Below are 96,028 nucleotides of genomic sequence, written 5' to 3' on the forward strand. Positions count from 1 at the left end.
ATTCTTTTATTTCTGGTGAACAGAGTGAACAGTTATAAGTAAAAAAACAAACGGTGAGTAAGGTTTTCCTGCGACCTCTTTCTGGCGAGCCGGGTTTGCCTGTGTTTTGTGTCAGACCTGCCACAACTGCAATCAGTCGTGCTGTTGTGTGGCGCACGGCAGAATGACCTCACACCCACTGCTGAGAGTCATAACATGAGTGAGACTGATTTCCCCGGTTACCTGAAACCCGCACTGGATGAGCTGGAAAATGCCAGGGCGGCCCATCTCGACAATGCACGACTGCTGGATGAAACCACCACTGCCATCAGCCGCGCCGCAGAGCAGAAAGCTGAACTGGAGCAGGAAAACGGCAGCGACGCCAGCGCATGGCGCATGGCCTTTCGTACCGGTGGCGCGGTCATTACGGACGAACTGAAAAAAAGCCATATCGAACGAGTGGCCCGCCGCGAGCTGGCGCAGGAATGTGAAAACCTTGCGGAGGTGCTGCGCCTTGAAAGTGACCGGCTGAAAGGAGCCTGTGACAGCACGGCGAAGAAATACCGCAAAGCCCATTACGCCCTTCTCAGACAGTACGCAGACCAGGAGCTGGATACGGCAATGCGTGAGAGCTGCGCGGCACTTGTCCGGGCGATGAAGCTGAAAATGCTGGTACTGGATAACCCGCTGGCAAACACTGCCGGCACTGAAGGGTATGTGGAGCCGGAAAAGGCCGTGATGCATCAGGTTAAATCCTGGCTGGATAAACAGGTGGAAGCCTGCCATATCCGTCTGGCTGACGAACCGGTGCTTTATAAAACGGGGCTGTCTGCCGACACCCTTCCGCACATGGACTATGGCGTGGCAGGCAGCGTTGCCGGTAAACAGGCATGGCAGGCAAAATTACAGGAGCGCGAAGCGGAGCTTAAGGCCCGGGGATTACTGTCATGATCCACTGCCCGTTCTGCAAACAGGCGGCACACGCCCGTACAAGTCGCTATCTGTCGGAAAGTGTGAAACACCGCTATTACCAGTGCACTAATCTGCTCTGTTCAGCAAGTTTCCGTTCGATGGAATCCATCGACAGTATTATCCGCCCACCGTCAGAAGGGGGTGAGGCGGATGATTTTATTAAAGCTGAGTCCGGCAGGGCCAGAACGCAGCGACCATCCGCCACGCAGTAATCTGACAGGAAAACAACCGTGACCACATTAACCACACAACAGGCCTCTGAAATCTGTCAGGCAGACAAAACCGCCTGGCTGACGCTTAAAGCTGAACTGGCGCAGGCAGAGCAGGCGCTGTATCAGCACCTGACCGGTGACAGTGAAAACTGCCCGGTAAGACTCGCGGAACTGCGCGAAAGTATCGACGCGAAAAAATGGCAGATTAACCAGGCGGCCGGTCGCTATATCCGCTCGCATGAAGCCCTGCAACGCGTCAGTATGCAGAACGGCCTCAACGGGTTTATACAACAGCACGGCGCAACGCTGGCCGCCGTGCTGGCTCCAGAATTAAAGGCGCTGAACGGCCAGCCGGAGCTGGTCAGGCATCGCGCCCTCGACCGTGCCGCCGGTTATTTTCGCGAAGCCCTGAACAGCTGGCTGAGCGACGAAAAAGAAATTAATTATTGCGCGCAGGATAACGACATTTTAACCGCCGCCGGACACAGGCCCGACGCGGCTTCGCGGGTGGATAATCAGCAAAAATATACGCCCGTTCAGCACCGGATTTATGCGCGCCGGTGTGCAGAAATGACCGCGCAACGCCCCGCCTGAAAATCCCCGAAAACCCGCTGTTTTTCCTGAATTAAGCCATGCATCCACAGGGTGCATGGTTTTGCATGCGTTTATGCATCATTTTAGACCCTTCCCGCACCAGTCCCGGCGCGGCACTAGCGGATTCGTGCACCTGCATTAAAACCGCCCTCTTAAGCGGGCAGGCGAGGCGGGGAAAGCACTGCGCGCCAGCGGTAAGGTATTTATTTAATTCTGTTTAATTTCGCGGCATGAGCGCGTCGCTGTGCCGCGCGTGTTCGCGGGTGTTATTGCGATGTTGTTCGAGGGCGTGACGGGCTTCTGAGGCTGCCAGTTGAGGGGGGGTAAGTAAAAGTCGCCCAGAGGCGACGGAAATCTGTCATTTCGTCGTTCATTGTATCGCTTCTAAAGCCTCTATTTCCATGACGTATTTGGGCCTGTGGCAGTCCGCGTCGCCATGCACCTGCATGTAAACCGCCCCATGAAGCGTGCCAGGCGAGGCGGGGAGAGCATTACGCGCTAACGGTGAAAATAATTATTTTTCGCTCACGTAACGTCATGATGCCTCGACTTTAAGAAATTGCGATGTAATTAATTTTTTAATATGGAAGGTGCAACGTGCTAACTGGCAGTTATTCTAGCTCAGAAAAAGGAGAGATTTATAACGCCCCAGACCATCATTAAATTGATTCCACTTCTAATCCTTTAACTGGGGTATATTCCCCAACATCTATCACTAACTTTTTACAACCGTTTTGTAATGGCTATATTTTGTTGTTTAAAAACACTTCTATCCATATAAATAAATTCGATTCAATCGATATTATTGACCCACTTTAAGATGCATGCCTCAATGGATTAAAAAGAAAGTCGAACTCAATGACTTTATATAATAACAACCGAAGGTAAATCGGCTTTAGAATAAGATGCAAAAAGATTGAATGGGGAATGCTTCCCCATTCAATCCAAGCCACTTAAAATCATAAAGCCGATTTAAATTCTTTAACCCATGAAAATAAAGTTTTTGAGCGACGCTTAGCTGTGTCCACTGCTAATCCATTAGCTTTTTCGATAAGGAACTCTGCAGCGGTAGACTCATCAATTTCGGTGATCTTCTCCACACCACAATATTTCATCCAAGCCCAACCACAATCTGAGTTCTCGAATGCTTCTGACAGTAAAGATATTTGCTCCTTGGAGTTTTGTGCATAAAAAACTTTCCAGCCAAGAGGTTGGAGAACAAAACCATTAGCTTTAACCAAACCCAACAACTTCGCTGCGTGCTTATAATAATTTATTTGCCGCGGAGTAATACCCTCAGACTCTTCATTGAATAACTCATTATTACCAACAGAACTAACCAACTTAATAACCCTATGGATATCATCAGCTTGGGGAACAAGCTCACTAGAAAAGTATCTTTGGTTATGCTCTTGAATTTTCTCTTTTTCAGATGCTAATTTTTTTGCATCTATGGTAAATAACGATGCCCCAGCATTTGACCTGACTTCTAATTTATAGTTGTAAGTTCTTAAACTGGAGAGTAAAGCCTCAAAATCATCCAAATCAACACCAAGACCTTTAATAGCCTCGTAATCAAGTTCAGATGATTTCAAAACAGAAAGAAATTCAATGAAATTGCTTATGAAAACGTCATTATTCTCGGCGATGAATTTTGATTTGTAAGAACCTATGGATGAAGTATAGGGTATAAGTGAAAAGTCATCATTACAAATAACCCTAGCTACTTTGTTATATAAAGAATTCCAAGTATTAACAATTTTTTGGATTGGCTCCCACTCAATATTCTTTTCGCTTCGGTCACGATAAATTCTTATTTCGTGGATATTATTTAATATCTCTTTCTCATCATTATAGACAACAGAAAACTCACCATCCTCATCTAATGCTATAAAATAGCCAGCTGGCGGAAGCGTTTCTGAATCAATATTCCGATATGGAAGAACATCTACTTTGCAGTCAGATAAATCATACGGAGTTGATATGATAATAACATTTTTATTAATAAAAAAATCTCTAACTTGAATAAGTCCAGAATCAAGATTAGAAATCTCTAAGTTGTTCATTGGTGCATAATACCATGAATCAAAACTATCAGACTCATCAAACCAATAAACTAAATAGAACTCTTTAGTTTTTGCGCTCTTCGCTAAAAATGTCCTTGGTACATCATAAAAACTATAGATTTTCTCTATAGAAAGCTCACCAAGTTCATTCGTAATTGGTAAGTAATACATAATTAACCTACTATCTTAAAATTACTTTCAATTCGAGTATTTAGTCTTAACCAAGTTTCGAAATGAGATTTTTTATTTGGTTTTGACGCTTTACCATGAACAGGTTCAAGTGTGCCAATTGCAATCTTTTTTTTCCGTAAAGCAGCGTGAAAATTTCTTGCACACTGCACCTGCTCAAGGTCCCTGAACATGGATGTACCATAATCGCTAGGCCTAAGCTTACCTGTTTTTTTAATGTAAGGTTCCTGGTTATGCCCCACAAAGTCCTTGTCAGTCGGCGGGTCATTTGCCACGATCCGAAAAGCTTCTCCTGTAGCATCGACTGCATCTTCAGGAGGAACATACTCAGGAAAATCTGCCGGCCAAGGATATTCAGAATAATCCATATCAATCCCTCAATTTATCAAAGAGTTAAGCCTCTCAGTCGCAATCCTAAGCGATTCTTTGCTAAGGTCATTACCCAGAAAGAATCTATCATTTTCTAGAGCAGCAACACCTACCGGGCAGGCTCCCATAAATGGATCGCAGACAATTTCACCAGCAATACTACTTTGTTTTAGCAATATTTCCATAAGCTTTGAGGGTTTTTCTGTAGGGTATCCCTTCAAAATTCTTGGGCAAGAGAGGACATCAGGAATAGAAAGATCGTTAAGTTTTCGTTTTCCCTTCTCAAAGAAGAGAATGAACTCATACTTCGCACGGTAATGGTAGCCCATCCCTATACGTTGTTTATCCCAAACTAAAGGTTTCCAAAACTTAAACCCCACCTTCTCAGCCACCGGCTTAGCGTAAAATGCTGTCTCTTGGTCACAAAAAAGATAAAAATGTGTATTTTTTTTCATGACCCTATAGATTTCTCTAAACAACTCTTCGAATCGTTCATTAGGAAAGATTTCGAACCACTCATTACTTGATTTCGTACTATTTTTTAATCTTGTTGTTGTGCCGACTTTCCGGTGTTTTTCAAGTGACTCATAAGCAGGGTCAGTAATGACCAAGTCTAATGAATCATCTTTCAGAGTCTTAAGGAAATCAACAGCATCCATTTGAAAAACATTATATTTATTATTCATTTTTTTGTATCACTGTCGGCTAATTATTCACATAAATAATATTGTATATCCATACAGTAATCCTTTCAATCCATCTTAATCTTACTGTGTAGTTTCGAAGTGCGATGTCTTACATGTCAAAATGAAGGCTGAAGTAGACTTTACATGCTAAAACACTTTGCATAATCATAAGGAGTGATGGATTTTTTTATGTTCATCTGAAGATAATCAGCCCACCACTGAACCATCAATCGACGTTCATCCAAATGCTCTGATGTGTGAATGTAAGCCGCACGGACATTATTACGCTCAGTGTGGCTCAACTGACGTTCTATTGCATCATCGCTCCATAACCCTGACTCACCGAGCGCACCACGCGCCATCGTCCTGAACCCATGCCCGCAGACCTCTGTTTTCGTGTCATATCCCATCGCACGCAATGCGCTGTTTACTGTGTTTTCACTCATAACCTTAGTTGCGTCGTGATCCCCCGGAAATAGCAGCTCTTTATCACCACTAATCTGCTTTAACTGGTCTAACAAAATCATCGCCTGTCGACTAAGCGGAACGATGTGCTCCTCTTTCATCTTCATGCCCCGATACGAGTAGCGCACACCTTTAATTTCTTCACGTTTCGCAGGAACGCGCCAAAGGGATTTATCGAAGTCGAACTCATCCCAACGCGCGAAACGTAACTCACTGGAACGCACAAAGGTAAGTAAGGAAAGCTCGACCGCGATCCTTGTCATTACACGGCCACGATATGCAGCAAGACGAGCAAGAAATTCAGGGAACCGGCTGGAGGGTAAAGCGGGATAATGTCGCGCTTTGGTTGTCGATAGCGCACCGGCCATATCACTGGCTGGATTTGAGTCAATGTAATCGTTCTGTACGGCGTAACGCATTATGGCCGTGACGCGCTGTTGCAGGCGCTGAGCAACGTCGTGTTTACCACTGGCATCAACTTTTTTAATCGGGGCTAACAGATGACTAGTTTTGAGCTGGCGAATGTCGGACGAACCGATATAGGGGAAAATATAAAGCTCAAGATAGCGTAGAACGCGCGATTGATGGTCTTCACTCCAGCGCTTGTTACTGGCATGCCATTCACGAGCAATTTTTTCGAAAGTATATGCCCCCGAATTCTCAGCCTGAGCTTCTTTCTGTTCGGCTTTTGGGTCAATGCCCTGCACTAGCAGCTTTTTAGCTTCATCGCGCTTTGCTCTTGCCTGAGCAAGCGTCACAGTAGGCCAAACACCAAAAGCGAGGCGATCCTCTTTTTTATCTGAGGGGCGCCTGTATTTCATGCGCCAGTATTTGGATCCCTTGGCCGAAACCTCAAGATACAAACCGCCGCCATCGGCCATTTTGTAGGTTTTGTCCTTTGGCTTTGCGGCCTCGACCTGTTTGGCGTTGAGCTTCATTTGGGGGCACATTTCTAATCGAAGTTAAGATGCCCCCAATTATGCCCCCAATGACATCCGGATTTCAACGGACAACCTCGGACGATTCAGGACGAAGGAATCGCTGAACTCATTAATTTTAAAGGAATAACTGGACTTTCTCGGATGATCTGGGAAGTACTAATGGTGCCGAAGGCCGGACTCGAACCGGCACGTATTTCTACGGTTGATTTTGAATCAACTGCGTCTACCGATTTCGCCACTTCGGCACTGAAGAGGTATGCGGAAAACGTTGTGGATTATACCTGCAACTCCCTCACGCGCAACAGTTATCCCTTACCCTGCCATTCAGATGCTGAAAAAACCAGCACCCGAATCCCCTACATCACCGCTTAACCAGCGCCCCAAACACCTCAGCCACCGCAACGGCCCCCGGGTCCGGCACGCCGTTCAGGTTCTCGCTATTGACGTATGACGAGCGCCCGGCATTGGCTTTCTGAATCTGCGCCGTCGCTTCCGCGCCCTGCTTCGCAGCCTTCACAGCAGCCTCCAACCCCTCACCCGCCAGCGCCTCCAGTGCAGGCTGCAACGCGTCGATTAACGTTCTGTCACCCAGGTCCGCACCGCCGTAGCGTTTCATCTGCTGCAAGCCCACGTTCAGCGCCTGCGACAACACCTTCCCTTCCGCCACCTTCTGTCCGGCAGCGGTAAAGAAAATCGACATTAGCACCCCGCTTGACCCGCCCATCACGGTAGCCAGCCGTTCGCCGATCAACAACAGCAGCGCGCCGGTATCGTTAAGCGGCAACTTTCCTGCCTCAAGCTGGGTTTTAATGTCGCGCGCGCCTTCGGCAAACGTCGATCCGGTATCGCCGTCGCCCACTTTGGCATCCAGCGCGTTCAGCCGGTTTTCCAGGCTGATTAACGTATCGGTGGCCGTGGCGACAATCTGTTTCGTGGCGGCGTTCTCGCTGGGCGTAACGTCCATGCGATTGTAAATCGGGTTATGCGGCTGGGCTTTCACCGTGCGGAACGGCACAGGCGGCTGCCAGCCCGCCGTCTCAACGCTGGCCTTTAATGCCTTCTCAAAGGCCTCATCCAGCGCGATGGCCGAGAGCGAGAAGCCTTTCATATCCAGCGCGCTCACCAGCGCCGCCGGGCCAATCAGGTAATCAATCTGCTCACTCAACCTCGAGTGCGCCAGTTCTTTAGTTAACAGCGCCATCTCAAGCGCCGATACGCCGCCCAGGTTGTTGATCATCACCGCCAGCCGGGCATCCGGCCCGGTTTTTTGTTGGAGCGCGTCCACCAGCTGCGCCACAATCTCCTGGCTGTTATGCGTCTCGACGATGCTGGCACCCGGCTCGCCATGAATGCCCAGCCCCAATTCGATTTTACCCGGCTGGATGCGGTTCTCTTCTTCACTGCCCGGTAGGTTGCAGGTCTGCATCGCCACACCCAGGCTCCAGACGCGCTGGCTGGCGGTCTGGGCCAGGTCACGCACTTCGCTGAGGGACCTTCCCTGCTCCGCCGCGAATCCAGCGATTTTGTGCACCAGCGCCGTGCCCGCAATGCCACGCGGCTGTTTGTTATCCGGCAATGCAATATCGTCTGCCACAGTCACCATCTCGACTTTCAGGCCGTGGCGTTTGGCTTTCTCCGCCGCCAGGCCAAAGTTGAGCCGGTCGCCGGTGTAGTTTTTGACGATCAGCAGGCAGCCGCGGTCGCCGGTCACGGCGACAATCGCGTTGAGTACCGCATCCACGCTCGGCGAGGCGAACAGGTCGCCGCACACCGCTGCGGTTAGCATCCCTTTGCCGACAAACCCGACATGCGCCGGCTCATGGCCTGCGCCGCCGCCGGATATCACCGCCACTTTGCTTTTATCCCAGTCGCTACGCACCACGACGCGGATTGCCGGGTCGATATCAAGACGCGTCAGGTTACGGTGCTGAGCGGAGAGAATAACACCCTCAATCGCATCGTTGACCAGCTGTTTGCGTTCGTTAAAAAAGAATCTGGACATGTTTTCCAAAAAATAAGTAAACCGTATGCAAAGCATAGTCGGTGATGCGGGATATGCCGCAAAGTCAGCATTTTACCGATGTTCTTTCGTCGTGAATTACCTATGATTTAAGCGAAACCATCATAAGGAAATTCACCATGACCGCACCGCTGCTTATCGCCAGAACGCCGGACGTTACGCTGAACCTGTTACCGCAAATGGCTAACCGACACGGGTTGATTACCGGGGCGACGGGAACCGGTAAAACCGTCACGCTGCAAAAGCTGGCGGAATCGTTGTCTGATATCGGCGTGCCGGTTTTTATGGCGGATGTGAAAGGCGATTTAACCGGGATTGCGCAAGAGGGTGCGGCATCGGAAAAACTGCTGGCACGCCTGAATGGCATAGGCGTCACCGACTGGCAGCCGCACGGGAACCCGGTCACGCTGTGGGATATTTTCGGTGAAAAAGGCCATCCGGTACGGGCTACGGTGTCGGACATGGGGCCGCTACTGCTTGCCCGTTTGTTGAACCTGAACGAAGTGCAGTCCGGGGTATTGAACATCATTTTCCGCATTGCGGATGAGCAAGGGTTGTTGCTGCTTGATTTTAAAGATCTACGCGCCATCACCCAGTACGTCGGCGATAACGCGAAATCGTTCCAGAACCAGTACGGCAACATTAGCAGCGCATCGGTGGGTGCTATCCAGCGTGGGTTGCTCACGCTTGAGCAGCAAGGGGCCAATGAGTTTTTCGGTGAGCCAATGCTGGATATCAAAGACTGGATGCGCACTGATGCCAACGGCAAAGGCATCGTGAATATCCTGTCGGCGGAGAAGCTGTATCAGATGCCGAAACTTTACGCCGCCAGCCTGCTGTGGATGCTCTCCGAACTGTATGAGCAGCTGCCGGAAGCGGGCGATTTGGATAAGCCTAAGCTGGTGTTTTTCTTCGACGAGGCGCATCTGTTGTTTAACGACGCTCCGCAGGTGCTGCTGGACAAAATTGAACAGGTGATCCGTCTGATCCGCTCGAAAGGCGTGGGCGTATGGTTTGTGTCCCAAAACCCTTCGGATGTCCCGGATATGGTTTTAGGCCAGTTGGGCAACCGGGTTCAGCATGCGCTGCGCGCGTTTACCCCTAAAGATCAGAAAGCCGTCAAAGCGGCGGCGCAAACCATGCGCGCCAATCCGGCTTTTGATACTGAAGAAGCGATCCAGGCGCTGGGCACGGGCGAAGCGTTAATTTCATTTCTCGATGCCAAAGGCAGCCCAGGCATGGTGGAGCGCGCCATGGTGATTGCCCCCTGCTCGCGGATGGGGTCAGTAAACGATGATGAGCGCAACGGGCTGCTCAATCACTCTTCGCTGTATGGCAAATATGAAGATGCGGTTGACCGCGAATCCGCTTATGAAATGCTGCAAAACCGCGTGGCGGATGCGCCGGAACAGGGTAACGCGCCGCCTGCTAAAGGCACGCAGGTCACAGAAGATGGCGGCCTTATCGGCGGGTTAAAAGACATTCTGTTCGGCAGCACCGGTCCGCGAGGCGGCAAGCGTGACGGCATGGTGCAGACCATGGCGAAAAGCGCGGTGCGTCAGGTAACCAATCAGATTGTACGCGGGATGCTGGGAAGTATTCTGGGCGGAAGGCGGCGTTAACAATCGGCTGGCACAAGCAATAAAACAAAGGGGTGCAAATTTGCACCCCTCAATTTATGACTTACGGACCAGCAACCACAGGCTTATCAGGAAGAAGCTGGCGCTTGGCAACAGCGCGCCCATAATCGGCGGAATGTTATAGACCAGGCTCAGCGGGCCGAATATCTGGTCGAGCACGTAGAACAGGAAGCCGAAGCTTATCCCGGTCACCACCCGTACGCCCATCGGTACGCTACGCAGCGGGCCAAAGATAAATGACAGCGCCATTAGCATCATCACCGCCACGGAAAGCGGCTGGAAGATTTTACTCCACATATTGAGCTGATAACGGCTGGCATCCTGACCGCTGGACTTCAGATAGCGTACATAGTCGCGCAACCCAGTAATAGACAGCGCATCCGGGTCCAGCGCCACCACGCCCAGTTTGTCCGGCGTGAGGTTGGTTTTCCAGGTGCCGGTCACGGTCTGCGTACCGGTGATTTGCTTATCGTTGGTCAGATTGGATTCATCTACCTGCGACAGCTGCCAGACACGCGTTTCCGGGTTAAACGTCGCCGTGGCGGCGTAACGAACCGTCTGTAAACGGCGCTGATCGTTGAACGAATAGATGCTGATACCACCCAGCTCGTTATCGCCTTTCACGCGCTCGATATAGACAAAATTATTACCGTCTTTCGCCCACAGGCCTTGCTGAGTGGAGAGCAACGAACCGCCGTACATCATCTGCGCACGGTAGTTACGTGCCATCTGTTCACCCTGCGGCGCAACCCATTCGCCAATCGCCATGGTCAGCAGTACCAGGGGGATCGCCGTTTTCATCACCGACAGCGCGACCTGCATACGGGTAAAGCCGGACGCCTGCATCACCACCAGCTCGCTACGCTGGGCCAGCATGCCAAGCCCCAGCAGTGCGCCAAGCAGCGCCGCCATCGGGAAGAAAATCTGCGTATCCTTCGGTATGCTCAGCAGGGTATACATCCCTGCGCCGACAGCGGAATAACTGCCTTCGCCGGTTTTTTTCAACTGATCGACAAACTTGATAACGCCAGACAGCGACACCAGCATGAACAGCGTCATCATGATGGTGTTGAAAATCGTTTTGCCGATGTATCGGTCAAGTACGCTAAATCCCGGCATTCACCACTCCTCGGCGCGAAAAACGGCTACGCAGTTTACGCATCGGCACCGTATCCCACAGGTTCAGGCCAATCGCTAACGCCAGGTACGCCAGGTTCACCGCCCACATCCAAATCATCGGGTCGAGCTTGCCTTTTGCGCCGTTAGAGCGCAGCGATGTTTGCAGCAAGAAGAAAATCAGATAAAGCAGCATCGCGGGCAGCATTGACAACACGCGCCCCTGGCGCGGGTTCACAACGCTCAACGGCACCACCATCAACGCCATCACGATCACGGCGACAACCAGCGTCAGACGCCAGTGGAACTCCGCGCGCGCCTGTTGTTTATCCGATTCCCAGAGCGTACGCATGTCCATCTGCTCTGAGTCTTCAGGATCGAGCGCTACCGCCTGGTGGCCAATGACGGCCTTGTAATCTTTGAAATCCGTAATGCGGAAATCACGCAGCAACGCGGTGCCTTCAAAGCGCGTTCCCTGGTTCAGGGTTACAACCTGTGCGCCGTCTTTACGCTGTGACAGCGCACCGGAATCGGCAACAACCACAGAGGGACGCGCATTGCCCTTAGGCCGCAGTTGCGCCAGGAACACATCGTTAAACTTGCTGCCATCAACGCTTTCAATAAACAGTACGGCGTTGCCATCGGTGGCCTGCTGGAACTGGCCCTGCGCCAGCGCCGCCATTCCAGGGTTGGCTTTCGCCTCCGCCAGCACTTCATCCTGATGGCGTGACGACCAGGGGCTGGCCCACATGACGTTGACCGTGGCCACAATCCCGGTCAACAGCGCCAGGATCATCGCAGCTTTTACCAGCACCGCTTTACTCAGGCCGCAGGCGTGCATCACCGTGATTTCACTCTCGGTATACAGTTTGCCCAGCGTCATAAGCAGCGCGAGGAACAGGCTTAACGGAAGGATCAGTTGCGCCATAGCAGGCACGCCTAAACCTAATAAGGAAAGGACCAGATTTGTCGGGATCTCGCCGTCGACTGCCGCACCCAAAATCCTGACGAGCTTCTGGCAAAAGAAGATCAGCAGCAGGATGAACAGTATCGCCAGTTGGCTTTTGAGCGTCTCCCGGACCAGATATCTTATGATTATCACATTAAATACGCCTGTGAATACGAGTCTTTTTGCAGGAAAATCGCTTGTTTCATGGCTTAAACGTCATTTATTCTCTTGAGTCGTCGAAAAGATCGCTAAGATATGTAAACTCAGCGGTAAGTACTTAAGATGTTGACGCGCCGAAACCGTAACAACATTCGTTAAGATTAACACGAAAGTCATCGCAACAGCGGAGCAAAGCGTTACGAAAGCGTTCAATTCTATCCGTAGCCGCCGTTGTTGTCTTTAAGATTCAGGAGCGTAGTGCATGGAGTTCAGTGTAAAAAGCGGTAGCCCCGAAAAGCAGCGGAGTGCCTGCATTGTCGTCGGTGTTTTCGAGCCGCGCCGCCTCTCCCCGATAGCCGAACAGCTGGATAAAATCAGCGATGGCTACATTAGCGCACTGCTGCGTCGCGGAGAACTGGAAGGCAAGCCCGGTCAAACCCTTCTGCTTCATCACGTTCCGAACGTGCTCTCTGAACGTATTTTGCTGATTGGCTGCGGTAAAGAGCGCGAGCTGGATGAGCGCCAGTACAAACAGGTGATCCAGAAAACCATCAATACCCTTAATGATACCGGTTCGATGGAAGCCGTATGCTTTTTGACCGAGCTGCACGTTAAAGGCCGCAATACTTACTGGAAAGTGCGCCAGGCGGTGGAAACCGCGAAAGAGTCGCTTTACTGCTTCGATCAACTCAAAACCAATAAAAGCGAACCACGCCGCCCGCTGCGTAAAATGGTGTTCAACGTGCCGACGCGCCGCGAACTGACCAGCGGCGAACGCGCTATCCAGCACGGACTGGCGATTGCCTCCGGTATCAAGGCCGCGAAAGATTTAGGCAATATGCCGCCAAACATTTGCAACGCCGCGTATCTTGCGTCTCAGGCGCGCCAGTTGGCCGACTCCTTCAGCAAAAACGTGGTGACCCGCGTGATTGGCGAGCAGCAAATGAAAGATCTCGGCATGCACTCCTACCTGGCGGTGGGTGCGGGTTCGCAAAACGAATCCCTGATGTCGGTGATGGAATATAAAGGCAGCACCTCGCCGGATGCCCGCCCTATCGTGCTGGTGGGCAAAGGCCTGACGTTTGACTCCGGCGGTATTTCTATCAAGCCATCCGAAGGCATGGATGAGATGAAATACGACATGTGCGGCGCGGCGGCGGTTTACGGCGTGATGCGCATGGTGGCGGAGCTTCAACTGCCGCTGAACGTAATTGGCGTGCTGGCAGGCTGTGAAAACATGCCGGGCGGGCGCGCTTATCGTCCGGGAGATGTGCTGACCACCATGTCCGGGCAAACCGTCGAAGTGCTGAACACCGACGCGGAAGGCCGCCTGGTGCTGTGCGACGTGTTGACCTACGTTGAGCGCTTCGAGCCGGAAGTGGTGATTGACGTGGCGACCCTGACCGGTGCCTGCGTGATTGCGCTGGGCCATCACATTACCGGGCTGATGTCGAACCACAATCCGCTGGCTCACGAGCTGATCGGCGCTTCCGAGCAGGCGGGCGACCGCGCATGGCGTTTACCGCTCAGCGATGAGTATTACGAGCAGCTCGACTCCAACTTTGCAGATATGGCCAACATCGGCGGCCGTCCTGGCGGTGCGATCACTGCCGGCTGCTTCCTGTCGCGCTTTACCCGCAAATATAACTGGGCGCACCTGGATATCGCCGGCACCGCCTGGCGTTCCGGTAAAGCCAAAGGCGCAACCGGGCGTCCGGTTGCGATGCTGGCGCAGTTCCTGTTGAACCGCGCCGGGTTTACCGGCGAAGAGTAACGGCGAAGAGTTATCGTCCTATCACAGCCCGGTTCTCACTGGGCTGTGCGTTTAACGTCATCACAAGAAGCCCCATATTATGAAGAGTGCAACCTTCTATCTGCTGGACAACGATACCCATCAGGACGGCCTCAGCGCCGTCGAGCAACTGGTGTGTGAGATTGCCGCAGAACGCTGGCGGGCGGGTAAACGTGTACTGATTGCCTGTGAAAATGAAGCCCAGGCGATACGCCTTGATGAGGCGCTCTGGGCGCGCGATCCAGACAGTTTTGTGCCGCACAATCTGGCGGGTGAAGGGCCGCGCGCCGGGGCACCGGTTGAGCTCGCCTGGCCGCAAAAGCGCGGCAGCAGCGCGCGCGATGTGCTGATAAGCCTGCTGCCGGGGTTTGCAGATTTTGCCACCGCTTTCCCGGAAGTGGTAGACTTCGTCCCTTACGAAGAAACTCAGAAACAACTGGCTCGCGAACGCTATAAAGCCTATCGCGTGGCTGGTTTCCACTTGACCACGGCCACCTACGGCGCCGCAAAGACATAGCAGAAATGGAAAAGACATATAACCCGCAAGATATCGAACAGCCGCTATACGAGCACTGGGAACAGCAGGGCTACTTTAAACCCAATGGCGATGAAAGCCAGGAAAGCTTCTGCATCATGATCCCGCCGCCGAACGTCACCGGCAGTTTGCATATGGGTCACGCCTTCCAGCAAACCATCATGGACACCATGATCCGCTATCAGCGCATGCAGGGCAAAAACACCCTGTGGCAGGCGGGCACCGACCACGCCGGTATCGCCACCCAGATGGTGGTGGAGCGCAAAATTGCCGCCGAAGAGGGCAAAACCCGTCACGACTATGGCCGCGATGCGTTCATCGACAAAATCTGGCAGTGGAAAGCGGAATCCGGCGGCACCATTACCCGCCAGATGCGACGTCTGGGCAACTCCGTGGACTGGGAGCGCGAGCGTTTCACCATGGATGAAGGCCTGTCCAACGCGGTAAAAGAAGTCTTCGTGCGCCTGTATAAAGAAGACCTGATTTACCGTGGCAAGCGCCTGGTAAACTGGGACCCGAAACTGCGCACCGCGATCTCCGACCTGGAAGTGGAAAACCGCGAGTCCAAAGGCTCGATGTGGCATATCCGCTATCCGCTGGCCGATGGCGCGAAAACTGCTGACGGTAAAGATTACCTGGTGGTCGCCACGACCCGTCCAGAAACCCTGCTGGGTGATACCGGCGTGGCCGTTAACCCGGAAGATCCGCGTTACAAAGATTTGATCGGCAAATTCGTGGTGCTGCCGCTGGTTAACCGCCGTATCCCGGTGGTGGGCGATGAGCACGCCGATATGGAGAAAGGCACCGGCTGCGTGAAAATCACCCCGGCGCACGACTTCAACGACTACGAAGTGGGCCGTCGTCACGCCCTGCCGATGATCAACATTCTGACCTTTGACGGCGACATCCGTGAAAGTGCGGAAGTGTACGACACCAAAGGCAACGAATCCGACGTTTACGCCAGCGAGATCCCGGCACAATTCCAGAAGATGGAACGCTTTGCCGCGCGTAAAGCCGTTGTGGCCGCCGTTGATGAACTCGGCCTGCTGGAAGAGATCAAACCGCACGATCTGACCGTACCTTACGGCGACCGTGGCGGCGTGGTTATCGAACCGATGCTGACCGACCAGTGGTACGTGCGCGCGGACGTGCTGGCGAAACCGGCTGTGGAAGCGGTGGAAAACGATGATATCCAGTTTGTGCCGAAGCAGTACGAAAACATGTATTTCTCCTGGATGCGCGACATTCAGGACTGGTGTATCTCCCGCCAACTGTGGTGGGGCCACCGTATTCCGGCGTGGTATGACGACCAGGGCAACGTGTACGTTGGCCGCAGCGAAGACGACGTGCGCCAGGAAAATAACCTGGGCGCGGACGTTGCGCTTCGCCAGGACGAAGACGTACTCGACACCTGGTTCTCCTCCGCGCTGTGGACGTTCTCTACCCTCGGCTGGCCGGAAAATACTGACGCGCTGCGTCAGTTCCACCCGACCAGCGTGATGGTGTCCGGCTTCGACATCATCTTCTTCTGGATTGCCCGCATGATCATGATGACCATGCATTTCATCAAAGATGAAAACGGCAAGCCGCAGGTGCCGTTCCACACCGTCTATATGACTGGCCTGATCCGCGATGACGAAGGCCAGAAGATGTCCAAATCCAAAGGCAACGTGATCGACCCGCTGGATATGGTAGACGGTATCTCCCTGGAAGAGCTGCTGGAAAAACGCACCGGCAACATGATGCAACCGCAGTTGGCCGAGAAAATCCGCAAGCGTACCGAGAAACAGTTCCCGAACGGCATTGAGCCGCACGGGACCGACGCCCTGCGCTTCACCCTGGCGGCGCTGGCTTCTACCGGCCGCGATATCAACTGGGATATGAAGCGCCTTGAAGGCTATCGTAACTTCTGTAACAAGCTGTGGAACGCCAGCCGCTTTGTGCTGATGAACACCGAAGATCAGGATTGCGGCTTCAACGGCGGCGAGAAAGTGCTTTCTCTGGCGGATCGCTGGATCCTGGCGGAGTTCAACCGCACCGTGAAGGCTTACCGTGAGGCGCTGGACAGCTACCGTTTCGATATCGCGGCGGGCATCCTGTATGAGTTCACCTGGAACCAGTTCTGCGACTGGTATCTGGAACTCACCAAGCCAGTGATGAACGGCGGCTCTGAAGCGGAACTGCGCGGCACCCGCAATACGCTGGTTAACGTGCTGGAAGGTCTGCTACGCCTGGCGCACCCGATTATTCCGTTTATCACCGAAACCATCTGGCAACGTGTGAAAGTGCTGAAAGGCATCGACGCCGACACCATCATGCTGCAACCGTTCCCGGCGTATGATGTCGCGCTGGATGACGAAGCGGCGCGTACCGATACCGAATGGCTGAAGCAGGCGATTGTAGCGGTACGTAATATTCGCGCTGAAATGAACATCGCGCCGGGCAAACCGCTGGAAGTGCTGTTGCGTGGCGCCAGTGTTGACGCTCAGCGCCGCGTGAATGATAACCGCAGCTTCCTGCTGAACCTGGCGCGTCTGCAAAGCATCACGTTGCTTGACGAAGGCGACAAAGGCCCGGTCTCGGTGACCAAAATCATCGACGGCGCTGAATTGCTGATCCCGATGGCCGGTCTTATCGATAAATCCGCTGAGCTGGCGCGTCTGGCTAAAGAAGTGGAAAAAGTTGAGATCGAAATCGGCAAGATCGAAAGCAAGTTGGGTAACGAAGGCTTTGTGGCCCGCGCGCCGGAAGCCGTAGTGGCGAAAGAGCGCGAGCGTCTGCAAGCGTTCCATGATGCTAAAGCCACGCTGATTGAGCAGCAGGGTGTGATTGCCGCGCTGTAAGCGTTTAGGTTGAACGAAAAAGCCGGGTTTGTTAACCCGGCTTTTTTATTGATATCGACTCAGGAACTTCATTCCAAAGATTAAGTAAAAGGAATAGTGACTATCAGCCCGCGTGACAGCACCGTCATGAACCCCAACTTCATTACCTCGTCTGAATCCTGAATGTCATCAAGAGATCCAATAACTTCACTATGGGAAGCCATATATCGTAATAAACGTACTTTAGCCCAGGGATAAGCCAGCCCACATGTCACAGCAACTAACGCAAAGTTGCTTAACAGTAGCCATACCATGTGAGAAAAGTTTAACGTTGATGAGAAACGAATGTTATTGCCTAACACTAATGCTGACCAAAAATAATTGCGGCAGGCAGTAAATAAATACCCAACGCACACCAGAATGGCCAGAATATAAATTAAATAGCTTGTGACGATAGCGCCAATATGGTTTGCAAAAATTTTCGCTTCGATTTCCGACTGGCTTAATCCAGACATCATTGAAAGTGAAACCTCTGAAAATATAGGTGCATTAATCTTTATTAGCACCCCAATAAAAGGTAATAGCATCAAATAAGATAACATACTTATCTTTATGCACTGTTTAGTGTTAATGAATGCAGAAAACCGTAAGTTACCGAATGAAGATGAGCCTGCGAACATTCTCATCCACATCGCCATAGATATTCCATTGACAATGCCAAGTAAAATAAACGCCATCAGCGCCAGTATAACAGCATTTACGATCAATCCGTTGAGACTATCGGGTGAAGGTATTGCTTTTATAAATCCAAATAAAATGAAAGCGCAAGCAACCATCAGTAACAGCGGGCAACCCATCATTACCCACCATGCACGTAGCGCAGAGCAATGAAAAGAAAAGCGGATGCCATTTAACCTGGTCATTAACGCCTGATAGCGCAAACTCAGCACAATACCACAGGGAATAAACAGCACAAAAAGAAGCAACATGATACTGGCGGCAACGACTTTTTGATTTACTAACACCACAACAAATATAACGTATAAGATAAAAAAGAGTAGCCAACTAACAAAAATCGCGCTGCCCTTTGCATGATAGCTAAAAAAGGCACCTGACAACTCCGTTTTCGAATAGATATATTTCCTGGTTTTCACCACCGCCCAGGGAAGGTAAACCCCAAGCGTAATTATCGTCAAGAAGATGTTAACTATCCAGATACCAAAATACTCAATCCCTTTGCCATGAAAAACAAAAGCGTGTCGCCTGTCGGCATTTTTTTCCAGATCCATTTCGCTACAGTCCCTTAGCCATAAAAAAATCAATTTGCGTTTCCATTTACTATTGCAGCACAGCCATTGAGTAAGTTAAATGCATGACCGGCTCAGAAACATTTTTTTCAGAATCTTGCGAATAGAAATTAACAGTGGTATTAAAGGCGATACGTTTTGTTAATTTTTCTGAGCGCTGTCATGACCATAGCTACCCGGGTTGACCTCTCGTTACGCCCGATCGCCCCTCACGATAATCCCGCTCTTGCGAGCGTCATCCGTACCGTTTCCGCCGAATACGGCCTTACCGCCGATAAAGGCTACACCGTGGCCGATCCGAATCTGGACAGCCTGTACGAACTTTACAGCCAGCCGGGGCACGCCTACTGGGTCGTAGAACGAGATGGAAAAGTCGTGGGCGGCGGCGGCGTTGCGCCGCTGTCATGCAGCGAGCCGGATATTTGCGAGCTGCAAAAGATGTACTTTTTGCCCGAAGCGCGCGGCCAGGGCCAGGCCAAGAAGCTGGCGATGATGGCGATGGGTTTCGCGAAACAGCAGGGCTTTACTCGCTGCTATCTGGAAACCACCGCTTTCCTGAAAGAGGCCATTGCGCTGTATGAGCATCTGGGTTTTTCCCACATCAGCGAGCCGCTCGGCTGTACCGGCCATGTGGATTGCGAAGTACGGATGCTGAAAAGCCTCTGACCTCAGTCTTCCCCGCGCGCTTTGAATAATATTATTAATGTCGCCACCTGTTCATCAGGCGGCGACAGCGCCTCTTCCACAATAAGTACGTCGGCATCCTTACTGGCGGAGCATTTTTTAATCGGCGCTGACCGAATAGCGGATAATCCCCGCCGCCTTATTCACCGGCAGTTGCAGCACGTTGCGCCACAGATCCTGGGTGATGTTGCACACCACGTCCTCTTTCCCTGCCGCTTTCTGCGGCTCGTTCATTAACGTAATATCCTGGCCGTACTGCTGGACCAGTTTCTGGACAATAGGCTGAACATCTTGCATCGCCTGCTGGCGTTCCTGCGGCGTGACCTGGTGTTTATTGGGGCCGTAGGCGGCGCGCATCATGTCGGCATCCACATCCAGACGATGCTGGGTGACGTCAGCCGGCAGCATTCTGGCGGCATTGACGCCCCCTTTTACCGCCGGGAACAGGAAGCGGAAACAGGCATCGTCGCTCTGCTTTTGGATCAGGGCAGTTTGCTGCATATTTGCCTGCATAAACGCCACCACGTTGGCATCGGGCGCGGTTTGCAGGCGCGCCATCTGTATGGCCAGGATTTGCGGCTGAATAGCGTCGATCACGTTCTGCTCCGACTCGCCCGCTTTCTGCATCGCCAGCGCCTGCTCGCGTATACGGCTCCAGGTTTCCGGCTCCTGCTCGCGGAGGAGTTGGTATAGTGGCAGCCGCTCCATCGCGGCATCAAACTTCTCGCCTTCCGTCATCTGCTGCGCGACGTTATCGCGGGGGATCAGGTATTTCACATCGATAATGTTCCACACCACGATGGCGAGCAGCGCGATAATCACGGCGCTGGTTTTACCAATCCAGCCTTTTTTACGAAATACGCCGACCACAATGGCGATAACCGCGCCGATATAGCCCGCAAGAATGACGTGTGTCCAGTTCATAATTTTCCCTTCCAAGTGCAAAGGCTTCTTTGTACCAGGCTGAGCTGATTTGTCACCCACTCAGACCCTGACCCTGCCAATTTTAGGAGAGTTAAACCGGAACGCCGCTGTGGAAACGAAATTCGGGATCGGGTGACTGGATCAGTTCAGCCTCCACCTCGCCCAAATAGCGCACGCGCGGCGCGATATCGTCCGGTGAAATTTGCTGCGCCAGGGACAAATAGTCCTGATAATGGCGCGCTTCAGAACGCAGCAGGGAGAGATAGAATTTCTGTAATTCATCGTCGAGATACGGTGCCAGCGTGGCGAAACGTTCGCAGGAGCGCGCTTCGATATACGCCCCGCAAATCAGCTTATCAATCAGCATCGCAGGCTCGTGAGTGCGGATCGCACGCAGCAGACCTTTGGCATAACGGCTGGCGGTGATTTTCACATACGGGATATCTCGCGCAGTCATCACTTCCCGCACCTGCCAGAAATGATGCAGTTCCTCTTTAATCAACAGTACCATGCTGTCGATTAGCACCTGGCCCCAAGGATCGTCGGTTTTCGGCATCTCACTTTTACTAACGCGCTTTTGCAATGCCACAAAATCTACTTCCGGGCCGTTATAAAACGCGAAAGTTTCGTAGGGCCTGAGCCATTCGAGCAGCATGTCGGAGCCGGATTTATCCGCTACGTATTTACGGATCAGCAGCATCGCGGTTTGCGCGGCTTTGAGTTCGCAAATCATATGGTCAGTTAACAACAGAGGAAGGTGTTCCGGCAGTCTGGCTTTCTGGAGCCAGGCATCCGGGGTGGCGCAGAGGAGGAATTGGTGTACTGGTTCGAGTAATGCAGAGGTGTTCATTCGCTGTCCTTCAGGGCGGCAGCCAGACGCTGCCGCCGCGCGAGATTAGTGACGGACGCCGTCGTCGTCGTCATCCATGTATTCGTCATCGTCGCCGTCTTCACCCTCTTCACCGTTCGGATCTTCGAAGTAGGTGCCCCAACCGTCGTACTCCACATCAAACTTTTCAGCCAGGTCGAGCAGTTGCGCCACCTGCGCGTCAATCAGCTCGGCGTTGAGCGCGCATTCGCTCAGCACATCGCAGCAAATCACGGTTTCGCCTTCGTCCAGTTCCAGCTCTTCCGGGTCGGTGACTTCGTAACCCATTTTGAAAGCTTCAACCGCGGCTTTTTCGAGCGTTTCAAAATCATCTGCCGAGAGGTGATGTTCGATGGTGTACAGCGCATCCGGATCGCTGCCGTCCTCAAGCAACTCTTCAATGATAAGACGCGTTTCTTCGCGTTGTTCTTCCAGTAGTTCCGGGTTTGCCATGGCTCGTTCCTCAATGTGTTGGCCGATAGTGACTATTTTCACATACCCCAGTGATTGCCTCCACCTTTCCGGTAAAAGTTTTATTTTTCGGGGTTGCAAATGCATATTCATACATATAAATTGAATTTTAATTCAATAAGTGGCATCAGCCAGGTGAGGGAACTATGTCGGCTTTCTATCAAAAACATTTTCTGAAATTATTAGATTTTACCCCTGCACAGATAAACGCATTGCTCGATCTTGCCGCAACGCTGAAAAGCGATAAAAAGAATGGTCAAGAAGTTCAAAAGCTTACTGGTAAAAACATCGCGCTCATCTTCGAAAAAGACTCAACCCGTACACGATGCTCTTTCGAAGTTGCCGCTTACGACCAGGGCGCTCGCGTCACCTATCTCGGCCCAAGCGGCAGTCAGATTGGGCATAAAGAATCAATTAAAGACACCGCCAGGGTACTGGGCCGGATGTATGACGGCATTCAGTATCGCGGCCACGGCCAGGAAGTGGTGGAAACGCTGGCGCAGTATGCCGGCGTGCCGGTGTGGAACGGCCTGACCAATGAATTCCACCCGACGCAACTGCTGGCAGATTTGTTGACCATGCGCGAGCACCTGCCGGGCAAAGCCTTTAATGAGATGACGCTGGTCTATGCAGGCGATGCGCGTAACAACATGGGTAATTCGATGCTGGAAGCCGCTGCGCTAACCGGGCTGGATCTGCGCCTGGTGGCTCCGAAAGCCTGCTGGCCGGAAGCGGCGCTGGTAGAAGAGTGCAAAGCGATGGCGGCGCAAACCGGTGGCAAAATCACCCTCACCGAAGAGATCGCCGCGGGCGTGAAAGGCGCGGATTTTATCTACACCGACGTGTGGGTATCTATGGGCGAAGCCAAAGAGAAGTGGGCCGAGCGCATCGCGCTGCTGCGTGATTATCAGGTCAACAGCCAGATGATGGCGCTCACCGGCAATCCCCAGACCAAATTTCTGCACTGTTTACCGGCGTTTCACGACGATGAAACCGTTGTCGGCAAGCAGATGGCGGAGCAATACGGGATGCACGGCGGCATGGAAGTGACCAACGAGGTGTTTGAATCGCCGAACAGCATTGTGTTTGACCAGGCAGAAAACCGCATGCACACCATCAAAGCGGTGATGGTGGCGACCTTAGCCCAATAAATACAACGGCCCGAATACGGGCCGCTGTTCTTTTCTGGGCGGATTACGCAACCAGCATTTTTACCACCACTTTACGCACTTTGGCATTTTCGCCCACGGCGCACAGCGGTTTGTGCACTTCGCCCGGATAGAACACCACAAAATCCCCTTCCTGCATCACCACGGTTTTTTCCTGGCCGCCTTCCGGCAGGAACGCGATGTCTTTATCCGCCAGCCAGTCGGTATCCGGCTCGCCCGCAGGCAGGCAGCTGAAGGTCATGCCTTCTACGCCGCGCATCACAATCTGGATATCCAGATAGCGCGCGTGATACTCCGCACGGCGCTCCGCCAGCGGCTGGGTTTCATCTTCGGAGACCAGGAAGAACAGGTTGTTGCCGTCGATGTCGTGTTTACCCAGCGGGGTTTCCGGGGTGACGTGCTGTTTGACATGCTCAATTGCCTGACGCAGTTCAGCAGGCAGCCAGGACTGAAGATGGTGGATGTTGCCAATAATCACGGGAAGCTCCTTATATAAAACAATGTTTCATTTTTATGAGTTATACGAGGAATCGCTTCAGGCTACCACCGCTTTGTGGCAAAAATCTGCTTTAGCGCATATTTATTGGCGCATTATCTTGCAATTTTTGCTGTTTCTTTTTGGGCGATCCGGCAATTTCAGTTAACTTTCATGCCGCACCACCAGATTTTTTATTCATTATTTTCGCGTTATTATGCAGCGCAACCGCTTCCCAATGTAAAAATGTGCATTCTCCGCTTGCTATGCGATCGCGGCTGAGTATAATCCGGGACAATTTGCCGGGAGGAAGCATGGTTCTGCGAGTTCGACAATATGTCCTGACACAACGCCTTAACGCAGGCGTCGCAGTCCCGTTTTTCTTTCCGTTATCCAATGAAAAAACCCCTCAATGAGGGGTTTTTTTTTGCCCGGCGTTTGCCCGCCGTTCGAAAAAAGGAGAGAGACATGGCTAACCCGCTCTATCAAAAACATATTATTTCCATCAACGATCTGGATCGTGAAGAGCTGGAACTGGTGCTGGCAACCGCCGCGCGCCTGAAAGCAAATCCGCAACCTGAACTGTTGAAGCATAAAGTGGTCGCCAGTTGCTTCTTTGAAGCCTCTACCCGCACCCGTCTCTCGTTCGAAACCTCAATTCACCGCCTGGGCGCGTCGGTGGTTGGCTTTTCGGACAGCAGCAACACGTCGCTGGGCAAAAAAGGTGAAACGCTGGCTGACACCATTTCGGTGATCAGCACCTACGTGGATGCGATTGTGATGCGCCACCCGCAGGAAGGCGCGGCGCGCCTCGCCACCGAGTTTTCCGGCGGCATTCCGGTGTTGAACGCGGGTGACGGCGCGAACCAGCATCCAACCCAGACGCTGCTCGATCTGTTTACCATCCAGGAAACCCAGGGACGACTGGAAAACTTAAACATCGCTATGGTGGGCGATCTGAAATATGGTCGCACGGTGCATTCTCTCGCCCAGGCGCTGGCGAAATTCAATGGCAACCACTTTTACTTTATCGCCCCGGAAGCGCTGGCTATGCCGCAGTACATCCTCGATATGCTGGATGAAAAAGGTATCGCCTGGAGCCTGCACGACGCTATCGACGACGTGGTGCGCGAAGTAGACATCCTTTATATGACCCGCGTGCAGAAAGAGCGTCTCGACCCGTCGGAATACGCCAACGTGAAAGCGCAATTTATCCTGCGCGCCGCCGACCTCAACGGTGCCCGCAGCAATATGAAAGTCCTGCACCCGCTGCCGCGTATTGATGAGATCACCACCGATGTGGATAAAACGCCGCACGCCTGGTATTTCCAGCAGGCCGGAAACGGCATTTTCGCTCGCCAGGCTCTGCTGGCGCTGGTTCTCAATCACGATTTAGCGCTGTAAGAAGGAGATGAACATGACTCACGATAATAAACTCCAGGTAGAAGCCATCAGCCGTGGCACCGTCATCGACCATATCCCGGCGCAGGTGGGCTTTAAGCTTCTTACGCTGTTCAAACTGACTGAGACCGATCAGCGCATTACCATCGGCCTGAACCTGCCGTCCGGCGAAATGGGCCGCAAAGATCTGATCAAAATCGAAAATACCTTCCTGACTGATGAGCAGGTCAACCAGCTGGCGCTGTACGCGCCTGAGGCTACCGTTAACCGCATCGATAATTATGAAGTGGTGGGTAAGAGCCGTCCGAGCCTGCCTGGGCGGATTGAGAAAGTGCTGGTCTGCCCGAACAGTAACTGCATCAGCCGCGCCGAGCCGGTGGCGTCCAGCTTTAGCGTCAAAAAACGCGCTGACGATATCGCGCTGAAGTGTAAATACTGTGAGAAAGAGTTCTCGCACCATGTGGTGCTGGCGGACGGCTAACGCGCTGACCGACAATAACAAACCTGTACCTTGAGGGTTGCCGGGGTATACTGTGCCCTCTTACCGCTGACAATTTCAGGAGAAACTATGTCCCGCACTATCGCGACGGAAAATGCGCCCGCAGCTATCGGCCCTTATGTTCAGGGCGTAGATCTTGGCAGTATGATCATCACCTCCGGTCAGATCCCGGTGGACCCAAAAACCGGCACGGTTTCTGATGATGTCTCTGCACAAGCGCGTCAGTCTCTGGAAAACGTGAAAGCTATCGTTGAAGCCGCTGGCCTTAAAGTGGGCGATATTGTGAAAACCACCGTTTTCGTGAAGGATCTGAATGATTTCGCCACCGTTAACGCCACCTATGAAGCGTTCTTCACCGAACATAACGCGACCTTCCCGGCACGTTCCTGCGTGGAAGTGGCCCGTCTGCCGAAAGACGTGAAGATTGAGATTGAAGCGATTGCGGTTCGTCGCTAATTTTTCAGCGCGTTGAAATGAAAAAGCCAGTCTTGCGACTGGCTTTTTTGTTATTACTGCCACCCATACCGGCGCACATAAAATCCTTTCACCATTTGGGTTAGCGTCATATACCCCAACAAAATCCCTGCCAGCCACGGGAAGTAGCTCAGCGGCAGCGCCTGGAGTTGCAGGTAAGGCGCCAGCGACGAGAACGGCAGCACAATACCCACTACCATAATAATCAGCGTCATCACCATTAATGGCCACGCGGCGCGGCTCTGGATAAACGGTACCCGGCGGGTACGGATCATGTGCACGATTAAGGTTTGGGACAGTAAGCCCACCACAAACCAGCCGGACTGGAACAGGGTTTGCGCTTCCGGCACGTTGGCCTTAAATACCCACCACATAACGCAGAACGTCAGGATGTCGAAGATAGAACTGATCGGCCCAAAGAAGATCATAAAGCGTCCGATATCCGCTGGGTTCCAGCGCTGCGGTTTTTCGATCTGGTCGTCGTCGACGTTATCGAACGGGATCGCCACCTGAGACACATCGTACAGCAGGTTCTGGATCAGTAAGTGCATCGGCAGCATCGGCAGGAATGGCAGGAAAGCGCTCGCTACAAGTACGCTGAACACGTTACCGAAGTTCGAACTGGCGGTCATTTTGATGTACTTGAGCATATTGGCGAAGGTGCGGCGCCCTTCAATAACGCCCTCTTCCAGCACCATCAGGCTCTTTTCCAGCAGAATGATGTCCGCCGCTTCGCGGGCGATATCCACCGCGCCGTCCACGGAGATGCCAATATCCGCCGCCCGCAGCGCAGGCGCGTCGTTGATGCCGTCGCCCATAAAGCCCACTACGTGCCCTTCCTCGCGCAGCAAGCGCACGATGCGTTCTTTATGCAGCGGCGTCAGGCGGGCAAACAGCGTTGTGCGCAACGCAAGCTGCGCCAGCTCCTTGTCGCTTAACGGTTCGATTTCGCTGCCCACCACCGGGCGGCCCGGATTGAGCCCCACTTCGTGGCACACTTTAGCCGCCACCAGCTCGCTGTCGCCGGTCAGGATCTTGACGGTGATCCCGCTCTCTTTCAGCGCTTTTAACGCCGGCGCGGTGGTCTCTTTCGGCGGATCGAGGAATGCAATGTAGCCTTCAAGGATCAGATCCGATTCATCCACCCGGCCGTAGTCTTCGCTTCTGGCAGGCAGCGCTTTGCTGGCAACAGCCACCACGCGCAGGCCCTGACGGTTAAGGTTGTCGGTCACTTTACGGATGCGTTGCAGCATGCTGTCGCACAGCGGCGCGATCTCCTGGCCGTGGCGCACCAGCGTACAGACATCAAGGATCTCCTGTAGCGCGCCTTTGCAGATCAGCTGATGGGTATCTTCGTTTTCCGCGACCACCACTGACATACGGCGGCGCTCGAAATCAAACGGGATTTCATCTACTTTGCGCCAGCGCGCCGACAGCTCCAGCGCTTCCGGCGCATCCACGCCTTCCAGCACGGCGGTATCCAGCAGGTTTTTCAGCCCGGTTTGATAATGGCTGTTGAGCCACGCGCTGCGCAGTACGCGCTGGCTGACGCGGCCAAACACATCGGTATGATTCTCTAAAGCAATTTTATCCTGGGTGAGCGTCCCGGTTTTATCGGTGCACAGGATGTCCATAGCGCCGAAGTTCTGAATGGCGTCCAGATGCTTGACGATCACTTTTTGCTTAGACAGCTTAACCGCGCCGCGCGCCAAGGTAGACGTAACGATCATCGGCAGCATTTCCGGGGTTAACCCCACCGCCACCGACAGCGCAAACAGCGCCGCTTCCCACCAGTCGCCTTTGGTGAAGCCGTTGATCAACAGCACCACCGGCACCATCACCAGCATAAAGCGGATCAGCAGCATACTGACGCGGCTGATGCCCTGCTGGAAAGCGTTCGGCTCGCTCTGCTGCTCATTCACGCGCCCGGCCAGTTGACCAAACCAGGTGCCGCCACCAGTGGCAATCACCATCGCCTGCGCGGTGCCGCTGACCACGGTCGTGCCCATAAAGCACAGGTTGTCGCACTCAAGTGGGTTTTTCTGGTCGGGGTGGCGGGTCTGGGCCTGTTTTTCTACCGGTAAAGATTCACCGGTTAACGAGGCCTGGGCGATAAACAGATCGCGCGCTTTCATGACCCGCAGATCGGCGGGGATCATATCTCCCGCCGCCAGTTTGACGATATCGCCCGGCACCAGTTGGTCGATGGGCAATTCCATCCACTGGCATTCGCCTTTGTCATTCACCACCCGCAGCACGGTGGCGGTATTGCTGACCATCGCTTTTAGCGCGTCCGCCGCTTTGGTGGAGCGCGCTTCCTGAACGAAGTTCAGCAGCGTCGAGATGCCCACCATCAGCGCGATAATCCCCGCGCCGAACAGATCGTCTTCGGTGGCGTAAGAAAGAATGCCCAGCGCCGTCAACAGCAGATTGAACGGATTGCGATAGCAGTTCCACAAATGCAGATACCAGGGCGCAGGACGCTGCGCCGGGATCTGGTTCGGCCCGTGTTGTTCACGCGCATCCTCCACTTCCCGGAGGCTGAGTCCTTCCGGATGGCTGGAAAAGACGCGCCATAGTTCGGCCTCATCCATCCGCGATACCGACAGGCACTGTTCGGTTAACGTGGCGGGCAGCGTTTCCTGACGCCACACGTTGCCTTCCGGCAGCGGATCGCGCTGTACCAGACGACGGGGAAGATGACGGTTCAACTGCGCGAGCAACTGCCGGGTGAAGTTTTTAAACAGCATAAAAGTCCCTCTACGCCTCAATCCTGAGGCGCTGCTGGGCTGCCAGAATGGCAGGCACAAATTTTTGCAGGGACGACGTTGCGCCACTGCCTTACACATCCGGTAAAGCAGCGACTAAAAAGGCGTGCTTACCGGAACAACGTTCCCGTTAAAGGAAGCGGGGTGGGATCGGGATCCATGGGGCCTCCGGTAAAATCAAGAGATACGTGCGCGTTAAAACCGCACGGTGAATGTTGAGCGGCGTCACTATAGCGCCAGTGACATAAACCAAACGTAAACCAGATTTTGCTCATTGTTCCGCGGTTGGTTAGCATTAAGGTCGTTTAACCACTTTTTCGATACACAACAGGCGACAGGGATGCAAAACCGGCTGACCATTAAAGACATTGCGCGCTTAAGCGGCGTGGGCAAATCCACTGTATCGCGCGTCCTCAATAATGAGAGTGGCGTCAGCGAGCGCACCCGCGAGCGCGTTGAGGCGGTGATGCGCCAGCAGGGTTTTTCCCCTTCCCGTTCCGCGCGCGCCATGCGCGGCCAGAGCGACAAAGTGGTGGCGATTATCGTCACCCGCCTGGATTCCCTGTCTGAAAACCTCGCTGTCCAGACCATGCTCCCCTGCCTGTATGAGCAGGGTTATGACCCGATCATGATGGAAAGCCAGTTCTCCCCGGCGCGGGTGGAAGAGCATTTGCGCATTCTGCGCCAGCGCAATATCGACGGCGTGATCCTGTTTGGATTTACCGGTATTGATGAGTCCCTGTTGGCCCCGTGGCGATCGATGCTGGTGCTGATGGCGCGAGATGCGGCGGGTTTTACCTCGGTATGTTACGACGATGAAGGCGCAATCCAGATCCTGATGGCGCGCTTGTATCAGCAGGGCCATCGCCATATCAGCTACCTCGGCGTCCCGCACAGCGATGTCACCACCGGACTGCGCCGCCATCACTCTTATCTGGCGTTTTGCGAGGCCCATAACCTGACGCCCCGCGCCGCGCTGCCGGGCCTGGCGATGAAACAGGGCTATGAACACGTCTCCGACGTGCTGCACGACGACACCACCGCGCTGGTGTGCGCCACGGATACGCTGGCCATCGGTGCCAGTAAGTTTTTACAGCAGCATCACCCGAAGCCTATCCAGCTTGCCAGCGTCGGCAATACGCCGCTGTTAACGTTCCTGCACCCGGAGATCATCACCGTCGATCCTGGTTACGCTGAAGCCGGACGCCAGGCGGCATTGCAGTTGATCGCCCAGATCACGTCAGGCAGCGATCCTCAGCAGATCGTCATTCCCTCCTCGCTGATCTAAGCCGTCAGAACGACGATTTGTGTGATCGCGGCTTCGTTTCGGGAACGTTCCCATTTTCCCGGAACGCAAGAATGTTTACCCTTGCCGTCACTTCTACCGCTTCCTCTTTCTCCGCCATGAGGCTTCATGATGAGCAAAGTTAAACAACAGGAAATTGATCGGCTGATCGAGCTGGTGGGCGGACGCGAGAATATCGCGACCGTAACCCACTGCATTACTCGTCTGCGCTTTGTGCTGAATAACCCGGCGAAAGCCGATCCGAAAGCCATTGAAACCCTGCCGATGGTCAAAGGCTGTTTCACTAACGCCGGGCAGTTTCAGGTGGTGATTGGCACCAACGTCGGGGATTACTACCAGGCGCTGATCGCCACCAGCGGCCACAGCTCGGCGAATAAAGAGCAGGCCAAACAAGCGGCGCGCGCCAATATGAAATGGCACGAGCAGTTGATCTCGCACTTCGCGGAGATCTTCTTCCCACTGCTGCCCGCGCTGATCAGCGGCGGTTTGATCCTCGGCTTTCGCAATGTGATCGGCGATGTGCCGATGAGCAACGGCCAGACCCTGGCGCAAATGCATCCGTCGCTGCAAGCCATCTATGACTTCCTGTGGCTGATCGGCGAGGCGATTTTCTTCTATCTGCCGGTGGGGATCTGCTGGTCGGCGGTGCGCAAAATGGGCGGCACGCCGATCCTCGGGATTGTGCTTGGCGTCACCCTGGTTTCTCCGCAGTTGATGAATGCCTATTTGCTGGGCACCCAGGTGCCGGAAGTGTGGAACTTCGGGCTGTTTACCATCGCCAAAGTAGGCTATCAGGCCCAGGTGATCCCGGCGCTGCTGGCAGGCCTGGCGCTTGGGTTTATCGAAACCCGGCTGAAACGCATCGTACCCGATTATCTATACTTGGTTGTCGTGCCGGTGTGTTCGTTGATTCTGGCGGTGTTCCTGGCTCACGCGTTTATCGGCCCGCTTGGCCGCATGATCGGCGACGGCGTGGCCTGGGGTGTTAGCCATCTGATGACCGGCAGCTTCGCCCCGATTGGCGCGGCGCTGTTTGGCTTCCTGTATGCGCCGCTGGTGATCACCGGGGTGCATCAGACCACGCTCGCCATCGATATGCAGATGATCCAGAACCTCGGCGGCACGCCGGTCTGGCCGCTGATTGCGCTGTCCAACATCGCCCAGGCGTCTGCGGTGGTGGGCATTATTATCGCCAGCCGTAAACACAATGAGCGGGAGATCTCGGTCCCGGCAGCGATTTCCGCCTATCTCGGCGTGACCGAGCCCGCCATGTACGGGATCAACCTGAAATACCGCTTCCCGATGCTGTGCGCCATGATAGGCTCCGGCCTTGCCGGGTTGCTGTGTGGACTGAGCGGCGTGATGGCTAACGGCATCGGGGTTGGCGGGCTGCCGGGCATCCTGTCGATTCAACCGCGTTACTGGGAAGTGTTTAGCCTGGCGATGCTGATTGCTATTGTCATCCCCATTGTCCTGACCACGGTGCTTTACCGTCGCAAATTCCGTCAGGGCACATTGTTAGTCGTGTAACTCAGGTTCCGGGTTCTATCAACTTAAGCAGGTAAGGTTATGACAGCGACGCCTCCCTGGTGGCAACACGGGGTTATCTATCAAATTTATCCAAAGAGCTTTCAGGACACCACGGGCAGCGGCACCGGCGATTTAGCCGGTGTCACCCGGCGGCTCGACTACCTGAAAACCCTCGGCGTGGACGCCATCTGGCTGACCCCGTTCTATATCTCGCCTCAGGTGGACAACGGTTATGACGTGGCAAACTACACCGCCATCGACCCGACCTACGGCACGCTGGATGATTTTGACCGGCTGGTGGCGGAAGCCCACGATCGGGGCATTCGGATTATCCTCGACATGGTGTTTAACCATACCTCCACCCAGCATGACTGGTTTCACCAGGCCGTGAAGCCGCAGAGCCCGTATCGCCAGTTTTATATCTGGCGCGACGGCACACCGGACGTGGCCCCTACCAACTGGCGTTCGAAGTTTGGCGGCAGCGCCTGGCGCTGGCATGTGGAGAGCGGCCAGTACTATCTGCACCTGTTCGCGCCGGAACAGGCGGATCTCAACTGGGAAAACCCGCAGGTGCGCGCGGAATTAAAAAAAGTGTGCGAGTTTTGGGCCGATCGCGGCGTGGATGGTTTGCGGCTCGATGTCATTAATCTGGTCTCTAAATCCCAGGATTTTACCGACGATATCGACGGCGGCGATGGGCGTTGTTTTTATACCGACGGCCCGCGCATCCACGAGTTTTTGCAGGAATTCAGCCGGGATGTGTTTATCCCGCGCGGCCTGATGACCGTGGGCGAGATGTCCTCCACCACCCTGGCGCACTGCCAGCAATACGCCGCGCTGGATGGCGGCGAGCTGTCGATGACCTTTAACTTCCACCATTTGAAAGTCGATTACCCCGGCGGGCTGAAATGGACGCTGGCGGCTCCCGACTACGTGGCGCTGAAGGCCATTTTCCGCCACTGGCAGCAGGGAATGCACAACATTGCCTGGAATGCGCTGTTCTGGTGTAACCACGATCAGCCGCGCATTGTGTCGCGCTTCGGCGACGAAGGCGAACTGCGCGTTCCGGCGGCAAAAATGCTGGCAATGGCGCTGCACGGGATGCAGGGCACGCCCTATATCTTCCAGGGCGAAGAGCTGGGCATGACCAACCCGCATTTCGCGCGCATCACCGACTATCGCGATGTGGAAAGCCATAACATGTTCGCCGAACTGCGCGCCCAGGGGCGCAAACCCGAAGAGCTGTTGGCCATCCTTGCCGCAAAATCACGCGATAATAGCCGCACGCCGATGCAGTGGGATTCCAGTGAACATGCAGGCTTCACCCGCGGTAAACCGTGGATCGGCCTGTGCGATAACGTTGACACCATCAACGCTGAAAACGCGCAGGCGGACCCGGATTCGGTGTTTCATGCCTATCGCAAGCTGATCCAGTTGCGTAAAGCCTGGCCGATTTTTACCTGGGGCAACTACCACGATTTGCTGCCGGATCACCCGTTTTTATGGTGCTATCGCCGTGAATGGCAGGGCCAGCAATTGATGGTGGTCGCGAACCTGAGCCGGGAAAATCAATGGTGGATGCCGGAAAAAATCGACGGCAGTTGGGAAGTGCTGATAAGCAACTACCCGGACGCCTGCCCGGTTCCCACGGAAACGACGCTACGCCCGTTTGAAGCCGTTTACTGGCTCCAGCATTAACCTAAAACCGGAGGCCAGTGTGCCTCCGGTTAATTTTTCGCCATGATTTTTATCGATTTATCTGAAATTTAAATTTCCTCGCCGCGTGTTGCCCATCATTGCAGCCACCAAAATTTTACCTTGTTCTACATCAAAGAAATCTCAAACATCTTTGATGCAAATCACTACATATAGTATTTAAAATGCCTGCCGCCGCTACATATTGTATCAATCGACTATTATTACAGCGTATCCAGGTGGCGGGTTCAGCGGTACGCTGTGGATAAAAACGGCCAGATTCAGGGATGTCTATGAACGCAATAACGAAAATGCGCCCTGTCTGTCTCTGAGCCTCTGTGGATAACCTGTTCTTTAAGATGGAGTGATCATGACACCGCATGTGATGAAACGCGATGGGTGCAAAGTACCTTTCAAGTCAGAGCGCATCAGAGAAGCGATTCTTCGTGCCGCTAAAGCTGCGGGAGTCGATGACGCAGATTACTGCGCCACCGTCGCAGAAATTGTCAGTGCCCAGATGCAGGGCCGCAGCCAGGTGGATATCGGCGAGATTCAAACCGCCGTTGAAAACCAGCTGATGGCCGGCAACTACAAGCAGTTGGCGCGTGCCTATATTGAATATCGCCACGATCGCGATATTTCCCGCGAAAAGCGTGGCCGCCTCAACCAAGAAATTCAGGGCCTGGTGGAACAAACCAACTCCGCTTTGCTTAACGAAAACGCCAACAAAGACAGCAAAGTGATCCCTACCCAACGCGATCTGCTGGCCGGGATTGTCGCCAAACACTATGCCCGCCAGCACCTGCTACCGCGCGATGTGGTACAGGCGCACGAGCGCGGCGATATTCACTACCACGACCTGGATTACTCCCCGTTCTTCCCGATGTTCAACTGCATGCTGATCGACCTGAAAGGTATGCTGACCCAGGGTTTCAAGATGGGCAACGCGGAAATTGAGCCGCCGAAATCCATCTCTACCGCGACCGCCGTCACCGCGCAGATTATCGCCCAGGTCGCCAGCCATATTTACGGCGGCACCACCATTAACCGTATCGACGAAGTGCTGGCCCCGTTTGTTACCGCCAGCCTGGAAAAACACCGTAAGGTGGCTGAAGAGTGGCAGATCCCGGATGCCGACGGCTACGCCCGTTCCCGCACCGAAAAAGAGTGCTACGACGCATTCCAGTCGCTGGAATATGAAGTGAATACGCTGCACACCGCCAACGGCCAGACGCCGTTCGTGACCTTTGGTTTTGGCCTGGGCACCAGTTGGGAATCGCGTCTGATCCAGACCTCGATCCTGCGTAACCGTATTGCCGGACTGGGTAAAAACCGCAAAACCGCCGTGTTCCCAAAACTGGTGTTCGCCATTCGTGACGGGTTGAACCATAAATTCGGCGATGCCAATTACGACATCAAGCAACTGGCCCTCGAATGCGCCAGCAAGCGCATGTACCCGGACATTCTCAACTACGACCAGGTGGTGAAAGTCACCGGCTCGTTCAAAACCCCAATGGGCTGCCGCAGCTTCCTGGGCGTGTATGAGAACGAAAACGGCGAACAGGTTCACGACGGGCGTAACAACCTCGGTGTGATCAGCCTGAACCTGCCGCGCATCGCGCTGGAAGCCAACGGTGATGAAGCCGCATTCTGGAAACTGCTGGACGAGCGGCTGGTGCTGGCGCGTAAAGCGCTGATGACCCGTATCGCCCGTCTGGAAGGCGTCAAAGCCCGCGTTGCGCCGATCCTGTATATGGAAGGTGCCTGCGGCGTGCGCCTGAAAGCGGATGATGACGTGTCGGAAATCTTCAAAAATGGCCGCGCGTCGATCTCGCTGGGCTATATCGGCATCCATGAAACCATCAATGCGCTGTTTGGCAATGAGCATGTTTACGACAACGCCGCGCTGCGCCAGAAAGCGGTGGAAATCATTGAGCATCTGCGTAACGCGGTGGACCGCTGGAAAGAAGAGACCGGCTACGGTTTCAGCCTTTACAGCACGCCGAGTGAAAACCTGTGTGACCGTTTCTGCCGTCTGGATACTGCCGATTTCGGCGTGGTACCGGGCGTGACCGATAAAGGCTACTACACCAACAGCTTCCACCTGGACGTGGAGAAAAAGGTTAACCCGTACGACAAGATCGACTTTGAAGCGCCCTATCCTCCGTTAGCCAACGGCGGGTTCATCTGCTACGGCGAATACCCGAATATTCAGCACAACCTAAAAGCGCTGGAAGACGTGTGGGATTACAGCTATCAGCATGTGCCGTATTACGGGACTAACACCCCGATCGACGAATGCTACGAGTGCGGCTACACCGGTGAGTTTGAATGCACCAGCAAAGGCTTCACCTGCCCGAAATGCGGCAACCACGATGCGGCCCGCGTGTCGGTAACCCGTCGCGTTTGCGGCTACCTGGGCAGCCCGGATGCGCGTCCGTTTAACGCCGGCAAGCAGGAAGAAGTGAAGCGCCGCGTGAAGCATTTAGGGAATGGGCAAATCGGGTAATGTACTTTCATCAGTATTACCCGGTCGACATCGTCAACGGGCCCGGCACACGCTGCACCCTGTTTGTTTCAGGGTGCGTCCATGAGTGCCCCGGCTGCTACAACAAAAGCACCTGGCGGCTGAATTCGGGGCAGCCGTTCACCCGGGAGATGGAAGATCGGATCATCAGCGATCTCAACGATACGCGGATCCCCCGTCAGGGGATCTCGCTCTCCGGCGGCGATCCGCTGCATCCGCAAAACGTGGCGGATATTCTGCAACTGGTGCAGCGCATTCGCGCCGAGTGTCCGGGCAAAGACATCTGGGTATGGACGGGCTATAAGCTGGATGAACTCAGCGCCGAACAGATGCAGGTGGTGGATCTGATCAACGTGCTGGTGGACGGCAAGTTTGTCCAGGATCTCAAAGACCCGGCGCTGATTTGGCGCGGCAGCAGTAACCAGGTTGTTCATCACCTGCGTTAATCTTTTACAGCGGGCAGCTCGGGCTTCCCGCTGCTAATACCGGCTTACGCACTCCATTGCTACCGCGTTAAATTCCGCAAAGTTCTGGCATCCGCACAGCCGCGTCATGGCGCGCTCCCGCAGGAAGGTGACGAAAATATCGTAAATCGCCATCGCCTCCTCGTACTCGCTTTTACTGATGGCGAGTAAAAAGATCATGTGCGCCGTTTCATCCCCCCAGGCGATCCCCTGCGGCGCCAGCACGGTATAAACCACGGTTTTTTTCGCTAACAAACCCAGGGCATGGGGCAGCGCAATGCTGTCCCCCAGCAGGGTGCTGACGATGGCCTCACGCTCAATCACCGAGTCAAGGAACTCTCCGTCGACAAAGCCTTCATCCTGCAACTGGTCGCACAAGGTTTTGAACAGCGTTTGCTGGTCCATCGCGCCGTTGATAATGCGAAAATGGGCGGCATCAAAATATTTGTTCAGCATCCACGGACGGGTGCGATCCACCAGCACCAGCTTGCCGATCTGCTCCAACTGATAGTCGGTAGGAAATGGCGCAATCTGCACTACCGGTTTGTCTTTTTCGCTGATGCGCGCGGTGGAAATCACAAAGTCTTCGCTGATGCTCTCCCGCTGCTCATAGTCGCGCAGCGTCAGGGTACGGGTAATGTCGATCTGCGGATATTTACGCGCCATCACCGCTTCGATCATCCGCACCATGGCATTACCGGCGTCGCACACCAGCAACACGCGCGGCTGGCGCTGGTAATCGATGTTGTAACTGCGCTCCAGCCCGACGCCGACGTGCAGCACCAAAAAGCCGATTTCGTTTTCGTTGATGGTATACGGCGTGTATTTCACCCAGCCAGACACCGCCGCCAGCGTCATATCCCACGCCATCGGGTAGTGCTGCTTGATGTTATCCAACAAGGGGTTAGGGATCATGATTTGATAGCGCACCCGGGTGATCATGGTTTTGACATGGGTGAGCATATCGGCATGAAGCTGCTTATCGTTCAGCAGGTTGTAGTTGTACTGGGTGTTAATAAAATTAAGGATGTAATTGACCAGCGCCTCTTCATCATCGGCATTGATGGTGCTGGGCGCGATGTCCTGTACCTGGCGCGCGGCGATATGCACCTTCAGCCAGTTTTCTTCAAAGGCCGACAGCGGTTTTTCCGCCAGCCGTTGCAGTACGCCCGCCAGCTCGCGCGCCGCATGGCATACCGGTTCCGCCACCTCTTCACCGACAAACTCCGACAGCGGATAGCCTTCGCTGATGCGCCGCACCGCCACGGCGCAGTACAGGCGCAAAAACAGTTCGCCTTCATCGGTGAGACGGATATGAAAACGGCTGAAAATTTCCGCGAGGATCGGTTGTAACCGTTCCGGCATTCCCGCGTTCAGCGCCTCTTCGATCACCAGCGGATGAGCCGGATCCTGTTGGGCCAGCGTCCACAGCAGATCGGTCAGACAGGCGCGGATCGCCATTTCACTGCCAAACAGTTTCATGCCGTGGCGGGGCCGCGTTTCCAGCGTCAGCTGATAGCGCCGCAGCCATTCGCGTACTTCCGCCATGTCGTTTTGCAGCGTGGCGCGGCTGACAAACCATTCATCAGCCAAATCTTCCAGCTTGATGGAAAACGCCGAGGTCAGGAAACGCACCATCAGATACTGCACCCGCTCCTGGCTAGTGCGCGGAATGCGCAGCACGTTCGGCTGCTGCGTCTGGAGGGTCTGATAGCTCGCCGAATCATCGATTCTCAGCTGGTAGCCATTGCCCCGGCTCAGTACAAACTGCGCGCCATGCTGGGTCAACAAGGCGTTCAGCGCAGTGATATCGGCGCGGACGGTGCGTGTGGAAACCGACAACCGCTGCGCCAGTTCATCCTGCGGCAGCGTTTCGTTTTGCAACATATCAAACAGTTGCGCTAAACGTTGGTTGGGGAATCGCACGTCACTCTCCTCGCTAGTAGCCTACGCACGCCCGGGTGATGGCGAGCAACTGGCGCACATCGTCCGGGCGGGTGTTTCCGCTCACCTTATCAATAATCGAACTATAGACGTGAGGAATGATTCTGGAGACGCCCGCATCCAGGGCAATCTGCAAAATCTCGCCGACGTTTTCTAAATCGATACCGCCGGTGGGCTCCAGCCAGAAGTCATAACGGGCGCAGGCTTCCGCAACCGCCTGATACTCGTCGCGGCACGCCAGGCCGCCCATCGGGAAATATTTAATCGAGCTACCGCCCATGTCTTTCAACAGCGCAATGGCGGTTTCGATGGGCACGATGCCGTCCGCCGCTTTACTGCTGAGCGGGCCGGTGGAGATTTTTACTTTGCCCGCCGTACCGGTCGGCGATACCAGGCCGTTGACTACCGTGTCGTTCTGCCCCAGCAGCGCGCGGCTGGTGGCCACGCCGGTAAACACCTGATTGACGTGTTGCGGCTGCACCTGGCGGGAGATTTCGCTCACCATCGCCGACTGCCTGGGATCGCCCGCGCCCAGCCCAACCGAGAGGGCATTGTCAATAAGCGACGCGTAGTCACGCATATCCGCCACCGCGCTGGCAATGTCCGGGTAATTTTTGGAGAGCACGCCCACCAGCACATGGCCTTCCGCCGCTTCATAGATCTCGCGGGCGTTGTCTTTTGAACCCGCCAGCACGTTCAGGCAGACGCGATCGCGGTAAAAGTTGGGAGTCAGTTTCATGCGGTTTTCTCCTGGTTAATCACTTCGCTAATGCGGCGCGCCACAATCTCCAGTTGCGCGCGGTCAACGCTGCGCACGTCGGCTTCGATAATCCCTTCGTTGGCTTTGTAGCCACGGAAGTAAATGGCGTACTCGCCCTGCTTCAGGGCCTCTACCAGCTCGCCGGTAGCCACGCCGGTCACGGCTTCATCAAACTTGATTTCGGTGCGGGCGATGTCGCGTCCGGCGCTGTCCCACACTACGCGGGCGCTCACGCCGTTAAGGGTATTCAGCGCGTCGATAAACGGCGTCATTTTTTCCACCATCTCCGCCCCGCTCTCTTTCTGCGCGTGCAGATAAAGCTCGATGGCGCAGGTCAGGCCAAGAATGCCTTCTTTACCCACTTTCATCGCCCGACCAATGCCCGCCGTCTGGCGCTTCACCCACTCGACGTACTGGGTTTTGCCGATCACCAGCCCGCTGGTCGGCCCTTCGATGGCCTTCGCGCCGCTGTAGATCACCAGGTCCGCGCCCGCGCGGTAGTAGCATTGCAGGTCTTCTTCCGCCGCCGCATCGACAATCAGCGGCAGGTTGTGTTTGCGGGCCACCACCGCCGCCTGCTCTACGCTGAGCATGCTTTTTTGCACGCAGTGGTGGGATTTGATGTAGAGAATGGCGGCAGTGCGCGGCGTGATTGCCGCAGCCAGTTGCGCGGCAGAGCATTCGTTGGCGTAGCCCGCTTCCACCAGTTTGCCGCCGCCCAGCGCCACCATGGTGCCAACCGGCGCGCCGAAGTTGACGTTGTGACCCTTCGGCAGCACGATTTCGTTATTCTCAATGGGCGTGACGTGCAGGTTTTCCAGCAGCCAGTCGCTGTCCTGGACCAGAACGGCGGCCACCGACTGGGCAATCCCCGCTGAGGCGCAGGACACCACGGTCGCGCCTTCCACATCCAGCAGTTTCGCGATGTATTCGCCGGTTTTGTTCACCAGATCTTTCATTTCGAAGTACTGGTTCATACCGGCCATTGCCACATCCACCACTTCCAGGCGCGGCGTGGAGACGCCCAGCGCGGTCATGCGGCCAGACGTGTTTATCACCTGTTTTAACTGGTATTTCTCAAAAATCGAAGGCATGTTCCGCGCTCCCTTGTTCGGTCATATAGTCCTTGCCCGCCCGTATGGCGGCAAGCGGCACCAGCAGTTTTTCAGCCTGTAAGCTGTCGTTTTCTGCATCCACCAGCAGCGTCGGTTGACGCTTTAGCGTAAAGAGGGTGAAGTCGGCATCCAGGCCTGGCTGGAGACGGCCCTTGGTTTTCAGATTCAGGCCGTCGGCGGCGTTGGCCGTCACGCAGTCAATGACCTGCGGCAGCGACATCCCGATAGCCAGAAATTTCGACATCACGTTAGCCAGCGAATACACCGGCCCGTTAATGCGGTTGCGGCAATAGATATCCGAGCTGATGGTGTGCGGCAGAATGCCTAAGCTGATGGCGCGTTTCGCCACCGCAAAGCTCAGGCTGGCAGTGCCGTGACCGACGTCGAGGCGCACCCCGCGCTGGATTGCCCGGGTCACAGACGCACGCAGCTCGCCGCCCGGCGTCAAAATACGGTTAGGTTTGCCGTTGTAGCAGTGGGTAATGATGTCGCCCGCCGTCAGGCGCTCGGCGATCTCATCCAGGTCAGGCGGGTTATTGCCGATGTGCACCATCAACGGTAAATCGCCGTTCTGTTGCTGCATCGCTTTGGCGCGTTCCAGCGGGATAATGCCGTTTTCGCCCACTACGCTGCTACTCATGCGTGCCTTCAGGCCAACGATAAAATCAGGATGGCGTTTGACCGCTTGTTTCACCGCATCGCTATCGATGTTTGCCATGTTCGCCAGTTCGTTCTGGGCAATCAGGCCAACGCGGGAGATGTTCAGCAGAGCATAGACGTCGGTAGCGGCGTCGCGGGTCAGAGTATAAAAATCATCAATCTCATCCGCGCCGGTGCTACCGGCATCAATCACGGTCGTCACGCCGGTGGCGATGCCGATGCTGTCCGGTTCATCGTGGTAAATCGGGGATTTTGGATAGCAGTGGACGTGGGAATCAATCCAACCTGCGCTGACGTAACATTCGCCCTGGAGATCAACGGTTTTCACCGCCGGGTCGTTTATCTCGCCCAGGGCGGCAATTTTGCCGTCCTTCACTGCGATATCACAGACCGTGTCGTCGACCAGACGCGCACGGCGCAGGAGTAAATCAAACATGTCTCTCTCCTGTGAAAGCGGGCGTTTGCACGCCCGCCGTGGGTTTAGCTAATAGCAATCGGGAAGATCGAACCTAAAATCATCGCGCCGAGGATCGCGCCGCCGGTGATCGGCTTCTGCCAGATATAAAACAGCAGCGCGCCAACCAGCGAACCGATGCCGATAGGAATAGACGCGGTCATGGCGCTGAGGATGATAAGCGGCCCGAGGAAACGGCCAGAGGCGTTACCGGCCCCCATCATCACGTCCGCCCCGTAGGTGGAATCGCTCTGGTTGATGGTGAACTTACGCGCCAGGATGATGACATAGCCAATCGCCAGGCCAATCGCCAGGCCCGTTGCCAGGGAAGCAATAAAGTTTTCCACCGGGAAGACAATGCCCGCACCCAGCAGCAGCGCCGGAACGCCGAGGCCCACGCCGGTTTGGATTGCCCCGCCGATATCCAGGATCCCCACTAGCGAACCTTCGATAATGCGGGCAAACAGGAAGCTGGCACCAAACGCCGCCACCGCGCCATAGGAGCCGGTGTCGATGCCCGCTTTCAGCATCGCCACGAAAGCCACTTCGTTAAACGCGCCGATGCCGTACAGGTAGTACATGTGCGTCCCGGCAAACACGCCGGAGGAGAGCAGGCCAACGAAGATCGGGAATGACCAGTCGGCAAACCAAAAACCTTTATTCTGTTCCATTGTGGCCTCCGTTATTTGCCGCTCAGCGAGTTGTGGATCAGTTCGAGCCAGTTCGGCACGGTCATATGGAAGGATTCGATCATCTTCATGTCGAAGCCACGGAAGAATCCGCTCAGCACGAACAGCAGCACGATAGCGACCATCATCACTTTGGTGACGTGGTTCCAGCCGCTCTCTTCAACGCCTTTACCGATCAGAATGCCTAATACCAGGCCCGGAACGGCGTTACCCATGATCAGCTGCGCCGCGCCGCCAAAAACGGTGGCCCAGAAACCGGATTTCTTACCGGCGTCGATGGCCGCCAGCCAGAAGATCACCGGCATCACGGTGTTGACCAGCAGGTTAGCCGCAGGCACCAGCACCTTAACGGCGGTGACCTGCAACGCTTCCGGAACGGAAGACGCGGTGAGGTTCAGGAAGGTCACGACGATCATGCCGATGACGCCACAGGCGATCGCCATCTTTTTCGGATCGTGCAGGGTTTCGCCGACGTTGCGGTTTTTAACCATCAGCGCCGCCGCGCCCCAGTTCGGAATGATGCGGTGATCGACGTCCTGGGTGAACGAGCCCGCCGCCACCGACGACGCCCATGCGTTGAAGAAGAAGCCCAGACCGAAGGAGAAGTGAGAAGCCGGGTCCCCTTCACAGGAGTTCAGCTCCCCCAAAGTACGAAACGCGCCCATACCCTGTGTGGTAGGCGCATGAAACATGCGTGCAGCCCCAGCGCCCACGCCGACGCCAACCAGGCCGCCGATAATGAGCGATTTTATTAATATTATCAGGAACATTAGTCTGCCCTTTTTAGTCAGAATCAGCGTTGCGCGACGAAATCCACCTTGTCGAGATTGATGGCTGTCACGTTGACGGTCACATCCAGCTCCACGCTGTACGTGCGTCTTTCCCGGCGCAAAAAGAAGAACAGAAAAGCGTCTTTACGCACCGTTTCACGCGCTTGAACAACCTGCACATCCTGTGGCTCAATACGCAGTAAGATATGCGGCGATGCTTTCATCACCGTGGCCTGAACGTGGTTCAGGGCATCGGCAAAGGCGCGCGCTTTGGCTTCGCCTTTGCCGGAGACTCTCACCGTGGTGGTGAATTGCTCTTTCATACTCAGGCGCCGTGCTTCTTCTGCCACGCCTGTACCAGACGCTCGCCCAGCTCTTCTTTATCCATAAAGCCGAACCCCAGCACGTTGCAGCCTTCGTTGATGGCGGTGACGCCTTCATCCACCGAGCGCATCCCGTATTTGGCTTTGTAACCGTATTTGGTCTGCGCCGTGATAGCGCCCGCGCCGCCGCTGCCGCAAAACGAGATGCCAAAGGTGGCGTTTTCCGCTTTCATCACGTCGCCCAGTTTCATGTCCGCCGCCACGCCCGGCACCACCACCGCACGCCCACCCGCTTTCTCAACGCCTGCCGCCACTTTCTGGCCTTTTCCCAGACGATCGCCAATCACAACTGTAATCTGTTCCATTCTTTGCTCCTTAAAGGTTGTCTTTCGCGACGTCGAAATGCACCGACAGCAGCCAGGCTTCTTCATCGGGAAGGTTGCCAAACGTGGCGACTACCTCGCGGGCAAGCGCCATCGACTCGGCTGAAATTTCGTCAAACAAACTGGCATCCACTTCCGGCAACGGCTCGCCGGTCACCGACCGGTGCGCCATAGCGCGAACGTGCGACGTCAGCATCTGTTCCTGTACCGCATTGGGAATGATGTGGTGATGGCGGAGTAAGGCATACACCTGCGCCAGCATGCGCTCGGCCAGCTCGCCGATCTGCGTCGCCTGCTCGCCCCCGTCGTTGATTACTGCTCCGTTATTCACTCGCGTTACCCCGTTAATGGCTCTGGAGTAAAAGTAACGATGGGGGTTAAGAGTTTGTAGCGAGTTGTTTTCCACTTCGAAGTGGAAAGGCCGGTGGTGATAGTGATCTGTTCCACAGAAAACGCGGGATCGGCGATTTATCGCTGGAAATGTGTGATGGGTATCGCGGGAAAACGATCAAAACCGTTGTCGGAACAAACGATCAGGCTGCGCAGAGAAAGCAAGAAATGTGACAGAGATTGGATTTACTTATGGCAAAACGTGCAGGGAAAGCGGGAGAAAACGCCTCCCGCCAGCAGGAAAGCGATTAGCGATACTTCTTGTGATAGGTGTTGCGCGTGGTTTTAAACGCTTCGGCTGCCGCCTGCGCCTCTTTGATTTTTCCTTCATTCGCCAGCTTCAGTGCCCCGTCGATTTGCCCGACCAGTGTCTGTAACCCATGACGAAAATCTTTCATTTCCGGGCTGTCTGGCGCTTTGTCTTCGAGCTTCGGCGGCGTCCCTTTTTGCGCGTCCAGCGCGGCGGTGCGCATTGCGGTTAACGCCGTTTTCATCTCACCGGCATCTTCGGTTTTTTGAACGATTTTGAGATTGTCGTTGAGGATATCCATATCATCTTCAAGATCCTTCGCCAGACCGGCGGCACTGAATAACACGGACGATACGGCTAACATTGCAATCAGTTGCTTACGCATTAGGTCACCTTTTTTTAGTTATAAAAAAGGCGCGATTTCTCGCGCCTGTCTTACGTTTACTGACCGGCGATTTTCATCTCCGGCAGTAACACCGAACCACACTGAATATTGCTGCGCGTTTCGATATCGTCGCCAATGGTGACCATATTGCGCCACATGTCTTTAAGGTTCCCGGCAATGGTGATTTCACTCACCGGATACTGGATCACGCCGTTTTCTACCCAGAAACCGGCAGCGCCGCGGGAATAGTCCCCGGTAATGCCGCTGACGCCCTGGCCCATCAGCTCAGTGACCACCAGGCCGGTACCCATCTCTTTGAGCAGCGCGTCGAAGCCTAAGCCGCGACCGTTGATGCGCCAGTTGTGGATGCCGCCCGCATGGCCGGTACTGGTTAAGCCCAGCTTGCGCGCGGAATAGTTGGTCAGCAGCCACTGTTGGAGCACGCCGTCTTTGATGATATCGCGACGCTCGGTGCGTACCCCTTCGCTGTCGAACGGCGTAGAGGCCAGCCCTTTTAGCAAATGCGGATGCTCTTCGATGGTCAGCCAGTCCGGCAGAATCTGTTTACCCAGCGAATCCAGCAGGAAGGTTGATTTGCGGTACACCGCACCGCCAGCAATCGCGCCAACCAGATGGCCAAACAGGCCGGTGGCCACTTCACGGGCGAAAATCACCGGTGCTTTCATGGTGGAGAGCTTACGCGGTGCCAGGCGTGATAAAACGCGCTGGGCGCACTCTTCGCCCACCCACTCCGGCGAACGTAAGTCTTCAATGGCGCGGCCAATGGTATAGGCATAATCACGCTCCATATCGCCGTCCTGCTCGGCAATCACACAGCTGGAAAGCGAATGGCGCGTTGAGCAGTAGCTTTGCAGCATACCGTGGCTGTTGCCGAACACTTTAATGCCGTAATGGCTGTTAAAGCTGCCGCCTTCGGTATTAGTGATGCGTTTATCCGCTTTAAGCGCCACTTCTTCGGCGCGTGCCGCCAGTTCAATGGCGCGATCGGCGTCGACTTCCGCCGGGTGGAAAAGGTCCAAATCCGGGGCGTCAAAGGCCAGCAGCTCTTTATCGGCTACGCCTGCGCACGGGTCTGGCGAGGTGTAACGGGCGATATCCAGCGCCGCCTGCACGGTGCGGGCAATGGCGTCGGGGCTTAAATCGGTGGACGAAGCGCTGCCTTTACGGTTTTGATGATAAACCGTAATGCCCAGCGCGCCATCGCTGTTAAATTCTACGTTTTCCACTTCACCGTAGCGGGTGCTAACGCTGATGCCGGTGGTTTTGCTGACCGCCACTTCCGCACCGTCGGCTTTACCGGCAGCGAGTTCCAGTGCCTGAGAGACAGCCTGTTCCAGCGTTTTGCGCTGCGCTTCAACTTGTGTGATTACTTTCATCGCGAGTGCCATAATGTAAGGTGATAATTCGAAACGTCTTAAGTGAGTCTAACAGAGAACCATTTCGCAGTGCGCGCCATTACTGATAGTATTAGCCTCTTTTTTTAAGGAGCCTGAAATGACAAAGCAGCCCGAAGACTGGCTCGACGACGTGCCCGATAATGAAAACGAAGACGACGATGATGAAATTATCTGGGTCAGTAAAAGCGAGATTAAACGCGACGCCGAAGAGTTAAAGCGCCTCGGCCTTGAGATGGTTGAGCTGGGTAAAAACGCGCTGGATAAAATCCCGCTGGATGAGGAACTGCGTGCCGCCATCGAGCTGGCGCAGAAAATCAAAAAAGAGGGTCGCCGCCGCCAGCTTCAGCTTATCGGAAAAATGTTGCGTAACCGCGATGTCGAGCCTATTCGCCAGGCGCTTGATAAGCTCAAAAACCGCCATAACCAGCAGGTCGCGCTGTTCCATAAGCTGGAAATGTTGCGCGATCGCCTGATTGAAGAAGGCGATGACGCGGTGCCGGAAGTGCTGAAACTGTGGCCGCAGGCGGATCGCCAGCAGTTGCGTTCGCTGATCCGCAACGCGAAGAAGGAAAAAGAAGGCAATAAAGCGCCGAAATCCGCGCGTTTGATTTTCCAGTACCTGCGCGAACTGGCTGAAGAGCAGCCGTAAACGCGGTTCTGCAAACGTAAAAAAGCCAGGGTTTATGCCCTGGCTTTTTTTATTTCACGACGCGTAACGACGGACGGCCACCGCGCGGCGGCGGATCGTCATCCGGCGAATCGTCTTCATGATCGGGTTTGTCGCCGTCGATAACCGACATCACGGTTTCATTTTCCGCCATGCCTGAATCATCATCGTTTAAGCTGGACGCCTCTTCATCATAAGCGGATTCCGGCTCAAACATGGTGCCTGCGCCGTTTTCACGTGCATAGATCGCCAGTACCGCAGCCAGCGGGACATACACCTGGCGCGGCACACCGCCGAAACGCGCGTTAAAACGCACTTCGTCGTTGGCCAGCTCCAGATTGCCCACCGCGCGCGGCGCGATGTTCAGCACGATTTGACCGTCACGCGCGTATTCCATCGGCACGTTGACGCCCGGCAACGTCACATCCACGACCAGGTGCGGCGTGAGCTGGTTATCCAGCAGCCATTCATAGAAGGCTCGCAGCAGATACGGACGACGTGGAGAAAGTTGCGACATATCCATTCGGTTTAGCCCCGGGTTTGCAGACGCATTTCGCGCTCGGCTTCCGTCAGGGAAGCGAGGAAGGAATCACGCTCGAATACGCGGGTCATATAGCCTTTAAGCTCTTTAGAACCTGCGCCGACGAGTTCGATGCCCAGCTGCGGTAAACGCCACAGCAGCGGTGCCAGGTAGCAATCCACCAGGCTGAATTCATCGCTCAGGAAGTAAGGTTTTTGGCCAAACACCGGGGCGATTGCCAGCAGTTCTTCGCGCAGCTGTTTACGCGCGTTGTCGGCTTCCTGCGCGGAACCGTTAACCACTACATTCATCAAGCTGTACCAGTCTTTTTCGATACGATGCATGTAGAGACGGCTTTCACCACGCGCAACCGGATAGACCGGCATCAGCGGAGGGTGCGGGAAACGCTCATCAAGGTATTCCATGATGATGCGGGATTCCCACAACGTCAGTTCACGGTCTACCAGAGTCGGAACGCTTTGATTCGGGTTGAGGTCGATCAGATCCTGTGGAACGTTATCGGCGTCCACATGTTCAATTTCAAAACTGACACCCTTCTCTGCCAGGACGATACGAACCTGATGGCTATAGATATCAGTAGGACCAGAAAACAGCGTCATTACCGAACGTTTGTTGGCAGCGACAGCCATGAAAACCTCCAGGTATATTCAGAAAAATACTGCTACCAGCCGCAACGGCGGCCAGGCTTTATGGGTTACCCTTCCCTGCCGAACTGACATCGCAGCCCGTGCTCAGACCAAAATGTGAACAGTTACCAGCATTTGGGCAGAAAATTGGATGATAGTTTACCAGATTTTGAGGGCTTTGTGGTGAGGGGATGCGGGATTTGCCTTAAAAGTAATGCAGCACCAGACATTTAGGCGGTTTCCAGGAAATTCGCCATAAAAAAACCCGGTACAAGACCGGGCTTTTTCGCCATTCGATTCTGCAAAGCAGAAAAGAATTAACGTTTAGAGTACTGCGGACGACGACGTGCTTTACGCAGGCCGACTTTCTTACGTTCAACCTGACGAGCGTCACGAGTAACGAAGCCAGCTTTACGCAGTTCAGAACGCAGAGACTCATCGTACTCCATCAGAGCGCGGGTGATACCGTGACGGATCGCACCAGCCTGACCAGAGATACCACCACCTTTAACAGTGATGTACAGATCCAGTTTCTCAACCATGTCGACCAGTTCCAGCGGCTGACGAACTACCATGCGGGCAGTTTCACGGCCAAAGTACTGTTCCAGAGAACGTTGGTTGATAACGATTTTGCCGTTACCCGGTTTGATGAAAACACGAGCAGCGGAACTTTTGCGGCGACCAGTGCCGTAGTATTGATTTTCAGCCATTGCCTATAATCCCGATTAGATGTCCAGAACTTGCGGTTGCTGTGCCGCGTGGTTGTGCTCGTTACCCGCGTAAACTTTCAGTTTACGGTACATAGCACGACCCAGCGGGCCTTTTGGCAGCATGCCTTTAACCGCGATTTCAATCACACGCTCAGGACGGCGGGCAATCATCTCTTCAAAGGTCGCTTCTTTGATACCACCGATGTGGCCGGTGTGGTGGTAATACATTTTGTCAGAACGCTTGTTGCCGGTTACAGCAACTTTTTCTGCGTTCAGAACGATGATGTAGTCACCGGTATCAACGTGCGGAGTGTATTCCGCTTTATGCTTACCGCGCAGGCGACGAGCCAGTTCAGTAGCCAGACGGCCCAGAGTTTTACCGGTCGCGTCAACAACATACCAGTCGCGTTTTACGGTTTCTGGTTTAGCTGTAAAAGTTTTCATTAAAAGCTTACCCAAATAAATAAGTTACACGTTGGTGAACACCCAAACGTTTAGTCAGTTGAGGTTCACACGACATTGTCCAGCAAACCTACCCCTTCGAATAGCCTATGCCGGCGCAGAGAAAGTTTTGGGAAAAAAACCTTCTTGTAACGTGGGGTCGCAGGATTATAGAGAAGTCGACCTCAAAGATCGACCACTTTTTGTGAACAAACGTAGGAATTCTCCGCGCGCGCGCCGCATTATTACGGCATGTGCTCGCGTTTCAGGTATTCCTCGCTCTGCATCTCCTGAAGCCGCGACAGGCAGCGCTGGAACTCAAATTTGAGGCGTTCACCGCGATAAATTTCAAACATCGGCGCGGCGGCACAGACCACCAGTTTGACGTGGCGCTCGTAAAATTCATCCACCAGCGCGATAAACCGCCGGGCCTCGCTTTCCATCAGCGGCGTCATTACCGCCACGTCGTGCAGCATCACGGTATGGAACTGGCGCGACAGTTCGATGTAATCGTGCTGGCTGCGCGCATCAACGCACAGCGTGTCGAAACTCACCGCCAGGGTTTGGTTCTCGACGCCCAGCGTCGCTAAGGGACGATGGTTGATTTCCAGCGTTGGGGTATTAGCCCGCGTGCCGCCCGCCAGCGCGCGCCACAGGGTATCCATCTGCTGGCGCGTCTCGTCGTTGAGCGGCGTGAGCCACAGGTGCGCCTGAGTCAAGGTGCGCAGGCGGTAATCAATCCCCGCGTCAACGTTCATCACATCACAATACTGTTTGATGGCTTCGATGGCCGGTAGAAAGCGGGCGCGCTGTAAGCCGTTGCGGTACAGGTCGTCCGGCGGAATGTTGGACGTCGCCACCAGGGTGATGCCCCGGCTGAACAGCGCTTTCATTAAGCCGCCCAGCAGCATGGCGTCGGTGATATCGGAAACAAAAAACTCGTCAAAGCACAGTACGTCGGTTTTAGCTTTAAACCGATCGGCGATGATTTCGAGCGGGTCGGTCTGCCCCTGCAACTGCCCCAGTTCCTCATGCACGTGCAGCATAAAGCGGTGGAAGTGCAGACGCTGCTTTCGCTCCCCCGGCAGGCTTTGATAGAACATATCCATCAGCCATGTCTTACCGCGTCCCACGCCGCCCCACATATATAAGCCGCGTACCGGCGCAGGCGGCGCGCTCGGGCGTTTGCCCAGCAATTTGCTGAATGCGGCTTTGAGCCCCTGCTCTTGCGCCGGTTCGGCGCGCTTCGCCGTCAGTTCCTGATAAATTGCATCGAGGCGGCTAACTGCCTCGCGCTGCACGTCGTCAGGTTGATGGGATTTATCCTGAAGTGCCTGAAGGTAACGCGATGTGGGGGAAAGGTTTTGCATGATGTTGTTGTTATTCCTTGAAAATCGGTTTGCCGTAGATCACGGCTGGCGAAAAAAAGGCCGTACTACACTACGCGATGCGCCTGCAGGATTCCACTTCTGCACCGTTAACGGTTATAGTGGCATTATTGGGCGAAGGTAAGGCAGGCCTCGCTATTCTTACCCTACGGAAACACAATACAACGGGAGATGTTCATGACCTGGGAATACGCGCTAATTGGGTTAGTGGTCGGTATCATCATCGGTGCCGTCGCAATGCGCTTTGGTAATCGTAAATTACGTCAGCAACAGGCCCTCCAGTATGAGCTGGAAAAAAACAAAGCAGAGCTTGAAGAGTACCGTGAGGAGCTGGTGAGCCATTTCGCCCGCAGCGCCGAACTGCTGGATAACATGGCCCACGACTATCGCCAGCTTTATCAGCATATGGCGAAAAGCTCCAGCAGCCTGCTGCCGGAAATGTCGGCGGAGTCCAATCCATTCCGCAACCGTCTGGCAGAATCCGAAGCCGGTAACGACCAGGCGCCGGTGCAGATGCCGCGCGATTATTCCGAAGGCGCATCAGGCCTGCTGCGCAATGGCGCAAAACGCGATTAATCACCACACAGCATTTTTTCTTCAGGGCGCGATATTCGCGCCCTGTTTTTTTGTGCCTGACGTATAGTAAAAGATATCTGTTATCACAATGTCTTCATTGTTACCCGTTCGGGAATTCAATAACATCGACACGTTTTGGGTGACATTTCTTATTCCAGGTTGCGAGAGCGAGCATTCATGAAAAAACAAACCCTGTTGTTGAGTGCGTTAGCGTTAAGTGTCGGGTTATCCCTCTCGGCACCGAGTCAGGTAGCAGCGGCAATCCCGTCCCAGGTTCCAGGCCAGGGGGCGCTCCCAAGCCTTGCGCCGGTACTGGAAAAAGTGCTGCCTGCGGTGGTAAGCGTGCAGGTTGAAGGCACCGCCACCCAGAGCCAGAAAGTGCCGGAAGAACTGAAGAAGTTCTTCGGTGAAGAGTTGCCCGATCAGCCTGCGCAGCCGTTTGAAGGCCTCGGCTCCGGCGTCATTATTGACGCAGCGAAAGGCTATGTTCTGACCAACAATCATGTGATCAACCAGGCGCAAAAAATCAGCGTTCAATTGAATGATGGCCGCGAGTTTGATGCCAAACTGATCGGCGGCGACGACCAGAGCGATATCGCGCTATTGCAACTGCAAAACGCCACTAACCTGACGCAAATTAAAGTCGCGGACTCCGACGCCCTGCGCGTTGGCGATTTCGCCATAGCGGTAGGCAACCCGTTTGGTCTGGGGCAAACCGCCACCTCAGGGATTATCTCCGCGCTGGGCCGCAGCGGGCTGAATCTCGAAGGGCTGGAAAACTTTATCCAGACCGACGCTTCAATTAACCGCGGCAACTCCGGCGGCGCGCTGCTGAATCTTAACGGCGAGTTGATCGGCATTAATACCGCTATTCTCGCGCCGGGGGGCGGCAGCGTCGGTATTGGCTTCGCCATCCCCAGCAATATGGCGCAAACCCTGGCGACCCAGCTGATTCAGTCCGGCGAAATCAAACGCGGCCTGTTAGGCATTAAGGGCACCGAGATGAGCGCGGATCTGGCGAAAGCCTTTAATCTCAACGTTCAGCGCGGCGCATTCGTCAGTGAAGTGTTGCCGAATTCCGGCTCGGCGAAAGCGGGCATTAAATCCGGCGATGTGATCGTCAGCCTCAACGGCAAAACCCTGAACAGCTTTGCCGAGCTGCGCTCGCGCATCGCTACCACCGCGCCGGGCACCAAAGTGAAATTAGGATTACTGCGTGACGGGAAGCCGCTGGATGTGGAAGTGACGCTGGATAAGAGCACCTCGTCGTCCGCCAGCGCGGAGATGATTATCCCGGCACTACAGGGCGCGACGCTGAGCGACGGTCAACTGAAAGACGGCACCAAAGGCGTCACGATTGAGAACGTTGAAAAAGGCAGCGCGGCGGCACAGGCCGGATTGCATAAGGATGATGTAATTATTGGCGTCAACAGCGATCGCGTCAGCACCATCGCTGAGATGCGTAAACTGATGGAGTCGAAACCGTCGATTGTTGCCCTGCACGTCGTGCGCGGTAATGACAGCATCTATCTGTTGTTACGCTAGCCGTTTTGCGCACAGACATCACACCGCCGCGTGTGATGTCTGTGAATCTCGTGATATGCTCCCTCCGGTCTCCCTGCTAATTAACGTTTACCCATGTTTCTGAAGCTTTTACGGCCCGTCTTTTTTGGACTGATTGTCGCTGCGCTGCTATTGGCGCTGATGCCGTCATTACGCAAAAACGGCACCGAATCAACGCCTGCGTATAACAGCGCCGATGACACCCCACTGAGTTATAACTCGGCGGTGCGCCGCGCTGCGCCTGCGGTGGTGAACGTCTATAACCGTGGCGTCAGCAACGGCGGGCGTAATCAACTGGAAATCCGCACCCTCGGCTCGGGCGTGATCATGGATCAGCGCGGCTATATCCTCACCAATAAACACGTGATTAACGATGCCGACCAGATCATCGTCGCCTTGCAGGATGGGCGAGTCTTTGAAGCGCTGTTGGTCGGCTCCGACAGCCTGACCGATCTGGCGGTTTTAAAAATCAACGCCACCTCGCTGCCCATCATTCCGATTAACGGGAAACGCATGCCGCATATTGGCGATATCGTGATGGCTATCGGCAACCCCTATAACCTGGGGCAAACCATTACCCAGGGGATAATCAGCGCCACGGGTCGTATCGGCCTTAACCCGTCCGGGCGGCAAAGCTTCCTGCAAACCGATGCCTCGATTAACCACGGTAACTCCGGCGGTGCGCTGGTGAACTCGCTGGGCGAGCTCATGGGCATCAATACTCTGTCGTTTGATAAAAGCAACGACGGCGAAACGCCGGAAGGAATTGGCTTCGCGATCCCGACGCAGCTGGCGACCAAGATTATGGATAAGCTGATCCGCGATGGCCGCGTGATACGTGGTTATATCGGCATCGGCGGGCGGGAAATCGCGCCAATGCACGGTCCGGCAATGGGCATCGATCAGATCCAGGGGATTATCGTCAACGAAGTGACCCCGGACGGCCCGGCGGCGCATGCCGGTATTCAGGTCAACGATGTGATCGTCTCAGTAAACAATAAACCCGCTATTTCGGCGCTGGAAACCATGGACCAGGTGGCGGAGATTCGCCCCGGCTCGGTCATCCCGGTGGTGGTGATGCGTGATGATAAGAAACTCACGCTACAGGTCACCGTTCAGGAATATCCGGCGACCAACTAACCGACGAAAAAAAACCGGAACTGATGTTCCGGTTTTGCTTTCTGAACCCGCGACGATTATTTGTTAACGAACTCTTCGCCCAGGGTGATGTCTTTTTTCAGGGTATCCAGCATGCCTTCCAGCGCCTGCTGTTCAAACGCGCTCAGGGTGCCGATGCTCTGACGCTCTTCAATACCGTTTTTACCCAGCAGCAGCGGCTGAGAGAAGAAACGCGCGTGTTCGCCGTCGCCTTCTACATAGGCACACTCAACCACGCCTTTTTCGCCCTGCATCGCGCGAACCAGAGACAGACCGAAACGCGCCGCCGCCTGGCCCATCGACAGAGTTGCCGATCCGCCACCCGCTTTGGCTTCTACCACTTCGGTGCCCGCGTTCTGAATACGTTTGGTCAAGTCGGCCACTTCCTGCTCGGAGAAGCTCACGTCTGGGATCTGGGACAGCAGCGGCAGAATGGTCACGCCAGAGTGGCCGCCGATCACCGGGACTTCAACCTCGGTCGGCTGTTTGCCTTTCAGTTCCGCTACAAAGGTGTTGGAGCGGATGATATCCAGCGTAGTCACGCCGAACAGTTTGTTCTTATCGTAAACACCGGCTTTTTTCAGCACTTCCGCTGCGATAGCAACAGTGGTGTTTACCGGGTTAGTGATGATGCCGATGCACGCTTTCGGGCAGGTGGTGGCAATCTGCTGCACCAGGTTTTTAACGATGCCCGCGTTGACGTTAAACAGGTCAGAGCGATCCATACCCGGTTTACGCGCCACGCCTGCGGAAATCAGCACAACGTCTGCGCCTTCCAGCGCCGGAGTCGCGTCTTCGCCGGAGAAGCCTTTGATCTTCACCGCGGTAGGGATATGGCTTAAATCAACCGCGACGCCCGGGGTAACCGGTGCGATGTCGTAGAGGGAGAGTTCTGAACCTGAAGGCAGTTGGGTCTTGAGTAGAAGGGCGAGCGCCTGGCCAATACCACCGGCCGCGCCGAGGACTGCAACTTTCATCCTAAACTCCTTATTATGATTTGCAATTAAAGTGCCGTTACTCCTTTGGTGGCGACCATGATTATCCAGGGCGGAAGTCATTACAATCTTTTCACCTTCAGATTGAGAAGTCATACCGGCTCTTTATGGCACAGACCTCACGCACATCAGGAAAATAGCCGGATCGCTACCGAAGCAACATATCAACAGGCGGTTACATTACACCCTCTTCATTCATCAAAACAACATCATTTTTATAACAATTGATTTACTTAATGGCTTATTTTCGAGTCGTGACACAGGCATGTTCTCCAATAACAAAATTTGATAAAATCCGCCGCTTTCATAACATTATTTCAGCCACATTTTCGGCCTGGTATTTGCATAAAAATTCAGATAAATGCATAATAATGTTGTTTCTTTGGCCAGATTGTAGGTGACCTATGCGCGGCTCGGCAAAACAAGAAGAATTAGTCAAAGCTTTCAAAGCGTTATTAAAGGAAGAGAAATTCAGTTCTCAGGGAGAGATTGTCCAGGCGTTGCAGGACGAAGGTTACGAAAACATTAACCAGTCCAAAGTCTCTCGCATGCTGACCAAATTCGGTGCGGTGCGTACACGCAACGCCAAAATGGAGATGGTCTACTGCCTGCCAGCGGAACTGGGCGTACCGACCACGTCCAGCCCACTCAAAAATCTGGTGCTGGATATTGATTACAACAATGCGGTGGTGGTGATCCACACCAGCCCGGGTGCGGCGCAGCTGATCGCGCGTCTGCTTGACTCGTTGGGTAAAGCCGAAGGTATTCTGGGCACTATCGCCGGGGACGACACCATCTTTACTACCCCCGCGAGAGATTTTTCGGTTAAAGAACTCTACGAAGCCATTCTGGTACTGTTCGAACAAGAACTGTAAGCCTTCTCTTCTACCGCCGCGCCCGCGGCGGTTGTTATTAAATATCCCCTTTTATTTCCTCTCCAGCCGTTACGTCTGACGGGTTAACGTTACATAGCCATTACATCTTTTCTAAAAAGCACAAATTATCAAATTTATTTATCTTTATGATTTTATTGATATTTATTTTCATAAACGCACAAAATGTAAATTTTTTATAACAGCAGGGAATAAAAAGTCCGTTTCTGGAAACAAAGTTTCATTGTAAATAATTAGCGTGGTATTAATTTTCCGCGTTATTAGTGTATACTTTATTTTGTGATGAGGGTCACGAAATGAGACCCCAAAGATAAAGATAAAAATACGACGAGGTAACGATCATGAAAATCAAATCAACCGTAGCCACCTTAAGCCTGCTTTCAATGCTCTCCTTTGGCGCTTTTGCCGCAACGTCTATCGACGCGCAACAAGCCCAGGGTCGTCAGTCACTCGGCACCGTTACTGTCTCTTCCGTGACCAGCTCACCGATGGACATGAACGAAATGCTCGATCAGAAAGCGCAGGAAAAAGGCGCATCCGCCTACCGCGTTATCGAAGCGCATTCTGGCGACGAATGGCACGCCACTGCTGAGCTGTACAAATAAGCATTAACCCTGTTCACCTGCATACATACATTTATTCTGTGTTCCGTACAGTGACTTCGCCTGCCGACCACAGAAACTCAAACGAGGAAACAACGATGAAAACCAAATTTACCCTTGCTGCTGTGACTCTGGCTTCCCTGATGGCTTTTGGCGCAAACGCCGCTGTTGAGCAAGTTAGCGCACAGGATGCCCAAAACATGCAATCTATGGGCACCATCTCTGTTGCCCAGCACGGCAGCTCGCCGATGGATATGCGCGAAGCGCTGGCTGAAAAAGCCGATCAGAAAGGCGCAACCGCTTACCGCGTTATTGAAGCGCGTACCGGTGATACCTGGCACGCCACTGCAGAACTGTATAAATAAGAACCTCGTCGTCGTGTCCGACGACTTGCCCCAGGTCGCCTGGGGCTTTTTTCGGTCACGTGGAATGACGAATATTGAAGCGGAGTTGGCCTTCCAACTCCTCTTCTGCTTCATCAAACAGCAAAATCAGTGCGCCAAACCGCCGACGGTTCTCTTCCGATAAGTGAACAAATTCAATCTCCAGCGGCAACGGCAAATACCCTTCCGTCACCACCTCCCACAAGCTATCCAGATTATTCACCTGCTGTTTCGTTAAGCCAAACGACCGGGTAAAGTCGCGATAAAAATCGGCCTGATCGGTGATTTCATCAAAGTCAAACGTGTAGATTTGCATTGTTTGTCACCCATCGGTGTGGTCACAGGTTAGAGTCCGCCGATATGCAGGGTTTTCACTTCCAGATATTCGTCCAGCCCCAGTACCGATCCTTCGCGCCCCAGCCCGGATTCTTTCACGCCGCCGAACGGCCCCAGCTCGGTAGATACCGCGCAGTCGTTCACGCCGATCATTCCACTTTCAAGCTGCGAAGAGACGCGGAATACCCGCTGTAGATTCTGGGTGTAAAAATAGGCGGCCAGGCCATACGGCGTATTGTTGGCGCGTTCAACCACCTCTTCTTCGCTGCTAAAGCGGAAGCAGGCAGCCAGCGGACCAAAGGTCTCTTCCTGGGCAAGCTTCATGTCATCGGTGGCATCAATCAGCACCGTCGGCTGCCAGAAGTTGCCGCCAAGATCGTGCGCTTTCCCGCCTGCCAGCACTTTTGCGCCTTTCGCGAGCGCATCTTCCACATGCTCGCGGACTTTATCCACGCCGGCTTTCTCAATCAGCGGCCCGACAATCACACCCTCTTCCAGACCATTACCCACTTTCAACTGCTTCACCGCCTCGGCCAGTTGGTTCACGAAGCGGTCATAGACGCCATCCTGAATAAAGAAGCGGTTAACGCTGACGCACACCTGCCCGGCGTTACGGAATTTATTGGCGATCGCACCTTTCACCGCCGCATCAATATCCGCATCGTCAAACACGATATACGGCGCATTGCCTCCCAGCTCCATGGAGACTTTTTTCATGGTTTCCGCCGCGTTGCGCACCAGGGTTTTACCCACTGCAGTCGACCCGGTGAAAGAGATTTTGCGCACTTCATGGCTTTCCATAATGGCGTCGCTGATTTCTGATGTTTTCCCGGCTACCGCATTCAACACGCCATCCGGAATGCCCGCTTTTTTCGCCAGCGCCAGCAGCGCGAACGCGCACAGCGGGGTGTTATTGGCGGGTTTAATCACGCCAGTACAGCCCGCCGCCAGCGCCGGACCGAGTTTGCGGGTCAGCATCGCCATCGGGAAGTTCCACGGGGTGATCGCCGCAACCACGCCAACCGGTTCACGGGTCGCCAGGATGCGTGACCCCGGTTTAGCCGGCGGGATAATCTCGCCGTTGGCGCGTTTCGCCTGCTCGGCAAACCACTGGATAAAACTGGCGGCGTAGTCCACTTCGCCTTCCGCTTCTTTCAGCGGCTTGCCCTGTTCGAGGGTCATTAAGCGCGCCAGCCAGCTTTTATTTTCGTTAATCAGCTCAAACCAGCGGTACAGTAACGTGGAACGCTCTTTCGCCGTCTTTTCCCGCCAGGCCGGGAAGGCCTTACTGGCCGCAGCGATAGCTGCCTGTGTCTCTTTCTTACCCGCTTTCGCGACTTTCGCAATCACTTCACCCGTCGCCGGATTCACTACGTCAAAGGTCTCGCCGGCCTGATGCCATTCACCATTAACCAGATAGCCTGTTTTAAAGAGTTCACTGTCCTGGAGTGCTTGTGTTGTCATCGTTTCCTCCTGATGGAGGGTGCTTTTTTGCACCCTCGGCTAAGTATAGCTACAAAAAAACCGACGCCCGGGCGTCGGTTTTTACGCTGTGCGGCAGCCGTCAATTATCTGTCAGGGCATGCTGATATTTTCGTAGCATCGAGGTCAACCGCTTCACCGACTCGGTGACCGACAGCGGCGCTTCCCAGACCTGCAATTTTTGCTGATAGATATCAAGCTCGTCGAGCAGTTGCAGGAAGGTCTGGTGGCGCTTATCGTCGCTGGAGGCCGATACCACCCGGTCAGCGGTGCGGCGTAACTGGCGGTGAAACGCCGACAAATCGTCATTCTCGGGGATCGGCGCATCGCGCAGTCGCTGGTGAGCAATGATTAAATTCAGCGCCAGGCGAAATTTGGCGATATCGCCGGGGAATTTACTCAGCAACAAAAACAGTTGCTGATACAGCGCCGGAAGATGGTTCTCCTTGCGCCGCGCCTTGTTGGTGGTCATTGCCGACACCGCCGCCAGCATAAACCGGTTAAGCAAGGCCCGCCCGGTTTGCGCCTGGGAATTATCGCGGATCAGCAGGATCACCATCATCGCCAGGAAGCAGCCCACAATCTGGCCGAGGGCGCTGTCCAGAAAGCGGCTGAACTCAAAGGTCATTGGGTTATCCAGCACAATAATATTGATGGTGCTGGCCAGCGCGCCCAGCGAACCTAAGCGCCGCTTTTGTACTTCAATGCCGATAAAGAACCCCAGCAGCGCCAGGCTGATGCACAGCAGCAACATGCTCTGCTGGGTTGCTGGCAGCACAATCAGGAAGTAAAACGCGCCGAGCGGCAGCGCCGCCAGGGTACCCAGCAGGAAATCCAGCGACACCATCCGCGGGTTGGGCAAGCGCATCGCCAGCGCCGTGACCACGGCGATCATCACCATCGCGCCGCTACCGGATGTCCAGCCGGTCCACAGCCAGAACAGCGTGCCGAGCATGCACGACACCGTGGTGCGCCAGAAGTTGATCATCGCATGATGACGCTCCGCCGAGGCCGCTTTCACCACCACTTCGCCTTCGAGAATTTCTTCTTCCACAGCGCTGATGCGCGTATTGCCGATCACGCCGCGCTTGAGCAGCAGAAAGCGCGTCGCCGCGCCAACCCAGCTATAAATTGTCACGGGCGTGTCGCTCTCGCCGGTCCAGGCCATTGCGCGACGGATAAATTTCAGGCGCTTATGGACATCTGCTACCGTTTCAACCGGCTCGCTGAAAAACTCATGGTATTCCGGTGGTACCGCTTCCGGGCGGGTGTTCTGAATCAGCCAGGTTTCACAGGCCTGGGTTATCAAGGTTAGCGAGAGCGTATTGATGACTTTTAGCCGTTGGTTGGCGCGCGCCCAGCGCGACGACTCCATATTCAGGTTGCTACGCATTCCTTCCAGCGCCGTGGTGCGACGCACCAGGTTGCCCCAGGCTTTGTCCACCACCTCGCTGTCGCCGTGGGCGATGCACAGTTGCATCAGGCGGTAATGATCCACCAGCAGCGCATCCAGCTCGCGGTCGATTTCCTGTTTGATGGAGCGCGGAGAAAACAGCAGGTCGGCGGCGATGGCGCAGCAGATGCCAATCACGATCTCACTACAGCGCTCCACGGCGAATTGCGGCGTCAGCAGCGGTTCGGCCTGCACGGTAATAACGATAATTAACGCGGTATAGCCCGCCAGCCCCCAGGCATAAGAGTTCTCGACCTTAACCAGCGACGATATCCAGGTACAAAAGCCGGCCCAGATGCAGCACGCCATCAGCATCACCACCGGCGCGCGGATCATAGAAATAATGATAATCAGGGCGGCGATACTGCCAATAAAGGTCCCGACGATACGCAGCATCCCGCGATAACGGATCGCCCCTGACCACGGCTCGCCGCCTGCGGCAAATGCCGGGCCTGCCGCCACAATCGCCGCGGTTAACACCGCCCAGCGCGGGGTTTCCAGCTGAAAATGGAAGCCAATAAACAGCGCCAGCACAATGGCTGTGGCCAGTTTCAGCGCAAAACGAACGTGCTGCGGCGCGATGGAAAAAATACCCATGGGATTAACCGAACTCGCGCAGACGGTGCATCAGGCGGTTAAACGGCGACGCATTGCGGTTATCCCGATCTTTATCGCCGGTGATCACCACGGTCGCCGTGGTGCCCGCCGGGAACAGATTACCGGTCTGCTCATCCAGACGAATGCGTACCGGCACACGCTGGGCCAGACGTACCCACTCCAGATTGGAATCGACCGATGCCATGCCTTTACCGTCGTTGCTGCTGCTGGCGTTAGTCACGCCCGCCGCCACGCTATCCACGGTGCCCCGCAGCACGCGGTTGCTGCCAAGCGGTGTAATTTCGGCACGGAAGCCAGGGCGCACGCCTTCCAGCTTTGTTTCTTCCATATAGGCCAGCACATAGAATGAGTGCTGCTTAACCAGCGCCACGGCGGTGGAACCCCGGGTGATAAACTCCCCGGCGTACACGTTGAGGTTAGTGACCCAGCCGTCGGCAGGCGCACGGATCACGGTGCGTTCTAAATCCAGCTTCGCCAGATCGCGGGTTGCTTGCGCACGCGCCATTTGATGCAGCACGGTTTGCAGCACGTTGTTGGACTGTTCAATCTCTTCGCGCGACATCGCCTGAATGCCGAGTTTGTTGCGACGTCCGGCTTCGCGGCGTTTTTCTGCGGCTAACGCCTGATAATAGGACACGTCCGCTTCGGCTTCTTCCAGCGCCTTCTGGTAGCGCGGTTGGTCAATGGTGAACAGCACCTGGTCTTTTTTCACCAGTTGGTTATCGTGAACCATTACCTGGGTGATCAACCCGGCGACGTCAGGGGCAATGGCCACCACATCGGCGCTGAAACGCGCATCGCGCGTCCAGGGCGATTCGGTGTAGTAAACCCAGGCACGGAAAATGGCGACGAAGGCCAGCGCTACCAGCGCCAGGGTGATCGCCGTTCGGGATATTTTTCTTGTAAGTGCTTTCACATCAACCTCAGACAAATAAGCGCGATATCAGATAAAACAGGCAGCAATACAGCGCGGTATTAAACAATGCCGGATGCCAGACAAAATCATAGATCCCTGTTGGGGTCAGCAAACGGCGCACCAGCCAGAAAATCGCCAGTGACAAAAGCAGCTCGAAGAATATCGGCGGAAAAGAGAGACCGAAAACCACGATAACCGGAAATAAACTCATACGAACCTTGATTAGCGTGCAGGCGAATTAGTGATGGATAACCGGGTGCACAAAGTCAGGAAGGACGGTGGACGCGTGCGGGTTAGTTACCTCGTTAATAATATATTAACGTAATTTATAATAAGTCATCTATCATATGTGATCTAAATCACTTTTCACTCAGAGTGAACAATGGAACGCCTGAAACGTATGTCGATTTTCGCGCGGGTTGTTGAGCAAGGCTCTTTTACCCGCGCCGCTAAACAGTTGGACATGAGCGTCTCGTCCATCAGCCAGACCGTGTCGAAGCTGGAGGACGAATTACAGGTCAAACTGTTAAACCGCAGTACGCGCAGTATCGGGCTGACTGAGGCGGGAAAAATCTATTACCAGGGCTGCCGCAAAATGCTCCATGAAGTGCAATCGGTGCATGAGCAGCTCTACGCCTTTAACAACACGCCCATTGGCACCCTGCGTATTGGGTGTTCTTCAACTATGGCACAAAATGTCCTGGCGGGAATGACAGCGCAAATGTTGCGCGAATATCCGGGTTTGACCGTCAATCTGGTGACTGGTATTCCTGCGCCGGATCTGATCGCTGACGGGCTGGATGTGGTGATCCGCGTCGGCGCGCTTCAGGATTCGAGCCTGTTTTCTAAACGGCTTGGCGCGATGCCGATGGTGGTCTGCGCGGCGAAGTCCTATCTTGCGCGCTACGGCACGCCGGAAAAGCCTTCGGATCTCAGCAATCATTCATGGCTTGAATACAGTGTGCGTCCCGACAATGAGTTTGAGCTGATCGCACCGGAAGGGCTCTCCACGCGCCTGATCCCGCAAGGGCGTTTTGTCACCAACGATCCGATGACGCTGTCGCGCTGGCTGATTGAAGGGGCCGGGATCGCGTATGTACCGCTGATGTGGGTGATCGACGAGATCAACCGGGGCGAACTGGAGATCCTGTTCCCGCGCTACCAGTCCGATCCGCGCCCGGTTTACGCGCTGTACACCGAACGGGATAAACTGCCGCTGAAGGTGCAGGTGTGCATTAATTATCTGACAGAATATTTTGCCGGGGTGGCGACGCTGTATCAGGAGAGGCGTTTCGGAAGTAAAGAGACGCGATAATCAAACCCTCTCTTAATAGAGAGGGTTTGCAGGAGAAATTACGCGGTACCGCCCACGGTCAGGCTGTCGAGTTTCAGGGTCGGCTGGCCGACGCCGACCGGCAGGCTCTGGCCTTCTTTACCGCAGACGCCGACGCCGTTATCCAGTTTCAGATCGTTGCCGACCATCGAAATCTGCTGCATGGCTTCGATACCGGAGCCGATCAGGGTCGCGCCTTTCACTGGCGTGGTCACTTTACCTTTTTCGATCAGGTACGCTTCAGAAGTGGAGAATACGAACTTGCCGGAGGTGATATCGACCTGGCCGCCGCCAAAGTTCGGCGCATAAATTCCGTACTCCACCGATTCAATGATTTCCTGTGGCGTGGATTTCCCCGCCAGCATATAGGTGTTGGTCATGCGCGGCATTGGCAGATGGGCATAGGATTCACGGCGACCGTTGCCCGTCGGCGCAACGCCCATCAGGCGCGCATTGAGTTTATCCTGCATGTAGCCTTTGAGAACGCCGTTTTCGATCAGCACGTTGTACTGGCCCGGAACGCCTTCGTCGTCAATGGCCACCGAACCACGGCGCGAGGCCATGGTGCCGTCATCCACCACGGTGCAAAGTTCCGACGCCACCCGTTGGCCCATCTGGCCGCTGAAGACGGAGGTGCCGCGACGGTTAAAGTCGCCTTCCAGACCGTGACCGACCGCTTCGTGCAGCAGCACGCCCGGCCAGCCCGCGCCCAATACCACCGGCAGCGTGCCCGCTGGCGCGGCAACGGCGGAAAGATTCACCAGCGCCATGCGCACCGCTTCTTTGGCCCAGGCATCAGCGCGCACTTCGCCATCTGATGCTTCCAGGAACCACTCATAACCAAAACGACCACCGCCGCCAGCGGAACCGCGCTCGCGCTTGCCGTCCTGCTCAACCTGCACGCTGACCGATAAACGCACCAGCGGACGCACGTCCGCCGCCAGGGTGCCATCGGTGGCAGCCACTAAAATCAATTCATACACGCCGGTCAGGCTGGCGTTCACTTCCTGCACCCTGGCGTCTGCCGCACGGGCCACGCCGTCGACGCGCTTGAGGATGTCGAGTTTCTCTTCTCGGGTCAGGCTTTGCAACGGGTCCAGCGAGGTGTACAGCGCTTTATGCTCTACAGCCCCCAGGGTTTGCACACGTCCATCGCCCTGCTCGCGCACAATACTGCGCGCCGCATGGGCACTCTGTTCCAGCGCCAGCAGGCTGACCTGGTCGGCATAGGCAAAACCGGTTTTCTCGCCGCTCACGGCGCGTACGCCCACGCCCTGGTCAATATTGTAAGAGCCATCTTTGATGATGCGGTCTTCCAATACCCAGGATTCGTGATAGCTCGACTGAAAATACAGATCCCCGTAATCCACACGGCGCTCAGTCAGTTGACCGAGGATGGAAAACAGATCGTGATGGTTCAAGCCATTCGCAGACAACAACTGCTCAGTTACCAGGTTCAGACTCATCGTTAGGCTACTCTATAGGGTGATTCATAATAGGGAGCTTGCGGCAATTCATTGATGCCGTCAAATCATTGCGCCTTCCCGGCGCGCGGTTCGCGCAACACTTCGTTAATCTGCGGTTTATCAAGCGGACCGGAAATATGGTAACGCAGCACGGAGATTTTGCTCCACAGCGGGCCAAGCACCTTACTGGCGGCAAACACCGCCGCGCCGACAATCGGGTTGACCACGAAGGCCGTAGCCACGCCCACGGTGGCGGAAATTTCCGGCGCGACGATCGCCTCCATATCCAGCCGGCGGCGCGCCAGGTCAACCGAGCCTTTCATGGCGATGTCCGCTTCCAGGCCGTCTACCAGCGTATCGTCGGTATGTAATACGCCATCTTTAATCCATGCGGTGCTGCGAATGGAATCAAAATAGAACCCATCGCCAAACGTATCGCTAAAGTCGAAGCGCAGTTTACGCAGCAGGGCATCAAAGCTCATCAGGCGCAGTAGCTGTCCGGCGTGGCCGGTGCCCAAATCTTCGATTTGCCCTTTGCCGAGACGGGTGTGCAGGATGCCGTTAAGCGACGCTTCATCTGGCTTCCAGGGCATATCCCGCCAGTGGAGATCGTAATCCAGATCGAACGAAGACCCCTGGATAGGCGTAGAGACGCCAAAGAAATTGGTCGCGGCATCGATCTTCTTGCCTTTCAGCGTCCCTTTTATTGACGTACGCGGCTCGCGGGCGCGGTTAACCCATTCGCCCTGGGCGGTAAGCTTCGCAAAGCCGGTATCGACGATACCGTTGGATAAGGTCAGCGTGTCGCCCGATATCGCAACATCGCCATCGATGCGTCCATATTTCTGGCCCCACAGCCAGCATTCGGCGCAGCGCAGCTGCACGTCAGGCCAGCCGCTGAAATTAATACGTTGGTCTGGAATTGGGCTGGCAGGCGCTTTGGCGTCCGTCACCGCGCTCCATACCGGGTTGAAGTAAAGGTATTTAATCTCGGCCAGCCACGGACCGGTTTTGTTCATCGCCAGCGAGCCGTTGATCTCACGTCCCTGTACGGAGACGTCATTACCCCGGGAAATGATACTGACGTTATTCCATTGCTGCCCACCCAGCGTCAGCGCCGGAGTGCGTAAGGTGACATGCTCCGGGAACTGCGTGGCGTTGCTGACGTCATCTGCTGCGCCTTTCTGGAACAGGGCCAGCCACTCGGCACCGTCCAGCGCCGGGAGGTTGAGTTCAACCCCCGCCTGCTCCGGCAACGGCGGCAGGGTTTTACTGTCAGACACCCAGATGCCGCGATCGAGGGTGAGCTTATTGCCCAACAGCCAGCGGCTGTTAAAGCGATGCCCGTTGCCCGCATTGCCCGTAAGCGTAAATCCGCGCAGATCGCCTTTAACGTTGACCGTCAGCGGTAGAGGCTCTCCGGCGTCTTTACTGGCAGGAGAAGGTAAGCGACTGCTCACTTCTTTTAAATCGCTTTTCACCGCCACGTCATACTGCGCGCTGCCTTTATACGGCAGGGTAATCCCCACTTTGCCCTGCCAGGGCATCCGGCCCGCCAGCGCGTCATTAATCGGTTTCGGCAACAGCCCGGTGCGCGTTGGCTGCCAGTTGGCGTCCAGATTAATCCCCACCTGGTAAGCTTTATCGCCCTGTGTGGTGTTGAAATCCAGATTCATCGGCTGATTAAACCAGGTGGCGCGCATCGGCTCGCTTTGCAGATCGCCGTTGACGAAACGGAATGTTCCGCTCAGGTTATGCACGGTGCTGTCGAGGGGTTTGATAAACAGCGTGTTGTCGTTCAGCACCACATCGCCCTTCGCCGTCACCCGCTCGCCGGTAAAGGGGATATCAAGATGTAAGCGAGCATTCACATCGCCATCAAGCTGGAGTTCATCCAGCGCGGCTCCCAGTGAATCATCCAGCGGTGTCTCTTTAAAATAGGGCCCAACCGCTTTGCCCGGCCCGGAAATATCCGCGTCGATCAGCAGCTTTTCTTTGGCGTAATCCGGGATATTGGCGGTAATGTTGCGCCCTTTCACGCCGCCCAGCATGGCTTCCGGCGATTTCATCCACAGACCGTCATTGATAAAGTCGAGTTCGACTTCAATGCCTTTCAGCGCAGGCCAGTCAGGCTGGAACGCATAGGTCGCGTTACGCACCGGCACCAGCACTTCGAATTGCCCTTCGTTTTTATAATAGGGGAACAGCTTCGGGTTGCCGCCGTAGACCAGCGTGGCGTTGTCGGCCTGGCCGCCCTGGATCGCACCGCTCAGGTAATCCACCAGATGTTTGCCCATCAGGTTTTCCGGGAAATAGCGCCACGCCTGGGAAGCATCATCCGTGCTAATGCCCGCCAGGATCGCCAGCCACGGCTCGTCGCCGACCGGCTGCTGGTAGCGGAAGTCGCCCCGCGCATGGACTGCGGTGGCTTTAACATCGATATTTTTGCCGTCCAGCGTCAGGCCCTGCGCGTCTTTGCGCCACTCCAGTGTCGCCTTGCCGTTAGCAATTTCCAGCGGCGCGCGGAACACGCCTTCGTACGGCATCTTCGCCTGTTTCATGTTGGCGGTGACGCGGCCATTCTCCACGCTGCCGGATAGGGTGCCGGAGAAATGTTCAGCGCCTGGCAGTAACTTCCACTGGTTCCAGGAGAGATCGCGCCATTCACCCTGGAAGCGCGTTTTCTCCGTCGCCGCCAGAGGGATGTCCAGCGCCAGGGTATCGAGGTGGCCTTTTGGCCGCAGGGTATTCCACACTTCGCCAAAAGCGGGCGAAAGCTTATTAGTAATCGGGATCAGGCCGTTCAGCCCCTGAAGCTCAAGATTGTTGGCGCGAATACGCAGCTCATCGCTGGTTTTACGATCGACCCCGCCAACTTCCTGGGCAGGCAGCCATGCCAGCGTTAACGCGCCCGCAGGCCAGGGGATGTCGTCCATAGTGATATTGGTGCGCGGAATATCCAGTTGCCAGCCCGCGCCCTCTTTGCGCAAATGGGCGGTCAGGTTATCGACCTGAAGATGATGCGGCTGGCTGTCGCCCTGCCAGGTTGCGCCGCCGCGCTTCAGCCAGACGTCCCCGTCGGCAATATCCCCTTTGCGGATATTCATCCAGGCGGCAAGGCTGAACTGCGCCGTAGAGAGCGAGACGTTCTCGGTCATCCATCTGCCCAGCCAGGGTTTAACGTCGACATCATCCGCCTGTAGCCAGATGGTGCCGTTGCTCAACAGGCCGTCATCATCGCGCAAATCCATACGCAACTGCATGGTCCCGTGCTGGCCGGTCAGGCTGGAAAGGCTAATTAACCCTTCCGCGCGGTGGCGATCGCGGCCATTAAGCCAGGTCAGCCTGGGGATCGCCAGTTCTGCGCGCTGGCCGGAAAGGGTGATAAAGCTAATATTGCTGTCGCGCAGATCAAACTGATCGAACTGGCGCAGAAACAGATCGCTGATTTTGTTGGCCGGGATCGGCTCCCCGCTTTCACTCTGGGTAAAAGGGGTATTGGTGCGGATATTGAGTTGATAAAACGTGAGATCGCGGAACTGCCAGCGCGCGTGAAGCAGGCTCTGCCACACGTCCAGCGCCAGGGTGACGCGCTTAACCGTCAATTCGCCGCCCTCTTTCAGGCTCGCTTTGATGTCGCGCACCTCCAGCGTCGGGCCGAAATTTTGCCAGGAAGCCTGAAGATAGCTGGCATCGACCGGCGCGCCGGTGGCGGCGCTGATTTTCTCAAGCAGCGCGGGACGCCAGTTGTTGAGATGCGGCAACGCCAGACGCAGCCCGCTCACTAACAGGGCGATAATCACGACCAGCGTTGCGCCTGTGATTAACAGTATGCCCGGCAGTCGCCTCACATTCCTCTCCTTGTCATCCGCCACCGCGGAGCGTAGGTTACCTGCACCGGGTTACATCATAACGACGTCAAACTGCTCTTGATTATAGAGCGGCTCAATTTGTACTTTGACCTGCTTACCAACGAAAATTTCCACCTCTGCCAGCGCATGCGACTCTTCGCTTTTTAACGCTTCTGCCACCGCTGGCGCGGCGTAAACCAGGAAGCGATCGGACTCGTAAGCATGATGCACACGCACGATTTCACGCATGATTTCGTAGCAAACGGTTTCCACGGTTTTCACCGTGCCGCGACCGTGGCAGGTCGGGCATTCGTTGCATAATACGTGCTCGACGCTTTCACGGGTACGCTTGCGGGTCATCTCCACCAGCCCCAGTTGGGAGAATCCGTTGATGCTGGTTTTCACCCGGTCTTTGCTCAGCGCCTGCTCCAGCGAGTGCAGCACCCGGCGGCGATGGTCTTCATTATTCATATCGATGAAATCAATAATGATAATGCCGCCCAGATTACGCAACCGCAGTTGGCGGGCAATCGCCTGCGTCGCTTCGATGTTGGTATTAAAAATAGTATCGTCGAGATTGCGGTGGCCGACAAAAGCGCCGGTATTGATATCCACGGTGGTCATGGCTTCAGTCTGATCGATGATCAGATAGCCGCCGGATTTCAGTTCAACCTTGCGCTCCAGCGCGCGCTGGATTTCATTCTCTACGTCGTAAAGATCGAAAATCGGCTGGCGGCCGGTGTAGTGTTCCAGCTTGCTGGTCATCTCCGGGATATATTCCGCCGTGAATTCCAGCAGCATGTCGTAAGTGAGACGCGAGTCGACGCGGATTTTATCCAGCGAGGTATCGGCGAAATCGCGCAGTACACGCTGGGCCAGTGCCAGTTCGCCGTACAGCTGATAGCGCGTTTGATGGCGTTTTTTACGCTCCATTACTTTGGTCCAGACGCGTTTCAGGTACGCCGCGTCAGAGGCCAGATCTTCCGTACAGACGCCTTCCGCCGCAGTACGAATGATAAATCCGCCCTGCTCGTCGCAATAATCCGCCACCACCTTTTTCAGGCGGTCGCGCTCGGATTCGCTTTCGATACGTTGGGAAACGCCGACGTGCGACGCGCCGGGCATAAACACCAGGTAGCGGGACGGCAGGGTGATGTCGGTGGTCAGACGCGCGCCTTTGGTGCCGAGCGGATCTTTCACCACCTGCACCATTAAATCCTGGCCCTGGCGGACCAGTTCAGAGATATCGCGAACGGTGAAATTTTTCTGCTCTTCACCCGCCACGCATTCGGTATGCGGCATGATGTCTGAGGCATGAAGAAACGCGGCCTTTTCCAGGCCAATATCGACAAATGCCGCCTGCATTCCTGGCAGAACCCGGCTGACGCGACCTTTGTAGATATTCCCTACGATCCCGCGCCGCGCTTCACGCTCGATGTGAATTTCCTGAAGGATCCCACCATCGATATACGCCACCCGGGTTTCCGAAGGGGTTACGTTCACTAACAGTTCAGCCGTCATGTTCTCTTCTATCCTTCACGCAGTGAGTTAAAGTTACTCAGCAACTCATACGTTTCCACCAGCGGTAAGCCGACTACGGCGTGGTAGCTGCCATTAATCTTCCTGACGAAACAGCCACCCAGCCCCTGAATACCGTATGCACCTGCTTTATCCATAGGTTCACCGCTGGCGACATAACCGGCGATATCCTGTTGCGACAGTACTCTGAAGGTCACTTCCGTGACGACCAGACAATCCATGATGTGTTGACGATCGGCAATAGCCACCGCCGTCATGACTTGATGCGTTTGGCCAGAGAGGCGATGCAGCATCGCACAGGCTTCTTCCGGGGATTGCGGTTTTTCCAGCACGTCGCCGTTGAGGATCACAATCGTGTCCGCGCCCAGTACCGGCAGGTCGCGTTGCGCCTGCGCCACGCCCGCCTGCGCTTTATCGCGTGCCAGGCGCACCACGTAATGCTGCGCACTTTCCTGCGGTTGGCGGCGTTCTTCCACGTTGGTGACGATGCGTTCGAAATCGATGCCCAACTGCGTTAACAGTTCCTGACGACGCGGCGAGCCTGATGCGAGATAAATCGCTGACATAATCCCTCTTATTGCACTGCAAACTGCTGGCGAATTTTACGCATCAACAGGAAAAGCCATGGCCAGAGTATGCCGTTCACTACACTACTCCAGAACACTTCCGGCTTGAAAGAGACGTTGATCACTAAAAATTCAGCCCAGAAAACAATAATATCCGAAGCCAGTGACAGTAATACCACCACCAGAGCTTGTTGCCAGAGCGCCAGATTCCTGAAGAGCTGATATTTAAGCGCCACCAGATAGGCAATGATGCACAGCGACAGGGCGCGAACGCCCAACGTAGAGCCACTAATGAGATCCAGTATGGCACCCATCACGAAACCTGTACCGACATTTACGCGATGCGGCAACGCCAGGATCCAGTAAAGCAGGATCAATAATACCCAGTCAGGCCGGAAGGCAAGAAGGTCATCCGGCCAGGGCATTATTTGCAATAACAAGGCGATAAGGAAAGAGAGCCAAATAACCCAACGTCCCTGACTTCGATAACTCGCCACTATTGCCCTCCCGCAGCGCCAGGCGCAGCAGGCGCGGGTTGGGTGATCCCGGTAGCTGGCGCAGGCACGGGCGCAGGTGGCCCCATCGCATCCGGCGACGGCAACACTTGCGGCATCATCTGCATCAGACGCTCATTCGCCACGCGATGCACGTCTTCCGGCGTCATCGGGTTAGCGCCGTTGCGATCGGCACCCCACAGCAACAGTAAATAACGTAAACGCTGTAATCCGGCAGTCGGACGCGCCTGAATCACGGTATACGCCCGCTGGGTATCCAGTTTCACGGAAGACACCACCGCAACCGGATAACCTTCAGGGAAACGGCCGCCCAGGCCGGAGGTCACCAGGACATCGCCGACGCGAATATCGGTATTCGCCGGAAGATGCTCAAGCTGTAAATCGTCGGTGCAACCGTTACCTGCGGCAATCACGCGGATATCGTTACGCAGGACCTGAATCGGCAGCGCATGGGTCGCATCGCAAATTAGCAGCACGCGGCTGGTGAGTTTCGCTACCGCCACCACCTGGCCGACGACGCCTTTATCGCTGATCACCGGCTGGCCTTCATACACGCCGTTCACGCTGCCTTTGTCGATAACCACCTGATCGCTGTAGGGATCGTTAACAGTGGATATCACCTGGGTAACCATTTTCTGCTCGTCCTGACGCAGCGGTGAGCCCAGCAGCTCGCGCAGACGCGCATTTTCCTGGCGGTACTGGCCCAGCAACAGAATTTCGCTGTTTTTTAACAATAACTCCTGACGCAGCGCCCGGTTTTCTAACTCAAGTTGATCGCGTGACGCCAGGGTTTGAGACACGTTGTCCAGTAATTGACGTGGACCATTTGATACAAAGTAGAAGGGACTGACGGCGGTATCCATGTACGTTCGGATCTGGCTGAACGTACCGAGGCGGCTGTCGGCGATAATGACACCAAGCGCCACCAGAACCGCCAGGATCAGGCGAAACTGTAGCGACGGGCCACGGCTAAAAATTGGCTTCATAGGCTATGCGTATTCCTCGGCTGCAAGAAAAGGGCAGACCTTACGGCTGCCCTTACCTGCGGCTGATTACTCTTCGCTGAACAAGTCGCCGCCGTGCATGTCGATCATTTCCAGTGCCTTGCCGCCGCCGCGGGCTACGCAGGTCAATGGATCTTCCGCGACCACTACCGGAATGCCTGTTTCTTCCATCAGTAGACGGTCAAGGTTACGCAGCAGTGCGCCACCGCCGGTGAGCACCATACCGCGCTCGGAGATATCAGACGCCAGCTCCGGCGGGCACTGTTCAAGCGCAACCATCACGGCGCTCACGATACCGGTTAACGGCTCTTGCAGCGCTTCGAGAATTTCGTTGGAGTTGAGCGTAAAGCCACGCGGCACACCTTCTGCCAGGTTACGACCACGCACTTCGATTTCACGCACTTCATCACCCGGATAGGCGGAACCGATTTCATGCTTGATACGCTCAGCGGTGGCTTCGCCGATCAGCGAGCCATAGTTACGACGCACATAATTAATGATGGCTTCGTCAAAGCGGTCGCCGCCGATACGCACGGAGGAGGAATACACTACGCCGTTCAGGGAGATCACCGCCACTTCGGTGGTACCGCCACCGATATCCACCACCATAGAACCGGTTGCTTCGGAAACCGGCAACCCGGCACCGATGGCGGCCGCCATCGGTTCTTCGATCAGGAACACTTCACGTGCGCCAGCGCCCTGCGCGGATTCGCGGATGGCACGGCGTTCTACCTGGGTCGCGCCAACTGGCACACACACCAGCACACGCGGGCTTGGGCGCATAAAGCTGTTGCTATGCACTTGCTTGATGAAGTGCTGCAGCATTTTTTCCGTGACAAAGAAGTCGGCGATTACGCCGTCTTTCATCGGGCGAATCGCCGCGATGTTGCCAGGCGTACGGCCCAGCATTTGTTTCGCATCATGACCGACGGCGGCAACGCTTTTCGGCGATCCTGCGCGGTCCTGACGAATGGCCACAACGGAAGGCTCATTCAGTACGATGCCTTGCCCTTTTACATAAATGAGGGTATTCGCGGTACCCAGGTCAATGGACAGGTCATTGGAAAACATGCCACGAAATTTTTTCAACATACTAAGGGATAATCCTGAAAGCTGGGGCGGAAAACAAAATCCGCTTACTTTACCAACCACACGACGCAGCGACAAGGCGCAAAAAATGTTCTGCGACGGTGAAAAAGAGTGCCGTTCTCGCCTCTTTCGTCAGCGCATTACCCACCACTCGCCATCCTGCTAAAAGCATCGTTCGCGAAGGGTACTCATAACGCAAAGAGGTTATAAACTGGCTGTATATTTGCTGCGTGAATCTGTCCGGCAGGCGCACTCGCCCCCTTAAGATGCAGCGCGCGTTATTCTACGTGAAATCTGGCTAAACGGCAGGTCAAACCGAGAATCTTTGAGAATATTTTTTCACGCTGGTATCCAGGGGCTGCGAGGCCGAGAAGAAATCGCCCTGACCGCCCGTCACGCCGCGTTCCACCAGGGTCTGCCATTCGCTTCGGCTACGAATGCCCGCCGCAAATAACTGGGCTTGCGTACCGCTGCAAGCCTCCACCAGACTCTGCACAAACAGTTGATTTTCTGTACGCTTTTCAATATTGCGCACCAGCCCCGGATGGAGCTTCACCACCTCGACATTGAGATCGTTGATGTACGCGGTACTGACCACGGTTAATCCGGCCTGTACCACGCCAATACGCGCCCCCAATGCCTGTATTAATCGCACAACCGGTTGTAAACGGTTGATGTGTTGACAAACATCCGCCTCTGCAAGTTCAAAAAGAATGCGTTTTCTTTGCGATTTTTCACATTGCATCAGCGTATCGCGCAGCCAGCGCTGGAATGGCGGGCGGATCAACGACTCCACAGAGACGGGAACAGCAAGGGTTTCTTCCGGCCAGAAGCGTAAAAACGGGATCACGCGGGTAATAATTTGCCGGTCGAACTGCTCGGCAAGGCCAAACTGGATCACCATCGGCATAAACTCCGCCGCCAGCACTTCTTCCTTGCCATCGAAGATACGACACATTAATTCTCGGTGATGCACCCAGCCTTCACGCGTGACGGCGGGTTTTTGGTAGAATCGCGGGCCGCCACGCTGTAAAGCATTTTCGATCAGCGTGCGCCAGCGTACGTTGCCGCGCCCCTTCTCCGGCAGCGATTCGTCATACACCGACCAGCCGTTTCCGCCGTGCAATACCGCGTTGCGCGTCGCCACCTGGGCGCTTTCGATAACATTTTCGATGCTCTGGCCGCCCCGAAAGGCGCAAATACCGATATGCAGCATATCGGCGCTGTCCAGCATACGTGTGGGAGGAAGCGCATCCACGGCATTCAGCAACTGGCTGGCGATGCCCTCCGCCTCCTTAAGCGTACGGTGGGGCAGCAGCACGGCAAAATCGCTGCGAAAGTAGCGCGCCAGCAGTGCGCCGGGGTAGCGCATAATAAAGGTAGAAAACATATTTATCAGATTGAAGAGATACTCTTCTACCGCCGTTTTGCCCCAGGTTTCACGCAGGGTGTCGAAATCCGGCAGGCGCATCATCATCACTACGCCATGCGCGCCCGCGCTCTCCTGGTCTTCCAGAAGCGTCGCGAGCTGGTTATCAAAAAACAGCCGGTTACTCAGGCCGGTTTTTGAGTCCTGGGCCGCAAAGGCGCGGATCAGGGTGTCCATACGGTTGCGCTGCTCGCTGGCATGCTGAATATCCGACAGCAAAATATCCATCGCGCTGCTGGCGCGCGTCGGCCACTCATGCATCGAGCCACGTACCCGGTTGCCGCGCTCGCCGTTAAGTATCCGGCTGGCCCGCGTTTCCAGCAGCTCCAGCCCGGAAAGCTGGCGTTTAATCCAACGCCCCCCCAGGAAAATCATCGCCACCATAAAGATGATGGCAATACTTAATGGTGCAGTGGTCAACACAGAGCGAAAGTAATTCACCACCGGATCGCTCCAGGTTACGCGGACAGCCAGGCCAGGGTTTTTCAGTAAATTAAACGTCTCGCTGCGCCAGCGCTCCACGCCGCCCAGTTGCCGGTACATACGCGGCGCGTTGACTTCTACCAGCGTGTGCCCGTTTTTAATAAATTCGATTCGCGAGATATCAACGGGGGCCATCATGCCCGCCAGGCGAGGCGCCAGATCTTCCGGCGTGTGGATGAGCAGTTCATTGTCGATCACCGTCACCACGGCGGAGATCCGCTTCTCCAGCTTATAATGAACGGAGTTGTAGAAACTGGCGGCGCAGCCGAAGAGCGTGACCAGAATCGCCAGACTGGTCAGCAAGGTAACGAAGGCAGAGAATTTCGTCGTTAATCGCATCCTTGAGTTAACTCCGTTTTGGGGTGATACCAGCAACCTTTAAGGTTGTCCTCGCGACAATAAAAGTGAGTGCTAACTAATTAGCCAGAGCCGCGCATAGTAGCAAACGACGTCAGGTTTAACAGGATTTATTGCGTTAAATCGGCATTGCGTTTCAATAAGCGAGTATAGTCTTCAACGATTATTTTCCAATGCTAACGACCCGGTAAGGAGTAGTAGACATGCAAGCTTTGATTCTCGATCAGCAGGATGGAAAAACGATTTCCGCTGTAAAAACGATTGATGAAAACCAACTCCCCGAAGGAAACGTCACCGTCGATATTGACTGGTCCAGCCTCAATTATAAAGATGCGCTCGCCATTACCGGAAAAGGTAAAATTATTCGTAACTTCCCCATGGTGCCGGGCATCGACTTCGCGGGCCGGGTTCGCCACAGCGAAGATCCGCGCTTCCATGCGGGCCAGGCCGTGCTGCTAACCGGCTGGGGCGTGGGCGAAAACCATTGGGGCGGCCTGTCTCAGATGGCGCGGGTCAATGGCGACTGGCTGGTTGCGATGCCGGAAGGGCTGGATGGTCGTAAAGCGATGATTATCGGTACCGCAGGTTTCACGGCGATGCTGTGTGTGATGGCGTTGGAAGATGCGGGTATTACGCCGCAAAGCGGTGAAGTCGTAGTCACCGGCGCCAGCGGCGGCGTAGGCAGTACGGCGGTGGCGCTGCTGCATAAACTGGGTTATCAGGTTGCGGCAGTATCCGGTCGAGAAAGCACCCATGACTATCTGCGTAAGCTGGGCGCTAACCGTATCCTGGGCCGCGAGGAGTTCGCCGAAACCCGTCCGCTGGAAAAACAAATTTGGGCAGGCGCAGTCGATACCGTTGGCGATAAAGTGTTGGCCAAAGTGCTGGCGCAGATGAACTACGGTGGTTGCGTTGCGGCATGCGGTCTGGCGGGCGGCTTCGCGCTACCAACTACCGTGATGCCGTTTATTCTGCGTAATGTCCGTTTGCAGGGGGTCGATTCCGTGATGACGCCAGCCGAGCGCCGAGCCGAAGCCTGGAAACGCCTGGTTCGCGATCTGCCTGCCTCCTTCTATGAGCAAGCCACCTGCGAAATCCCGCTGGCAGAAGCGCCGCGTCTGGCTAACGACATTATGAATAATGCCACTCAGGGCCGTACCCTGGTAAAAATCCGCTAAGTAGATGAGGGGCCGCAGCGCCCCTCTGTTCAATTTTTTGTGACAAATTCGCTCTAAGCCAGTTTCTTCGTCATGCTTAATGACTACGTCAAGGAGCATGCCATGAAAAAGCTATCCCGGCTGACCGAAGCCGATGTCACCCCCGAATCGGTATTTATGATGAAGCGCCGCCAGGTCCTGCAGGCGTTGGGCCTTGGCGCTGCCGCGTTATCCCTGCCCCGCGCTGCGCAGGCGGATTTACTCTCCTGGTTTAAAGGCAATGATCGCCCGCCCGCGCCCGCCGGCAAACCGCTGGAATTCAGCAAGCCGCAGCAATGGCAAAGCGCGCTGGAACTCACCCCGGAAGATAAGGTCACGGGTTACAACAATTTCTATGAATTTGGCCTGGATAAGGCCGATCCGGCCGCCAATGCCGGCAGCCTGCCTGTTCAACCCTGGCAATTAAAAATTGATGGCGAGGTCGCCAAACCATTGACGCTTGATTATGACGATCTGCATAAGCGTTTCCCGCTGGAAGAGCGTATCTACCGGATGCGCTGCGTGGAGGCCTGGTCGATGGTGGTGCCGTGGATTGGCTTCCCGCTAGCCAGTCTGTTGGCGCAGGTCGAGCCCACCAGCCGGGCACGTTATGTGGCGTTCAAAACTCTGTATGCCCCAGAAGTTATGCCCGGTCAGAAAGACCGCTTTATTGGCGGCGGGCTGGAATACCCTTATGTTGAAGGGTTACGCATTGATGAGGCGATGCATCCGCTGACCTTGCTTACCGTCGGGGTCTATGGAAAAGCGCTACCGCCGCAAAATGGCGCGCCGGTGAGGTTAACCGTGCCCTGGAAATACGGCTTTAAAGGGATCAAGTCCATTGTCAGCATTACCTTGACCGAGCAAAGACCACCCACGACCTGGAACCTTGCCGCCGCCAATGAGTACGGTTTTTACGCCAATGTAAACCCCCATGTGGATCATCCGCGCTGGTCGCAAGCCAGTGAACGCTTTATTGGATCGGGTGGAATTCTGGATGTGAAACGCCAGCCGACGCTGCTGTTTAATGGATACGCCGATCAGGTGGCGTCGCTGTACCGCGGTCTCGATTTACGGGAGAATTTTTGAGTGCGTCTGAATGCAAAACAGATCGTCTGGCTAAAAGTCGTTTTTCATCTGGCGGCGATTTTGCCGCTGGTTTGGCTGTTCTGGGCGGCAAGCCACGGGTATTTCAGCGCCGATCCGGCAAAAGATATTCAGCACTTTACCGGTAGGATGGCTCTGAAATTACTGCTGGCGACCTTGTTGGTCTCCCCGCTGGCGCGTTACGCTAAACAGCCGTTGCTGATCAGAACCCGGCGTATGCTGGGCCTGTGGTGCTTCGCCTGGGCGAGCCTGCATTTAACCAGCTATGCCTTACTGGAACTGGGCATTAATAATGTGGCGCTGCTGGGTAAAGAACTGGTAAGCCGTCCCTATCTGACCCTGGGGATCCTCAGTTGGCTGATTTTGTTGGCGCTCGCCCTGACATCGCCACAGATCTTGCAGAGTAAACTAGGGCGAAACTGGCAAAAACTGCATAACTTCGTGTATCTGGTCGCCATCCTCGCGCCGATTCATTATATGTGGTCGGTAAAGACGCTTTCCCCACAGCCGTTGATTTACGCCGCGCTGGCGGCTGGGCTTTTAGCGCTACGTTACAAGAAGTTCCGCCAGTGGTGGCGATAAGGCGAGGTTCTGTGCAGTTGTGCTCAATTCTTTTCACTTCCGCTGCGGTCTCGCAGATATCGGTTGATAATCTTCCCTGATAAGACCAGTATTTAGCTGCCAATTGCTACGAAATCGTTATAATGTGCGACTTTGGTTTTCCAGCTGGCTGTTTTTTGGGCCGCCAGGTGATGACAATCAAGCAATCCAGGTATATTTTGTAATATCACCGAAATTGGCAGGAGATACAGGCACGATGACGGATAGATTCAACATACTGCTGTTAAATGGCCCGAATTTGAACATGCTCGGCACACGTGAGCCTGAGAAGTACGGCAGCCAAACGCTGGCAGACATTGTTACCAATTTGAAAGCCCAGGCAGCATCGTTGAACGTCTCGCTGGATGACCTGCAATCTAATGCGGAGTATGTGTTGATTGACCGCATTCATCAGGCAAAGGACAAGGTGGATTACATCCTGATCAATCCGGCTGCGTTCACCCACACCAGTGTTGCCATTCGTGATGCGCTGTTGGCGGTGAGCATTCCATTTATCGAGATCCACCTGAGCAATGTCCACGCCCGTGAGCCCTTCCGGCATCACTCATATCTCTCGGATATCGCTGCCGGCGTCATCTGCGGATTCGGCGCTGACGGCTATTCCTATGCACTACAGACGGCGGTAAAACGCCTGTCACACTCAAACTAAACAAGAGTACGGAACCCACTCATGGATATTCGTAAGATTAAAAAACTGATCGAGCTGGTTGAAGAATCAGGCATTGCTGAACTGGAAATTTCTGAGGGCGAAGAATCGGTACGTATTAGCCGCGCCCCTGTGAACACCGGTTTCCCAATGATGCAGCAAGCTTATGCCGCACCGATGATGCAACAGCAGCAACCTGCGCTGTCTAACGCTATCGCGCCAGCCGCCGTGCCAGCAATGGAAGCGCCAGCCGTCGCTGAAATCAGTGGTCACATCGTACGTTCCCCAATGGTTGGTACCTTCTACCGTACCCCGAGCCCGGACGCGAAAGCGTTTGTGGAAGTGGGCCAGAAAGTAAACGTGGGCGACACGCTGTGCATCGTTGAAGCAATGAAAATGATGAACCAGATCGAAGCTGATAAATCAGGCGTAGTGAAAGCTATCCTTGTAGAAAACGGTCAACCGGTTGAATTTGACGAGCCGCTGGTCGTCATCGAGTAACGAGGCGAACATGCTGGATAAAATTGTTATCGCCAACCGCGGCGAGATCGCATTGCGTATTCTTCGTGCCTGTAAAGAACTGGGCATCAAGACCGTCGCTGTGCACTCAAGCGCGGATCGCGATTTAAAACACGTATTGCTGGCGGATGAGACGGTCTGTATCGGCCCGGCTCCGTCTGTAAAAAGCTATCTAAATATCCCGGCTATCATCAGCGCCGCTGAAATCACCGGCGCGGTGGCAATCCATCCGGGTTACGGCTTCCTCTCCGAGAACGCCAACTTTGCCGAGCAGGTTGAACGCTCCGGCTTTATCTTCATCGGCCCGAAAGCCGACACTATCCGCCTGATGGGCGACAAAGTGTCTGCAATCACCGCGATGAAGAAAGCAGGCGTCCCAACTGTACCTGGCTCTGATGGCCCGCTGACCGACGATATGGACGCCAACCGTGCCCATGCGAAACGCATCGGCTACCCGGTGATCATCAAAGCCTCTGGCGGCGGCGGCGGTCGCGGTATGCGCGTTGTGCGCGGCGATGCTGAACTGGCGCAATCCATCTCCATGACCAAAGCCGAAGCGAAAGCCGCTTTCAGCAACGACATGGTTTACATGGAGAAATATCTCGAGAACCCACGCCACATCGAGATTCAGGTGCTGGCTGACGGTCAGGGTAACGCGATCTATCTGGCGGAACGTGACTGCTCCATGCAGCGTCGCCACCAGAAAGTGGTCGAAGAAGCACCGGCACCGGGCATCACCCCGGAACTGCGCCGCTTCATCGGCGAGCGTTGCGCGAAAGCCTGTGTGGATATCGGCTATCGCGGCGCGGGTACCTTTGAGTTCCTGTTCGAAAACGGCGAGTTCTATTTCATCGAGATGAACACCCGTATTCAGGTTGAACACCCGGTTACCGAAATGATCACCGGCGTTGACCTGATTAAAGAGCAATTACGTATCGCTGCCGGTCAGCCGCTGTCCATCAAGCAAGAAGAAGTGCAGGTAAAAGGCCATGCGGTAGAATGCCGTATCAACGCCGAAGACCCGAACACCTTCCTGCCAAGCCCGGGTAAAATCACCCGTTTCCACGCGCCAGGCGGTTTTGGCGTGCGTTGGGAGTCTCATATTTATGCCGGTTACACCGTACCGCCATACTATGACTCCATGATCGGCAAGCTGATCTGCTACGGCGAAACCCGTGATGTGGCGATTGCCCGCATGAAAAACGCGCTTCAGGAATTGATCATCGACGGCATCAAAACCAACGTTGATCTGCAGACGCGCATCATGAACGATGAACACTTCCAGCAAGGTGGTACTAACATCCACTATCTGGAGAAAAAACTCGGTCTCGCCGAGAAGTAATCGCTCAGCAGTAAAAAAGGCCGGTCTTCCGGCCTTTTTTTATTCCCCCCTGCGCCCCATAGGTTACAATCCCGGCTTTTACAATTAACCTGGGATGACAATGGACAAACGCTTTGTTCAGGCACACAGAGAAGCCCGCTGGGCACTGTGGCTGACCCTTCTCTATCTCGCCGCCTGGTTAGTGGCTGCTTACTTACCTGATTCCACCCTCGGGTTCACCGGGCTTCCTCACTGGTTTGAGATGGCCTGCCTGCTGGTGCCGCTGATTTTTATTGTGTTGTGTTGGCTGATGGTGAAAGTGATTTACCGTGATATTTCGCTGGAGGACGACAATGCAGCATGAAGTGATCCTGCCTCTGGTGGCGTATTTGCTGGTGGTGATGGGACTGTCGATTTATGCCATCCGGCGTCGCGCCAGCGGCAGCTTTTTGAACGAATATTTCCTCGGTAGCCGTTCTATGGGCGGCTTCGTGCTGGCGATGACGCTCACCGCGACCTATATCAGCGCCAGTTCATTTATTGGCGGGCCTGGCGCAGCCTATAAATATGGTCTGGGTTGGGTATTGCTGGCGATGATCCAACTACCGGCGATTTGGCTGTCGCTGGGCATTTTAGGTAAGAAATTCGCGATTCTGGCGCGCCGCTACAACGCCGTGACGCTGAACGATATGCTGTTTGCCCGCTACCAAAGCCGTTTACTGGTATGGCTGGCGAGCATTAGTCTGCTGGTGGCGTTTGTGGGCGCGATGACGGTACAGTTTATCGGTGGTGCGCGGCTGCTTGAGACGGCAGCGGGCATTCCTTACGAAACCGGGCTGCTGATTTTTGGCGTCAGTATCGCACTGTACACGGCGTTTGGCGGCTTTCGCGCCAGCGTATTAAACGACACCATGCAGGGCATGGTGATGCTGGTTGGCACCATCCTGCTGTTGATTGGCGTGGTGCATGCCGCTGGCGGGCTGCCGAGCGCGGTGGAAAAACTCCAGCATATCGACCCGAAACTGATCGCCCCGGAAGGCGCTGGCGACATGCTTTCTCCCGCCTTTATGACCTCGTTCTGGGTGCTGGTCTGCTTCGGGGTGATCGGCCTTCCCCATACCGCGGTACGCTGCATTTCGTATAAAGACAGTAAAGCCGTGCACCGCGGGATGATCATCGGCACTATCGTGGTGGCTATCCTGATGTTCGGTATGCACCTTGCCGGGGCGCTGGGTCGTGCAGTATTGCCGGATCTGAAAGTCCCGGACCTGGTGATCCCAACGCTAATGGTGACGGTGCTACCGCCAGTCGCAGCGGGTATCTTTTTAGCTGCGCCGATGGCGGCGATTATGTCGACCATCAACGCCCAGCTGTTGCAGTCGTCCGCCACGATCGTCAAAGATCTCTGGCTCAATATCCGTCCCGATCAGATCCATAATGAAAAGGGGCTGAAGCGCATGTCCTCGGCGATCACACTGATACTGAGTGTGCTGCTGCTGCTGGCGGCATGGCGTCCACCTGAAATGATCATCTGGCTTAATCTGCTGGCGTTTGGTGGCCTGGAAGCGGTTTTCCTGTGGCCGCTGGTGCTGGGGCTGTACTGGGAAAAAGCCAACGCTACAGGCGCTTTAAGCGCGATGATATGCGGTGGCGTGCTGTATGCCGTACTCGCCACATTTAACGTGCACTACTTTGGGTTCCATCCCATCGTGCCGTCGTTATTAATAAGTTTGCTGGCTTTCCTGTTGGGCAACCTGTTTGGTCGCCCGGTAGCCGAAGCCGCTGTTGTTTCATCCGCTGATAAATAAAGAGTGACGCTATGCCATGGATCCAACTGAAAATTAATACTACCGGTACTCATGCGGAGGAACTCGGCGACGCGCTAATGGAAAGCGGTGCGGTATCCGTCACCTTTCAGGATACCCACGATACGCCGGTATTCGAGCCGCTACCGGGCGAAACCCGCCTGTGGGGCGATACCGATGTGATCGGGCTGTATGATGCCGAAACCGACATGAAAGATGTGGTGGCGATACTGGAAAACCAGCCGCTGTTGGGCGCGGGTTTTCACCACAAAATCGAGCAGTTAGAAGATAAAGACTGGGAGCGCGAGTGGATGGATAACTTCCACCCGATGCGTTTCGGCGAGCGCCTGTGGATTTGCCCGAGCTGGCGCGATGTCCCCGATGCAAACGCCGTGAATGTGATGCTCGATCCGGGCCTGGCGTTCGGCACCGGGACGCACCCCACTACCTCGCTGTGCCTGCAATGGCTTGATGGTTTGGATCTCGCCGGTAAGACGGTAATCGACTTCGGCTGCGGCTCCGGCATTCTCGCCATCGCTGCGCTTAAACTGGGCGCAGCCAAAGCCATCGGTATCGATATCGATCCGCAGGCCATTCAGGCCAGCCGCGATAACGCCCAGCGCAACGGTGTTTCTGAGCGTCTGGAACTCTATCTGCCGCATAATCAACCGGAACAGATGCAGGCCGACGTGGTGGTCGCCAACATTCTGGCGGGCCCGCTGCGTGAACTGGCCTCACTGATTAGCGTATTACCGGTTCAGGGCGGCCTGTTAGGCTTGTCTGGCGTGCTGGCAAGCCAGGCGGAAAGCGTCTGCGAAGCCTATCAGGAACTATTCAGCCTCGACCCGGTGGTTGAAAAAGAAGAGTGGTGCCGCATTACCGGCGTTAAAAACTGATCTTTGAGAACATGGTGCAGGCCATGTTCTCAATTCCCTGTGTCCAGCTCTGAAATCCCCTTCTGATTTATCCGTCCTCTTTATAATAAGCCGCCCCGATATCACCGGGGCAGACCATCAGATATCGTAGATTCACCGGACGAATGAAATGAAAATGCGTTTAGCAAAATCGCTGTTATTTGCCGCAGGCCTGATGCCTGCGCTGGCTTTGGCTTCCCACTGGAGTTACGAGGGCCATGCCTCCCCGGAACATTGGGGCGAGCTCAGCAATGAATTTAAAGAGTGCCAGGCAGGTAAAAACCAGTCGCCGATCGACATCAGCGGCCCCCTGGAAGCACATATTGCACCGCTGAAAGTGCAGTACTCCCAGGGCCCTGTCGTGCTACTGAATAACGGCCACACCATCCAGGCCAGCTTTGACCATAAGGCCGATAACATCGTTAATTTTGACGGTATCAACGTCGATTTGCAGCAGTTTCACTTCCATGCGCCCAGCGAGAACACCCTCAACGGTAAGCATGCTGCGATGGAAATGCACCTGGTGCATAAAGAGAGCAACGGCGACGTTGTGGTGGTAGCTGTGATGTTTGACATCGGTGCAGAGAACGCGGCGCTGGCGGAATTGTGGAAAAAAATGCCGCAACAAGCGGAAAAAAGCGCACCGCTGACCACCAAAATCGATATGAATAGTCTGCTGCCCACCGACAAAACGTACTGGCGCTTTAGCGGCTCGCTGACCACGCCGCCCTGCTCCGAGGGTGTGACATGGCTGGTGATGAAGCACCCTCTGACGCTGTCAGAAGCGCAGCTTAAGCAATTCAAGACCGTTATGCATCATGACAATAACCGTCCGGTCCAGCCGTTACATGGGCGTGTGGTGGTTGAATAATCAGCGGGGCTGTTGAATTGCCCTGCTCAAAAAATGAGAGCGAGTTCTCAAAATTCGCTCTCATTGCCTGAAAAACCAGCAAATACATCCGAGTTTTTCCCGATATTTCCAGCTCTGGCGTGAGAAGTCATAAGAAATTGTTGTTGAACACAAAATAATCTTATTCAATTAACCTGATGAAATTTATATGGAATTCACGTTTCCTACCCTGCACTCTGGCGATTCCTTGATCTACACCCTCTGATTGTTCAAAGTTTGGCCTTTCATCTCGCGTCAAAAATGCGTAATATACGCCGCCTTGCAGGCACAGTATGGTCATTTCTTAACTCATGCGCATCGGACACCACCAACTCAGAAATCGCCTGATTGCAGCGCCCATGGCCGGTATTACTGACCGTCCATTCAGGACGCTGTGTTATGAGATGGGGGCCGGACTGACCGTTTCTGAGATGATGTCGTCTAACCCACAGGTATGGGAAAGCGACAAATCACGGCTTCGGATGGTTCATGTCGATGAGCCGGGTATTCGCACCGTGCAGATTGCCGGAAGTGTACCTGATGAGATGGCCCAGGCCGCGCGTATCAACGTGGAAAATGGCGCCCAGATTATTGATATCAATATGGGGTGCCCGGCGAAAAAGGTGAATCGTAAGCTGGCGGGCTCAGCCCTGCTGCAGTACCCCGAACAGGTGAAGTCAATCCTGAACGCGGTAGTCAACGCAGTGGACGTGCCTGTGACGCTGAAGATTCGTACCGGCTGGGATCCAGAACACCGCAACTGTGTAGAGATTGCCCAACTGGCGGAAGATTGCGGTATTCAAGCGCTGACGATTCATGGCCGCACCCGGGCATGTTTATTTCAGGGAAACGCGGAATACAGCAGTATTCGGACAGTTAAGCAGAAAGTTTCCATTCCGATTATCGCGAATGGCGACATTACCGACCCGCTTAAAGCCAGGGCCGTGCTCGACTATACAGGGGCAGATGCCCTGATGATAGGACGCGCAGCCCAGGGAAGACCCTGGATCTTCCGGGAAATCCAGCATTATCTGGACACTGGGGAGTTGCTGCCCCCTCTGCCTCTGGTAGAGGTTAAGCGCTTGCTTTGTGCGCACATTCGCGAACTGCATAGCTTCTATGGCGAAGCGAAAGGGTATCGAATTGCGCGTAAACACGTTTCCTGGTACTTACAGGAACATGCTCCAGATGACCAGTTTCGGCGCACATTCAACGCCATAGAGGACGCCAGCGAGCAGCTGGAGGCGTTGGAGGCATACTTCGAAAATTTTGCGTATACACAGAATCAATCCTCATGCGTCGAGACAGCAACTGAGTAAATCTGCGGAGCTTACCACCGTAAGCGACAAGATGAACGCAGGTTGCCAGCGAAGGCAGGTTGAGAGATGAAGTGTAAAACAGAAATAAAGAGCTAACAGAACTATGTTCGAACAACGCGTAAATTCTGACGTACTAACCGTTTCTACCGTCAACTCTCAGGATCAAGTAACTCAAAAGCCCCTGCGCGACTCGGTTAAACAGGCACTGAAGAACTATTTTGCTCAATTGAACGGTCAGGATGTGAATGACCTGTATGAGCTGGTACTGGCTGAAGTTGAACAGCCCCTGTTGGACATGGTGATGCAGTACACCCGCGGTAACCAAACCCGCGCTGCGCTGATGATGGGTATCAACCGCGGTACTCTGCGTAAGAAACTCAAAAAATATGGCATGAACTGATTCCGATTAGCTCATTGCTGTGTAAAAAGGCGCTAACCGGCATGGGGAAGCGCCTTTTTTATTGCGGCTTTACACAGCGGCAAACAGCGAAGGTTGAAACGACGTCGCGCTGAAGTTATCCGTCGTTAACAGCTTTAACATGTTATCCACCAAATCCTCCAACAGCGCGAAAAGATTAAACGCACTCGGTTTGCTCAGCCAATTACTGATTATTCCGTTAATACAACTTTGTAATAATATTATCGTTACATCAATGTTTATCGCGGCGCTGACCTGGCCGCTTTCGACACAGCGTTTAAGCGCCTTTGCTAAATTTTCTTTATCGAAACACGCGCTGTTTTTAATTTCATACTCTGAGGTCATGTCAGGCGTAAATTCACATTTATGATACAAGATCTCCATTAATGCGCGATTTTTAGGATCCACCGCAACGGCTTTTAATGGCGCGATCAATGTGTCTCGCAATTCGCGAAGCGGGTCGCCATGCTCATGAGTAATGAAACAGGTTGCTTCTTTTTCCTTGAGTTCTTCTTGCTGTTTCCATATCTCATTAAATAATTCCGCCTTGCTGGAAAAGTGCCAGTATATCGCCCCACGCGTCACGTGCGCGGCGTCAGCGATGTCCGTCAACGTGGTATTGGACACCCCGCGCCGGGCAAACTCCGCAATGGCGGTGTTAATCAGGAGCTGGCGCGTTTTCATCGCGTCCAGTTTTGTTTTGCGCACGTTGTCTCTCCTCATCGCAAGCAACCTGCCGAAAGAAGAAAATAATATTTTCAACACCACAGCGATGTCATTTTTAATTCCCTCATATCTACATTTGAAAACAATTTTGGGAATTTAAAAATATACTCACTCAATTTATGCAAAAACAATTTTCATTCTCAATATGAATACATTCACACAAGAATTAAATCATGATGAAAAATAAACAAAGGAGAAGGTAAGAAACATACCGACATATATTAATTCCTAATTTTGCTTTTTTGTGCTGAAAAAAAGAGACGCCATCACCCGCTCACTTACATTGCCCACGGATTGTTTGTAGGATCGCCCATTACATTTATTTGGTTAACTCTGATGCCAGCTTGAGGGATGACACTCTGCCATCGGTTTATAAAAGGAATAGTGATGACAAAACATAATGGGGCTAAATGTTTATTCCTCTTTCTACTGATTTCAGGAATGTTCATTAGTGGATGCGATGATAAAAATAACATGCCATCAGGTAACGAACCGCCTTCGGTCGTGGTACATGTCGTTAAAGCCTCACCCTTTGCTGTAACCACAGAACTGCCCGGGCGCACCTCCGCTTTTCGTATCGCTGAAGTCCGTCCTCAGGTTGGCGGGATTATCCTGAAGCGTAATTTCGCCGAGGGCAGCGATATTACGGCGGGTTCCTCGCTGTATCAGATCGACCCTGCGACCTATCAGGCGACGTTTGATAGCGCAAAAGCCACATTAGCCAGGGCGCAGGCAGCAGCAGAGATTGCCCATCTGACCGTAAAACGCTATCAGCCGCTGGTTGGCACGCAATACGTCAGTAAACAGGAGTACGATCAATCGGTGGCCAGCGCCAAACAAGCCGACGCCGATGTGCTCAGTGCCCAGGCCGCCGTTGAGTCCGCACGCATTAACCTGGCGTATACCAAAGTCACCTCCCCTATCAGCGGCAGGATCGGCAAATCTACCGTCACAGAAGGCGCGCTGGTCACCGACGGCCAGACCACCGCGATGGCAACGGTACAGCAACTCGATCCGATTTATGTCGATCTCACCCAGTCCAGCAACGACTTTCTGCAACTTAAGCAGGCTATCGAGCAAGGTAGCCTGACGAAAGACAGCACCAGCGGCGTGAACATTATTATGGATAATGGCCAAACCTATGCGCATCCCGGGAAGCTTGAATTTACCGATGTGACCGTGGATGAAAGCACTGGCTCCGTGACGTTAAGGGCAGTGTTCCCTAATCCCGATCATCAGCTATTGCCGGGGATGTTTGTCAGAGCGCGGGTCGATGAAGGTACCCAGCCTGACGCGATACTGGTGCCTCAGCAAGGCGTCACCCGGACACCGCGCGGTGACGCGTTAGTGATGGTGGTTGATGAACAGAACAAAGTTGAAACCCGCCCGGTCGTCGCATCAGAAGCCATAGGCGATCGGTGGCTGGTGAAAGAGGGACTTAAGCCGGGCGACAAAGTGATTGTCAGCGGCATACAGCATATTAAAGCAGGCGCAACGGTAAACCCGGTCACTGACGACGCCGCAGAAAAAACCCAGCAAGGCGCTCGCGAACATGGCTAATTTCTTTATTCAGCGACCAATCTTCGCCTGGGTTCTGGCCATTCTGTTGATGATTGCCGGCGGGCTGGCCATTATCCAGTTGCCTGTGGCTCAGTACCCAACGATAGCGCCGCCTGCCGTCGCCATCTCTGCTACCTATCCCGGCGCGGATGCGCAAACTGTTCAGGACTCTGTGACCCAGGTGATTGAGCAGAACATGAACGGCATCGATAACCTGATGTATATGTCCTCCACCAGCGATGCGTCTGGCAGTGTGACCATTACTCTGACCTTTGAATCCGGCACCGATCCCGATATCGCTCAGGTGCAGGTGCAAAATAAACTGCAGCTGGCGATGCCCTTGCTTCCTCAGGAGGTACAACAACAGGGCATCGGCGTTGAGAAATCGAGTAGCAGCTACTTACTGGTGGCAGGCTTTATCTCCTCTGATAACAGTATGAACCAGGAACAGCTGGGGGATTACGTCGCTTCAACGGTGAAAGATCCTATCAGCCGCACGCCTGGCGTGGGCGATGTGCAGCTCTTTGGCGCGCAGTTCGCTATGCGTATCTGGCTGGATAACAACGCGTTAAACAATTATCAGTTGACGCCGGTTGATGTCGTCAATCAGTTGAAAATTCAGAACGCGCAAATCGCTGCGGGTCAGCTTGGCGGTACGCCTGCGGTGGCCGGGCAGCAACTCAATGCCTCGATCATTGCCCAGACTCGCCTTAAGAGCGTTAAGGAATTTGAAAACATCACGTTACGCGTAAATAAAGACGGCTCGCTGATCCGCCTTAAAGATGTGGCGCGCGTAGAGTTGGGGGGCGAAAACTACAACACCATAGCGAGAATCAACGGGAAACCCGCCGCGGGGTTAGGGATCAAACTGGCGACGGGCGCGAATGCCCTCGATACGGCTAAAGCTATAAAAGACGAGCTGGCGAAAATGCAGCCCTTCTTTCCAAAAGGCTTAAAAGTGACCTATCCCTATGACACCACGCCGTTTGTCCAAATCTCTATTAAAGAGGTGGTCAAAACCCTATTCGAGGCTATCGTACTGGTGTTCCTGGTGATGTACCTTTTCCTGCAAAATATCCGCGCTACGCTGATCCCAACGATTGCCGTGCCTGTGGTTCTGCTGGGCACGTTCGCGCTGTTGTCTGCATTCGGGTACTCCATTAATACCCTCACGATGTTCGGGATGGTACTTGCCATAGGTTTGCTGGTTGACGATGCCATCGTGGTCGTTGAAAACGTTGAACGTGTTATGGAAGAGGATCATCTGCCGCCGAAAGAAGCCACCAGCAAATCTATGGGGCAAATACAGGGCGCGCTGGTGGGCATCGCGATGGTGCTTTCCGCCGTATTTATCCCAATGGCTTTCTTTGGCGGTTCGACAGGTGCGATTTACCGACAATTTTCGATCACGATTGTTTCTGCCATGGCACTGTCAGTGCTGGTCGCACTGATCCTGACGCCAGCGCTGTGCGCGACGCTGCTGAAACCGCCGTCAGGGGAGAAGCATGATAAAAACGCCGGGCTGTTTGGTAAGTTCAACCGCTTATTCGATAAGAGCGTCGACCACTACAGTAATAGCGTAAGCCGGATTATTCACAGTACCACGCGCTATCTGGTTGTTTACGTGCTTATCGTGGCGGGAATGGTGATGCTGTTTATGAAGTTGCCTACTTCATTTCTGCCCGAGGAAGATCAGGGTGTGTTTATGACCCTGGTGCAACTACCTTCCGGCGCGACGCAGCAGCGCACCCAGAAAGTGCTTGATGAAATCAATGACTATTACCTGACCAAAGAAAGTAAAAACGTCGAATCCGTGTTCACGGTTAACGGGTTTAGCTTCAGCGGACAGGGGCAAAACGCCGGTATCGCGTTCATCAGCCTCAAACCTTGGGAAGAGCGTTCCGGTGACGAGAACAAGGCGCAGTCCATTATTGCGCGCGCGACGATGGCATTCAGGCATATTAGTGACGCGATGGTATTCCCGTTCAACCTGCCCGCCATTATCGAACTGGGCACCGCCACGGGTTTCGATTTTGAACTGATCGACCAGGCAAACCAGGGGCATGATGCCTTAACTCAGGCGCGCAATCAGCTATTGGGTGAAGCGGCTCAGCGTTCCGATGTGCTGGTCCGCGTCAGGCCGAATGGTCTGGAAGACACGCCGCAATTTAAGATTGATGTCGATCAGGATAAAGCGCAGGCGCTGGGTGTCGCGCTCTCCGATATCAACCAAACGCTGTCTACCGCACTGGGCGGCAATTACGTTAATGACTTTATTGATGAAGGCCGGGTGAAAAAGGTTTATCTCCAGTCGGATGCAAAATTCCGTATGTTGCCATCAGATCTTAATACGCTCTATGTGCGCAGCAGCAGCGGTGAAATGGTGCCGTTCTCGGCCTTCGCGTCATCACATTGGGTTAAAGGCTCACCGCGACTTGAGCGGTATAACGGCTTGCCTTCTATGGAAATTCAGGGTGAAGCCATGCCGGGTAAAAGTACCGGGGAGGCCATGGAGGTGATGGAGTCACTGGCCGCTAAATTGCCTTCCGGGTTTGGATATCAGTGGACTGGCATGTCCTATCAGGAAAGGTTATCCGGCAACCAGGCTCCTGCTTTATATGCCATCTCCCTGATTGTGGTGTTCCTGTGCCTCGCCGCGTTGTATGAGAGCTGGTCTATTCCGTTCTCGGTAATGCTGGTGGTGCCTCTGGGCGTGGTAGGCGCATTGCTTGCGGCGACGGTAAAAGGCCTTGATAACGATGTTTATTTTCAGGTCGGTTTGCTCACGACTATCGGTCTTTCCGCCAAAAACGCCATCCTGATTGTCGAATTTGCCAAAGACCTGATGGACAAAGAAAGTAAAAATCTTATCGAAGCAACGCTGGAAGCGGTACGGATGCGCCTTCGACCAATCCTTATGACATCGCTGGCGTTTATCCTTGGCGTGTTGCCGCTGGTAATGAGTAAAGGCGCCGGGAGCGGTTCGCAGAATGCGGTGGGTACCGGAGTGATGGGCGGTATGCTTGCCGCGACGTTACTGGCCATTTTCTTTGTCCCGGCATTCTTTGTGGTAATTCGCCAACGGTTTAATAAAAAGTAACCCTGTAAACATGAAAGACATCGGATGTCTTTCATGTTTTTACATGCTAAATACGTTCATTTATTAATGAGATAAACCCACCGCTGGAACTGAGTAACTTTTCGGTTCCAGCGTAAATTTTCCTCTCCATTATTTTTACAATCCACATGAATTGAAAATAATGTCTGCTCCTCTCCATTTTTTGCCAGTGGTAAAATGCGTCTATCAAATCCAGCGCTATAAGGTTATGAATAATATTACCGTTAGCGAGGTTTTCTGGATGATTATTCTAATGAGGTAATACCATGAAGAAGTTAATCGCTGTAGCATCCCTTTGTGCAGTGCTAGCCGGTTGTGCGCATGACTCCCCATGTGTGCCGGTGTATGACGATCAGGGGCGTCTGGTCCATACCAACACCTGTATGAAAGGCACCACTCAGGATAACTGGGAAACAGCTGGCGCGATCGCTGGCGGCGCAGCAGCGGTAGCGGGCTTAACGATGGGTATCATCGCGCTGAGTAAATAATGCCAGTCTGTTCCGAAACGGCGCGTTCATCGCGCCGTTTGCATTTAAACGGTGCAACTCTTTTTGCCAGGCTGTTAATTTGTTATTTAATCGCACCAAAGCAAAATTAAAATTTCTGCAATAACTCACATTTCTTTATTTCTTTTTTCGGGCTTTAACTCTGCCTCGTGATTTATCTCACATCATTCATCATCCCTTACCCTGCCAATATTAACCTGAGAAATTAATTAGTTACTTCACGACGACGCTATTTAATTATTTTGCTCCAAAATGTGGCGCAGGTTGTAATTTCGCACCATTGGCGAGCATTACGTTTTACGTTTCCTGTCTACACTTCGCTTATTGCATCGAAATAAATGCATTATCTCCCCGATGCAAAACTGGCACTCCCTTTGCTTTAACGTTTATGGCTGTTGCCACAGACAGGTAATTAGCGTGCCCACGGGACGCCAATATAACGATAATTTCGCCACACAGGATGCACTATGAAGAAGATGATTATTGCCACGCTTGCCGCGGCAGGCGCACTGATGGCTGTTGCAAATCAGGCACATGCAGGCGCGACATTTGACGCAGTAAAAAAGAAGGGTTTTGTTCAATGCGGTATTAGTGATGGCTTACCTGGATTTTCGTATGCGGATGCAGACGGTAAATTCAGCGGAATTGACGTTGATGTCTGCCGTGGCGTCGCGGCTGCCGTATTTGGCGATGCCACAAAAGTAAAATATACCCCGCTGACGGCGAAAGAACGCTTTACCGCACTGCAATCTGGCGAAGTGGATTTGTTATCCCGCAATACCACCTGGACATCTTCTCGCGATACCGGAATGGGCATGGCCTTTACTGGCGTGACCTATTATGACGGCATCGGTTTCCTGACCCATAACAAAGCGGGGCTGAAAAGCGCCAAAGAACTGGATGGCGCAACGGTCTGTATCCAGGCGGGTACCGATACTGAGCTGAACGTGGCGGATTATTTCAAAGCCAATAACATGAAGTATACCCCGGTCACTTTTGATCGTTCCGACGAATCGGCAAAAGCGCTGGAATCGGGCCGTTGCGATACCCTGGCCTCTGACCAGTCTCAGCTGTATGCCCTGCGCATTAAACTCAGCAACCCGGATGAATTTATCGTCCTGCCGGAAGTGATCTCGAAAGAGCCGCTGGGTCCAGTGGTGCGTCGCGGGGATGATGAATGGTTCTCCGTGGTGCGCTGGACGCTGTTCGCTATGCTCAACGCGGAAGAGATGGGCGTCACGTCTAAAAACGTCGATGAGAAAGCCGCTAATCCTGCCACGCCGGACATGGGCCATCTTCTGGGCAAAGAGGGCGATTATGGCAAGGATCTGAAGCTGGATAACAAATGGGCTTACAACATCGTTAAGCAGGTCGGTAACTATGCTGAAGTGTTTGAACGTAACGTGGGTTCCGAAAGCCCGCTGAAAATCAAACGCGGTCAGAACAACCTCTGGAACAACGGCGGCATTCAATACGCTCCGCCGGTTCGCTAATCACGCACGTTGTTGTAACGGGCGCTGCGCCTTTGCAGCGCCCAAACCAGAGTTTTGTTATTGAGGTTCGCATATGCCCCATCGCCGCCCAAACGCAAAAGGAGAACTCTCCTTTTCCAATCCCGCGGTTCGCGCCTGGCTGTTTCAAATACTGGCAATCGCCGCGGTTATTGGTATTGCTGTTTATCTGATCCACAACACCATTACAAACCTCAACAGTCGTGGCATTACGTCAGGGTTTGCTTTTCTCGATCGCGGCGCCGGATTTGGCATAGTTCAGCATTTGATTGATTATCAGCAAGGGGATACCTATGGCCGGGTTTTCCTTGTCGGGTTGCTTAACACTCTGTTAGTTTCTGCGCTGTGTATTGTGTTTGCGTCATTTCTTGGCTTCTTTTTAGGACTGGCGCGCCTGTCCGACAACTGGCTGTTACGCAAGCTCTCTACCGTTTATATCGAAACCTTCCGTAATATCCCGCCGTTGCTGCAAATTTTCTTTTGGTACTTCGCCGTACTGCGCAATTTGCCAGGCCCACGCCAGGCGGTGAATGCCTTTGACCTGGCATTTCTCAGCAACCGGGGGCTTTATATTCCCGCACCGGCGTTAGGTGAAGGCGCGCTGGGATTCGTGCTGGCTATTCTTGTCGCGCTGGCGATTTCGGCGGGCCTGTTTCGCTTTAATAAAAACCATCAAATCAAAACAGGGCAGTTGCGGCGTACCTGGCCTGTGACGCTGGTACTGCTTATCGCGCTGCCGCTGGTCGCTCACTGGACGTTTGGTGCCGCGCTACACTGGGACGTGCCCGAGTTACGTGGTTTCAACTTCCGGGGGGGAATGGCGCTAATCCCTGAGCTGGCAGCCCTGACGCTCGCACTTTCGGTTTATACCTCCGCATTTATCGCCGAGATCATTCGCGCCGGGATCCAGTCCGTTCCGTATGGTCAGCATGAAGCGGCACGGTCACTGGGTTTGCCGAACCCGGTCACGCTACGCCAGGTGATTATTCCCCAGGCAATGCGCGTCATTATTCCGCCGTTGACCAGCCAGTATCTCAACATTGTTAAAAACTCTTCGCTGGCGGCGGCGATTGGCTACCCGGATATGGTGTCGCTGTTCGCTGGCACCGTATTGAACCAAACCGGTCAGGCGATTGAAACCATCGCTATCACGATGTCGGTCTATCTGATTATCAGCCTGACAATTTCTCTGCTGATGAACCTCTATAACCGGCACATTGCCCTGGTTGAGCGCTAAAGGAGCCATGATGAGCAAAGTACTCATGAGCCCTACCCCGCGCGTTGCCGCTACTGGCTCAGGACGCATGTGGGTGTGGGTTCGCAAAAATTTGTTTTCCAGCTGGTTTAATAGCCTGTTGACATTATTTTGTTTGTGGATGATGTGGGAATTGATTCCGCCGCTGCTCAACTGGACGCTGTTTCAGGCTAACTGGATTGGTGAAACGCGCGCGGATTGCACGAAGGAAGGCGCGTGCTGGGTGTTCATTCACGCCCGGTTTGGCCAATTTATGTATGGGCTGTATCCACACGACCAGCGCTGGCGAATCAATCTGGCGCTCATTATCACGCTGCTTTCCATCGCGCCGATGTTCTGGAAAAGCATACCGCAACGCGGTAAATACATCGCCCTCTGGGCGGTGGTTTATCCGATTGTGGTGTGGTTTCTGATGTATGGCGGTTTCTTTGGCCTGGAGCGTGTAGAAACCCGCCAGTGGGGCGGACTCACGCTAACGCTGATTATCGCTGCGGTGGGGATCGCTGGCGCATTGCCGCTGGGTATTTTGCTGGCGTTAGGGCGTCGGTCGGCCATGCCTGTAGTGCGGATCCTGTCGGTGATTTTTATCGAATTCTGGCGCGGCGTACCTCTGATCACGGTGCTGTTTATGTCCTCCGTCATGTTGCCGCTGTTTATGGCGGAAGGCACCAGTATCGATAAGCTTATCAGGGCGCTGGTTGGGGTGATTCTGTTCCAGTCGGCCTATGTTGCCGAGGTGGTGCGCGGAGGGCTTCAGGCGCTACCGAAAGGCCAATACGAGGCCGCAGAATCTCTCTCCCTGGGTTACTGGAAAACCCAGGGCCTGGTGATCCTCCCGCAGGCATTAAAGATGGTGATCCCGGGTCTGGTCAACACCATTATCGCCCTGTTTAAAGACACCAGTCTGGTGATCATTATTGGGCTGTTTGATCTCTTCAGCAGCGTGCAGCAGGCCACGGTCGACCCAGCATGGTTGGGCATGTCGACCGAAGGTTATGTATTTGCCGCCATGATCTATTGGATCTTCTGTTTCAGTATGTCGCGCTACAGCCAGCACCTTGAGCAGCGCTTTAACACCGGGCGTACACCGCACTAAGGAATCCCATGAGTAATATAACGATGCAACCTGCCGACGCGATGATAACGCTCGAAAATGTGAATAAATGGTATGGGCAGTTTCATGTCCTGAAAGACATTAACCTGAAGGTGAAGCAGGGCGAACGTATTGTGCTCTGCGGGCCGTCAGGCTCCGGTAAATCTACAACAATCCGCTGTATTAACCATCTCGAAGAGCATCAGCAGGGCCGTATTGTCGTGGATGGCATTGAGCTGAATGATGACCTGCGCAATATTGAACGGGTGCGTACAGAAGTGGGGATGGTGTTCCAGCACTTTAATTTATTCCCGCACTTAACCGTACTGCAAAACTGCACGCTGGCACCGATTTGGGTGCGTAAAATGCCGAAGAAAGAAGCCGAGGCGCTGGCAATGCATTATCTGGATCGTGTACGTATCGCCGAGCATGCACATAAGTTTCCCGGTCAAATCTCCGGTGGGCAACAGCAGCGCGTGGCGATCGCCCGGTCGTTATGCATGAAGCCAAAAATTATGCTGTTCGACGAACCGACATCGGCGCTCGATCCCGAAATGGTTAAGGAAGTGCTGGATACCATGATTGGACTGGCACAGTCCGGGATGACGATGCTTTGCGTAACGCATGAAATGGGGTTTGCCCGGACGGTGGCCGATCGGGTGATCTTTATGGATCGCGGTGAGATTGTTGAGCAGGCGCCGCCGCATGAATTCTTTGCGAATCCGAAGTCTGAACGCACGCGGGCGTTTTTATCGCAGGTTATTCACTAACAATATTACAGGTCAGTCAGGTGACTGGCCGTTTTTTGTGTTCTGAAAACTAAAAAGCAAAAAGCCCTGCACTTATGTGCAGGGCTTTTTATTTGATGCCTGGCAGTTCCCTACTCTCGCATGGGGAGACCCCACACTACCATCG

General features: G+C 54.4%; 88 protein-coding genes, 1 tRNA gene and 1 pseudogene. 45 read left to right on the plus strand and 45 right to left on the minus strand.

Annotated elements, in window-relative coordinates; genetic code table 11:
- The first annotated feature begins 195 nt into the window (after positions 1–195).
- From RT120_RS15405 to RT120_RS15415, 3 genes are read left to right on the plus strand one after another with little or no spacing between them, the layout of a single operon-like run.
- On the plus strand, positions 196–930 hold the full coding sequence (locus RT120_RS15405) for a glycoprotein 3 (protein WP_312983916.1): 735 nt from the start codon (positions 196–198) through the stop codon (positions 928–930).
- The gene (locus tag RT120_RS15410; RefSeq protein ID WP_002437740.1) at positions 927–1,163 is read left to right on the plus strand and encodes an ogr/Delta-like zinc finger family protein; all 237 of its coding nucleotides are present in this window, start codon (positions 927–929) and stop codon (positions 1,161–1,163) included. The genes RT120_RS15405 and RT120_RS15410 overlap by 4 nt, the downstream gene beginning before the upstream one ends.
- Before the next feature lie 18 nt (positions 1,164–1,181).
- The gene (locus RT120_RS15415; protein WP_312983918.1) at positions 1,182–1,757 is read left to right on the plus strand and encodes a phage polarity suppression protein; all 576 of its coding nucleotides are present in this window, start codon (positions 1,182–1,184) and stop codon (positions 1,755–1,757) included.
- 959 nt (positions 1,758–2,716) lie between these two features.
- Here RT120_RS15415 and RT120_RS15420 read toward each other — a convergent pair.
- The 6 genes from RT120_RS15420 to RT120_RS15445 all read right to left on the minus strand — a co-directional run bounded on the left by RT120_RS15420 (position 2,717) and on the right by RT120_RS15445 (position 8,475).
- Positions 2,717–3,994: a DUF6575 domain-containing protein gene (locus RT120_RS15420; RefSeq protein ID WP_312983920.1), complete on the minus strand. Its 1,278-nt coding sequence runs from the start codon at positions 3,992–3,994 to the stop codon at positions 2,717–2,719.
- Between the two features lie 2 nt (positions 3,995–3,996).
- Positions 3,997–4,380 (minus strand): hypothetical protein, encoded by a 384-nt coding sequence (locus RT120_RS15425; RefSeq protein ID WP_312983922.1) that lies wholly within the window; start codon positions 4,378–4,380, stop codon positions 3,997–3,999.
- A 9-nt stretch (positions 4,381–4,389) separates the two neighbouring features.
- Positions 4,390–5,067, minus strand: coding sequence for a DNA-methyltransferase (locus tag RT120_RS15430; protein WP_025983243.1), 678 nt, complete (start codon positions 5,065–5,067; stop codon positions 4,390–4,392).
- Between the two features lie 140 nt (positions 5,068–5,207).
- Positions 5,208–6,470 carry a tyrosine-type recombinase/integrase gene (locus tag RT120_RS15435; RefSeq protein ID WP_312983926.1) on the minus strand — a complete coding sequence of 421 codons (1,263 nt, stop codon included), beginning with the start codon at positions 6,468–6,470 and terminating at the stop codon, positions 5,208–5,210.
- Positions 6,471–6,633: 163 nt separating this feature from the next.
- Positions 6,634–6,718: transfer RNA gene (locus RT120_RS15440), tRNA-Leu, on the minus strand.
- A gap of 116 nt (positions 6,719–6,834) precedes the next feature.
- Positions 6,835–8,475 carry a dihydroxyacetone kinase subunit DhaK gene (locus RT120_RS15445; protein ID WP_312983928.1) on the minus strand — a complete coding sequence of 547 codons (1,641 nt, stop codon included), beginning with the start codon at positions 8,473–8,475 and terminating at the stop codon, positions 6,835–6,837.
- A 137-nt stretch (positions 8,476–8,612) separates the two neighbouring features.
- On the opposite strand from RT120_RS15445, the gene RT120_RS15450 reads away from it, so the two are divergent.
- Positions 8,613–10,115, plus strand: coding sequence for a DUF853 domain-containing protein (locus tag RT120_RS15450; protein WP_312983931.1), 1,503 nt, complete (start codon positions 8,613–8,615; stop codon positions 10,113–10,115).
- A gap of 54 nt (positions 10,116–10,169) precedes the next feature.
- Here RT120_RS15450 and lptG read toward each other — a convergent pair whose 3' ends face one another.
- Both lptG and lptF read right to left on the minus strand, forming a co-directional pair.
- Positions 10,170–11,252, minus strand: coding sequence for an LPS export ABC transporter permease LptG (gene lptG / locus RT120_RS15455; RefSeq protein ID WP_312983933.1), 1,083 nt, complete (start codon positions 11,250–11,252; stop codon positions 10,170–10,172).
- A complete protein-coding gene (gene lptF / locus RT120_RS15460; RefSeq protein WP_312983935.1) occupies positions 11,239–12,351 on the minus strand; it encodes an LPS export ABC transporter permease LptF in 1,113 nt (370 codons plus the stop codon). The genes lptG and lptF overlap by 14 nt, the downstream gene beginning before the upstream one ends.
- Positions 12,352–12,619: 268 nt before the next feature.
- Between lptF and pepA the strand changes: the two genes are divergently transcribed.
- The 3 genes from pepA to RT120_RS15475 all read left to right on the plus strand — a co-directional run bounded on the left by pepA (position 12,620) and on the right by RT120_RS15475 (position 17,527).
- Positions 12,620–14,131 (plus strand): leucyl aminopeptidase, encoded by a 1,512-nt coding sequence (gene pepA / locus RT120_RS15465; RefSeq protein ID WP_312983940.1) that lies wholly within the window; start codon positions 12,620–12,622, stop codon positions 14,129–14,131.
- 79 nt (positions 14,132–14,210) lie between these two features.
- Entirely contained in the window at positions 14,211–14,666 is a 456-nt protein-coding gene (gene holC, locus RT120_RS15470; RefSeq protein ID WP_312983942.1) for a DNA polymerase III subunit chi, read from the plus strand.
- 5 nt (positions 14,667–14,671) lie between these two features.
- Positions 14,672–17,527, plus strand: coding sequence for a valine--tRNA ligase (locus tag RT120_RS15475; RefSeq protein WP_312983945.1), 2,856 nt, complete (start codon positions 14,672–14,674; stop codon positions 17,525–17,527).
- Between the two features lie 80 nt (positions 17,528–17,607).
- Here the strand turns inward: RT120_RS15475 and RT120_RS15480 are convergent, their stop codons facing one another.
- Positions 17,608–18,795 carry a DUF898 family protein gene (locus RT120_RS15480; protein WP_312983951.1) on the minus strand — a complete coding sequence of 396 codons (1,188 nt, stop codon included), beginning with the start codon at positions 18,793–18,795 and terminating at the stop codon, positions 17,608–17,610.
- Positions 18,796–18,975: 180 nt separating this feature from the next.
- Here RT120_RS15480 and RT120_RS15485 point away from each other — a divergent pair, with 180 nt between their 5' ends.
- Positions 18,976–19,479, plus strand: coding sequence for a GNAT family N-acetyltransferase (locus RT120_RS15485; RefSeq protein WP_312983953.1), 504 nt, complete (start codon positions 18,976–18,978; stop codon positions 19,477–19,479).
- Positions 19,480–19,596: 117 nt separating this feature from the next.
- Here RT120_RS15485 and RT120_RS15490 read toward each other — a convergent pair whose 3' ends face one another.
- From RT120_RS15490 to rraB, 3 genes are all read right to left on the minus strand, one after another.
- A complete protein-coding gene (locus RT120_RS15490; RefSeq protein WP_312983954.1) occupies positions 19,597–20,421 on the minus strand; it encodes a topoisomerase II in 825 nt (274 codons plus the stop codon).
- A 91-nt stretch (positions 20,422–20,512) separates the two neighbouring features.
- Complete coding sequence (gene miaE, locus RT120_RS15495; protein ID WP_409515059.1) at positions 20,513–21,271, minus strand: tRNA isopentenyl-2-thiomethyl-A-37 hydroxylase MiaE; 759 nt, start codon at positions 21,269–21,271, stop codon at positions 20,513–20,515.
- A 45-nt stretch (positions 21,272–21,316) separates the two neighbouring features.
- Positions 21,317–21,742, minus strand: a complete 426-nt coding sequence (gene rraB, locus RT120_RS15500; protein WP_125293037.1) for a ribonuclease E inhibitor RraB — start codon at positions 21,740–21,742, stop codon at positions 21,317–21,319.
- A 99-nt stretch (positions 21,743–21,841) separates the two neighbouring features.
- Between rraB and argL the strand changes: the two genes are divergently transcribed.
- Together argL and argF are read left to right on the plus strand one after the other, a co-directional pair.
- Positions 21,842–21,937, plus strand: coding sequence for a putative translational regulatory protein ArgL (gene argL, locus RT120_RS21765; RefSeq protein WP_409515060.1), 96 nt, complete (start codon positions 21,842–21,844; stop codon positions 21,935–21,937).
- Complete coding sequence (argF, locus tag RT120_RS15505) at positions 21,907–22,911, plus strand: ornithine carbamoyltransferase (protein ID WP_312983957.1); 1,005 nt, start codon at positions 21,907–21,909, stop codon at positions 22,909–22,911. The genes argL and argF overlap by 31 nt, the downstream gene beginning before the upstream one ends.
- Before the next feature lie 43 nt (positions 22,912–22,954).
- Here the strand turns inward: argF and RT120_RS15510 are convergent, their stop codons facing one another.
- Positions 22,955–23,407 (minus strand): YhcH/YjgK/YiaL family protein, encoded by a 453-nt coding sequence (locus tag RT120_RS15510; protein ID WP_312983959.1) that lies wholly within the window; start codon positions 23,405–23,407, stop codon positions 22,955–22,957.
- A gap of 465 nt (positions 23,408–23,872) precedes the next feature.
- Here RT120_RS15510 and pyrB point away from each other — a divergent pair, with 465 nt between their 5' ends.
- The 3 genes from pyrB to ridA all read left to right on the plus strand — a co-directional run bounded on the left by pyrB (position 23,873) and on the right by ridA (position 25,760).
- On the plus strand, positions 23,873–24,808 hold the full coding sequence (gene pyrB / locus RT120_RS15515) for an aspartate carbamoyltransferase (RefSeq protein WP_312983960.1): 936 nt from the start codon (positions 23,873–23,875) through the stop codon (positions 24,806–24,808).
- A 13-nt stretch (positions 24,809–24,821) separates the two neighbouring features.
- A complete protein-coding gene (gene pyrI / locus RT120_RS15520; protein ID WP_312983962.1) occupies positions 24,822–25,286 on the plus strand; it encodes an aspartate carbamoyltransferase regulatory subunit in 465 nt (154 codons plus the stop codon).
- A gap of 87 nt (positions 25,287–25,373) precedes the next feature.
- Positions 25,374–25,760, plus strand: a complete 387-nt coding sequence (ridA, locus tag RT120_RS15525; protein WP_312983964.1) for a 2-iminobutanoate/2-iminopropanoate deaminase — start codon at positions 25,374–25,376, stop codon at positions 25,758–25,760.
- Positions 25,761–25,813: 53 nt separating this feature from the next.
- Here the strand turns inward: ridA and mgtA are convergent, their stop codons facing one another.
- Positions 25,814–28,525, minus strand: a complete 2,712-nt coding sequence (gene mgtA, locus RT120_RS15530) for a magnesium-translocating P-type ATPase (RefSeq protein WP_409515061.1) — start codon at positions 28,523–28,525, stop codon at positions 25,814–25,816.
- Between the two features lie 361 nt (positions 28,526–28,886).
- Between mgtA and treR the strand changes: the two genes are divergently transcribed.
- The 5 genes from treR (at position 28,887) to nrdG (ending at position 36,050) form a co-directional block, all read left to right on the plus strand.
- Complete coding sequence (gene treR, locus RT120_RS15535; protein WP_312983966.1) at positions 28,887–29,834, plus strand: trehalose operon repressor TreR; 948 nt, start codon at positions 28,887–28,889, stop codon at positions 29,832–29,834.
- A 126-nt stretch (positions 29,835–29,960) separates the two neighbouring features.
- Positions 29,961–31,382 (plus strand): PTS trehalose transporter subunit IIBC, encoded by a 1,422-nt coding sequence (gene treB / locus RT120_RS15540; RefSeq protein WP_312983968.1) that lies wholly within the window; start codon positions 29,961–29,963, stop codon positions 31,380–31,382.
- A gap of 39 nt (positions 31,383–31,421) precedes the next feature.
- Complete coding sequence (gene treC / locus RT120_RS15545; RefSeq protein ID WP_312983970.1) at positions 31,422–33,080, plus strand: alpha,alpha-phosphotrehalase; 1,659 nt, start codon at positions 31,422–31,424, stop codon at positions 33,078–33,080.
- A 367-nt stretch (positions 33,081–33,447) separates the two neighbouring features.
- Positions 33,448–35,586, plus strand: a complete 2,139-nt coding sequence (gene nrdD / locus RT120_RS15550; RefSeq protein ID WP_312983971.1) for an anaerobic ribonucleoside-triphosphate reductase — start codon at positions 33,448–33,450, stop codon at positions 35,584–35,586.
- Entirely contained in the window at positions 35,586–36,050 is a 465-nt protein-coding gene (gene nrdG, locus RT120_RS15555; protein WP_312983973.1) for an anaerobic ribonucleoside-triphosphate reductase-activating protein, read from the plus strand. Before nrdD ends, nrdG begins: the two co-directional genes overlap by 1 nt.
- A gap of 33 nt (positions 36,051–36,083) precedes the next feature.
- Here nrdG and RT120_RS15560 read toward each other — a convergent pair whose 3' ends face one another.
- The 11 genes from RT120_RS15560 to pmbA form a co-directional block, all read right to left on the minus strand.
- Positions 36,084–37,994, minus strand: coding sequence for a PRD domain-containing protein (locus RT120_RS15560; RefSeq protein ID WP_312983975.1), 1,911 nt, complete (start codon positions 37,992–37,994; stop codon positions 36,084–36,086).
- Between the two features lie 13 nt (positions 37,995–38,007).
- Positions 38,008–38,751, minus strand: coding sequence for a 2-dehydro-3-deoxy-phosphogluconate aldolase (dagF, locus tag RT120_RS15565; protein WP_312983976.1), 744 nt, complete (start codon positions 38,749–38,751; stop codon positions 38,008–38,010).
- Positions 38,748–39,866 (minus strand): DgaE family pyridoxal phosphate-dependent ammonia lyase, encoded by a 1,119-nt coding sequence (locus RT120_RS15570; protein ID WP_312983978.1) that lies wholly within the window; start codon positions 39,864–39,866, stop codon positions 38,748–38,750. The genes dagF and RT120_RS15570 overlap by 4 nt, the downstream gene beginning before the upstream one ends.
- Entirely contained in the window at positions 39,850–40,983 is a 1,134-nt protein-coding gene (locus RT120_RS15575; protein WP_312983980.1) for an amidohydrolase/deacetylase family metallohydrolase, read from the minus strand. Before RT120_RS15575 ends, RT120_RS15570 begins: the two co-directional genes overlap by 17 nt.
- Positions 40,984–41,027: 44 nt before the next feature.
- Positions 41,028–41,672, minus strand: a complete 645-nt coding sequence (locus RT120_RS15580) for a DUF4310 family protein (RefSeq protein WP_125293016.1) — start codon at positions 41,670–41,672, stop codon at positions 41,028–41,030.
- An 11-nt stretch (positions 41,673–41,683) separates the two neighbouring features.
- Positions 41,684–42,460: a DUF4311 domain-containing protein gene (locus RT120_RS15585; RefSeq protein WP_125293015.1), complete on the minus strand. Its 777-nt coding sequence runs from the start codon at positions 42,458–42,460 to the stop codon at positions 41,684–41,686.
- A 23-nt stretch (positions 42,461–42,483) separates the two neighbouring features.
- Positions 42,484–42,783 (minus strand): DUF4312 family protein, encoded by a 300-nt coding sequence (locus RT120_RS15590; RefSeq protein WP_312983983.1) that lies wholly within the window; start codon positions 42,781–42,783, stop codon positions 42,484–42,486.
- A gap of 2 nt (positions 42,784–42,785) precedes the next feature.
- On the minus strand, positions 42,786–43,148 hold the full coding sequence (locus RT120_RS15595) for an SFCGS family glycine-rich protein (RefSeq protein ID WP_003830384.1): 363 nt from the start codon (positions 43,146–43,148) through the stop codon (positions 42,786–42,788).
- Positions 43,149–43,158: 10 nt separating this feature from the next.
- Positions 43,159–43,497: a glycine dehydrogenase gene (locus RT120_RS15600; protein WP_312983985.1), complete on the minus strand. Its 339-nt coding sequence runs from the start codon at positions 43,495–43,497 to the stop codon at positions 43,159–43,161.
- Between the two features lie 307 nt (positions 43,498–43,804).
- Complete coding sequence (gene cybC / locus RT120_RS15605) at positions 43,805–44,191, minus strand: cytochrome b562 (protein ID WP_312983988.1); 387 nt, start codon at positions 44,189–44,191, stop codon at positions 43,805–43,807.
- Between the two features lie 56 nt (positions 44,192–44,247).
- Positions 44,248–45,600 (minus strand): metalloprotease PmbA, encoded by a 1,353-nt coding sequence (gene pmbA / locus RT120_RS15610; protein ID WP_312983989.1) that lies wholly within the window; start codon positions 45,598–45,600, stop codon positions 44,248–44,250.
- A 106-nt stretch (positions 45,601–45,706) separates the two neighbouring features.
- Between pmbA and yjgA the strand changes: the two genes are divergently transcribed.
- Positions 45,707–46,258: a ribosome biogenesis factor YjgA gene (yjgA, locus tag RT120_RS15615; RefSeq protein ID WP_312983990.1), complete on the plus strand. Its 552-nt coding sequence runs from the start codon at positions 45,707–45,709 to the stop codon at positions 46,256–46,258.
- Between the two features lie 49 nt (positions 46,259–46,307).
- On the opposite strand, the gene sspB is transcribed toward yjgA, so the two are convergent.
- The 5 genes from sspB to zapE all read right to left on the minus strand — a co-directional run bounded on the left by sspB (position 46,308) and on the right by zapE (position 49,964).
- Complete coding sequence (gene sspB, locus RT120_RS15620; RefSeq protein WP_125293006.1) at positions 46,308–46,799, minus strand: ClpXP protease specificity-enhancing factor; 492 nt, start codon at positions 46,797–46,799, stop codon at positions 46,308–46,310.
- Between the two features lie 5 nt (positions 46,800–46,804).
- Positions 46,805–47,446 carry a stringent starvation protein SspA gene (gene sspA, locus RT120_RS15625; protein ID WP_312983993.1) on the minus strand — a complete coding sequence of 214 codons (642 nt, stop codon included), beginning with the start codon at positions 47,444–47,446 and terminating at the stop codon, positions 46,805–46,807.
- Between the two features lie 314 nt (positions 47,447–47,760).
- Positions 47,761–48,153, minus strand: coding sequence for a 30S ribosomal protein S9 (gene rpsI, locus RT120_RS15630; RefSeq protein WP_002437466.1), 393 nt, complete (start codon positions 48,151–48,153; stop codon positions 47,761–47,763).
- Positions 48,154–48,168: 15 nt separating this feature from the next.
- Entirely contained in the window at positions 48,169–48,597 is a 429-nt protein-coding gene (rplM, locus tag RT120_RS15635) for a 50S ribosomal protein L13 (RefSeq protein ID WP_002437467.1), read from the minus strand.
- Positions 48,598–48,839: 242 nt separating this feature from the next.
- Positions 48,840–49,964: a cell division protein ZapE gene (gene zapE, locus RT120_RS15640; RefSeq protein WP_312983996.1), complete on the minus strand. Its 1,125-nt coding sequence runs from the start codon at positions 49,962–49,964 to the stop codon at positions 48,840–48,842.
- 195 nt (positions 49,965–50,159) lie between these two features.
- Here zapE and zapG point away from each other — a divergent pair, with 195 nt between their 5' ends.
- The 3 genes from zapG (at position 50,160) to degS (ending at position 53,261) form a co-directional block, all read left to right on the plus strand.
- A complete protein-coding gene (gene zapG / locus RT120_RS15645; RefSeq protein WP_161659240.1) occupies positions 50,160–50,558 on the plus strand; it encodes a Z-ring associated protein ZapG in 399 nt (132 codons plus the stop codon).
- Between the two features lie 177 nt (positions 50,559–50,735).
- A complete protein-coding gene (degQ, locus tag RT120_RS15650; protein ID WP_312983999.1) occupies positions 50,736–52,103 on the plus strand; it encodes a serine endoprotease DegQ in 1,368 nt (455 codons plus the stop codon).
- Positions 52,104–52,196: 93 nt separating this feature from the next.
- A complete protein-coding gene (gene degS / locus RT120_RS15655; protein WP_312984001.1) occupies positions 52,197–53,261 on the plus strand; it encodes an outer membrane-stress sensor serine endopeptidase DegS in 1,065 nt (354 codons plus the stop codon).
- A 56-nt stretch (positions 53,262–53,317) separates the two neighbouring features.
- Here the strand turns inward: degS and mdh are convergent, their stop codons facing one another.
- Entirely contained in the window at positions 53,318–54,256 is a 939-nt protein-coding gene (mdh, locus tag RT120_RS15660) for a malate dehydrogenase (protein WP_312984004.1), read from the minus strand.
- A gap of 422 nt (positions 54,257–54,678) precedes the next feature.
- Here mdh and argR point away from each other — a divergent pair, with 422 nt between their 5' ends.
- The 3 genes from argR (at position 54,679) to yhcN (RT120_RS15675) (ending at position 56,134) form a co-directional block, all read left to right on the plus strand.
- Entirely contained in the window at positions 54,679–55,149 is a 471-nt protein-coding gene (gene argR, locus RT120_RS15665) for a transcriptional regulator ArgR (protein WP_312984006.1), read from the plus strand.
- A gap of 359 nt (positions 55,150–55,508) precedes the next feature.
- Positions 55,509–55,772, plus strand: coding sequence for a peroxide/acid stress response protein YhcN (gene yhcN, locus RT120_RS15670; RefSeq protein ID WP_312984009.1), 264 nt, complete (start codon positions 55,509–55,511; stop codon positions 55,770–55,772).
- Between the two features lie 95 nt (positions 55,773–55,867).
- Positions 55,868–56,134, plus strand: coding sequence for a peroxide/acid stress response protein YhcN (gene yhcN, locus RT120_RS15675; RefSeq protein ID WP_312984012.1), 267 nt, complete (start codon positions 55,868–55,870; stop codon positions 56,132–56,134).
- A gap of 55 nt (positions 56,135–56,189) precedes the next feature.
- Here yhcN (RT120_RS15675) and RT120_RS15680 read toward each other — a convergent pair whose 3' ends face one another.
- The 5 genes from RT120_RS15680 to aaeX form a co-directional block, all read right to left on the minus strand.
- A complete protein-coding gene (locus RT120_RS15680; RefSeq protein WP_312984014.1) occupies positions 56,190–56,468 on the minus strand; it encodes a barstar family protein in 279 nt (92 codons plus the stop codon).
- Between the two features lie 29 nt (positions 56,469–56,497).
- A complete protein-coding gene (locus tag RT120_RS15685) occupies positions 56,498–57,952 on the minus strand; it encodes an NAD-dependent succinate-semialdehyde dehydrogenase (protein WP_312984017.1) in 1,455 nt (484 codons plus the stop codon).
- A gap of 100 nt (positions 57,953–58,052) precedes the next feature.
- Positions 58,053–60,020: a p-hydroxybenzoic acid efflux pump subunit AaeB gene (aaeB, locus tag RT120_RS15690; protein ID WP_312984019.1), complete on the minus strand. Its 1,968-nt coding sequence runs from the start codon at positions 60,018–60,020 to the stop codon at positions 58,053–58,055.
- A 4-nt stretch (positions 60,021–60,024) separates the two neighbouring features.
- A complete protein-coding gene (gene aaeA / locus RT120_RS15695; protein WP_312984021.1) occupies positions 60,025–60,957 on the minus strand; it encodes a p-hydroxybenzoic acid efflux pump subunit AaeA in 933 nt (310 codons plus the stop codon).
- A gap of 7 nt (positions 60,958–60,964) precedes the next feature.
- Positions 60,965–61,168: a p-hydroxybenzoic acid efflux pump operon protein AaeX gene (gene aaeX / locus RT120_RS15700; protein ID WP_002437480.1), complete on the minus strand. Its 204-nt coding sequence runs from the start codon at positions 61,166–61,168 to the stop codon at positions 60,965–60,967.
- A 171-nt stretch (positions 61,169–61,339) separates the two neighbouring features.
- On the opposite strand from aaeX, the gene aaeR reads away from it, so the two are divergent.
- Complete coding sequence (aaeR, locus tag RT120_RS15705) at positions 61,340–62,272, plus strand: HTH-type transcriptional activator AaeR (protein ID WP_312984022.1); 933 nt, start codon at positions 61,340–61,342, stop codon at positions 62,270–62,272.
- Positions 62,273–62,310: 38 nt separating this feature from the next.
- Here the strand turns inward: aaeR and tldD are convergent, their stop codons facing one another.
- The 8 genes and pseudogenes from tldD to csrD all read right to left on the minus strand — a co-directional run bounded on the left by tldD (position 62,311) and on the right by csrD (position 74,571).
- Positions 62,311–63,756 (minus strand): metalloprotease TldD, encoded by a 1,446-nt coding sequence (gene tldD / locus RT120_RS15710; protein ID WP_312984024.1) that lies wholly within the window; start codon positions 63,754–63,756, stop codon positions 62,311–62,313.
- Between the two features lie 65 nt (positions 63,757–63,821).
- Complete coding sequence (yhdP, locus tag RT120_RS15715) at positions 63,822–67,607, minus strand: AsmA2 domain-containing protein YhdP (RefSeq protein ID WP_312984025.1); 3,786 nt, start codon at positions 67,605–67,607, stop codon at positions 63,822–63,824.
- 51 nt (positions 67,608–67,658) lie between these two features.
- A complete protein-coding gene (gene rng / locus RT120_RS15720; RefSeq protein WP_161659228.1) occupies positions 67,659–69,128 on the minus strand; it encodes a ribonuclease G in 1,470 nt (489 codons plus the stop codon).
- Positions 69,118–69,712: pseudogene (locus tag RT120_RS15725) on the minus strand (Maf family protein). The gene rng and the pseudogene RT120_RS15725 overlap by 11 nt, the downstream one beginning before the upstream one ends.
- An 8-nt stretch (positions 69,713–69,720) precedes the next feature.
- Entirely contained in the window at positions 69,721–70,209 is a 489-nt protein-coding gene (gene mreD / locus RT120_RS15730) for a rod shape-determining protein MreD (protein ID WP_125292988.1), read from the minus strand.
- A complete protein-coding gene (mreC, locus tag RT120_RS15735; RefSeq protein ID WP_125292987.1) occupies positions 70,209–71,213 on the minus strand; it encodes a rod shape-determining protein MreC in 1,005 nt (334 codons plus the stop codon). Before mreC ends, mreD begins: the two co-directional genes overlap by 1 nt.
- 66 nt (positions 71,214–71,279) lie before the next feature.
- The gene (mreB, locus tag RT120_RS15740) at positions 71,280–72,323 is read right to left on the minus strand and encodes a rod shape-determining protein MreB (protein ID WP_000913396.1); all 1,044 of its coding nucleotides are present in this window, start codon (positions 72,321–72,323) and stop codon (positions 71,280–71,282) included.
- A 307-nt stretch (positions 72,324–72,630) separates the two neighbouring features.
- A complete protein-coding gene (gene csrD, locus RT120_RS15745) occupies positions 72,631–74,571 on the minus strand; it encodes an RNase E specificity factor CsrD (protein ID WP_312984029.1) in 1,941 nt (646 codons plus the stop codon).
- Positions 74,572–74,792: 221 nt separating this feature from the next.
- Between csrD and RT120_RS15750 the strand changes: the two genes are divergently transcribed.
- From RT120_RS15750 to fis, 12 genes are all read left to right on the plus strand, one after another.
- Positions 74,793–75,767 carry an MDR family oxidoreductase gene (locus tag RT120_RS15750; protein WP_312984031.1) on the plus strand — a complete coding sequence of 325 codons (975 nt, stop codon included), beginning with the start codon at positions 74,793–74,795 and terminating at the stop codon, positions 75,765–75,767.
- A 102-nt stretch (positions 75,768–75,869) separates the two neighbouring features.
- Positions 75,870–76,874, plus strand: coding sequence for a protein-methionine-sulfoxide reductase catalytic subunit MsrP (gene msrP, locus RT120_RS15755; protein WP_312984032.1), 1,005 nt, complete (start codon positions 75,870–75,872; stop codon positions 76,872–76,874).
- Positions 76,875–77,474, plus strand: a complete 600-nt coding sequence (gene msrQ / locus RT120_RS15760) for a protein-methionine-sulfoxide reductase heme-binding subunit MsrQ (protein ID WP_312984034.1) — start codon at positions 76,875–76,877, stop codon at positions 77,472–77,474.
- Positions 77,475–77,709: 235 nt separating this feature from the next.
- A complete protein-coding gene (gene aroQ, locus RT120_RS15765; protein ID WP_312984036.1) occupies positions 77,710–78,162 on the plus strand; it encodes a type II 3-dehydroquinate dehydratase in 453 nt (150 codons plus the stop codon).
- Between the two features lie 21 nt (positions 78,163–78,183).
- On the plus strand, positions 78,184–78,660 hold the full coding sequence (gene accB / locus RT120_RS15770; protein ID WP_312984039.1) for an acetyl-CoA carboxylase biotin carboxyl carrier protein: 477 nt from the start codon (positions 78,184–78,186) through the stop codon (positions 78,658–78,660).
- Between the two features lie 10 nt (positions 78,661–78,670).
- Positions 78,671–80,020: an acetyl-CoA carboxylase biotin carboxylase subunit gene (gene accC, locus RT120_RS15775; protein WP_312984040.1), complete on the plus strand. Its 1,350-nt coding sequence runs from the start codon at positions 78,671–78,673 to the stop codon at positions 80,018–80,020.
- 100 nt (positions 80,021–80,120) lie between these two features.
- Positions 80,121–80,363 carry a YhdT family protein gene (locus tag RT120_RS15780; protein WP_125292979.1) on the plus strand — a complete coding sequence of 81 codons (243 nt, stop codon included), beginning with the start codon at positions 80,121–80,123 and terminating at the stop codon, positions 80,361–80,363.
- On the plus strand, positions 80,353–81,807 hold the full coding sequence (panF, locus tag RT120_RS15785; RefSeq protein WP_312984043.1) for a sodium/pantothenate symporter: 1,455 nt from the start codon (positions 80,353–80,355) through the stop codon (positions 81,805–81,807). Before RT120_RS15780 ends, panF begins: the two co-directional genes overlap by 11 nt.
- Before the next feature lie 11 nt (positions 81,808–81,818).
- Positions 81,819–82,700, plus strand: a complete 882-nt coding sequence (gene prmA, locus RT120_RS15790; RefSeq protein WP_312984044.1) for a 50S ribosomal protein L11 methyltransferase — start codon at positions 81,819–81,821, stop codon at positions 82,698–82,700.
- A gap of 148 nt (positions 82,701–82,848) precedes the next feature.
- Complete coding sequence (locus RT120_RS15795) at positions 82,849–83,589, plus strand: carbonic anhydrase family protein (RefSeq protein WP_312984046.1); 741 nt, start codon at positions 82,849–82,851, stop codon at positions 83,587–83,589.
- 329 nt (positions 83,590–83,918) lie between these two features.
- Positions 83,919–84,926 carry a tRNA dihydrouridine synthase DusB gene (gene dusB, locus RT120_RS15800; RefSeq protein ID WP_312984047.1) on the plus strand — a complete coding sequence of 336 codons (1,008 nt, stop codon included), beginning with the start codon at positions 83,919–83,921 and terminating at the stop codon, positions 84,924–84,926.
- Between the two features lie 103 nt (positions 84,927–85,029).
- A complete protein-coding gene (gene fis / locus RT120_RS15805; protein WP_000462905.1) occupies positions 85,030–85,326 on the plus strand; it encodes a DNA-binding transcriptional regulator Fis in 297 nt (98 codons plus the stop codon).
- 69 nt (positions 85,327–85,395) lie between these two features.
- Here fis and RT120_RS15810 read toward each other — a convergent pair whose 3' ends face one another.
- Positions 85,396–86,052 carry a TetR family transcriptional regulator gene (locus RT120_RS15810; RefSeq protein WP_312984048.1) on the minus strand — a complete coding sequence of 219 codons (657 nt, stop codon included), beginning with the start codon at positions 86,050–86,052 and terminating at the stop codon, positions 85,396–85,398.
- Positions 86,053–86,457: 405 nt separating this feature from the next.
- On the opposite strand from RT120_RS15810, the gene RT120_RS15815 reads away from it, so the two are divergent.
- From RT120_RS15815 to RT120_RS15845, 7 genes are all read left to right on the plus strand, one after another.
- Complete coding sequence (locus tag RT120_RS15815; RefSeq protein WP_312984049.1) at positions 86,458–87,630, plus strand: efflux RND transporter periplasmic adaptor subunit; 1,173 nt, start codon at positions 86,458–86,460, stop codon at positions 87,628–87,630.
- The gene (locus tag RT120_RS15820) at positions 87,623–90,730 is read left to right on the plus strand and encodes an efflux RND transporter permease subunit (RefSeq protein ID WP_312984051.1); all 3,108 of its coding nucleotides are present in this window, start codon (positions 87,623–87,625) and stop codon (positions 90,728–90,730) included. The genes RT120_RS15815 and RT120_RS15820 overlap by 8 nt, the downstream gene beginning before the upstream one ends.
- 284 nt (positions 90,731–91,014) lie before the next feature.
- Positions 91,015–91,236, plus strand: coding sequence for a hypothetical protein (locus RT120_RS15825; protein WP_002437506.1), 222 nt, complete (start codon positions 91,015–91,017; stop codon positions 91,234–91,236).
- 485 nt (positions 91,237–91,721) lie between these two features.
- Complete coding sequence (locus RT120_RS15830; protein WP_125292954.1) at positions 91,722–92,747, plus strand: amino acid ABC transporter substrate-binding protein; 1,026 nt, start codon at positions 91,722–91,724, stop codon at positions 92,745–92,747.
- Between the two features lie 73 nt (positions 92,748–92,820).
- Positions 92,821–94,002 (plus strand): amino acid ABC transporter permease, encoded by a 1,182-nt coding sequence (locus RT120_RS15835; protein ID WP_312984054.1) that lies wholly within the window; start codon positions 92,821–92,823, stop codon positions 94,000–94,002.
- A 10-nt stretch (positions 94,003–94,012) separates the two neighbouring features.
- Entirely contained in the window at positions 94,013–95,116 is a 1,104-nt protein-coding gene (locus RT120_RS15840) for an amino acid ABC transporter permease (protein ID WP_312984057.1), read from the plus strand.
- A gap of 8 nt (positions 95,117–95,124) precedes the next feature.
- On the plus strand, positions 95,125–95,883 hold the full coding sequence (locus RT120_RS15845) for an amino acid ABC transporter ATP-binding protein (protein ID WP_312984060.1): 759 nt from the start codon (positions 95,125–95,127) through the stop codon (positions 95,881–95,883).
- Positions 95,884–96,028: the final 145 nt, after the last annotated feature.

It is taken from the genome of Atlantibacter sp., assembly GCF_032062175.1.
GTDB lineage: Bacteria > Pseudomonadota > Gammaproteobacteria > Enterobacterales > Enterobacteriaceae > Atlantibacter.

Coding starts and splice junctions, on each gene's coding strand:
- RT120_RS15405 (WP_312983916.1), top strand. CDS start 196: ATGAGTGAGACTGATTTCCCCGGTTACCTGAAACCCGCACTGGATGAG.
- RT120_RS15410 (WP_002437740.1), top strand. CDS start 927: ATGATCCACTGCCCGTTCTGCAAACAGGCGGCACACGCCCGTACAAGT.
- RT120_RS15420 (WP_312983920.1), bottom strand. CDS start 3,994: ATGTATTACTTACCAATTACGAATGAACTTGGTGAGCTTTCTATAGAG.
- RT120_RS15425 (WP_312983922.1), bottom strand. CDS start 4,380: ATGGATTATTCTGAATATCCTTGGCCGGCAGATTTTCCTGAGTATGTT.
- RT120_RS15430 (WP_025983243.1), bottom strand. CDS start 5,067: ATGAATAATAAATATAATGTTTTTCAAATGGATGCTGTTGATTTCCTT.
- RT120_RS15435 (WP_312983926.1), bottom strand. CDS start 6,470: ATGAAGCTCAACGCCAAACAGGTCGAGGCCGCAAAGCCAAAGGACAAA.
- RT120_RS15445 (WP_312983928.1), bottom strand. CDS start 8,475: ATGTCCAGATTCTTTTTTAACGAACGCAAACAGCTGGTCAACGATGCG.
- RT120_RS15450 (WP_312983931.1), top strand. CDS start 8,613: ATGACCGCACCGCTGCTTATCGCCAGAACGCCGGACGTTACGCTGAAC.
- lptG (WP_312983933.1), bottom strand. CDS start 11,252: ATGCCGGGATTTAGCGTACTTGACCGATACATCGGCAAAACGATTTTC.
- pepA (WP_312983940.1), top strand. CDS start 12,620: ATGGAGTTCAGTGTAAAAAGCGGTAGCCCCGAAAAGCAGCGGAGTGCC.
- holC (WP_312983942.1), top strand. CDS start 14,211: ATGAAGAGTGCAACCTTCTATCTGCTGGACAACGATACCCATCAGGAC.
- RT120_RS15475 (WP_312983945.1), top strand. CDS start 14,672: ATGGAAAAGACATATAACCCGCAAGATATCGAACAGCCGCTATACGAG.
- RT120_RS15480 (WP_312983951.1), bottom strand. CDS start 18,795: ATGGATCTGGAAAAAAATGCCGACAGGCGACACGCTTTTGTTTTTCAT.
- RT120_RS15485 (WP_312983953.1), top strand. CDS start 18,976: ATGACCATAGCTACCCGGGTTGACCTCTCGTTACGCCCGATCGCCCCT.
- RT120_RS15490 (WP_312983954.1), bottom strand. CDS start 20,421: ATGAACTGGACACACGTCATTCTTGCGGGCTATATCGGCGCGGTTATC.
- miaE (WP_409515059.1), bottom strand. CDS start 21,271: ATGAACACCTCTGCATTACTCGAACCAGTACACCAATTCCTCCTCTGC.
- rraB (WP_125293037.1), bottom strand. CDS start 21,742: ATGGCAAACCCGGAACTACTGGAAGAACAACGCGAAGAAACGCGTCTT.
- argL (WP_409515060.1), top strand. CDS start 21,842: ATGCATATTCATACATATAAATTGAATTTTAATTCAATAAGTGGCATC.
- argF (WP_312983957.1), top strand. CDS start 21,907: ATGTCGGCTTTCTATCAAAAACATTTTCTGAAATTATTAGATTTTACC.
- pyrB (WP_312983960.1), top strand. CDS start 23,873: ATGGCTAACCCGCTCTATCAAAAACATATTATTTCCATCAACGATCTG.
- pyrI (WP_312983962.1), top strand. CDS start 24,822: ATGACTCACGATAATAAACTCCAGGTAGAAGCCATCAGCCGTGGCACC.
- ridA (WP_312983964.1), top strand. CDS start 25,374: ATGTCCCGCACTATCGCGACGGAAAATGCGCCCGCAGCTATCGGCCCT.
- treR (WP_312983966.1), top strand. CDS start 28,887: ATGCAAAACCGGCTGACCATTAAAGACATTGCGCGCTTAAGCGGCGTG.
- treB (WP_312983968.1), top strand. CDS start 29,961: ATGATGAGCAAAGTTAAACAACAGGAAATTGATCGGCTGATCGAGCTG.
- treC (WP_312983970.1), top strand. CDS start 31,422: ATGACAGCGACGCCTCCCTGGTGGCAACACGGGGTTATCTATCAAATT.
- nrdD (WP_312983971.1), top strand. CDS start 33,448: ATGACACCGCATGTGATGAAACGCGATGGGTGCAAAGTACCTTTCAAG.
- nrdG (WP_312983973.1), top strand. CDS start 35,586: ATGTACTTTCATCAGTATTACCCGGTCGACATCGTCAACGGGCCCGGC.
- dagF (WP_312983976.1), bottom strand. CDS start 38,751: ATGAAACTGACTCCCAACTTTTACCGCGATCGCGTCTGCCTGAACGTG.
- RT120_RS15570 (WP_312983978.1), bottom strand. CDS start 39,866: ATGCCTTCGATTTTTGAGAAATACCAGTTAAAACAGGTGATAAACACG.
- RT120_RS15575 (WP_312983980.1), bottom strand. CDS start 40,983: ATGTTTGATTTACTCCTGCGCCGTGCGCGTCTGGTCGACGACACGGTC.
- RT120_RS15580 (WP_125293016.1), bottom strand. CDS start 41,672: ATGGAACAGAATAAAGGTTTTTGGTTTGCCGACTGGTCATTCCCGATC.
- RT120_RS15585 (WP_125293015.1), bottom strand. CDS start 42,460: ATGTTCCTGATAATATTAATAAAATCGCTCATTATCGGCGGCCTGGTT.
- RT120_RS15590 (WP_312983983.1), bottom strand. CDS start 42,783: ATGAAAGAGCAATTCACCACCACGGTGAGAGTCTCCGGCAAAGGCGAA.
- RT120_RS15595 (WP_003830384.1), bottom strand. CDS start 43,148: ATGGAACAGATTACAGTTGTGATTGGCGATCGTCTGGGAAAAGGCCAG.
- cybC (WP_312983988.1), bottom strand. CDS start 44,191: ATGCGTAAGCAACTGATTGCAATGTTAGCCGTATCGTCCGTGTTATTC.
- pmbA (WP_312983989.1), bottom strand. CDS start 45,600: ATGGCACTCGCGATGAAAGTAATCACACAAGTTGAAGCGCAGCGCAAA.
- yjgA (WP_312983990.1), top strand. CDS start 45,707: ATGACAAAGCAGCCCGAAGACTGGCTCGACGACGTGCCCGATAATGAA.
- sspB (WP_125293006.1), bottom strand. CDS start 46,799: ATGGATATGTCGCAACTTTCTCCACGTCGTCCGTATCTGCTGCGAGCC.
- sspA (WP_312983993.1), bottom strand. CDS start 47,446: ATGGCTGTCGCTGCCAACAAACGTTCGGTAATGACGCTGTTTTCTGGT.
- rpsI (WP_002437466.1), bottom strand. CDS start 48,153: ATGGCTGAAAATCAATACTACGGCACTGGTCGCCGCAAAAGTTCCGCT.
- rplM (WP_002437467.1), bottom strand. CDS start 48,597: ATGAAAACTTTTACAGCTAAACCAGAAACCGTAAAACGCGACTGGTAT.
- zapE (WP_312983996.1), bottom strand. CDS start 49,964: ATGCAAAACCTTTCCCCCACATCGCGTTACCTTCAGGCACTTCAGGAT.
- zapG (WP_161659240.1), top strand. CDS start 50,160: ATGACCTGGGAATACGCGCTAATTGGGTTAGTGGTCGGTATCATCATC.
- degQ (WP_312983999.1), top strand. CDS start 50,736: ATGAAAAAACAAACCCTGTTGTTGAGTGCGTTAGCGTTAAGTGTCGGG.
- degS (WP_312984001.1), top strand. CDS start 52,197: ATGTTTCTGAAGCTTTTACGGCCCGTCTTTTTTGGACTGATTGTCGCT.
- mdh (WP_312984004.1), bottom strand. CDS start 54,256: ATGAAAGTTGCAGTCCTCGGCGCGGCCGGTGGTATTGGCCAGGCGCTC.
- argR (WP_312984006.1), top strand. CDS start 54,679: ATGCGCGGCTCGGCAAAACAAGAAGAATTAGTCAAAGCTTTCAAAGCG.
- yhcN (WP_312984009.1), top strand. CDS start 55,509: ATGAAAATCAAATCAACCGTAGCCACCTTAAGCCTGCTTTCAATGCTC.
- yhcN (WP_312984012.1), top strand. CDS start 55,868: ATGAAAACCAAATTTACCCTTGCTGCTGTGACTCTGGCTTCCCTGATG.
- RT120_RS15680 (WP_312984014.1), bottom strand. CDS start 56,468: ATGCAAATCTACACGTTTGACTTTGATGAAATCACCGATCAGGCCGAT.
- RT120_RS15685 (WP_312984017.1), bottom strand. CDS start 57,952: ATGACAACACAAGCACTCCAGGACAGTGAACTCTTTAAAACAGGCTAT.
- aaeB (WP_312984019.1), bottom strand. CDS start 60,020: ATGGGTATTTTTTCCATCGCGCCGCAGCACGTTCGTTTTGCGCTGAAA.
- aaeX (WP_002437480.1), bottom strand. CDS start 61,168: ATGAGTTTATTTCCGGTTATCGTGGTTTTCGGTCTCTCTTTTCCGCCG.
- aaeR (WP_312984022.1), top strand. CDS start 61,340: ATGGAACGCCTGAAACGTATGTCGATTTTCGCGCGGGTTGTTGAGCAA.
- tldD (WP_312984024.1), bottom strand. CDS start 63,756: ATGAGTCTGAACCTGGTAACTGAGCAGTTGTTGTCTGCGAATGGCTTG.
- rng (WP_161659228.1), bottom strand. CDS start 69,128: ATGACGGCTGAACTGTTAGTGAACGTAACCCCTTCGGAAACCCGGGTG.
- mreC (WP_125292987.1), bottom strand. CDS start 71,213: ATGAAGCCAATTTTTAGCCGTGGCCCGTCGCTACAGTTTCGCCTGATC.
- mreB (WP_000913396.1), bottom strand. CDS start 72,323: ATGTTGAAAAAATTTCGTGGCATGTTTTCCAATGACCTGTCCATTGAC.
- csrD (WP_312984029.1), bottom strand. CDS start 74,571: ATGCGATTAACGACGAAATTCTCTGCCTTCGTTACCTTGCTGACCAGT.
- RT120_RS15750 (WP_312984031.1), top strand. CDS start 74,793: ATGCAAGCTTTGATTCTCGATCAGCAGGATGGAAAAACGATTTCCGCT.
- msrP (WP_312984032.1), top strand. CDS start 75,870: ATGAAAAAGCTATCCCGGCTGACCGAAGCCGATGTCACCCCCGAATCG.
- aroQ (WP_312984036.1), top strand. CDS start 77,710: ATGACGGATAGATTCAACATACTGCTGTTAAATGGCCCGAATTTGAAC.
- accB (WP_312984039.1), top strand. CDS start 78,184: ATGGATATTCGTAAGATTAAAAAACTGATCGAGCTGGTTGAAGAATCA.
- accC (WP_312984040.1), top strand. CDS start 78,671: ATGCTGGATAAAATTGTTATCGCCAACCGCGGCGAGATCGCATTGCGT.
- RT120_RS15780 (WP_125292979.1), top strand. CDS start 80,121: ATGGACAAACGCTTTGTTCAGGCACACAGAGAAGCCCGCTGGGCACTG.
- panF (WP_312984043.1), top strand. CDS start 80,353: ATGCAGCATGAAGTGATCCTGCCTCTGGTGGCGTATTTGCTGGTGGTG.
- prmA (WP_312984044.1), top strand. CDS start 81,819: ATGCCATGGATCCAACTGAAAATTAATACTACCGGTACTCATGCGGAG.
- RT120_RS15795 (WP_312984046.1), top strand. CDS start 82,849: ATGAAAATGCGTTTAGCAAAATCGCTGTTATTTGCCGCAGGCCTGATG.
- dusB (WP_312984047.1), top strand. CDS start 83,919: ATGCGCATCGGACACCACCAACTCAGAAATCGCCTGATTGCAGCGCCC.
- fis (WP_000462905.1), top strand. CDS start 85,030: ATGTTCGAACAACGCGTAAATTCTGACGTACTAACCGTTTCTACCGTC.
- RT120_RS15815 (WP_312984049.1), top strand. CDS start 86,458: ATGACAAAACATAATGGGGCTAAATGTTTATTCCTCTTTCTACTGATT.
- RT120_RS15820 (WP_312984051.1), top strand. CDS start 87,623: ATGGCTAATTTCTTTATTCAGCGACCAATCTTCGCCTGGGTTCTGGCC.
- RT120_RS15825 (WP_002437506.1), top strand. CDS start 91,015: ATGAAGAAGTTAATCGCTGTAGCATCCCTTTGTGCAGTGCTAGCCGGT.
- RT120_RS15830 (WP_125292954.1), top strand. CDS start 91,722: ATGAAGAAGATGATTATTGCCACGCTTGCCGCGGCAGGCGCACTGATG.
- RT120_RS15835 (WP_312984054.1), top strand. CDS start 92,821: ATGCCCCATCGCCGCCCAAACGCAAAAGGAGAACTCTCCTTTTCCAAT.
- RT120_RS15840 (WP_312984057.1), top strand. CDS start 94,013: ATGAGCAAAGTACTCATGAGCCCTACCCCGCGCGTTGCCGCTACTGGC.
- RT120_RS15845 (WP_312984060.1), top strand. CDS start 95,125: ATGAGTAATATAACGATGCAACCTGCCGACGCGATGATAACGCTCGAA.